At 70.6% G+C, this 115,343-nt stretch carries 91 protein-coding genes, 3 tRNA genes, 1 pseudogene and 1 riboswitch (1 of these 96 running past the window's edge); of the genes and pseudogenes, 38 read left to right on the top strand and 57 right to left on the bottom strand.

Features of this window, described 5'->3' with window-relative positions; translation table 11 throughout:
- Positions 1-1,434 carry the 5' portion of an ABC transporter ATP-binding protein gene (locus EGM46_RS00475; protein WP_125098210.1) on the bottom strand. 417 nt of this gene lie to the left of the window's left edge, so 1,434 of the gene's 1,851 nt are visible here — the first part of the coding sequence; the start codon lies at positions 1,432-1,434; its stop codon lies off the left edge, out of view.
- 302 nt (positions 1,435-1,736) lie between these two features.
- Here EGM46_RS00475 and EGM46_RS00470 point away from each other — a divergent pair, with 302 nt between their 5' ends.
- The 3 genes from EGM46_RS00470 (at position 1,737) to EGM46_RS00460 (ending at position 5,104) form a co-directional block, all read left to right on the top strand.
- Complete coding sequence (locus tag EGM46_RS00470; protein ID WP_125098209.1) at positions 1,737-3,011, top strand: sensor histidine kinase; 1,275 nt, start codon at positions 1,737-1,739, stop codon at positions 3,009-3,011.
- Positions 3,008-3,679, top strand: a complete 672-nt coding sequence (locus EGM46_RS00465) for a response regulator (RefSeq protein ID WP_125098208.1) — start codon at positions 3,008-3,010, stop codon at positions 3,677-3,679. Before EGM46_RS00470 ends, EGM46_RS00465 begins: the two co-directional genes overlap by 4 nt.
- Positions 3,680-3,790: 111 nt before the next feature.
- Complete coding sequence (locus EGM46_RS00460) at positions 3,791-5,104, top strand: acyltransferase family protein (RefSeq protein ID WP_125098207.1); 1,314 nt, start codon at positions 3,791-3,793, stop codon at positions 5,102-5,104.
- Between the two features lie 140 nt (positions 5,105-5,244).
- On the opposite strand, the gene EGM46_RS00455 is transcribed toward EGM46_RS00460, so the two are convergent.
- From EGM46_RS00455 to EGM46_RS00445, 3 genes are all read right to left on the bottom strand, one after another.
- Entirely contained in the window at positions 5,245-6,201 is a 957-nt protein-coding gene (locus EGM46_RS00455) for a 1,4-dihydroxy-2-naphthoate polyprenyltransferase (protein ID WP_125098206.1), read from the bottom strand.
- Entirely contained in the window at positions 6,198-7,418 is a 1,221-nt protein-coding gene (locus EGM46_RS00450) for an AMP-binding protein (RefSeq protein ID WP_241156090.1), read from the bottom strand. Before EGM46_RS00450 ends, EGM46_RS00455 begins: the two co-directional genes overlap by 4 nt.
- 104 nt (positions 7,419-7,522) lie before the next feature.
- Positions 7,523-8,278 (bottom strand): IclR family transcriptional regulator, encoded by a 756-nt coding sequence (locus EGM46_RS00445; protein ID WP_125098205.1) that lies wholly within the window; start codon positions 8,276-8,278, stop codon positions 7,523-7,525.
- A gap of 105 nt (positions 8,279-8,383) precedes the next feature.
- Between EGM46_RS00445 and EGM46_RS00440 the strand changes: the two genes are divergently transcribed.
- The gene (locus EGM46_RS00440) at positions 8,384-10,597 is read left to right on the top strand and encodes a malate synthase G (protein ID WP_125098204.1); all 2,214 of its coding nucleotides are present in this window, start codon (positions 8,384-8,386) and stop codon (positions 10,595-10,597) included.
- Between the two features lie 83 nt (positions 10,598-10,680).
- On the opposite strand, the gene EGM46_RS00435 is transcribed toward EGM46_RS00440, so the two are convergent.
- Together EGM46_RS00435 and EGM46_RS00430 are read right to left on the bottom strand one after the other, a co-directional pair.
- Positions 10,681-11,595, bottom strand: coding sequence for a 1,4-dihydroxy-2-naphthoyl-CoA synthase (locus EGM46_RS00435; protein WP_125098203.1), 915 nt, complete (start codon positions 11,593-11,595; stop codon positions 10,681-10,683).
- A 26-nt stretch (positions 11,596-11,621) separates the two neighbouring features.
- Complete coding sequence (locus EGM46_RS00430) at positions 11,622-12,356, bottom strand: VIT1/CCC1 transporter family protein (RefSeq protein WP_125098202.1); 735 nt, start codon at positions 12,354-12,356, stop codon at positions 11,622-11,624.
- A 149-nt stretch (positions 12,357-12,505) separates the two neighbouring features.
- Here EGM46_RS00430 and EGM46_RS00425 point away from each other — a divergent pair, with 149 nt between their 5' ends.
- A complete protein-coding gene (locus EGM46_RS00425) occupies positions 12,506-13,522 on the top strand; it encodes an o-succinylbenzoate synthase (RefSeq protein ID WP_125098201.1) in 1,017 nt (338 codons plus the stop codon).
- Here EGM46_RS00425 and EGM46_RS00420 read toward each other — a convergent pair.
- From EGM46_RS00420 to EGM46_RS00405, 4 genes are all read right to left on the bottom strand, one after another.
- Positions 13,519-14,721 carry a cobalamin-independent methionine synthase II family protein gene (locus EGM46_RS00420; RefSeq protein ID WP_125098200.1) on the bottom strand — a complete coding sequence of 401 codons (1,203 nt, stop codon included), beginning with the start codon at positions 14,719-14,721 and terminating at the stop codon, positions 13,519-13,521. The two genes, EGM46_RS00425 and EGM46_RS00420, sit on opposite strands and share 4 nt — an antisense overlap.
- A 192-nt stretch (positions 14,722-14,913) precedes the next feature.
- Positions 14,914-16,674, bottom strand: coding sequence for an AMP-binding protein (locus EGM46_RS00415; RefSeq protein ID WP_125098199.1), 1,761 nt, complete (start codon positions 16,672-16,674; stop codon positions 14,914-14,916).
- Positions 16,675-16,679: 5 nt separating this feature from the next.
- Positions 16,680-19,763, bottom strand: a complete 3,084-nt coding sequence (locus EGM46_RS00410) for a hypothetical protein (protein WP_125098198.1) — start codon at positions 19,761-19,763, stop codon at positions 16,680-16,682.
- A 61-nt stretch (positions 19,764-19,824) separates the two neighbouring features.
- A complete protein-coding gene (locus tag EGM46_RS00405) occupies positions 19,825-20,394 on the bottom strand; it encodes an adenine phosphoribosyltransferase (RefSeq protein WP_125098197.1) in 570 nt (189 codons plus the stop codon).
- A gap of 162 nt (positions 20,395-20,556) precedes the next feature.
- On the opposite strand from EGM46_RS00405, the gene EGM46_RS00400 reads away from it, so the two are divergent.
- Positions 20,557-20,630 (top strand) — tRNA-Arg (locus EGM46_RS00400).
- 242 nt (positions 20,631-20,872) lie between these two features.
- On the opposite strand, the gene EGM46_RS00395 is transcribed toward EGM46_RS00400, so the two are convergent.
- The 6 genes from EGM46_RS00395 to EGM46_RS00370 form a co-directional block, all read right to left on the bottom strand.
- Entirely contained in the window at positions 20,873-21,844 is a 972-nt protein-coding gene (locus EGM46_RS00395; RefSeq protein WP_125098196.1) for a hypothetical protein, read from the bottom strand.
- 2 nt (positions 21,845-21,846) lie between these two features.
- On the bottom strand, positions 21,847-22,755 hold the full coding sequence (locus tag EGM46_RS00390) for a signal peptidase I (protein WP_164512762.1): 909 nt from the start codon (positions 22,753-22,755) through the stop codon (positions 21,847-21,849).
- 88 nt (positions 22,756-22,843) lie between these two features.
- A complete protein-coding gene (locus EGM46_RS00385) occupies positions 22,844-23,662 on the bottom strand; it encodes a SipW-dependent-type signal peptide-containing protein (protein ID WP_125098194.1) in 819 nt (272 codons plus the stop codon).
- Positions 23,663-23,778: 116 nt separating this feature from the next.
- Positions 23,779-24,684 (bottom strand): hypothetical protein, encoded by a 906-nt coding sequence (locus tag EGM46_RS00380; protein ID WP_125098193.1) that lies wholly within the window; start codon positions 24,682-24,684, stop codon positions 23,779-23,781.
- A complete protein-coding gene (locus EGM46_RS00375; RefSeq protein WP_125098192.1) occupies positions 24,681-25,328 on the bottom strand; it encodes a hypothetical protein in 648 nt (215 codons plus the stop codon). The genes EGM46_RS00380 and EGM46_RS00375 overlap by 4 nt, the downstream gene beginning before the upstream one ends.
- A gap of 47 nt (positions 25,329-25,375) precedes the next feature.
- Positions 25,376-28,132, bottom strand: a complete 2,757-nt coding sequence (locus tag EGM46_RS00370) for a right-handed parallel beta-helix repeat-containing protein (protein WP_125098191.1) — start codon at positions 28,130-28,132, stop codon at positions 25,376-25,378.
- A gap of 546 nt (positions 28,133-28,678) precedes the next feature.
- Between EGM46_RS00370 and EGM46_RS00365 the strand changes: the two genes are divergently transcribed.
- The gene (locus EGM46_RS00365) at positions 28,679-28,918 is read left to right on the top strand and encodes a hypothetical protein (protein WP_125098190.1); all 240 of its coding nucleotides are present in this window, start codon (positions 28,679-28,681) and stop codon (positions 28,916-28,918) included.
- 59 nt (positions 28,919-28,977) lie between these two features.
- On the opposite strand, the gene EGM46_RS00360 is transcribed toward EGM46_RS00365, so the two are convergent.
- The 12 genes and pseudogenes from EGM46_RS00360 to EGM46_RS00305 form a co-directional block, all read right to left on the bottom strand.
- Positions 28,978-30,465: an aldehyde dehydrogenase family protein gene (locus EGM46_RS00360; protein ID WP_241156089.1), complete on the bottom strand. Its 1,488-nt coding sequence runs from the start codon at positions 30,463-30,465 to the stop codon at positions 28,978-28,980.
- An 87-nt stretch (positions 30,466-30,552) separates the two neighbouring features.
- Entirely contained in the window at positions 30,553-31,395 is an 843-nt protein-coding gene (locus EGM46_RS00355) for an IclR family transcriptional regulator (protein ID WP_125098189.1), read from the bottom strand.
- Positions 31,396-31,565: 170 nt separating this feature from the next.
- A complete protein-coding gene (locus EGM46_RS00350; RefSeq protein ID WP_206427454.1) occupies positions 31,566-32,591 on the bottom strand; it encodes a helix-turn-helix domain-containing protein in 1,026 nt (341 codons plus the stop codon).
- 142 nt (positions 32,592-32,733) lie between these two features.
- On the bottom strand, positions 32,734-33,819 hold the full coding sequence (locus EGM46_RS00345) for a zinc-binding dehydrogenase (protein ID WP_125098187.1): 1,086 nt from the start codon (positions 33,817-33,819) through the stop codon (positions 32,734-32,736).
- Positions 33,820-33,881: 62 nt separating this feature from the next.
- Positions 33,882-34,976, bottom strand: a complete 1,095-nt coding sequence (locus tag EGM46_RS00340; RefSeq protein WP_125098186.1) for a Zn-dependent alcohol dehydrogenase — start codon at positions 34,974-34,976, stop codon at positions 33,882-33,884.
- Positions 34,976-35,566 carry a hypothetical protein gene (locus EGM46_RS00335; protein WP_125098185.1) on the bottom strand — a complete coding sequence of 197 codons (591 nt, stop codon included), beginning with the start codon at positions 35,564-35,566 and terminating at the stop codon, positions 34,976-34,978. The genes EGM46_RS00340 and EGM46_RS00335 overlap by 1 nt, the downstream gene beginning before the upstream one ends.
- 51 nt (positions 35,567-35,617) lie before the next feature.
- Complete coding sequence (locus tag EGM46_RS00330; protein WP_125098184.1) at positions 35,618-36,634, bottom strand: ABC transporter permease; 1,017 nt, start codon at positions 36,632-36,634, stop codon at positions 35,618-35,620.
- Complete coding sequence (locus tag EGM46_RS00325; protein ID WP_125098183.1) at positions 36,631-37,620, bottom strand: ABC transporter permease; 990 nt, start codon at positions 37,618-37,620, stop codon at positions 36,631-36,633. Before EGM46_RS00325 ends, EGM46_RS00330 begins: the two co-directional genes overlap by 4 nt.
- Positions 37,604-39,184, bottom strand: coding sequence for a sugar ABC transporter ATP-binding protein (locus EGM46_RS00320; protein ID WP_164512760.1), 1,581 nt, complete (start codon positions 39,182-39,184; stop codon positions 37,604-37,606). The genes EGM46_RS00325 and EGM46_RS00320 overlap by 17 nt, the downstream gene beginning before the upstream one ends.
- Positions 39,185-39,265: 81 nt before the next feature.
- Positions 39,266-40,570, bottom strand: a complete 1,305-nt coding sequence (locus EGM46_RS00315; protein WP_164512759.1) for a substrate-binding domain-containing protein — start codon at positions 40,568-40,570, stop codon at positions 39,266-39,268.
- Between the two features lie 149 nt (positions 40,571-40,719).
- Positions 40,720-42,126 carry an aldehyde dehydrogenase family protein gene (locus EGM46_RS00310; protein WP_125098180.1) on the bottom strand — a complete coding sequence of 469 codons (1,407 nt, stop codon included), beginning with the start codon at positions 42,124-42,126 and terminating at the stop codon, positions 40,720-40,722.
- Positions 42,127-42,556: 430 nt separating this feature from the next.
- A pseudogene (locus EGM46_RS00305) lies at positions 42,557-43,191 on the bottom strand (sodium:solute symporter family transporter); the annotation flags it as partial.
- Between the two features lie 169 nt (positions 43,192-43,360).
- Between EGM46_RS00305 and EGM46_RS00300 the strand changes: the two are divergent.
- The 6 genes from EGM46_RS00300 (at position 43,361) to EGM46_RS15095 (ending at position 50,330) form a co-directional block, all read left to right on the top strand.
- Positions 43,361-43,693, top strand: a complete 333-nt coding sequence (locus EGM46_RS00300; RefSeq protein WP_125098179.1) for a nuclear transport factor 2 family protein — start codon at positions 43,361-43,363, stop codon at positions 43,691-43,693.
- Positions 43,690-44,874: a low temperature requirement protein A gene (locus EGM46_RS00295; protein ID WP_241156088.1), complete on the top strand. Its 1,185-nt coding sequence runs from the start codon at positions 43,690-43,692 to the stop codon at positions 44,872-44,874. Before EGM46_RS00300 ends, EGM46_RS00295 begins: the two co-directional genes overlap by 4 nt.
- A gap of 73 nt (positions 44,875-44,947) precedes the next feature.
- Complete coding sequence (locus EGM46_RS00290; protein ID WP_125098178.1) at positions 44,948-47,305, top strand: sensor histidine kinase; 2,358 nt, start codon at positions 44,948-44,950, stop codon at positions 47,303-47,305.
- Positions 47,302-47,967 (top strand): response regulator transcription factor, encoded by a 666-nt coding sequence (locus tag EGM46_RS00285; RefSeq protein WP_125098177.1) that lies wholly within the window; start codon positions 47,302-47,304, stop codon positions 47,965-47,967. The genes EGM46_RS00290 and EGM46_RS00285 overlap by 4 nt, the downstream gene beginning before the upstream one ends.
- Positions 47,968-48,205: 238 nt before the next feature.
- The gene (locus tag EGM46_RS15155; protein WP_125098326.1) at positions 48,206-48,778 is read left to right on the top strand and encodes an AraC family transcriptional regulator ligand-binding domain-containing protein; all 573 of its coding nucleotides are present in this window, start codon (positions 48,206-48,208) and stop codon (positions 48,776-48,778) included.
- Between the two features lie 94 nt (positions 48,779-48,872).
- Positions 48,873-50,330 carry a VaFE repeat-containing surface-anchored protein gene (locus tag EGM46_RS15095; RefSeq protein ID WP_431194060.1) on the top strand — a complete coding sequence of 486 codons (1,458 nt, stop codon included), beginning with the start codon at positions 48,873-48,875 and terminating at the stop codon, positions 50,328-50,330.
- A gap of 68 nt (positions 50,331-50,398) precedes the next feature.
- Here EGM46_RS15095 and EGM46_RS00275 read toward each other — a convergent pair whose 3' ends face one another.
- The 5 genes from EGM46_RS00275 to EGM46_RS14815 all read right to left on the bottom strand — a co-directional run bounded on the left by EGM46_RS00275 (position 50,399) and on the right by EGM46_RS14815 (position 58,386).
- Complete coding sequence (locus EGM46_RS00275; protein WP_125098176.1) at positions 50,399-51,892, bottom strand: diguanylate cyclase domain-containing protein; 1,494 nt, start codon at positions 51,890-51,892, stop codon at positions 50,399-50,401.
- Positions 51,889-52,737 carry an alpha/beta fold hydrolase gene (locus tag EGM46_RS00270; protein ID WP_125098175.1) on the bottom strand — a complete coding sequence of 283 codons (849 nt, stop codon included), beginning with the start codon at positions 52,735-52,737 and terminating at the stop codon, positions 51,889-51,891. The genes EGM46_RS00275 and EGM46_RS00270 overlap by 4 nt, the downstream gene beginning before the upstream one ends.
- Before the next feature lie 19 nt (positions 52,738-52,756).
- On the bottom strand, positions 52,757-53,860 hold the full coding sequence (locus tag EGM46_RS00265; RefSeq protein ID WP_125098174.1) for an HTTM domain-containing protein: 1,104 nt from the start codon (positions 53,858-53,860) through the stop codon (positions 52,757-52,759).
- Positions 53,857-54,711, bottom strand: coding sequence for a DUF5819 family protein (locus EGM46_RS00260; RefSeq protein WP_125098173.1), 855 nt, complete (start codon positions 54,709-54,711; stop codon positions 53,857-53,859). The genes EGM46_RS00265 and EGM46_RS00260 overlap by 4 nt, the downstream gene beginning before the upstream one ends.
- Positions 54,712-54,813: 102 nt before the next feature.
- On the bottom strand, positions 54,814-58,386 hold the full coding sequence (locus EGM46_RS14815; RefSeq protein ID WP_206427453.1) for a choice-of-anchor G family protein: 3,573 nt from the start codon (positions 58,384-58,386) through the stop codon (positions 54,814-54,816).
- Between the two features lie 327 nt (positions 58,387-58,713).
- Between EGM46_RS14815 and EGM46_RS00240 the strand changes: the two genes are divergently transcribed.
- Together EGM46_RS00240 and EGM46_RS00235 are read left to right on the top strand one after the other, a co-directional pair.
- Positions 58,714-61,155, top strand: a complete 2,442-nt coding sequence (locus EGM46_RS00240) for a LuxR C-terminal-related transcriptional regulator (RefSeq protein ID WP_125098172.1) — start codon at positions 58,714-58,716, stop codon at positions 61,153-61,155.
- 237 nt (positions 61,156-61,392) lie between these two features.
- Positions 61,393-62,040 (top strand): TetR/AcrR family transcriptional regulator, encoded by a 648-nt coding sequence (locus tag EGM46_RS00235; RefSeq protein WP_125098171.1) that lies wholly within the window; start codon positions 61,393-61,395, stop codon positions 62,038-62,040.
- A gap of 258 nt (positions 62,041-62,298) precedes the next feature.
- Here EGM46_RS00235 and EGM46_RS14625 read toward each other — a convergent pair whose 3' ends face one another.
- The 4 genes from EGM46_RS14625 to EGM46_RS00220 form a co-directional block, all read right to left on the bottom strand.
- A complete protein-coding gene (locus tag EGM46_RS14625) occupies positions 62,299-62,460 on the bottom strand; it encodes a hypothetical protein (RefSeq protein ID WP_164512757.1) in 162 nt (53 codons plus the stop codon).
- 348 nt (positions 62,461-62,808) lie between these two features.
- A tRNA-Ser gene (locus tag EGM46_RS00230) sits at positions 62,809-62,900 on the bottom strand.
- Between the two features lie 115 nt (positions 62,901-63,015).
- On the bottom strand, positions 63,016-64,326 hold the full coding sequence (locus EGM46_RS00225; protein WP_125098170.1) for an LCP family protein: 1,311 nt from the start codon (positions 64,324-64,326) through the stop codon (positions 63,016-63,018).
- Between the two features lie 81 nt (positions 64,327-64,407).
- Entirely contained in the window at positions 64,408-67,104 is a 2,697-nt protein-coding gene (locus tag EGM46_RS00220; protein WP_125098169.1) for a LuxR C-terminal-related transcriptional regulator, read from the bottom strand.
- 116 nt (positions 67,105-67,220) lie between these two features.
- Here EGM46_RS00220 and EGM46_RS00215 point away from each other — a divergent pair, with 116 nt between their 5' ends.
- The 4 genes from EGM46_RS00215 (at position 67,221) to EGM46_RS00200 (ending at position 72,504) form a co-directional block, all read left to right on the top strand.
- Positions 67,221-68,099 (top strand): exodeoxyribonuclease III, encoded by an 879-nt coding sequence (locus EGM46_RS00215; RefSeq protein ID WP_125098168.1) that lies wholly within the window; start codon positions 67,221-67,223, stop codon positions 68,097-68,099.
- A 63-nt stretch (positions 68,100-68,162) separates the two neighbouring features.
- The gene (locus tag EGM46_RS00210) at positions 68,163-69,032 is read left to right on the top strand and encodes an exodeoxyribonuclease III (RefSeq protein ID WP_125098167.1); all 870 of its coding nucleotides are present in this window, start codon (positions 68,163-68,165) and stop codon (positions 69,030-69,032) included.
- A gap of 63 nt (positions 69,033-69,095) precedes the next feature.
- Entirely contained in the window at positions 69,096-70,103 is a 1,008-nt protein-coding gene (gene trpS, locus EGM46_RS00205; RefSeq protein WP_125098166.1) for a tryptophan--tRNA ligase, read from the top strand.
- A 490-nt stretch (positions 70,104-70,593) separates the two neighbouring features.
- A complete protein-coding gene (locus tag EGM46_RS00200) occupies positions 70,594-72,504 on the top strand; it encodes a cyanophycinase (RefSeq protein WP_125098165.1) in 1,911 nt (636 codons plus the stop codon).
- A gap of 144 nt (positions 72,505-72,648) precedes the next feature.
- On the opposite strand, the gene EGM46_RS00195 is transcribed toward EGM46_RS00200, so the two are convergent.
- Together EGM46_RS00195 and EGM46_RS00190 are read right to left on the bottom strand one after the other, a co-directional pair.
- Positions 72,649-73,539 (bottom strand): MurR/RpiR family transcriptional regulator, encoded by an 891-nt coding sequence (locus EGM46_RS00195; RefSeq protein ID WP_125098164.1) that lies wholly within the window; start codon positions 73,537-73,539, stop codon positions 72,649-72,651.
- 59 nt (positions 73,540-73,598) lie between these two features.
- Entirely contained in the window at positions 73,599-74,801 is a 1,203-nt protein-coding gene (locus tag EGM46_RS00190; RefSeq protein WP_125098163.1) for a M20 family metallopeptidase, read from the bottom strand.
- Positions 74,802-75,052: 251 nt separating this feature from the next.
- Between EGM46_RS00190 and EGM46_RS00185 the strand changes: the two genes are divergently transcribed.
- The 7 genes from EGM46_RS00185 to EGM46_RS00155 all read left to right on the top strand — a co-directional run bounded on the left by EGM46_RS00185 (position 75,053) and on the right by EGM46_RS00155 (position 84,923).
- Positions 75,053-76,342 carry a cyanophycinase gene (locus EGM46_RS00185; RefSeq protein ID WP_125098162.1) on the top strand — a complete coding sequence of 430 codons (1,290 nt, stop codon included), beginning with the start codon at positions 75,053-75,055 and terminating at the stop codon, positions 76,340-76,342.
- A 9-nt stretch (positions 76,343-76,351) separates the two neighbouring features.
- Positions 76,352-77,962, top strand: a complete 1,611-nt coding sequence (locus tag EGM46_RS00180; RefSeq protein ID WP_125098161.1) for an ABC transporter substrate-binding protein — start codon at positions 76,352-76,354, stop codon at positions 77,960-77,962.
- Between the two features lie 93 nt (positions 77,963-78,055).
- Positions 78,056-79,006: an ABC transporter permease gene (locus tag EGM46_RS00175; protein WP_125098160.1), complete on the top strand. Its 951-nt coding sequence runs from the start codon at positions 78,056-78,058 to the stop codon at positions 79,004-79,006.
- A gap of 4 nt (positions 79,007-79,010) precedes the next feature.
- A complete protein-coding gene (locus EGM46_RS00170; RefSeq protein ID WP_206427452.1) occupies positions 79,011-79,988 on the top strand; it encodes an ABC transporter permease in 978 nt (325 codons plus the stop codon).
- The gene (locus tag EGM46_RS00165; RefSeq protein WP_125098159.1) at positions 79,985-81,760 is read left to right on the top strand and encodes a dipeptide ABC transporter ATP-binding protein; all 1,776 of its coding nucleotides are present in this window, start codon (positions 79,985-79,987) and stop codon (positions 81,758-81,760) included. The genes EGM46_RS00170 and EGM46_RS00165 overlap by 4 nt, the downstream gene beginning before the upstream one ends.
- Entirely contained in the window at positions 81,757-83,439 is a 1,683-nt protein-coding gene (locus EGM46_RS00160; protein ID WP_125098158.1) for an amidohydrolase, read from the top strand. Before EGM46_RS00165 ends, EGM46_RS00160 begins: the two co-directional genes overlap by 4 nt.
- Positions 83,440-83,444: 5 nt before the next feature.
- The gene (locus tag EGM46_RS00155) at positions 83,445-84,923 is read left to right on the top strand and encodes an amidohydrolase (RefSeq protein WP_125098157.1); all 1,479 of its coding nucleotides are present in this window, start codon (positions 83,445-83,447) and stop codon (positions 84,921-84,923) included.
- A gap of 125 nt (positions 84,924-85,048) precedes the next feature.
- Here the strand turns inward: EGM46_RS00155 and EGM46_RS00150 are convergent, their stop codons facing one another.
- Together EGM46_RS00150 and alr are read right to left on the bottom strand one after the other, a co-directional pair.
- Positions 85,049-86,083 (bottom strand): D-alanine--D-alanine ligase family protein, encoded by a 1,035-nt coding sequence (locus EGM46_RS00150; protein WP_125098156.1) that lies wholly within the window; start codon positions 86,081-86,083, stop codon positions 85,049-85,051.
- 19 nt (positions 86,084-86,102) lie between these two features.
- Positions 86,103-87,296, bottom strand: coding sequence for an alanine racemase (gene alr / locus EGM46_RS00145; RefSeq protein ID WP_125098155.1), 1,194 nt, complete (start codon positions 87,294-87,296; stop codon positions 86,103-86,105).
- 102 nt (positions 87,297-87,398) lie between these two features.
- Between alr and EGM46_RS00140 the strand changes: the two genes are divergently transcribed.
- On the top strand, positions 87,399-88,487 hold the full coding sequence (locus tag EGM46_RS00140) for a UDP-N-acetylglucosamine--N-acetylmuramyl-(pentapeptide) pyrophosphoryl-undecaprenol N-acetylglucosamine transferase (protein WP_125098154.1): 1,089 nt from the start codon (positions 87,399-87,401) through the stop codon (positions 88,485-88,487).
- A gap of 28 nt (positions 88,488-88,515) precedes the next feature.
- On the opposite strand, the gene EGM46_RS00135 is transcribed toward EGM46_RS00140, so the two are convergent.
- Positions 88,516-89,553, bottom strand: a complete 1,038-nt coding sequence (locus tag EGM46_RS00135) for an alcohol dehydrogenase catalytic domain-containing protein (protein WP_125098153.1) — start codon at positions 89,551-89,553, stop codon at positions 88,516-88,518.
- A gap of 251 nt (positions 89,554-89,804) precedes the next feature.
- A riboswitch (FMN riboswitch) is annotated at positions 89,805-89,945 on the top strand.
- Between the two features lie 56 nt (positions 89,946-90,001).
- Here EGM46_RS00135 and ribD point away from each other — a divergent pair.
- The 6 genes from ribD (at position 90,002) to EGM46_RS00105 (ending at position 96,707) form a co-directional block, all read left to right on the top strand.
- Positions 90,002-91,117, top strand: a complete 1,116-nt coding sequence (ribD, locus tag EGM46_RS00130) for a bifunctional diaminohydroxyphosphoribosylaminopyrimidine deaminase/5-amino-6-(5-phosphoribosylamino)uracil reductase RibD (RefSeq protein WP_125098152.1) — start codon at positions 90,002-90,004, stop codon at positions 91,115-91,117.
- Positions 91,117-91,806 (top strand): riboflavin synthase, encoded by a 690-nt coding sequence (locus EGM46_RS00125; protein ID WP_125098151.1) that lies wholly within the window; start codon positions 91,117-91,119, stop codon positions 91,804-91,806. The genes ribD and EGM46_RS00125 overlap by 1 nt, the downstream gene beginning before the upstream one ends.
- Entirely contained in the window at positions 91,803-93,086 is a 1,284-nt protein-coding gene (ribA, locus tag EGM46_RS00120) for a GTP cyclohydrolase II (RefSeq protein ID WP_125098150.1), read from the top strand. Before EGM46_RS00125 ends, ribA begins: the two co-directional genes overlap by 4 nt.
- 36 nt (positions 93,087-93,122) lie before the next feature.
- Positions 93,123-93,644 (top strand): 6,7-dimethyl-8-ribityllumazine synthase, encoded by a 522-nt coding sequence (gene ribH / locus EGM46_RS00115; RefSeq protein WP_125098149.1) that lies wholly within the window; start codon positions 93,123-93,125, stop codon positions 93,642-93,644.
- A gap of 98 nt (positions 93,645-93,742) precedes the next feature.
- Complete coding sequence (locus EGM46_RS00110; protein ID WP_125098148.1) at positions 93,743-95,734, top strand: ABC transporter ATP-binding protein; 1,992 nt, start codon at positions 93,743-93,745, stop codon at positions 95,732-95,734.
- 28 nt (positions 95,735-95,762) lie between these two features.
- Positions 95,763-96,707: a helix-turn-helix domain-containing protein gene (locus EGM46_RS00105; RefSeq protein WP_125098147.1), complete on the top strand. Its 945-nt coding sequence runs from the start codon at positions 95,763-95,765 to the stop codon at positions 96,705-96,707.
- Between the two features lie 49 nt (positions 96,708-96,756).
- Here the strand turns inward: EGM46_RS00105 and EGM46_RS00100 are convergent, their stop codons facing one another.
- From EGM46_RS00100 to EGM46_RS00080, 5 genes are all read right to left on the bottom strand, one after another.
- Positions 96,757-97,848, bottom strand: a complete 1,092-nt coding sequence (locus EGM46_RS00100) for an acyltransferase family protein (protein ID WP_125098146.1) — start codon at positions 97,846-97,848, stop codon at positions 96,757-96,759.
- A 94-nt stretch (positions 97,849-97,942) separates the two neighbouring features.
- Positions 97,943-98,018: transfer RNA gene (locus EGM46_RS00095), tRNA-Thr, on the bottom strand.
- Between the two features lie 114 nt (positions 98,019-98,132).
- Positions 98,133-99,713 carry an alpha/beta hydrolase gene (locus tag EGM46_RS00090; protein ID WP_125098145.1) on the bottom strand — a complete coding sequence of 527 codons (1,581 nt, stop codon included), beginning with the start codon at positions 99,711-99,713 and terminating at the stop codon, positions 98,133-98,135.
- Complete coding sequence (locus EGM46_RS00085) at positions 99,710-100,882, bottom strand: DNA polymerase III subunit delta' (protein ID WP_125098144.1); 1,173 nt, start codon at positions 100,880-100,882, stop codon at positions 99,710-99,712. The genes EGM46_RS00090 and EGM46_RS00085 overlap by 4 nt, the downstream gene beginning before the upstream one ends.
- An 85-nt stretch (positions 100,883-100,967) precedes the next feature.
- Positions 100,968-101,594 (bottom strand): YigZ family protein, encoded by a 627-nt coding sequence (locus EGM46_RS00080; protein ID WP_125098143.1) that lies wholly within the window; start codon positions 101,592-101,594, stop codon positions 100,968-100,970.
- Positions 101,595-101,640: 46 nt separating this feature from the next.
- Here EGM46_RS00080 and EGM46_RS00075 point away from each other — a divergent pair, with 46 nt between their 5' ends.
- Together EGM46_RS00075 and EGM46_RS00070 are read left to right on the top strand one after the other, a co-directional pair.
- The gene (locus EGM46_RS00075; protein ID WP_125098142.1) at positions 101,641-102,009 is read left to right on the top strand and encodes an RNA-binding S4 domain-containing protein; all 369 of its coding nucleotides are present in this window, start codon (positions 101,641-101,643) and stop codon (positions 102,007-102,009) included.
- A complete protein-coding gene (locus EGM46_RS00070; RefSeq protein WP_431194058.1) occupies positions 102,006-102,965 on the top strand; it encodes a 3-methyladenine DNA glycosylase in 960 nt (319 codons plus the stop codon). Before EGM46_RS00075 ends, EGM46_RS00070 begins: the two co-directional genes overlap by 4 nt.
- A gap of 25 nt (positions 102,966-102,990) precedes the next feature.
- Here the strand turns inward: EGM46_RS00070 and EGM46_RS00065 are convergent, their stop codons facing one another.
- From EGM46_RS00065 to EGM46_RS00040, 6 genes are all read right to left on the bottom strand, one after another.
- Positions 102,991-104,922, bottom strand: coding sequence for a heavy metal translocating P-type ATPase (locus EGM46_RS00065; RefSeq protein ID WP_125098141.1), 1,932 nt, complete (start codon positions 104,920-104,922; stop codon positions 102,991-102,993).
- 130 nt (positions 104,923-105,052) lie between these two features.
- The gene (locus EGM46_RS00060) at positions 105,053-105,349 is read right to left on the bottom strand and encodes a chorismate mutase (protein ID WP_125098140.1); all 297 of its coding nucleotides are present in this window, start codon (positions 105,347-105,349) and stop codon (positions 105,053-105,055) included.
- Positions 105,350-105,357: 8 nt separating this feature from the next.
- Positions 105,358-106,644: an adenylosuccinate synthase gene (locus EGM46_RS00055; RefSeq protein ID WP_125098139.1), complete on the bottom strand. Its 1,287-nt coding sequence runs from the start codon at positions 106,642-106,644 to the stop codon at positions 105,358-105,360.
- A 221-nt stretch (positions 106,645-106,865) separates the two neighbouring features.
- Complete coding sequence (locus EGM46_RS00050; RefSeq protein ID WP_125098138.1) at positions 106,866-107,282, bottom strand: DUF3151 domain-containing protein; 417 nt, start codon at positions 107,280-107,282, stop codon at positions 106,866-106,868.
- Between the two features lie 45 nt (positions 107,283-107,327).
- Positions 107,328-108,086, bottom strand: coding sequence for a hypothetical protein (locus tag EGM46_RS00045; protein WP_125098137.1), 759 nt, complete (start codon positions 108,084-108,086; stop codon positions 107,328-107,330).
- 40 nt (positions 108,087-108,126) lie between these two features.
- On the bottom strand, positions 108,127-108,615 hold the full coding sequence (locus tag EGM46_RS00040; RefSeq protein ID WP_125098136.1) for a YajQ family cyclic di-GMP-binding protein: 489 nt from the start codon (positions 108,613-108,615) through the stop codon (positions 108,127-108,129).
- Positions 108,616-108,746: 131 nt separating this feature from the next.
- Between EGM46_RS00040 and EGM46_RS00035 the strand changes: the two genes are divergently transcribed.
- Complete coding sequence (locus EGM46_RS00035; RefSeq protein WP_125098135.1) at positions 108,747-110,153, top strand: dicarboxylate/amino acid:cation symporter; 1,407 nt, start codon at positions 108,747-108,749, stop codon at positions 110,151-110,153.
- Between the two features lie 301 nt (positions 110,154-110,454).
- Here the strand turns inward: EGM46_RS00035 and EGM46_RS00030 are convergent, their stop codons facing one another.
- From EGM46_RS00030 to EGM46_RS00020, 3 genes are read right to left on the bottom strand one after another with little or no spacing between them, the layout of a single operon-like run.
- Positions 110,455-111,168, bottom strand: coding sequence for a hypothetical protein (locus EGM46_RS00030; protein ID WP_125098134.1), 714 nt, complete (start codon positions 111,166-111,168; stop codon positions 110,455-110,457).
- Positions 111,165-112,088 carry an ABC transporter ATP-binding protein gene (locus tag EGM46_RS00025; RefSeq protein ID WP_125098133.1) on the bottom strand — a complete coding sequence of 308 codons (924 nt, stop codon included), beginning with the start codon at positions 112,086-112,088 and terminating at the stop codon, positions 111,165-111,167. The genes EGM46_RS00030 and EGM46_RS00025 overlap by 4 nt, the downstream gene beginning before the upstream one ends.
- Positions 112,085-112,450 carry a GntR family transcriptional regulator gene (locus EGM46_RS00020; protein WP_125098132.1) on the bottom strand — a complete coding sequence of 122 codons (366 nt, stop codon included), beginning with the start codon at positions 112,448-112,450 and terminating at the stop codon, positions 112,085-112,087. Before EGM46_RS00020 ends, EGM46_RS00025 begins: the two co-directional genes overlap by 4 nt.
- A gap of 166 nt (positions 112,451-112,616) precedes the next feature.
- On the opposite strand from EGM46_RS00020, the gene EGM46_RS00015 reads away from it, so the two are divergent.
- Entirely contained in the window at positions 112,617-113,522 is a 906-nt protein-coding gene (locus EGM46_RS00015) for a siderophore-interacting protein (RefSeq protein ID WP_125098131.1), read from the top strand.
- A gap of 7 nt (positions 113,523-113,529) precedes the next feature.
- Here EGM46_RS00015 and EGM46_RS00010 read toward each other — a convergent pair whose 3' ends face one another.
- On the bottom strand, positions 113,530-114,090 hold the full coding sequence (locus EGM46_RS00010; RefSeq protein ID WP_125098130.1) for a dihydrofolate reductase family protein: 561 nt from the start codon (positions 114,088-114,090) through the stop codon (positions 113,530-113,532).
- Positions 114,091-114,359: 269 nt separating this feature from the next.
- On the opposite strand from EGM46_RS00010, the gene EGM46_RS00005 reads away from it, so the two are divergent.
- A partial coding sequence (locus tag EGM46_RS00005; RefSeq protein WP_125098323.1) for a glutamate decarboxylase occupies positions 114,360-115,343 on the top strand: 984 nt, incomplete at its 3' end.

Raw genomic sequence — 115,343 nt, 5'->3', positions numbered from 1 at the left:
CAGGGCGTCGGCCTCGGGACTCGCCGGGTCGAGGTCGTCGCGGCCGAGCAGCACGTTGTCGCGCACCGAGGCGGAGAAGAGGATCGGCTCCTCGAACGCGACGCCGATGCGGCGGCGCAGCTCCTCGAGCCGCAGCTCGCGCACGTCGACCCCGTCGAGGCTCACCGCGCCGCCCGTCACGTCGAACAGGCGAGTGGGTAGCGTCGTCATCGTGGTCTTGCCGCTGCCGGTCGCGCCGACGAGCGCGAGGGTCTCGCCGGGGCGCAGCGCGAGGTCGACGCCGTCGAGCAGCGCGGGCTCCGTCTCGGCGGCGTCCGGGTAGCGGAACGTCACGTCGCGGAACACGAGTTCGCCGCGCGGCTCGGTGATGGTGCGCGGTGTCGCGGGATCCTGCACCGTGATCGGCGCATCGAACACCTCGAAGATGCGGTCGGTCGCGGTGCGCGTGTCGACGAGGAACGAGTACAGGTAGCCGAGCGAGGACATGGGCCACTGGAGGGCGGCCGCCATCGCGAAGAACGCGACGAGCTCGCCAACGGTGAGCAGGCCGTGCGCGGCGAGCCACACGCCGGTGATGAAGCAGGCGCCGAGCGCGAGGATGGGCACGAGCTCGTGCCAGAACCAGAGCGCGCCCACCTCCTTCGCCTTGCGCATCTCCGTCTCGCGGAGCGTCTCCGCGCGGCTGCGGAACTGGCCGAGCGCGTGGCCGCCGCGGCCGAATGCCTTCAGCACGCGGATGCCGTGCACGCTCTCCTCGACGGCGGTCGCGAGATCGCCAGCCTGATCCTGGCTGCGCCGCGACAGCACGCCGTAGCGCTGCTCGAAGCTGAAGCCGACGATCCAGACCGGGATCGAGCAGATCACGAACACGGTGCCGAGCGCCCAGTGCCAACGGAACAGGAGCGCCGCGCCGATCACGATCGTGAGCAGGTTGATGAGCAGCAGGATCAGGCCGAAGGCGAGCCAGCGGCGGATCGTGCCGATGTCCTGCATCATGCGGCTGAGGAGCTGACCCGACTGCCAGCGGTCGTGGAAGGCGACCGGGAGGCGCTGCAGGCGGTCGTAGAACGACTGCCGGATCCGGTACTCGATGCCCGTCGACGGCGCGAGCACGAAGCGGCGGCGCAGGAACACCATGAGGGCCTCCAGGACGCCGAGCGCGAGCACGGCGAGGGTGGCCCACACGATCTGCGTGCGGTTGCCCGTGGTGATGGGGCCGTCGACCGCCCACTGCAGCACGAGCGGGATGAGGAGGCTCGCGACGGCGGCGCCGAGACCGACGAGGGCGCCGCCGATGAGGCGGGGCAGCGCCGGCTTGGCGAAGGGCAGGAGGCGCGCGAGTGCGCGCGCGGTCGAGAGTCGGGGGGCCGCGGCGGTGTCGCTGGCGGCCGGGGTGGCGTCGTCTGGGAGCGACGCGGAAGCGTGAGAAGTCATGATCCCTGATCGAAGAATGCGCACGGAAACGGCGCGAACAGAAGCTGGAAACGGGAGGGGCGGCGGCGCGCGATGGGCGGGCCGCGGGGAACCTAATGTCCGGTCAGCAGAATGCCCGGACGAGCGAGATCTGCTGGGGTGATGATGAACGCCATGATCTGCTCCTTTCCGGGTCTTCGGGGATACCGATGATTACCCTATCCGGCTGGGCGCGCGGCGCGCAAGCACCAGTTCTGCGCGAGCTCGGGCGGCTCTGGGCCGCTCTGGGCCGCTCGGGGCCGCGCGCGCAGTAGCCTGGGCGCATGACTGCACGCCGATCCCCGTGGCTGTGGGGAGCCGCCACCCTGATGGCGGTGACCCTGCTCGCCGTCGCCGGCGCGCTCGGAGTCACCGTCTACGGCATGTTCCCGCTGGAGAGCCTCATGGTGGCCGCACTGCAGTCGGCCGGACTGGTCCTCGCGCTGCGGTTCCCGCGCTGGGGCGTCACGATCGCGACGTTCGGCGCGATCGGGGCGCTCTCGTTCGCCCGCGCCACCGCGGAGGCGCCGTGGCCCGTGCAGGTGACCACGCTTCTCGCGCTGCTCGGCTGCTACGCGCTCGCGTCCTTCCAGGGGCGCTGGCTCGCCACCTCCGCGAGCGCCGTCGTGGTCGGCGTGACCGCGAGCGGCATCGCCTCGGCCGCGGGGAGCACGATCCCCGCCGGCCCCATGGTGGCGAACCTCATCGTGCTGCTCGCACTCTCCACCATCACGATCGGGATCACGACCCTCGTGCGCGCCGTTCGCGCGGCGCGCGGCGAGCTCGCCGAGGCCCGCGAACTGTCCGAGCTGGAGCTCGCGCGCCGCCAGATCGCCGAGGAACGCACCCGGATCGCCCGCGAGATGCACGACGTCGTGGCGCACGGCATGTCCGTCATCCAGGTGCAGGCGGCGAGCGCGCGCTACCGCTTCGCCGGGCTCGACGACGCGGTTGCCGACGAGTTCGACGAGCTCGCGGCGACGGCGCGCACCGCGCTCGGCGAGATGCGCGCGCTGCTCGGCGTCCTGCGCGCCGACGATGGCGCCGAGCACGCGCCGCAGCCCGGCCTTGCGGACCTCGCGGAGCTCGTGGCCCGATCCCGCGCTGTTTTTTCCGACGAGCTGCCAGCCGAGATCCGCGCGCGCATCGACCCGGTCTGTCAGCTGGCCGTCTACCGGGTGGTGCAGGAGTCGCTCGGCAACGCCGCGCGGCACGCCGCGGGCGCGACGACCTCGGTGACGCTCGCCGCAGCGGTGGCGGAGCCAGGGGTCGCCCCCAGCGTTCGCGTGATCGTGCGCAATGCCGCGCCGCCCGCCGACGCCGCGCCCCGGAGCACCCCCGACCCGAGCGGGCACGGCATCCGCGGGATGCGGGAGCGGGTGAGTGCGCTCGGCGGATCGCTCGCCGCAGCGCCCACCCCGGACGGCGGCTTCCAGGTGCGCGCGGTGCTGCCCGTCGCGCCCGGCACGCCGCTCGCCGATTCCGCCGCGGCGCCAGACGCAGCGCCAGACGCAGCGCCCGCCCCAGCGCCCGCCGACCCCGAGGAGCCGCACGCATGACCATCTCAGTGCTGATCGTCGACGACCAGGCGATGGTGCGCGCGGGCTTCGCCGCGATCCTCGACGCGCAGGCCGACCTCACCGTGGTGGGGCAAGCCGCCGACGGTGCCGAGGGCGTCGAGCTCGCACGCCGCCTCCGCCCGGACGTCGTGCTCATGGACGTTCGCATGCCGGAGATGAATGGGCTCGAGGCGACCCGCGAGCTCATGTCACCGCCGCCGCGCGTCGACCAGGTGCCGCGCGTCGTGATTCTCACCACCTTCGACATCGACGAGTACGTGCACGACGCGCTCGCGGCTGGGGCGAGCGGCTTCCTCCTCAAGGACGCGCCGCCAGCCGACCTCGTCCAGGCGGTGCGGGTGGTCGCCGCGGGCGACGCGCTGCTCGCCCCGAGCGTCACCAAGCGGCTCCTGCAGAACTTCGCCGCTCAGCGCCCCGCCAACGACACGCACGCGCTCCGCCTCGCCGACCTCACCGAGCGGGAGCGCGAGATCCTCGTCAGCATCGGGCGCGGCCTCGCGAACGCCGAGATCGCCGCGGAGCTGTTCATCGCGGAACAGACCGTGAAGTCGCACATCACGCGCATCTTCACGAAGCTGCAGCTGCGGGATCGGGTGCAGGCCGTGATCCTCGCCTACGACGCCGGTCTCGTCGAGCCGGATCGCTAGGAGACAGCGCCACCCCATACCCAGGTAGGGGGCCGAATGCGCGCCGCGGGGTGATGCGCGGAGCGATTGCGCCGCGGGACGGTACTTCCAGAACATCGGAAGGACCCTCACATGAGCATCGTTTCACCGGCGCCCCGGCGCGTGCCGGCCCCACCCGCCACAGTCCCCGCTTCCGCGCGCGACGCTGCGGTCGACCTGGTGCGCGCGGCCTGCCTCATTGCGGTCGTCGCGATCCACAGCCTCATGGTCGGCATCAGCGTCCACGCCGGCGGCCCGGTACTCGAGAACGCGCTCGAGGCGTGGGGCGGCTTCACGTTGTTCTCGTGGTTCACGCAGATGATGCCGCTGTTCTTCATCATGGGCGGCTTCGCGTCGGCGACGCACCTGCGCCGGCTGCGCGCCCGCGGTGTCGGCACCGCCGACTACCTGGCCACACGCATGCGGCGGCTCCTCCCGGTGCCGCTCGCGGCGGCCGTCGCCGTCACCGCGACGCTCACGCTGCTCAGCGCGGCCGGCCTCTCCCCCGAGCTCGTCGCGACCGCCGGCTGGCGCATCAGCCAGCCGCTCTGGTTCCTCGGCGTCTACGTGCTCTGCACGGCGCTCGTGCCGCACGGCCTGCGGCTCCACGAGCGCGCGCCCGGCGCCACGCTGCTCTCGCTCGGGATCGGGATCGCCGCCGTCGACCTCACGCGCGTCTCGAGCGGGATCGAGGCGATCGGCTTCGCAAACCTGCTGTTCGTGTGGCTGTTCGTGCAGCAGCTGGGATTCTGGCTCGCCGACGGTCGTGCCCCCTCGCTGCGCGCCGCCAGGTGGGCCGTCGCCGGGCTCGCGGCGCTCATGGTGGTGGGGCTCAGCCCGGCGAACCTGTACGCGGCGCTCAACCCGCCGACGGCGGCGCTCGCGCTGCTCGGTGTGGTGCAGCTGGCGCTCTTCGCGCGATTCCGGCCGGCACTCGCAGCGTGGGCGGAATCGCCGCGCGTGCAGCGCTGCTCCGACGCGCTGAACGGGGCCTCGATGACCATCTACGCGTGGCACATGCCCATCGTGGTGGTGCTCGCCGGCGCGACGCTCGCGGTGGGGTCGCTCGGCGGCGGCGCTGCCGCGCTCATCCCGGAGCCGTTGTCCGTGGCGTGGTGGCTGAGCCGCCCGGCGTGGCTGGCCGTCGCGGGGCTCGCGGTCGCCGCGGTGGTGCCGCTCGTGCACCGCTGGGAGCGCCGCCCGGTGGCGGGCGGCGCGGCGGCGGCCGTGCCGGCTGCTCCGTGGCGGGTCGTGGCTGCGGTGCTGTGCGGCGCGGGCGGCGTGCTCGCGATCCTCGCCGCGGGCGGCGCACTCTGGGCGTGGGCCGCAGGCGCGCTCCTGCTCGCATTGGGCGCCCGCGCGGCGACCCCCGCTCGGATCGGGGTCACTCAGGCAGGGTGTCGCTGAGCACACCGCCGCAACACCCTGCCCAAGTGACCCCGATCCCGGCGGGGGGACGGGGGGACGGAGGACGGCGCGGGGACGGAGACGGGACGAGGGCGGGCGGGGACGAGGGCGGGCGGGGACGGGGGGCGGGGACAGGGCGGCTAGAACGCGAACGCCAGGCCCAGCAGCACGCCGTAGGCGAGGCCGGCGAGACTCGTGAGCTGCAGCACCAGGATGAGCTCCTTCGGCGTCTTCGCGGTGAGCACGATCACGATGCACGGCGCAACGATGAGCAGCACGAGCCACACGAGCACCATGCCCGAGTGCGCGAATCCGAACATCGCCGGCACTACAAACGGCAGCAGCAGGCACACGACGAACAGGATCCGCGACGCGCGGTCGCCGATCCGCACCGCGAGCGTCTTCTTGCCCGCGAGCGTGTCCGTGGGGATGTCGCGGACGTTGTTGACGATCAGCACGGCCACCGCGAAGAGGCCGACGCCCGCCCCGGCGAACCACTCCTCCTGCGTGCGCACGTCGGTCTGCAGCCAGACCGTACCGACGGTCGCCACAAGGCCGAAGAAGATGAACACCACGACCTCGCCGAGCCCGGCGTAGCCGTACGGCCGCTTCCCGCCGGTGTAGAACCAGGCGGCGATGATCGCGACGACACCGAGCGCGAGGAACCACCACCTGCCGCTCATCACCACGGCCACGAGCCCGGCCGCAGCCGCAAGCCCGAAGAACACGAGCGCGAGCGTCAACACCCGCTTGGGATCAACGAGTCCGGATCCCGTTAGCCTGGCGGGGCCCACCCGGAACTCGTCCGTGCCGCGCACGCCGTCCGAGTAGTCGTTCGCGTAGTTCACGCCGATCTGCAGGAACACGGCGACGGCGAGCGCGAGCAGGGTGAGCGGCCACGAGAAGCCCTGCACCATGTGCGCGATCCCGGCGCCAGCCGCGACCGGGGCAACCGCGAGCGGCAGGGTGCGCAGCCGCGCCCCGCCCACCCAGTTGCGCCACGTGATGCGCGGCTCGGCCCCCGCAGCCACGCGCCGCTCCGCCGCCGCGCGCACGGCCGGGTTGCCCGACTTTCGCCGATCCTTCGCTGCGTTCATGCCTGTTCCTCCCCTGCGGCGCGCCGCGTTTCGCGGAAGCTGTCGCGCACGCGCCCAATCCACTCGCCGAGTGCGGCGAGATCCGGCTTTCCCCCCGCGAGCCGCGGGATCGCCTCGGTTTCCGTGACCCACTCGGGGACCGCTGCGGCGCCGAGCGTTGCACGCACCGCCTCGCGCACCGCGGCGAAGTCCGCTCGTTCGTCGTCGCCTCCGAGCTCCACCACGAGGGTGACGCGCTCGCCCCACTCGGGGTGCGGCGCGGCGAGCGCCACCGCGCCAGCCCAGCCGGGCAGCTCGCGCACCACGCGCTCCACCTCGTCGAGCGACACGTTGACGCCGCCGGAGATGAGCACGCGGTCGAGGCGCCCCGTGACGGTCAGCATGCCGCCGAGCAGTTCGCCGGCGTCGCCCGTGCGGTACCACCGGGTCGGCACGCCGTCGCGGCCCGTCTCGGTGACGAAGCGCGCGGCGGTGAGCTGGGGATCGCCGAGGTAGCCGAGCGCCAGCGTCGGCCCGGCGAGCTGCACTTCCCCGTCGCGAATGCGCACGCGCGTCTCGCCGATCTCCACGCCGTCGTACACGCAACCGCCCGCGGTCTCGGTCATGCCGTAGCTGCGCTTGAGCGCGACGCCGAGCTCGTGGCACCGCTGCCGCATGGCGACGGAGATCGCCTGCCCGCCGACCAGCACCGCGTCGAAGCGGCGCAGCGTCTCCGCGGCGTCAGCGTCGGCCGCCGCGAGGTCGAGGAGCCGGCTGAGCTGCACGGGCACGAGCGACACGTATCGCCGCTCAGCCGTCATCGCGTCGGCGGCGGAGAGGAGGGCCGCGGGGTCGAACGCGCCGTCGAAGAACACCGGGTCGATGCCGGCCCGCGCGCTGCGCACGAGCATCTGAACGCCCGAGATCAGGTGCGTCGGCAGGGCGACCAGCCACTGGCCTGGGCCGCCGAACCGCTCGTGCGTTGCGTCAGCGCTCGCGGTCAGGGCCGACGCTGAGAGCGCAACCGCCTTCGGGATCCCGCTCGAGCCGGAGGTGCGCACCACGAGCGCCGTCCCCTCCAGCAGCGGGGTCTCCAGCAGCTCGCGCACCACCTCGTCGCTCGTGCCGGGCGGTACCGGGAGCACGGGCGCGCCGCCGGCGAGCGCGTCCTGGAGGGCGGCCAGCAGCCACGCACGATCGTCGGTGGGGATGGCGCGAAGTCCGGAGTGCGAAGTCACCCCTCCAGGGTACTCGGGTGGCGTTCCGCCAGCGATTCGGCACAACACAGCCGCTTTCGCGGCACGGGGCTGGGTTTCGCCGAATCGCTTGGGGTGCGCCGCGGCTACGCGAGCTTCTGCGCCGCGCGCGTCAGCTCGGTCACCGCCCGCTCAACGATCGCGTCGGTCATGCGCGCGTTCGGCCCGGAAATCGAGAGCGCAGCAGGCGGCACCGCCCCGGGGATCGCCACGGCGATGCAGCGCACGCCCACCTCCTGCTCGCCGTCGTCGATCGCGAAGCCGCGGCGGCGCGTCTCGCGCAGGTCGGCGAGCAGGGCGTCCTCGGTCGTGATGCTCGTCGGCGTGTACGCCGGCATCCCGGTGCGGGCGAGGATCTCGCGCACGCGCCGCTCGGGCAGGGTGGCGAGCATCGCCTTCCCCACGCCGCTCGCGTGCGGCAGCACGCGCCGCCCCACCTCCGTGAACATGCGCATCCGATGCCGCGAGGGCACCTGGGCGACGTACGCGACGAGATCCCCGTCGAGCACCGCGAGGTTCGCCGTCTCCTGCGCGGCCTCCTCAAGTTCGGTGAGCGCGCCGCGCGCCGACTCCGCGAGCGGCGGGGTCGCGCGCTCCCCGAGCCCGATGAGGCGCGGGCCGAGCGCGTAGTCGCGCGTCTCGAGCTGCCTGGCCACCCCGACGTCGAGGAGCGTGCGCAGGAGGCGGTGCGCGGTGGGCACGGCGAGCCCGGTCCGCGCAGCGATCTCGGCAAGCGGGAGCGGGGTGTCTGCGGTGGCGAGCGCCTCGAGCAGACTGAACGCGCGCGCCACCGATTGCACTTGCCCGCCGCCAGAGGCGGGGATCGCCGGTTCGGATCTCATGATTCCATCATATGGAGTGAGTACTCCATATCGACAATCGGCCTCCTATCGTGGGCTGTGGCGCGACGCCGCGCCCCTCACACCACCCCCAGCATTGGAGCTCGCATGACCGCATACGCGTCCCGCGCCGACCTGTCCGTCGCAGACCCCATCCTCGCGTTCGCCGAGGAGAGTCTGGAGCGGCACGGGATCGACGCCGACGCGTTCTGGGCCGGCGTGAGCGACATCGTGCACGAGCTCGCGCCGCGCAACGCCGAGCTGCTGCGCACCCGCGATGCACTCCAGGCGCGCATCGACGAGTACCACCGCGCGGCCCCCGGCACGCCGGACCCGGCGGCCTACCGGGCATTCCTCACGGAGATCGGCTACCTCGTTCCCGCCCCTGGCGAGGTGCGCGTGACCACCGCCGACGTCGCGCCCGAGATCGCAACGCTCGCCGGGCCGCAGCTCGTCGTGCCCATCCTCAACGCGCGCTTCGCGCTCAACGCCGTGAACGCGCGCTGGGGCTCGCTCTACGACGCCCTCTACGGCACCGACGCGATCGCGCAGGACGGCGAGCTCGCGCCGGGCCGCGACTACAACCCGGCGCGCGGCGCGGCCGTGATCGCGCGCGGGCGCGAGCTGCTCGACACGGTCGCCCCGCTCCGCGCCGCCGCCGGCTCCGCGCCCTCGCACCGCGACGCCACCGCCTACGCGGTCGTCGGCGGGCAGCTCGCGGTCAGCCTCGCCGACGGGGAGGCCGCGCTCGCGGATCCCGCAGGGTTTGTTGGGTACACCGGCGACGCCGCGGCCCCCGCCTCCGTGCTGCTCGTGCACCACGGCCTCCACGTCGAGATCGTGATCGACCGCGCCGGGCAGATCGGCGCGAGCGACGCCGCCGGGGTGCAGGACATCGTCCTCGAAGCAGCGCTGACCACCATCATGGACCTCGAGGACTCGGTCGCCGCCGTCGACGCCGAGGACAAAGCCCTCGGCTACCGCAACTGGCGCGGGCTCATGGCCGGGACGCTCACCGAGCAGGTCACGAAGAGCGGCGCGAGCTTCACGCGATCACTCGCGAAGGATCGCAGCTACACCGCCCCGAACGGCGGCGAGGTGACGCTGCCCGGCCGCTCCGTGCTGTTCGTGCGCAACGTCGGGCACCTCATGCTCGGCGACTCGATCCTCGACCGCGACGGCGCCGAGACCCCCGAGGGGATCGTCGACGCGATCATGACCGCGCTCGGCTCGCTCGACGATCTGCGCGGCTCGCTCGCGAACTCGCGCACGCCGTCCATGTACATCGTGAAGCCGAAGATGCACGGGCCCGATGAGGCGGCGTTCACCGCCGAACTGTTCGCCCGCGTCGAGGAGCTGCTCGGCCTCCCGCTCGGCACCATGAAGATCGGGATCATGGACGAGGAGCGCCGCACCTCGGCGAACCTCGCCGCCGCGATCGCCGCGGCTGCCGACCGGGTCGCATTCATCAACACCGGCTTCCTCGACCGCACCGGCGACGAGATCCACACCTCGATGCACGCCGGCCCGTTCCTCCCCAAGGCCGCGATCCGCACCGCGCCGTGGCTCGGGGCGTACGAGGCGCGCAATGTGACCACGGGCGTGGCCTGCGGCCTCGACGGACACGCGCAGATCGGGAAGGGGATGTGGGCGATGCCGGATCTCATGGCCGCCATGCTCGAGCAGAAGATCGGCCACGTGCGCGCCGGGGCCTCGACCGCGTGGGTGCCCTCGCCGACGGCGGCGACGCTGCACGCGATCCACTACCACCAGGTCGACGCGTTCGCCGCGCGCGCCGAGGTCATCGCGGCGGCCGCGGCCGATCCAGCAGGCGCCGAGCGCGCGTTCGCCGAGCTCCTGACCGTGCCGCTCGCCGGCGCGGCCGACCTCGACGCCGCAACCGTCGCCGCCGAGCTCGAGAACAGCGCCCAGTCGATCCTCGGCTACGTGGTGCGCTGGATCGATCAGGGCGTCGGCTGCTCGAAGGTGCCCGACATCAACGACATCGGGCTCATGGAGGATCGCGCGACGCTCCGCATCTCCGCGCAGCTGCTCGCCAACTGGCTGCTGCATGGTGTCATCACCGAGGCGGAGGTCGACGCGGCGCTCGTGCGCTGCGCCGCAGTGGTCGACCGGCAGAACGCCGCCGACGCCGCGTACGAGCCCCTGCTCGGCGCCGACGGAGCGACCCCCGGTCTCGCGTTCACGGCGGCGCGCCGGCTCATCGTCGAGGGCGGCGCGCAGCCGAGCGGCTACACGGAGCCGCTGCTGCACGAGCTGCGCCGCGCGAAGAAGGCCGAGCAGGCGGCACGGGCAGCGTAGGCGGAGCCGGCGCGGCTCCGCGGCTGGGCGGCGGGACCGCCCAGCCGCACGGCCGCGATCCCGCGCAGCCGCGATCCCGCGCCCTAGAAGTGGTAAGGGAACGGGCTCCAGTCGGGCTCGCGCTTCTCGAGGAACGAGTCGCGCCCCTCGACGGCCTCGTCGGTGCCGTACGCGAGACGGGTGGTCTCGCCAGCGAAGAGCTGCTGCCCGACGATCCCATCGTCGACCGCGTTCATCGCGTACTTCAGCATCCGGATCGCGGTCGGCGACTTCCCGAGGATCGTGCGCGCCCATGCGATCCCGGTGCGTTCGAGCTCCGCGTGCGGCACGACCTCGTTGACCGCGCCGATCTCGCGCGCACGCTCCGCCGAGTACTCCTCGGCGAGGAAGAAGATCTCGCGCGCAAACTTCTGCCCCACCTGCTTCGCGAAGTACGCGCTGCCGTAGCCGGCGTCGAACGAGCCGACGTCCGCGTCGGTCTGCTTGAACTTCGCGTGCTCACGGCTCGCGATCGTGAGGTCGCAGATCACGTTCAGCGAGTGCCCGCCGCCGGCCGCCCAGCCGGGCACGAGCGCGATGACCACCTTCGGCATGAAGCGGATGAGGCGCTGCACCTCAAGGATGTGCAGCCGCCCGGCGCGTGCGCGCTCCTCGGGCCCGACCGCCTCCTCCGACTCCGCGTACTTGTAGCCGTCGCGGCCGCGGATGCGCTGATCGCCGCCCGAGCAGAACGCCCAGCCGCCGTCGCGCGGGGAGGGTCCGTTACCGGTGAGCAGCACGACGCCGACGCGCGGGTTCACGCGCACCCGGTCGAGCGCATCGTAGAGCTCGTCGACGGTGCGCGGGCGGAACGCGTTGCGCACCTCGGGACGGTCGAACGCGATGCGCGCGATCCTGCCGTCCACGCTGAGGTGCGCGGTGATGTCCGTGTACTCGGCGGCGCCCGGGGCGATCTCCCACTCTGCCGGATCGAAAAGCTCTGAAACCTGCTGCGTCATGTGCCCAGCCTATTCGCCGCGGCGGATCAGGACACCGCCACCCCGAACAGCAGCCCGATGAGGTAGGTGGCCGCCATCGTCGCGATGCCCATCGTCACATTGCGCAGGATCGCTGGGCGCTTCGGCGACTCGCCGAGCCCCGCGCTGATCCAGCCGGTCAGCACGAGCCCGACCACCACGCCGAGCGCGGCCACCCAGACGCGATGCTCCCCGACCGGCAGCAGGATCATGAGGAGCGGGATCAGGGCTCCGACCGTGAACGCGACGAACGACGACACCGCGGCAGCCCAGGGGCTCGTGTATTCGCCTGGGTCGATCCCGAGCTCCACCTCGGCGTGCGCGGCGAGCGCGTCGTGCGCCGTGAGCTCCTCGGCCACCTGCTGCGCGAGCCCAGCGGAGAGCCCGCGCTGCTCGTAGAACCCGGCGAGCTCCTGCAGCTCCTCCTCCGGCTGCTCAGCGAGCTCGCGCGTCTCCTTCGCGATCAGCGCGCGCTCCGTGTCGCGCTGCGTGCTCACCGACACGTACTCGCCGCCCGCCATCGAGAACGCGCCGGCGACGAGGGCGGCGAGGCCGGCCGTCACGATCGCGACGAGGTTGCCTGGCGTCGCGCCGGCGACGCCGATCACCACGCCGGCGGTCGAGACGATGCCGTCGTTCGCGCCGAGCACGCCGGCGCGCAACCAGTTGAGGCGCTGGCCGATCTTCTGGTGTGGCTCGTCTGCGTGTTGCCGCTGGTTTCCGGGGTTCTGCGTGAGTGCCATGCACTGAGTCTGACCCTCGAATCGGCGGTGCGCAAGCATGGTGAGGCTGGCCTTTCCCCTGGTCTCGGCGCAAAAATCCGCAGGTGGGACGCCGGATCCTTCGGCTCCAGCTTCATCGCATGTCGGAGGAACTCCGTACACTCGGTGGCATGACGCACGTCGAGCTCCCGCCCCTCACCGAGCTGCTCGGCGCGCTGCGCGTGGTGTCGATCCCGACCCGCACGAGGTTCCGCGGCATCACCGTGCGTGAGGCTGCGATCTTCGCCGCCCCCGAGGGGCCGAGCGAGTTCTCACCGTTCACCGAGTACGACGATGCGGAGTCGAGCGCCTGGCTCGCCGCGGCGATCGACTTCGGCTGGCTGGCGCAGCCCGCGCCGCGCCGGGAGCGCATCGAAGTGAACGCCACGGTGCCTGCGGTCGGGCCGGATGAGGTGCCAGGGATCCTCGCGCGCTTCCCCGGCTGCCGCACCGCGAAGGTGAAGGTCGCCGAGCGCGGGCAGACGCTCGCTGACGACGTCGCGCGGGTGCGCGCCGTGCGGGAGGCGCTCGGCCCCGACGCGCGCGTGCGCGTCGACGCGAACACCGGCTGGTCCGTCGACGCCGCGGTCGCGGCGCTCACCGCGCTCGCACCGTTCGACCTCGACTACGCCGAGCAGCCGTGCGCCTCCGTGCCCGAGCTCGCCGCGGTGCGCGAGCGCCTCGCCGCGGCGGGGGCCCCCGTGCGGATCGCGGCCGACGAGAGCGTGCGGAAGGCGAGTGACCCGCTCGCCGTGGCCCGCGCCGGCGCCGCCGACCTGCTCATCGTGAAGGCGCAGCCCCTCGGCGGGGTGTCACGCGCGCTCGACATCGTGCGCGAGGCCGGGCTCCCGGTGGTGGTGTCGAGCGCGCTCGACACGTCGGTCGGCATCGCGATGGGGGCGCAGCTCGCCGCGGCGCTGCCGGACGGGATGCTCGCCGGCGCGTGCGGCCTCGGCACGGTCGCGCTGCTGCAGGGCGACGTGACCCGCACCCCGCTCGTGCCGGAGGGGGGCTCGATCCCGGTCGGCCGCCCGCTCCTCGATCCCGATCTGCTGGATCGCTTCGCGGCGACGCCCGAGCGCACCGCGTGGTGGCGGGAGCGCGTGACCCGGTGCCACGCGCTCCTCGCCGCCGGGGGAACGCCCTAGAGGCGCACTCGGCGCGCGCCCTCGCCGAGCGCCTCGAGCTTCGCCCACGCGATCTGCGGGTGCACGCGGCCGCCGAGGCCGCAGTCGGTCGCGGCGATGACGCGCTCCGGGCCGACGATCTTCGCGAAGCGCTCGATGCGCTGCGCGACGAGGTCGGGGTGCTCAACGAGGTTCGTCGAGTGGCCGATGACGCCGGGGACCAGGATCAGGTCGTCCGGGATCAGCTCGCGCTGCTCCTCCCAGACCGCCCACTCGTGCTCGTGGCGCGCGTTCGCCGCCTCGAAGGAGATCTGGCCGACCTTCGCGCCGAGCACGGTCTTCAGGATGTGCTTCAGTTCGATGTCGGTGGTGTGCGGGCCGTGCCAGGAGCCCCAGCAGAGGTGCAGGCGGATCTGCTCCTTCGGGAGGCCCTCGATCGCGGCGTTGATCGCGTCGATGCGGATCTGCGTGAACGCGAGGTAGTCCTCGATGCTCGGCTCCGGGTTGATCTGGTCCCAGTTCTCGGCGAGCGAGGGATCGTCGAGCTGCAGGATCAGCCCGGCGTCGGTCACGGCGCGGTACTCCTCGCGCAGGGCGGCGACCCACGCGTCGATGTGCTCCTGCTCGCTGCCGTAGAACTCGTTCTCGATGCGCGCGGCCGAGCCGGGCGCGATCGCCGTCAGGAAGCCCGTCTCGCCCGCGGCGAGCGCCGCGTTCAGGTTGCGGGTGTCCGCGGCGATGGCCACCTGCCCCGTGTAGCTGATCGGGCCGGTCGTCGCGGGGAACGCGGTCGCGTTCTTGCCGACACTGATCCCGCTCTCCGGGTCGCGGTAGGCGTCCGCGAACGCGGTCCAGTCGCGGCGGTCGGGGAACGTGGTGAGGCGCACGTCGCCGGGCGCCGAGCGCACGGGCTCCTGGCTGAAGATGTCCTTGCCGGTCAGCTCGAGACCTGCGGTGCGCTGGAACGAGTACGTCCACCACGCGCCGTAGTCGACCGCGTTCGACATTGCCTTGCCGAACTCGCCGTCGCCCGGCTGGGTGATTCCCGCCGCGCGCTGCCGCTCAACGACGTCGCGCACCGCCTCGGCGACGAGCGCCTCGTACTCGGGGGTCGACTGCAGCGTGAAGCCGTCGTCGGCGAACGTGCGTGCGGCGTTCGCCTCGATGAGGGCCTGCGTGCGGGGCAGGCTGCCTGCGGTGGTGGTTTCGATACGGGTCATGAGTTGACGGTAGCGAGGGCGCGGGGTCTGGCTCCACCTGGCCAAGGGATTGTGACGCTGCGTGACACTTGGGGGGGGGCGTGGGGCCCTGGGGCCCTGGGCCCCAGCCCCCCCCAGTGAGAAGTGGCAAACCGACCCTTCACCCCAGCGAAGGGTCGGTTTGCCACGTTTCGATGGCCCGCGCCCGCGGCGCTACCCCTTCAGACCGGGGAAGTCCTCCTCGCGCCACTCGCCAGCGGTCCGCTCACCGGCGGCGTACGCCTCCTCCTCGTGCTGACGCAGCTCAACCCGACGGATCTTGCCCGAGGTGGTCTTCGGCAGCTCCGCGAACTGCACCCGGCGCACCCGCATGTATGGCGGGAGCGCGACGCGCGCGTGCGCGAGGATCTCGCGCGCCGTGTCCTCGGAGTCCGGCACGCCGGCGGCGAGCGCAACGTACGCCTTCGTGACGTTCAGGCGGGTCTCATCCGGCGCGCCAACCACCGCGGCTTCGGCGACGGCCGGGTGCTCGAGGAGCGCGCTCTCGACCTCGAACGGCGACACCTTGAAGTCGCTGGACTTGAAGACGTCGTCGGTGCGCCCCACGAACGTGAGCACCCCGTCGGCGTCGCGGCGTGCCACGTCACCCGTGTGGAACAGCCCGTCGGCGGTCGCGCGGGCGGTCGCCTCCGGGTTGCCGAGGTACTCGGTCATGAGGTTGATGGGGGCGCGGCGCACGCCGGCATCGCCCGGCTCGGCCGCGTCGATCCGCAGGCAGATCTCGCCCTGCTCGACCTCCGCCCCGGTCACCGGGTCGATGAGCACGGCGTCGACGCCGGGCAGCGGCAGCCCCATGGCGCCCGGCACGATCGGGTCGCCTGGCATGTTCGCGATGAGCGCGGTCGTCTCGGTCTGGCCGTAGCCGTCGCGGATTTCGAGCCCCCACCACTCCTGAATGCGCGCGATCACCTCGGGATTCAGCGGCTCACCGGCGGACACCAGTTCGCGCAGCGCGTGCGGCTTGCGCTCCAAGCGGTGCTGGATCAGCATGCGCCACACCGTGGGCGGCGCGCAGAAGGTGGTGACCCCCGCGCGGTCGAGCTCCGAGACGAGGAACTCCGCGTCGAAGCGGCCGTAGTTCGCAACGAAGATGGTCGCCCCGACGTGCCACGGCCCGAAGAAGCTCGACCAGGCGTGCTTGCCCCAGCCCGGCGCGCTGATCACGAGGTGAGTGTCGCCCGGGCGCACACCGAGCCACGACATGGTGGTGAGGTGGCCGAGCGGGTAGCTCGTGTGCGAGTGCACCACGATCTTCGGCAGGCTCGTGGTGCCCGAGGTGAAATAGATCAGCGCGGGATCAGTGCTGCGCGTCGTCTTGGGGATCGCGCCTGCCCCGGCGGCGCGTGACTCCTCGTAGTGCGTCCACTCCCAGAGCGCTGCGCGCTGATCCTTCGTGCCGCTCGCGAGGCCGACTCCGATGCCGCGGTAGTTGCCGGGCACCTCCGCGAACTTCACGGCGTCCTCGGGGGCGGCGAACACCCAGTTCACGCGGCCGCGCGCCACGCGGTCCTCGAGCTCGGCCGCGCCGAGCACCACGGAGGTGGGGAGGATCACCACGCCGATCTTCATCGCCGCGAGCATGATCTCCCACAGCTCGACCCGGTTGCCGAGCATCAGCATCGCGACATCGCCCCTGCGTGCCCCGGTGGCCCGCAGCCAGCCGGCGACCTGGTCGGAGCGGCGCTTCAGTTCGGCGAAGGTGAGCTGCTGCTCGCTGCCGTCCTCCTCGGCGATCCAGAGCGCCACCGTGTCGTTGCCCTCGGCGATCACATCGAAGACGTCGTGCGCCCAGTTGAACTCGGCGCCAACGTCTGGCCAGCGAAACTCCGCGCGTGCGCGGGCCGGATCGCCTGCGCAGGCGAGCAGCTGGTCGCGGGCGGCGAAGAATGCGGTGGTTGCATCGGTCTGGGTCATGCGCTCTATTCTCCACCCGCGCGGCCGACGCGGCGCACCACGGCGACCAGCTGGGCCCCGAAGCCGACGAGCATCACCCCCGAAAGGACGAACGCAGCAACGCCACGCGCGTCGCCGCGGGGCATCGGGCCGATCACCCACCAGAACACCACGCTCTGCGCGACGAGGAGCGCGGGGAGCGCGCCGAACGAGACCAGGCGGAGCCCGACGCTCGGGGGCCTGCGCCGCAGGAGGGCCGCCGCCGCGGTGCCGACGCAGGCCGCGAGGAGGCCGCCCGAGAGCCACATCATCGCGGCGTACGGCCTGGCGTGCTCGGCGGCCGCGCGCTGCGCCGCCCCGGCCTCGATCCCGGTGAACGTGCCAGGCGCGAAGTCGAGTCGCGCGCCGAGGTCCGTGTACGCGCCGATCTGCAGCTCGTACTGGCCGAGTGTGGCGTTCACCTCCGGCGAGACCGCGAAGTCGCCGCCCTCGCCGAGCGCGTCGGTCTCGCGCGACTCGACCGCGTCCGCGTCGAACGCGACAACGAGCGCGCCGTCCTCCCGCACCGTCTCCGAGCCGATCCGCAGTTCCCTGCGCTGCCCGGCGTCGTCGTACGTCGACATCTCCGCGCGCCACGGCGTCACCGTGTTGCCGTCGGCGTCGGGGATCTGCGGCAGCTCGCGATCCGAGTCGATCCAGCCGCCGCCGCGCAGCTCGGGGACGAGCTCGGGGGCGACGGTCAGCTCGATGCGGAGCGGGCGCACGGGCGCGGACCCGTCGAACGGGCTGCTCGGGTTCGTGTAGTACTCGTCCTCCCAGGTGTCGAGCCACGCGGCCCAGCGCACCTGCTCGGCCGCAGCCGTCGGCCCGGCGTCGACCGCCGCGCTCGCCAGCGTGTAGCGCACCTCCACCTCGTGGGTGCCGGAGAGCGCTTCGGTGAGCTGCGTCACCGCGACCGCGCTGCGCGGCTGCGGTAGTTCGCGCACGGGCACCACAGCGCCGTCGATGCGGAACGACTCGAGCGAGAACCCCAGATCCTGCCCGAGGTAGCTCGTACGCCACTCGCGCGCGACCTGGGGCACACGCGCGGAGTCGGCCGCAAAGACCGCGTCGAGTCGCTCGGTCACGGTGAGGCGCGCGACCCCCGCCGCATCACGGCTCAGCTCGGCCCGGATATCGAAGCCGGAGAACTCGACCGCGAGCGTGCCGGGCAGATTGCTCGCGTCCTCGCTGAAGTGTCTGGTGGGCTCGTACGGCGGCGGCACCGTCGCGACCGTGGTGATCGCCCCGGCGAGCACCGCGAGCGCCGCCCCGAACGCGATCAGCGCCGGCAGCGCAAGGAAGCGTTCGCCGCGCCACCCGCCAGCGATCGCCGGGTCGCCGGCCTCGCGAATCGCGAGTGCCGTGACCCTGCGGCCCGCGCGGCGCGGCGGCTCGAACAGCAGCGCGTATGGCAGCAGCGGATCGTCGAGCGGGCCGCGCTCCGTGAGGCGCGTGGCCCGCGCGAACACGTGCACGCCCTTGAGCTGCTGCACGGCGAGCGCGCCAGCACGGGTGAGCGGGCGCGGGCGGTGCACGAGCACGAGCGTCGCGAGCGCCAGCACGGTCGACGCCGCGACGAACGCCGCAGGCCACCACACGACCGCGAGGATCACCTGCTCGGAGAGCTGCCGCAGCAGCCCCCACTGCAGCAGCGTGATCGCGATGGGCGCGAAGACGAAGAAGTCGCGGACGTAGCTGTCCGGCACCCAGCGCAGGCCGCGCTCAACCACCTCGTCGGGGGCGCGCCAGCTGCGGGCCGCCGCACTGGCGGCCGGCGCGTTGCCCCAGCGCCCCGCGCGGCGCCCAGCGCGCGCGAGCCGGGCCAGCCACGACCCGCGCCGCGCGCGGTGCGTCGGCTGATCCACGAGCTCGGCAACGAGTTCCGCATGCCTGGTGCTGCCCAGCAGCGCGGCGGCGAGGTCCGGCGCGAGCCGCGCGGGCGGCTCACTGCGCGGGAGGTACCATGGCTCCCCCGCGCTGTCGGCCCAGACGACGCGCCGCGCGGCCGCCGCGAACAGTGCGAGGATCGCCAGCACTGCGAGCGGCAGCAGCGGGCCGTAGCTCTGCCACCAGAAGAGCGCCGTCGTCGGTGGCTGCACGAATGTGCCGGGCTCGAAGCTCGCGCGGATCAGGATGTCCGGGTAGGGCGGCAGACCCTGGTCGTTCGTGAAGCTGTAGCGCACCCCGGCGGTCGCGGCGCCGGATCCTGCGTCGCCGCCGTCCTCCGGCTCAAGCCACTGGGTCGCGCTCGCGATCAGCCACCCGACATACGCCTGCGGCTGGCGGATCAGCGCGGCGTCGAGCTCCTCCGGGAGCGTGAGCGACACCTCGATCCCGCGCGTCGCTTGCGGCCACAGCTGCCCGAACACCGGCCAATTCCAGGCGTCGACCGGCTCGCCCGTCGCGTCGTCGACCGCCGAGCTGGCCAGGTTGCGGAGCGTGTACGACACGGCGATGTCGTGGGTCCCGGCAAAGTCGGCACCGTCGGGCTGCGTGATCCGGATCGTCGTCGTGGTCGCCGCGCGCACCAGCTCGGCGGTGACCGGCGCGCCGTCGACGCGCACCTCGCCAAGAGCGAACTCCGCGTCGTGGCCCTGGAACTCGGTGACGAGGACGCGCTCGACGCTCGGCTCCGGCCCGTTCCGGAAGTCAGCGGTGTAGCGCTCGGCGATCTCGGCGACGAACTCGCCGTCGGCCCCGCGCGAGACCGCGTAGTCGACGCCGACGTCGCGCGCCACCCAGTCGACCTCGTCGACCTCGGCCGCGGCGATCACCTCATCGAAGTCGAGTGGTTTGTTGACAATCGGCCCGAACAGCAGGAACAGCCCAACCGCGGCGAGCAGCGCCCAGCCCACGCGCAGCGCAGTGCGCACCGACGCGTCGCCGCGGGCGCGCAGCCGGGCCTCCACTGCCGTGAGGATCCGGGCGAGCCACCGGAACAGCGGCGTGTGCGCCGGCGCGGGATCCGGGATCCTGCCGGAGTTCAGCAGCTCGGGATCGCTCCCCGCCAGGTCGAAGAAGTCCGGGCCTGGCAGCCCACGCCTCGCGGGTCTCGCGTCCTTGCTCATACTCCCGATTCCCCCGAACCGCGTGTGCCCCGGAACCGCTGCGCCGGGGTCTGGTGCGCCGTTAGCTGTGGAATACCGTGTGCAGCGCCGGATCGTTCAGCGCGTCGCGGCCGCCGAGGTCATCGATCTCGAACAGCACCGAGGTTCCTGCGACCTCGTAGCCGAGCTCGCGCATGAGGGAGCGCGCCGCGACGAGCGTGCCGCCGGTGGCGAGGACGTCGTCGATGAGCAGCACGCGCGAGCCGCGCGGGAAGTCGGCGTGGGCCTCAACGACCGCGACGCCGTACTCGAGCGAGTAGTCGATCGTCGCGGCGGGCCGGGGCAGCTTGCCAGCCTTGCGGATCGGCATGAGGCCAGCCCCGCTCGCGTATGCCGCGGCGCTCGCGAAGAGGAAACCGCGCGCCTCGAGCCCGGCAACCACGTCGAAGGTGCCGGCGAACGGCGCGATGAGCGCCGCAACGGTAGCTCGGAACGCTGGGCCGTCCGCGAGGAGCGGTGTGATGTCGCGGAACAGGATCCCGGCCGCCGGGTAGTCCGGAACTTCGAGGATCAGGGATTCGGCGCGGGCGAGCTGCGCTGCGTCGCCGGCCGGTGCGGCGGCGGCAGTGGACGGCGTGGAGTTCTCATGCACGCCGTCAAGGGTACCGTGCCGCGCGGCGCACCGGCCCCGCGCGCTCGGCGAGCGCGGCCGCGGCAGATCCGCGGAATCGTGCGGCACACGCCCGGGATGCGCGCCTGAATTTTCATATCCAGATCGCCTCGTGTAATGTTTACTGAGTTGGGTCACCAACGTGCGCCCCTAGCTCAGCTGGATAGAGCATCTGACTACGGATCAGAAGGTCGGGGGTTCGAATCCCTCGGGGCGCGCAAGTCTGAAACCCCCGTCGCGACAGCGGCGGGGGTTTCTTCGTGTCATGGGGCTGCATTCTCCCGCCGAGACGGCGCTCAGACAACATCGACCTCGCGCGCATCTTTCCACCTCGCGTGCATCCGCGCGAGAATCGGGTCGCGATCGAAAGATCCGCGCGAGGTCGGCGGGGCAGCGCGGGCGCGGGCGCACGCGAACGGGCGCACGCGAACGACGCGTGCGCCCGTTGGGACGACGAACGCTACTCGGCGGGAACCGCGACGCGAGCGCACTCGGCGCACAGCGTGCGCTTCGCGCCGCGCCACTCGCGGATTTCCACCCGCTCATCGTGACGCCCGAGTTCGCGGTCGCACTCGTCGCAGCGCTGCGTGCGGCGACGGAGCGCCAGCAGCAGCCAACCGATCAGCAGCAGGGCAATCGCGATCCCGATCAGCGCGAGGATTCCCGTGGCACCGGTCACCGCGAGTGCCGGGATCGTCGGGGACTCGGTCTCACCGCTCAGTTCGACGCCGACGTCGAAGCGCAGCACCGTCGAATCGGCACCGAGCGCCTGCGAGGTCTCGACCGCAGCGTCCATCTCGAAACCGACGGTCACCGGCACACGCTCGCCCTGCGGCACTGCGATCTCGGCAACGTTCGCGCGGCCAGCGAGAACGAGCGCGGAGAAGCGCTCCTCGCCGGACACCCCCGCGATGTCCCAGAACAGTGTGACGTCATCGGCGAGGTCAGGGTTCCGCGCGCCCTCGGGGACCACCTCGGCGAGGTCGATCGTGACCGCAGCGACGCCGTTCCCCGGCCCGGCATTGACCACGTTGAGCGTGCGCACCACGCGGTCGCCCGGGGCGGCAACGCGGTCACCGATGAATGTCGTCTCGGCGCGAGCGTACTCAGCACCGGTCCAGTCGAGATGGACCGCTGGCCCGTCCCAGCTCGCTTCGATCACGGCGGGATCCGCGCGCACCGCCGACGGGTTCGAAGCGGCTCCGCCGAGGCGTTCGGGGAGTGCCGGGTTCGCGTTCGCCGACACGGAGTCCTGCGCTCGCGCGCCAGTGAACGGCAGTGCATCCGCAGCCGCGAGGGCGAGCACCGAGGTCGCAAGCAGGAGGATCGCGAGCACCCAGGCGATCGCCCGGCCGCGCGTCGACAGGCCATCGCGCGAGTCAACGGCGAGTGCCACCAGCCGCGGGTCGCTCGTGTTGAGTGACGGGGACATCATCACGCCTCAATTCGATTGGTCGCTGGGAGATCGGTGGCCTCGTCCTCGCTGACGGCGCCAAAGAAACGTTCGGGGGTGAGCAGTTCGGTATCGAAGCTCGGCGCAACCGCCTCGGCCTGCGGCGCGCGCTGCATCGCGAACGCGAGTTCGCGCTCGCGCAGTTCGAGCTCACGCTCGCGGAGCTCAAGTTCGCGCTCGCGCAGCGCATGGTCTCTGCCAGGCGCCGGATCGCTCGCGGGGAGGGCCGCGCCGCGCGCTGCCGCGCCGCCGCCGTTCGGCGCACCCGACCCGGCCGAACCGCCTGGCCTCGGCACACTCAGCACGGTGGTGCGTGGACGCCTGAACGAGGACCACAGCCCGCCGATCACGAGCGCCGCAGCTGCGATCCCCACCACCAGCATGGTGTTCTCACTGACCCACTGGCGGACCCAACCGAGCTTCGGGATCCCGAACATGAACACTCCGCGCACCTGCGAGGGAGAAATCGGCTCGTCAACCGAAGAGTTCGCGTCGCCCTGGGTGATCAACCGGCAGTTCGTGCCGTCGTCGAACGTGCCGATGGTCTTGCCCACCACGCGGTGGGTGATGAGCGTCGGGTCGTTCGGCTTCGGGAGAAAGGTCACGATCGTCCCGACCGAAATGTCCATGCAGACCTCGGCTTCGCTGACGCCCTTCACCACGACGACATCGCCGGGGGCAAAGGTGGGCTCCATCGAGCCGGAGAGCACGGTAAATGAGTCGCCACCGAGAATCCGCGGCACCACCACGATCGCGAGCAGCACGATGATCGCGGCAAGCGCGAGCGCTGAGGCGAACGCCCGACCGACGATGCGCCAGGGCGACTCATACCAATTACGTGTCTCCGCACCACGGGAGGTGAGGCGGCGGACCTGACGTCGAATACTCATGCGGCGGCTCACTTCCGGTGGGCGAGAAACGGGGAAAGCGGACGGGGCAGCGGGCTGGCCGCCTGACGGCGGCCAGCCCGAGGGCTCCTTAGTTGAACTGCGCGCCCGTGTCGCGGACCTGCGACAGCGAGACGGTGAGGTCACCCAGCGTGTCGGCGAGCGACACATCAGTACGGTCGGTGACCGTCACGTCGGTGTCCTGGTAACGGAAGTCGGCATTCTGGTCCTCGTAGAAGGACGCGTAGATGACGACGTTCAGCTCGGCCGTGGTGGCCGGCATGCCGAAGACGGCGCTCTGCGCGGCGGTGCCGGTGACGGCCGTCGCGGTCGAGCCGAGGATCCCGTTCTTCGCATCCTCCGACCCCGATGCCTGGCCGGTCGCGGGGGCCGAGAGGTACAGGAGCGGCGCGTCAGCCGAGGTGGGCAGCGCGGTCTCGCTGACGAGCAGCTTGTCGCCGTAGTAGACCTCGTAGCTGTAGTTCATGCCGGTGATGGTGTTCGTCAGCTTGTCCAGGCCATCGATGCCGACGCGGGCAACGAGGTTGTCACCGTCGAGCGTCGCGGTGGCCTCGAACGACGCCGCGAGCTTGTCGCCCGGGGCGATACGCCAGGCGTTGACATCGTCGATCTGGTGGCCGAGCTGCGAGCCGTCGGTCGCGCCGACGGTCGCGGTCGCGTCCTTCCGGTCGTTCGAGACATCCCAGAACGAGGTGTCCTCGAGCTGCTCGATGTTCAGGTCGCCGGCGGTGATGGTGCCACCGGAGAACGTGTCCGAGGCGGACCACAGCGCGAAGGTCGAGCCGCCAGCGAGGAGCGCTGCGGCGCCAGCGGCCACCCAGAGCAGGCCACGACGGCGCTTCTTCGGCTCGCTGATGACGATGATCTGGTCGCGATTCATTTCAGACATGTGTTCTCTCCTAGATGAGCGCTTGGGGGAAGGGAGGGTCGTGACGGCGCTCGTCGACGCGACCAAGTGGTGGGAAATCGGTACTGCTCTTCGGGGAACCCGCAGCCGTCGGGGAACTAATCCCTGGGATCGACGTTCGGGTTGAGGGTGGTGACAATGGGATCGAGTTCGATCACCACGTCGGGTTCGCCGGATGGATCCGGGTACACATCGGCTGACCAGTCGGCCGTGGCCCGCGCCCGGGTCGTGTCCTCCGCGGTCGCCTCGGCGAGCGCGCGGTTGCGGTAGACGCCGAGAAGTTCAAGCGCTGGCGGGTATCCGACCGCTGCGTGCCACCGTGCGGTCGCACCGTTCGAGCTGCCGTCCTCCGCGAGGCTGGTCACGTGCACGTCGTTGACGTATGTGCCGTCAGCGACATCGTTCCAGTCGAGCGCCACGCACCACTCCTGGGCCGACTCTGCGCCACCGAGGGCGGCGCCGGGGGCCTGGAGTTCTGCGTCATCGGCGTCGAACAGGTACACGTTCTTGGGGGTCTCTCCCTCGCCGAGCGCGGGAGTGGCCGGCACCGTTGAGCAGTCTCCGCCGGCGGCCGCCGGGTACACCTTCATGGTGCTCTGCTCCAACACGGTTCCCGGCTTCGCGATTCCTGCGGTGAGGTCGTGCGCGTCGTCGTCGCTGCGCTGCGCGGAAGCCGAGACGCTGTAGTTCAGGCCGGCAATGCCGAGGGCGGTCCCTCGTGCCGTGAAACGCCAGATCACGGGCTCCGCGTCGACCGAGGTCTGATCCAGCACTTTGATGATCGTTGCGCCAGGCAGCGTGACGCTCACTGGCGCCCCGCCGGTTGAGAACTCTCGGGTCTTCGCGTCGAGCGACGCCTCCGCGGAGAAGCGCACCGCGCCAACAGCGACGTCCGGCACCGGCGCGTCGGTCTGCGCGCTCCAGAGCGCGTTCGCCACGAGTGCGCCGCCCATCAGCGCGACGACACAGCCGCCGATCAGCAGGTTCCTGGTTCGAGTCTTCACTCTGCCCCACCCCCGGCCGTCACGAAGCCGGCGCCCTCGCGCACCTGCTGCAGCTCAACGTCGATCCCGTCAACAGACCAGGATGCGAGGTCAAGCAGTGGCTGCTCGGCGGTCCACCGATAGTCGCCGAGCACCGAAACGGTGACGACGACGGTCCAGTCCGCGGTGACTCCCGCGTTCGAGCTCTCCAGCCCGGGGACGCGCACGGGGGTGCCGAGCTGCGCCTCACCGGTGACCGGCGCAACCTGCGCGCCAGCACCGTCCTCAATGCGGTAACTCGCGGAGATGTTCCCCGCCTCGATGTCGCTGGTCGCCCCAGCGCCGGTATCGACGGCGAGCGCCGCGTTCAGGTTGTCGCCACGCATCGTGGTCGTGATCGGGACCGAAATCTCGATCACGTCGCCCGGCATCGAGTGAAAGCCGGCGGTGCCACCGCTGAGCGTGCCGTGTGCCGGGGCGGTCACCCCTGGCGTGATCTGCTCCCAGGTGCCCGCACCGGTCACAACGTTCAGGTCACCGGCGGTGACGGCGCCGCCCGAGAACGAGGCCTCAGCCTTCCAGAGCGCCACAGCCATGCCGGCTGCCGCGATCACTCCGACCGCAGCGAGCGAGGCTCCCGCAATGAGTTGTGTTCTGTACTTCATCCCGCTCACCCGCCTTCCTGCTGTCTGAACTGTCTGTTGGAGTCGCATTACGGTGCGGTGACCGTCGTATCAACGGGGATCAGTGAGCCGCACGCCGAGAGGAGTGTGCTCTGGCCAACACCGAGCTCGGCCACCGTCCCGATCACGCCGTTGGTGCCGAGGCGCGCATCGGTGTCGGTCACGGTCACATCCGTGAGCTTCGTGGCCCAGTCGTCGGCCGAGATGTTTGACACCTGGTAGACGAAGCAGACCGCCTGGCCGTCGGTGAGCCGAGTGCCGCTCAGCGCCTCGGTGCCCGTCGCCATGATCCGCTCGGGCGATGCCTTGTCCGCGACATCGACGAACGCCCGCTTCGTGATCCGGATCGATGGGTCCGTCGAGAAGAGCTTCACCGTGGTGGCGCGCACCACCAGTCCGTCGTAGTTCGAGTCGTCAGAGGCGACGGTGTGTGCGACGCTCACCGGAGTGTTCGCGACCACGTCGCCAGCTGCCGCGGTGACGCGCACCTTGTCAGAACTGGTCTTCCCAGCGGGGATCACCGGGCTCGTGGTGGATAGCTTCACACTGTTGTCCACCCCTGCCTGATCGAGCACACCGGTGAACACCAGGTCAGCGCTCGGGGTCGGCGCGCCGGAGGCGACCGTGAAACCGTATTGCTTGCCGTCCGGCTCGCCGGTGACGAGCGTGAACGAACTCGGCTTCGTCGAGATCGGGTTGATGAACGTGATGTTCGGGTCGGTGCTCTTCGCAGCGGCAGCGTTCTTCAGCCCGCCGGTGCTCATGACCTTTTCCGCGGCGATCGCCGCGGTGACCCGCGCCGAATCGTTGACGCGTGCGATCACATCGAACTTCTTGTTCTCGCTGCCCGGCACGGGGCTCACGGTGACGGATCGTGGGTTCAGCCGCCCAGCGTCGATGGTCTCGGTGACCGCGGTCGCGGTGACGTCGACGATCGCTGCCGTCACGGATGCCGGATCGAGTGGCAGGGACGACTCCACCGTGTAGTGCAGATCGCGCGCCAGCGTCGAATCGTTCTGGGTGTCCGCCTGGTTAATCGTGAGTTCCGGGCGGCAGCTGCCGCTGAAGCCGACCGTCCGGGAGAGCTGCGAGGACTGCGTGCCTGCGTTCCCGATGGTCTGGAGCCGGAGGTAGCCGCCGGCCTTGCCGGTTGCGGCGTCGACAATCGTGGCCTCGTCGAACTCCCCGACGACGGTGGACGGGAACTTCTGCGCGCCGACCGGGAGCTCGAGCACGAGCTTCGCCGCCGAGCCCGAGACCTGCGTCACGCGGCCGAGGTAGATCTCCGCGGTGCGATCCTGGGTCCAATACAGGTCGAGATCAACGGCCGCCGAGGGGAAGGGACCGGTTGCGGGGGCCTGCACGTCGAGCGTCGCGACGCACACCGGGATGTCTTCCGCGAGCGGGGACTCCACCTCCTGCGCGCCAGCCGGCACGTCCGTGGTGAGCACCGCGGCGTCCGCCGAGGGGTACCACGTGTTCACGCGATTGTTGGCGTTCAGGGCGTTGTCGATCAGCGTGGACGCGCCGTCGCGGGTCTCCTCGGCGACCGCGGGCCGCGCCTGGCTCGCACTGCGCGCGCCGAACGTGTTCTTCTCGACGAGCACGTCACCCGTGTTGTTCAGGTAGATCGAGGTGCTCGAGTAGCCGTTGAAGTAGTTGTTCGAGATGCGGAGGTCACCGGCGCTGCCCGAGGCGGTGGTGCCGACCCAGGACACGGCGTACGCGTGCCCGCTCGTGGCGCGCGTGACCTCGTTGTTCTCGATCACGTTGGTCCCGCCCATCGGGCCGTACGGGAGGGCGATGAGCGCGTTGTGCACACCGGATCCGCCCGACCCCTGCATGTTGATGAACTGGTTGTTCGAGATCGTGATGTTCGACGCCTTCACGCTGCTACCAGCCGCGGCGGCCGTGGTGAACGGGAACACCGCGTTCGTGGTGATGTTCGACACGAAGGAGTTCGTGAACGTGAAGCCGTCCAGCACCGCGTTCGCGCCTCGCTGATAGAAGCCGATGACGTCGTTGCGGCAGCCGGATCCGTCAAGCGCGCTGCAGGCGCCGCCGACGGTGTAGGTGACCCGCACGTTGTCGATGAGGATGTTCTCCACGGGCGTGCTCGACTGCTGGTTGAAGTAGAAGAGCGCCGTACCAGGGTAGAAGCCCTGGAGTCGGTAGTTCTTGACGGTGATGTTCTTCGCGCCCTCGCGGTAGATCACGAAGCGCTCAGGGGCGTAGCTGCGCTGCGTCAGCGTCGTCCCGCCGTCGATGACGACGCCGTCGGCCTTCGGACCCATCACGAACGAGGTCTCGCCCGAGAGCACGTTGTCCATGTTCAGGAAGTTGACGTCTGGCCCGTTCACGTGGAACATCGTCGGGGCCGAGTCCAGCAGCGTCTCCATCGTGACCTGGTTCTTCAGGTCGATGGTCACCGGCGCGGTCACCAGGTAGTGCGCGCCGACGTCGAAGTTGGAGACCGCGGTGGTGTCCATGCGGCTCGCGACCACCGGGTTGATGTTGCCGGTGAGACCCGGCGCAACCGTGATCAGCGCGGCGCCCGCCGGAAGGTTCAGCGCGTTCGTCTCCTGCAGCGCCGCCTGCATGGTGCAGGTCCCCGCCGCGGTGGCGCAGACGCCGTCTCCGACGTTGATGTCCTTTGCGGTCGTGGTCGCATCGAGCGAGTTCAGCAGGAACGTGTGCGTGACCGCCTGCGCGCCTGTCGCGCTCAGGAGCGGGCCGGCGAGGAGTGCGAGCACCGCGGCGAACACTGCGGCGCTTCGGCCGAGCACTCGCTTCTTTTGGCCGGAATGCGTCGCATCTCGACGCGACGCGATCCCGGTGCTCCCCCAGTGCCTCATAGACAGTTTCCCTCCACGGTGTGCGATACAAAAGCGTGACGAGCGCTCGATCGCCCCCTGGAGTTGCACTGCACAGGAGGTCGACGCGGGCCCTGAAACCAGTGTGAAATACTCCGGCCGCCGGATGGAGGGAGAAGGTCTGATCCGGTGCTGATTCGGGCGAGGTTGCGTGCGCAAAAATCACCCGTTGCGTGCACGCTGCGGAGCGATTCAGCGCTGGCGGAGGAGGAACCGACGCGGGTACCACGTAAGGCGGCGGGCGCGCACGGGACCGCCGCGGGACGCCCCAGCCCGGCACCCCAGCCCTGAGATCGCGCGCATCTTTCCAGCTCGCAGGCATTTGCGCGAGAATCCGCCCGCTATCGAAAGATCCGCGCGATCTCGAAGCGGGGGCGGGGGCGGGGTGGGCGAGGCACCACGCGCAGCGCACGCCACCAGCGCAGGCAACGTACACTGTTTCCAGCACGGGAGGATGGCATGCGGATACGCGCGAGCGAGGAGTTCGGGGAGCAGCACTCGCGATTCGACGCTGCGGCAGCGGAGGACACGCTCCGTGAACTTGAGGCGCAGTACGCGGCAGGAGAGATCGAGGCGCACGCCTATTTCGAGAAGAAGCAATCGCTCGTTCGCCTGTTTCTCAAGGCGACGACGAACCCGCGGCGCCGCCCCCGCGATGAGAACTCCGCAGGAGCGGTGCGCGCGGGAGGGCGGCGTTGACGACGTCCAACACTCAGGCGCTCATGGCCGCGACACTGCGTCCATGAGCGCCTGCGGCACTAGAGCGGGTACTGGCCCGGCTCGCGGCGCATCGTGATCCAGCGAGTCTCGGTGAACGCGTCGATGTTCGCCGCGACTCCACCGTGTCGCGAGCCGGTGCCCGAAGCTCCGACCCCGCCGAACGGCGCGTTCGCCTCATCGTTGACCGTCTGGTCATTGATGTGCACAATCCCGGTCGGGATCCTCCGAGCAAGCGCGAGCGCGCCCAAGGCGTCCGCGCTCACGATCCCGAGCGACAGGCCAAACTCGGTGTCGCTCGCGAGCTCGACCGCCTCGTCGTCGGTGGCGTAGGACACGACGGACGCAACCGGACCGAAGACCTCGTCGCAGTATGCCGCAGTATCACGCGGCGGATTCGCAAGCACGGTTGGACGGTAGAAGAGGCCGTCGTAGGAGCCACCAGCGGCGAGGGTCGCACCGGCTGCGATGGCCGCCTCGACGAGTCCGTGGACACGGTCGCGCTGAGTCTCATCAATCAGCGGTCCGAGGTGCGCCTGTCCTGCCGCCGGATCCCCAACGACCATCGAGTCAGCCTTCGCCGCGAGCTTCGCAACGTACTCCTCGAAGCGTGATTCGTGCACGATGTGCCGACCGACGGTCATGCAGATCTGTCCCTGATGTAGGAACGCACCCCAGGTTGCGAGGTTGACCGCCTGGTCGACGTCGGCATCCTCGCGGACGATGAAAGCTGAGTTGCCACCAAGCTCGAGGTGCGCACGCTTCAGGTGCTTCCCTGCCAGCTCGCCGACGCTGCGGCCGGCCCGGGTCGAACCCGTGAAGGCGATGACCCGCACGAGCGGCTCAGTGACCAGCGCCTCGCCAACCTCCGCGCCACCCGGCACGAGTTGCAGCAATCCCTTCGGGAGCCCCGCTTCCTCGAAGATCCGGACCATCGCGACACCGCCGGTGATGGTGGTGCGTGGGTCCGGCTTCAGCAGCACCGCATTGCCAAGCGCCAGCGCAGGGGCAACGGCACGGATGCCGAGGATCAACGGGACGTTGAACGGGGAAATCACGCCGACGACCCCGACCGGAACTTGCTCGGCGAGCGAGAGACGCGGCTCCTCGCTCGACAGCATGGCGCCGAGCGGCGCCGACGGGAGCGACGCGGCCTCGTAGCATTCGGCAGCTGAGACGTGCAGGGCGAAACCGGCGAGCGGGGGGATCGCGCCGACCTCCCGGATATTCCAGCCGCTGATTTCCTCGGCGTGCTGCTCCCACAGGGCGCCGGCGCGACGCAACACCGCGGCGCGCTGCGGGTGAGGCAGTGCCGCCCATTCTCGCTGAGCGTGCGACGCGCTGACCGCGGCGCGGTGCACGTCGTCCGGGCTGGCGATGCCGATCTCGGCGAGCACTTCGCCGGTGGCTGGCGCAGTGGACGGCAATGTGCCACCGGCGCCGGGGACCCAAGCCCCATCAATGAAGATCTTGCCTGCGAAGTCGGCAACGGTGAGCAGTTGCTGCGGTGCAGCGGATGTGTCAGCCACGGTGTGTGTCCTTTCGTTCGGGATGGGGTGATGCAGTGCGTGTTGTTCGGGCTCCGGCGACGCAGGGCGACGTGGCGTGCACGCAAGTCAGGGGCTGTGGCGCAACTCTCGAGCGATTGCTTGTGCCGCCTCGCGCACGCGGTGTGCGAACTTCAGCTCGTCCCACCGCTCAGGGGCGAGCACGATCTCGACCGCGGCTGGCGGGTATCCTTCCCCAGCTGGGATCGGTGCGGCGATCGCGACGCTGCCCTCCCCGAGCTGGACGAGGTATCCGGTGCGGTGACTTGCGGAGAGCGTGCGTCGGATCTCGGCCGCACCCCCGGCGATTGCGGAGTGCTCGTGGTCGGCCATCCGCTGCACTGCGCGATCGCGCCAGGGTGCCGAGCGCGCTGCGGTGAGCGCGGCGCCCATAGCGGTGCTCAGCAGCGGGAATACGCTCCCCTCCTGGGCTCTGGTCGGCGCGGACTGCGCGCCACGCACGTGTCCGACGTACATTGCTTCGGCAGTGTCCGGTGAGTCGGTGGTGAGCACTCCGAGGAACACGTTCTCGCCGCTCGTGTCGTAGAGTCTCGTGAGGTGCACCTGGGCGGCCTGGCGGAGTTTCATCTGCAATTCCGAGTACTGGGCGAGTTCCCAGACGAGCGAACCGACGCAGTATCTGCCGCCAGCGGTGCGGCTCAGCAACCCGATTGCCACGAGATCTCCGATGAGGCGGTGCACGGTCGAGCGCGGAATACCCGACCGTTCCACGAGTTCTCGCGCTGAGAGCGTGTACTGCTCGTGGGTGAAGCAGCGCAGCAACACCACCGCGCGCGACAGGAGCAGGGGAGCCGAGCTGGCTGGGTCGGCGCGCGGACTCGGCGCGCCGTGCGCCCCGGCTCGGCGCATCACCGCGGCGTGCACGCCACGATCGCCCGGTTCCTGGTTCACACTGCCTCCTCGCAGGGTCACGATCTGTGCGCGGCCACCGCCGGCAGCCGCGTGATCTCATCTAATCGTGCTCGGCTCGAAATGCCTTGTGCTCGCTGACACAGGACTTGACTCAGCACGCAGAGTTCGTCGCTGAGCTCCGATGTTGACGCCGCCGGAGTGCGCCACGCTCACGCAGCTCGGGGCAGCTCAATCCGAGTCCTCGCTTCGCGCGGGCTGATCCCAAAGTGCCGCTTGAATGCTCGACTGAAGTGTGTGGGCTCGAGCATCCCCCAGCGCGCCGCGATCGCCGCGACCGACAGATCACGCAGCGCTGGGTCTTCGAGGTCACGCCTGCACCGCTCCATGCGCCGCTCCCTGATCCAGGAGCTCACCGTCATGCTGTTCCGCTGAAAGAGCACCTGCAGGTACCGTGACGACACGAAGTGTGCCTTCGCGATCGAGCCAAGCCCAAGATCCGGATCGGCGAGGTGCTCATCGAGGTAGCTCAGAATCTCGTTCAGGATCGCGCCGGACGCGCCGAGCGCCTGCCGCTGGTCGAGCTCAGCTGCGAGCATGGTGCCGAGCATGTCGACGATGTTGTGCGGCAGGCGCGAGCCCGAGGGGCGCTCGAACTGTTCGAGGTGATCCATAAGATGCGAAATGAATGGTGAGACGCTCGCCGCGAGCCCTTGCGTCCGGTCGAACCGCACTGCGGTGAGCTCCCCGATCGAGGCTGGAGCGAGCGGGATCACGTCTCGGGGGAACATGAGGATCGCGGTGCGCGCACCCTCGCTGGAGAGCAGTGAGTAGGGCCGCGAGGTGTCGTAGATCGCAAGGTCGCCGGTACGCAAGGTCGCCTCACGCCCGTCTTGCATGACGATCCCCTCGCCGCTCAGCATCAAGCTGAGCTTGTAGTGTCCGTTGCCACGTCCGGCGGCAATGAGCTCGGGGGTGCGCGAGACGGTGTGTTCGGAGGCCTCGATGTCCATGCACACCAATCGTCCGCGGGTGATTGAGCGAAAGCCCCCAGAGAAGCTCAGTGTGCGACTCGCAACCTCGAGCGGCATAACGGAGTTCCGCACCAGGCTGGCGTACTCTTCGATGCTGGTCGTCGCCGCGGTAAAGAGCCCGTCGTGCGCTGGAATGGGAAGTGTCACCGGCGTCGTCACAAGGAACCTCCTGGCCTTCACGTGCGTCATTGCATGATCGAACATGCACCACCATACGGACCCGCTCGTCCCACATGACGGACATGTCCCATGGGGCGAGACAGCAGTTTGACGACTGAGCGGGTGGCCCGTATCGCGAGCCACCCGCTCAGTGTGCTGCGTCATGCGGCAGCGTGAGACTTCATGGTCAGGGGAAAGTAACGACGGTCCGCCCCGTGTGCTGGGCAAGCTCGGCGTACGCGCCGTTCACCTCCTCAAGCGAGATCGTCCGCGAGACGAGCTCGTCGAGCTTGAACCTGCCCTCGCTGTAGAGCTCAACAAAGCGGGGAATGTCTCGACGAAAGTTCGTCGAGCCGTTGAAAATCGGCCGGATGCGCACCTGGTTCCAGATGAACTCCGGGCCGATGCCGATCTCGAGGGTAGCGCCAGGTCTATTAATCCCAACAACCCCGAGTTCGCCCGCCCGCCCAACGCTCTCATAGGCCTGCCTGGTCACCTCCGGGCGGCCAACGAAGTCGAACACGAAGTCCGCACCGCCCTCGGTGAGCTCGCGCACCGTGGCAACGGGGTCCACCGCTGCGGAGTTGACCGTGTCAGTCGCACCAAAGCGCTCGGCGATCAAGAGCTTCTCGTCGGCGACGTCCACCGCGATGATCCGCGCGGCGCCCACCACTTGCGCCGCCTGCAGTGCGGCAAGCCCCAGCCCACCGCAACCAAACACTGCAACGGTCGCCCCAGCGGGCACCCGCGCCGCGGTCATCACGGCACCCGCGCCAGCGAGAACCCCACAGCCCAGCACGCTCGCGAGCTCGTGCGGAATGGGTCGGTCAATGCGCACCAGGTTGTTCTCGTGCAGCAGTACCTGCTCAGCGAAGCCGCCGAGCTGGGCTACCGCGGTGACGGGTTGCCCCGCGAGCGTGAGTCGCGGTCGCTCCCCCGCGCTCCGCGCAACGAACTCGGGGCACTCACACATGTTGATGTCGTCACGCACGCACGCACGGCACGACCCGCAGTGTGACTGCAACGACGCAACCACGTGATCACCGACCACGAAGTCAGTCACGTCTGGACCGACCTCGGAGACCACGCCAGATATCTCGTGGCCGAGGATCGCGGGAAGTGGCCAGCCGCCCAAGTTGCTCGCAGTCAGATCGCTGTGGCAGAGGCCACTGGCCTTCACGTCGACGCGCACCTCGCGGCCGATCGGTGCGTCGATGTCCACGTCTGCGAGGCGGTATGCGCCGCCGACCTCATCAAGGACGAGTGCTTTCACGGGTGTTCCCTTCGTTGCGTGTGTGTCATGGTGGGCCGGCCGGGTGGCGCCCGGCACACCGGTCAGAATTTCGTGATGACCGCGCGTGCCACCCCGCCTCCGGCAAGCGACTCGTACGCGCGGTCAATCTCGTCAAGAGCGATCCGCTCAGACACGAGATCGTCGAGGTTGAAGCGGCCCTGCAGGTACAGCTCGGCGAACATCGGAATGTCGAGCTGCGGCCGCGTTGACCCCATCGCTACCCCGACGATGCGGCGCTGTGGCAGCACAATATCCGCGAACAGGTCGAGTGCCCCGAGCGTGTTGCCCGGCTTCTGCACGCCGATCAATAGCGCGGTCCCGCCGACGCGCAGCATGCGCACCGCCTGTTCAGCGGTCGCCTGCATTCCGATCACTTCAAACGCGTGCGTCACGCCGCCCCCGGTGAGCTCTCGCACCGCCGCAACCGTGTCGCCATCGGCAGCATTGACGGTGTCAGTGGCTCCAAAGCGCCGAGCGAGGTCGAGCTTTGCGGGCTGCAGGTCGACGGCAATCACACGCGAGGCACCAGCAAGCACTGCCCCCTGAATGGTGTTGAGCCCAACCCCGCCGCAGCCGATCACGGCGACGGTGTCCCCCGGCCGGATCCCCGCGGTGTTGATCGCGGCTCCAGCGCCGGTCACAACGCCGCAACCCAGGAGGCATGCGACATCGAACGAGAGCTCGTCGGGGATCTTGATCGCGAGGTTCTCATGCACGAGCACGCGCTCGGCGAAGCCGCCAACTCCCATGAACTGAGCGACGGCGGAACCGTCTCGCACAATACGCGGCGCGTCCCCCGTGCCGCGCTCGAGGGAGGCGACGTTGCTGCAGCGATACGGCGCTGCAGCGCGGCACTCAACGCAGTTCCCGCACCCGGCGACCATGCACACGACGATGCGGTCGCCAACGCTGACATGGGTGACCTGCTCGCCAACCTCAGCGACGACACCGGCCACTTCGTGTCCGAGGAGCACGGGCATCGGAAATCCCAAGCCGTGCTGCGCGATCGAGAGATCGCTGTGGCAGAGCCCGCTCGCTGCGACCTCCACGACGATCTCGTGCGCTGTTGGCTCGGCAAGGGCCACCTCAGACAGGACGAATCCAGCTCCGGCGGCATCGACAATAGCGGCGCGCATCAGGCCGTTTCCCCTCGATCGACCGCCTCGGTGATGCCCGAGAGCAACTCGCTCGCCGGGTCGTCGGCACCGACGTGCGGCGCCGACGGACCCGCAAGGAAGAAGAAGCCGGGTGTGCCAGCTCCCTCGCCTGGCGTGCCAGTGCAGAGAAACAGTCGGTCGTTGACCTTTCGGATCTCATCGAGGAATCCGATGCGGCCTGCCGGGTTGTCGAAATCGCTGTACTTGAGCAGAAGTGCGTCCTTTCCGTCAATGGGCGAGGTGCCGCGGTGCACACCAAAGCGGTCGCGGCGCGCGACGGACCCGTCGCGCCCAAGCAGCCGGTTGTACCCAGCTGCCCCATCGCCTTCTGCGCCGGGGAAGCCCTTGCCCAGCCAATACACGCCGGCCTCGAGGCCGGCCGTGACCCGGGCTAACGCCGCATCAAAGGTTTCCTGGTTCAGGCCGAGCGCGTCGAACCCCGCGTACTCGCCGCTCAGCTCGCCGATCGCCGGGGCGTCGAGGGTGTGGAAGAGTTCGAGCAGGGCGGCGGCGTCGAGCGCCGCAAGGTGGGGCACCTGCCAGTGTTCACGTGGGTCTGCAACGGTCATTTCGGTTCTCCTTCGGGTCAGTGAGTGGGGTGTAAGTGATCGTGCGCGCGGTCACACTCGGTCACCGAGGCGGCGGCCACGGCCGTAGATGGCCATGGCGACGAGGATGACGACGCCATACAGGATCTGCTGGTCGCTGGTCGCGAGACCGTGTCCGATGAGCACATTGGTGATCACCGTCAGCATGAGCGCGCCGATGACGGTGCGGGAGTAGTCACCCGGGCCGCCGAACACCGTGCCGCCGATGATGACGGCGGCGAGACTCTGGAAGAGGTACGGGCCGCCGATCGAGGTGTTCACCGTTCCGGAGAACGCGGCGAGCACCACGCCGGCGAGGCCAGCGCACAGGGCACTCAGCGCGAACACGATGACCCACATGCGACGCACCTTGATCAGTGAGAGCCCGGCGGCGCGACCGTTGGCACCAGCTGCGAGCATTCGACGTCCCACGGGCGTCCGGTGGATAAACACCGTCATGACGACGATCACCAGCGCCCAAATGAGCAGGATCGGCGGGAACGGCAGCCCGAACGTCGTGGACCGCAGCGAGGTGAGGGCCATGAGCCACTCCGGTGCACCGCCGGCGATCGTCCCCTCCGTCTGGATCTGCATGAGTCCGAGCGCAAGGGTGCCCATCGCGAGGGTGACCACGAGCGGATCGACCGCGAATCGGTGACAGACCCAGCCAACGAAGCCGCCGAGCACGAGGGTGAACGGGACAAGGATCGCAAGCGCGACACCGAAGCTGACCCCGTGCAGTGATGTGATCTGCGTGGCGAATACGGCGCCAACAACGAGGAAGTTCGCGACGGACATGTCAACCCCGCCGATGAGGATCGCGAGCGTTTGGCCCAGCCCGGCGAGGCCGACGAGCGCCGCAAGAATGAGCAGTGAGGTAATGCTGTTGGCGGATGCGAAGCCCTCGAGCGTGACGGCACCGATGAGGAACGCGATTGCGGTAATCGCAAGCTGCAGTACGGGGAAGCGGTGTTGAATCCGCCCAAGCAGTTCGATGAGTCGCGGCTTCTCGTCGAGCAGCGTGACGACTTCAGTGGTGAGCGCGCTCATGCGTGATGCTCCTTTCGTGGTGCTGCCATGATCGCTCCGGTGATCACGGCGAAGAGGAGGAGGCCGCCGAACACGAGGTTGAGCCAGACCTGGGAGACGTTAAAGAGCGTCAGCATGTTCTGCACGAGGAAAATCACGCCGGCACCCGCGACGGCTCCGAGCATGCCGCCGCGGCCACCCAGCATGCTGATCCCGCCGAGCGTGATGGCGGTAATCGCGCCGATGACGTAGGAGGAGCTCGACGATGCGTCAGCTGAGCTCACGAGACCGGTGAGCGCGATGCCGCCGACGGCGGCGATCGCGCCACCGAGCGCATACGAGCAGATGCGGATGAGGTTCACGTTCACACCAGCGGAAAATGCCGTCGCGTCGTTGCCGCCCACCGCGTAGAGGTTCCGGCCGAAGGCGCCGCGCACGAGCAAGAGCCACGCGACGAGTGGCACCCCGACGGCGATGAGGCCCCCCGGGATCATCCAGATCGACTTCGCCATATCGAGCACCCAGCCGTCGAACAGGATCACTGGGGTTGGTGCGAGGCGCAGATTGACGCCGGTGAGGATGAACATCGACGCGAGTGAAGCGACGATCGGTGGCAGCCGGAGGAGCACCGCGATCAGACCGTTGAGCGCACCGATGAGCGCACCGGCCCCGATGAGAATCGGGATGGCGATGTACCCGCCGAGCCCCATCGGAGTGAGATAGCCGGCGAGCAGAATGGATGAGAAGGTCATCTGGGCGCTGATCGAGAGATCGATCCCGCCGCCGATCACCGCAGCAGCCGTCGCCATCGCGGCGAGCGCGAGTGGCGCAAACGCAGCGAGCTGCTGCACGGGCCCGAAGCGGGGCTGGAGCAGCACGTTGACGAGCAGCATGAGCAGGCTGAGAATCGTGGCGAATGCAGCAGGGTGCGCGCGGAAAAAGAGGCGCGCGCGTTCGCCCGGAGAGACCAGGTTCCTGGCCTTGGAGTGTTCACGTACCGCGTGCATCGGGGGTCCCCTTTCCGAAGAAGCTCGCGACGAGCGTGCTCCGCGTCATTTCGGTGTGATCAAGCTCGCGCGTGCAGGTAAAGTCGTCGAACACCAGCACGCGATCCATGAGTTCGATGTGTTCATCAACTTCGGTCGAGAGCATCACCACGGCAAGCCCCTCGGCGGTGAGTTCGCCGAGGAGACGATAGAGGTCGCGCTTCGCATTGATGTCGATCCCCCTGGTGGGGTCGTTCAACAGCAACACGGCTGGTGTCGTCGCGAGCCAGCGCGCGATGATGACCTTTTGCTGGTTCCCGCCCGACAGGGTGGTGATCGCGTTTGTGGTGCGACCGGTCTTAATGCTGAGCCGTGCGACGTACTCGCTGAACCTGCGGGCGGTCTCGCGTGGGCGGAGCAGACCGCCGCGCGCATCAGCCGAGACGGTGGCGATAGCAAAGTTGTCAAGGATGGACATCCACTCGAAGAGCGATTCGCCGCGCCGCTCGCGCGGTACGTATGCGATGCGCTGCGCATGGGCGGTGTCGTGGCTCGTGATCCGCGTCTCACGGTCTCCGTCGTACCGCACGACCTCGCCGGAGACCGTGCCGATCCCGGCGAGCGCTTTGATGAAGTCATCCTGGCCCTGACCCTCGAGACCGGCAAGGCCAACGAGCTCACCCGCACGGATCTCCACGGAGATGGGCGCGCGCCCCGGCCTGAGCTGAAGATCGTGCGTGGCCAGCACTATCGGCGCGTCGGCCGGCAGTGTGCGCTGCTCCGCCCGGACGCTGCTCTGGGCGAGATGATCGCCGCCGGTCATGAGTGCAACCAACTGCGCCGTGGTCCACTCGGCGTCGTCGATGGTGCCGACGGTCACACCGGATCTGAGCACGGTGATGCGATCACCGATCTCCTCGATCTCATCCATCCGGTGAGTGATGAGGATCACGCCGACGCCGTCGTGCCGCAGCCGTCCGACGACGCTGAAGAGCCGGCTGCGGCTGTCGTAGTCAAGGGCCGAGGTTGCCTCGTCGAGAATCAGCACACGCGGCTCCCGGAGCAGCGCACGTGCGATGCTACACACCTGGCGTTCGCTCAGCGAGAGCTCTTCGACGCGGGTATCGAGCGCTGGTGGGTGTTCGAGGAGTTCAGCGAGAATGGCGTGCGCACGCTCGACTCGCTCGTCGCGCGGGATCCGCGTGCGGACGGCACCGTCGGAGCCGAGCCAGAGGTTATCGAGCACGGTGCGCGTTCCAACGGACAACACTTCCTGAAACACGGTCACGATCCCGGCGTCCTGCGCGGCGCGCGGGGACGAGAACCGTGCGAAGCGCGTACCGCCGACAACGATCTCGCCGCTGTGCGGGGCGTGCACACCGCTCAGCATCTTCACGAGGGTCGACTTCCCCGACCCGTTCTCGCCGACGAGCGCGTGGACTTCGCCAGCACGGACATCGAAACTCGCCTCGCGCACCGCGATGGTGGGGCCGAAACGTTTGCTCAGCGATTGCACGCGCAACAGTGCGGTGTCATCGGCGGCGTGTGCGGCGACGGGCGCCAGAACACTCGGTGACTTGGTCACGCTCGTTCTCCTTACTCTCATGTGTTGAGTGCGCCTGTGTGAGGCGGCGCCGGGGCCGGGCATTCCGGCCCCGGCGATGCATCACTCCTCGCCCGGGTTCGTGAAGTACCCGTCGAGGTACTCGGGCGGCAGGAGCGAGCCGACCGACGCGGTCTCCTCTGCTGAGGTCGTCGTTGCGCCAGGGATGAGGTACTCGTCGATGTTTTCGGCGGTGACGAACTGAGTTTCAAGCGCGATCTGGTTGAGCTTTGGGCCCTGTCCCTGCATGGTGCGCAGCGCAACGTCCCAGAGCGCATCGCCGAACTGGGTCCCGGTGCCGGGCACTGCGAGCCCCTCGTAGCCGTCCGCGCGAAGCTCATCCCACCAGGCAAGCGACGCTGCGGTGGGCAGGTTGTCGAGAACGAGGGGCATGGTGTCGCGCCCAGCATCGGCGAACCCGGCGAAGACGCCGGAGCCCATCGAGGCCACCTGGTAGACCATGTCGACCTCGCCGGGCTGCGACGCGAGGAAGCTCATCACCGCAGACTTCGCGCCAGGGTCATTGAAGTTCCCCGCCGGGCTGCCGACGATCTCAATATCGGCGCAGTTACCGAGCACGTCGGTCGCTGCCGCGACCGAGGCGGTGTTGACCGTCATGCCTTCGATGCCCTGCATGATCATGACATTTCCGGTGCCACCGATCATTTCCGCACCGCGCGCCACCAGCTGGGCGACGCCGTCATAGGCGTTTGGCGTGATATTCAGCGCGTAGGGCGAGGCGACATAGCCGGTGAACGTGACCGTCGGAATACCCTGCTCGCCTGCCGTGTTCACGGCCGCGACCAGCGCCTCTCCGGAGAGCGGCTGAGCGATGATAATGTCCGCGCCCTTTCGCACCAGCTGCTCGAACGCGCGCACCTGATCCGCCGCTGTGAGCTCACCGCCTGCCGCCCCCGGCGTCTCGACGATCAGTTCGGAGACCTCGTCGACGCTTTTCGACTGCTCGGCCCGCGCACGAATCTGCTCGCTCAGCGCAGCAGCGACCGGGCTGCCCGAGTCCTGCTGCAAGTAGCCCACCGTGATCGGACCCTCAGCAATCTTCGATTCCAAGTCTGCCCAGGCGCTCGCTTCGATCAGGTCCGGCCAGCCGTTGAACGCGGCCTGGACGTCGTCGGGCATTTCGGCGATCAGCCCCTCCGGGTCGTTCGGATCGACCGTCGGCACGACACCGCACGCAACCGTGGACGTGTCAGCGGGCTCCGCGCCACCGCCGCCGGCACTCGACGTGCCGCCACCGCTGCACGCGGCAAGCGCGAGCGCAGCTGGGACGGCAATTGCAAGGAGGGATCGGCCAGTCAGCCGGAGAGAGCGCCGCGTGCCGCGCTCCTCAGAGGTGAGAGTGTGCATGGTGAGTTCCATTCCTGTTCGTGTGTTCTTCGTTGAATGAGTGAGTGGAATGCTGGGGTGTCCCTTTCGGGCGGGACGTGGGCGCGACAGCGCACCGCGTCCCCGCCCGGAGCCGGGCGAGCGGCGGGAGGAGTGGGTCACGCTCCGCCCTAGACGGTGATGACCTTTGGCGCGGCGACGGCTTTCAGTCCGTGTGCACCAAACTCCAGTCCGTAGCCGGACGCTTTCACGCCACCGAACGGGACCATCGGGTTCAGCGTTCCATGCTGGTTGATCCAAACCGTGCCACTCTCAAGTCGGTCCGCGACGCGACGCGCCTCGCCCGGCTCGCCCCAGACGGAGGCGCCGAGCCCCTGCTCAGTCGCGTTCGCGCGTGCGATCGCGTCGTCGAGATCGGTGTACCTGATGATCGGGATCACGGGACCGAATTGCTCCTCGTCGACGAGGGCTGCCCCGTCTTCGATCTCTGTCACGATCGTTGCGCGGTAGAACTGGCTGCCAAGCTCCGGAGCCGGCTCGCCGCCCGTCACGATCCGGGCGCCGCGCTCGCGGGCATCGGCGACGAGGTCGCTGACGATCTCGAACTGCTGCGGTGTGGAAAGCGGCCCGAGCAGCGCTTCCTCGCTGGTACCTGGGCCCATTGGGATCGACTCGGCGAGCGCGGCGAGCGCGGCGACCACTTCATCGTGCACGGAGTCGTGCACGTACAGCCGCTTCAGCGCCGCGCAGGTCTGCCCGGTGTTGATGAAGATGCCCCAGAAGAGGCCCTCGGCAATCGCCGCCGCGTCGGCACCCGGGAGCACGATTCCCGGATCGTTGCCGCCGAGTTCGAGGGTGAGCCTGGCGAGATTATCCGCCGAGCTCCGCACGATCTCTCGCCCCGTCTCCGTTGATCCGGTGAACATCACCTTTGCGATGTCCGGGTGGCTCGCGATGCGCGAGCCGACCTCGCGGTTGCCCGAGACGACGGTGAGGAGCCCGGCCGGCAGGTGACGGTTCATGAGTTCGACGACGCCGAGCACACTGAGCGGAGTGTAGCTACTCGGCTTCACGACGACCGCGTTTCCCATACGCAGCGCCGGAGCGATCTGCCAGATGCCAATGAGCGCCGGCCAGTTCCACGGCCCAATCGCTGCGACAACGCCAAGCGGAACGTAGTGCAGCTCGGAGCGAGTACCCTCTGCCTCGAACAGGAGTTCCGGCTCGATCACGGTGTCGGCGGCGTTGCGGATCCAGACCGCGCACCCCGCAGCTTCGAACCGAGCCCCCGGCCCGTTGAGGGGCTTGCCCTGCTCGCGGGCGATGATGTGTGCAAGTTCCTCGGCGTTCGCCTCAACCTCGTCTGCGGCGAGACGCAGGATCCGCGAGCGCTCCTCGTGACCGAGCGCCGCCCATGTCTGCTGGGCGTCGCGCGCGGCCGCAATCGCAGACTCAAGATCAGCGACCGTGTGTACTGGCGCGTACCCGATCACCTCACCGCTCGCTGCGTCTGGGATCGCGCGCCCCGCGTGCGCGCTGACGGTGATCGCGTCGAGCAGCGTCGCTACATCAGTCATCTCGGTTCCTCCTTGAAGCCGGCTCACGCAGCGGTCGCCGCGGTGCTGCAAGCATTGTGCGCAGGGTCACCGCACGCACTACAGGCACTGCGCGCACCGAACCTGCGCATTCGCGCATGACCGCACGCGCGGTGCCCCGGGAGGAACCGAGCGAGCAGCTACCACTTCGCCGGCCGCGGCGCACGGGGCCGCCGCGGGGCGCACGCCCCAGCCCCGCGCCCCAGCGCCCCGAGGTCGCGCGCATCTTTCCAGCTCGCAGGCATTTGCGCGAGAATCCGCCCGCTATCGAAAGATCCGCGCGATCTCGAAGCGGGGGGGGTGGGGCAAGCACTCCGCAGCGCAGCTATCCCTTCGCCGGCCGCCGCCGCACGAGGTTCGTCGTGGTCGTGAACTCACCCTCGATTTCGACGTTCTCACTGCGGGTGGCGAGGCTCACGATCACGGCGGCGGCGACGGCGAGCACGGCGGCGAGCAGTAGCCCGGCGACGAGCGGGTGGAGGAGCACCTGCGACATGAGCAGCACGACTGTCTCCGGATCGCCCGGCGCGCCGTCGCCGCCTCCTGCGGGGTGCGGAGCGCCATGAAGCGCACGATGCTGTGCGGCTGGCCGAAGTAGCCGAGCCCCCAGGCGAGCCCCGAGACGATGACGATCGCGACGATCGGCACGACGATCAGCGCGACGACCATCATGAGGCCCCGCACCACGTCGGTGAGCGGGGCGCCGAGGAAGCCACCGAACACGGTGTAGGCGAGCGTCACCGCGGTGACGAGCAGCATGCCGACGAGGTACTCCCCGTCGAACGCGCTCTCGAAGAACTTGCCGCCGGCGACCATGCCGAAGGATGCGTAGCGCGTGAAGAAGACGAGGATGACGATACTCGAGATGGAGCGGAGCAGTCGCGAGCGGTCGCGGGTGCGGCCCTCGAAGAGGCTCGGGATCGTGATCGAGTTGCGCGACACCTCCGAGTAGGCGCGGAGGCGTGGCGCGACGAGCCGCCAGTTGAGGTAGGAGCCCGCGAGGAGGCCGACGGCAATCCAGCCCTCGATGAGTCCCGTCGCGTGCAGCTGACTGGCTCGCGAAGAGCAGCTCGACGCGGCGGGGTGCCACGACTCTCCCGTCCGAGACTGGACGGCCCGGTGTCCCCCGCGGAGGGGACAAACACTGTTCGGGGTCGTATTCCGGGCCGTCATTTGGTAAATAGATCAGGAGAGCACAACAGCGAGGAGCGTCACGATGAGCGGAATTTCTCTCCCCACCCCGGTTCGGCGCGTGGTCGATGCGATCAACGCGGCCGACACCGAGGCGTTCGTTGCGGCGTTCACCGCCGACGGCTTCGTTGACGACTGGGGCAGGGTCCTGCGCGGCCCGAGCGGCGTGCGGAGCTGGGCCGACACCGATGCGATCGGAGCCGGGGCGACGATGGACGTCAGCGAGGCGCGCACCGATGGCGACGTGACCGAGCTCCGTTTCACCTGGACGAGCCGGGTGTTCACCGGCGACTCGACCGCGTTCATCACCGTCGCGGACGACCTGGTCGCCTCGTTCACGATCCCGCCGCACGCGTGAGCATCACCGCAGCGCGCCGCTTCGGGATCCGGCGCATGGCTGGCCGCGATCCGCACGAGTCTCACCGCGTCGCGAGCCCCCTCGAGCTCTTCTTCGACCTCGTGTTTGTCGTCGCGGTGTCGCAGGCCTCGCAGAGCCTGCACCACGGGATCGTCGAGGACCACGCCGCGGCGGCGGTCACCGGGTACGCGATGGTGTTCTTTGCGATCTGGTGGGCCTGGATGAACTTCACGTGGTTCGCCTCGGCGTTCGACACCGACGACTGGCTCTACCGGGTCACCACGATCCTGCAGATGGGTGGCGTGCTGGTGCTCGCCGCTGGCGCGCAGGCCGCACTCGCGCACGGCGAGTGGGCGACGGTGACGTTCGGCTACGTGATCATGCGACTCGCGATGGTGATCCAGTGGCTCCGCGCTGCGGTGTCCGACCCGCAGCAGCGCGCGGTGGCACTGCGCTACGCCGCCGGCATCACCGGCGTGCAGCTCGTCTGGGTGCTCCGGCTCGCGTTCACCCCCGAGGTGCAGTTCTGGACGTTCTGGCCGGCCATGCTGCTCGAGCTGCTGGTGCCCGTGTGGGCCGAGCGCGCGCGGCGCACACCATGGCACCCGCACCATATCGCTGAGCGCTACAGCCTGTTCGTCCTGATCCTGCTCGGCGAGAGCCTCCTCGCGTCGGCGAATGCGGTGATCAGCGCGCTCAACTCGGGTGCGCACGTCGGGGGGATCGTCGGCCTCGCGATCTCCGGCCTGCTGCTCGCCGCCGGGATCTGGTGGATGTACTTCTCGGACGATCACGGTGCCCGCCTCGCTGACGTCCGCACCGGCTTCGGAGTCGGCTACGCGCACTACCTGATCTTCGCGGCGGTCGGCGCGCTCTCCGCCGGCATCGAGGTTGAGCTCGACCTGCTGAGCGGGGAGGCGGCACACCTGTCCGGCTCCGCGGCATCGTTCGCACTCGCCATCCCGGTGTTCGTGTGCATGGTCACGACGTGGTGGATCCTGCTGCGGCATCGGCTCTCACGGCCGGCCTCGGCGGTGTTCGTCGCCTGCGCGCTCGCGGTGCTCGCGAGCGCGGCGCTCCCGGTGGTCACGATCGCGGGCGTCACCGTGAGCGTCGTCATCGCGGTCGCAACGATCGAGGTCTCCCGCGCTCGGCGCCTGAGCGCCGGTCTTGGCGCGTGATCCGGCCCTCGCCAAGAGCTCGCAAGAGCTAGACTGAACCACCGGCTGGGGGGCCGAGGACGAATCGAGGGGGATGACCGCGCTGCGCTCACTACTCGTGCCGATTGGCGCGAGCGATGCTGCCGGCCTCACCCCGGCAGCCCCCGGCGGGGCAACGCGATCGCTGCTCGGCTCGATCTCGCGTGTGGCCCTCGCCGCCGCCGCCGCATGGCAGGCCATCATGGTCGCGGTGACCCTCTACGCGCTCGGCGCAGCAGGGATCCCGCTCGCCGTGGTCCAGGTGCTCGTTGCTGCGCTGGCGCTCTGCGGGCTCCGGTGGCCGCGGCTGTGGTCGGCGCTGTCACCCGCGATGGTGGGCACCGGTGTCCTCGGCTTCCTCGCGAGCGGCGATCTCGACTCGTCGCTCACGTTCGCCGTGTGCTGGCAGATCAACTTCTCGAGCTGCATCGCGGGCCTCCTCGTGCTCCGCCGCTCGGCGATCTGGGTGGTGCTCGGCGCCGCCATGAGCGCCTCGGCCGCGATGCTAATCCTGCTCCCCGAGTGGGGGTTCCAGCTGCCGCTGTCGACCGTGGTGACGCAGACCTCGATCATCGTGGCGCTCCGGCTCGGCCTGTCCGCGCTGCTCGGGCACGCCGCGGCGACCGACGCCAGCATGCGTGACGCTGACGACGCTGCGCTGCGCAGCGAGTCGCTCAGGCGGCAGAGCGCGCGGCTCGCCGAGAACGCGCGCGTGCTGCACGACACCGCGATCAACACGTTCGCGGCCATCGCCGCAGCGGGGGCAGGGACGAGGGAGGCCGGGCAAGTGCGTGCCCAGTGCGCCCGCGACGCCGCGCTGCTCGGTGAGCTCAGGGGCTCCCGCACGGCGCGCAGCGCGCAGCTCCTCGACCTGTTTGCCCAGCCCGGACTCCCGATCAGGCGCCACGGGGCCGACGACGGCGAGATCGCCAGCGCCGGAGCGGGGCTCTCTCCTGCCGTGATCGACGCGCTCGTCGGCTGCGTGCGTGAAGCGGTGACGAACGCGACGAAGCACTCCGGGGCCGATCACATCGACATTGAGGTCACCACCAGCGACGCCGAGTTCTGCGTGAGCGTGCGCGACGACGGGGTGGGGTTCGACGGCGAGGCGACGCCGGGCCGCGGTGTCGCCGCATCGATCCGGCAGCGCGCGATCGATCACGGCTTCACCGCAGCGGTGCGCAGCGGCCGAGGCACCGGCACGTCGGTCGCGCTCACGGTGCCCCGCGTCGCGACGCCAGCGGCGGCCCAGGCGGGTGCCACGGCGGACGCTCCGACCGGCGCCTCGGCGGCCGCGGATCCCGAGCTCACCGCGTCGGCCGCGACCGTGCAGCGGCGCGCGGGCGACTACTGGGCCGTCGGGGCGACCGTCGTGAGCGTGGTCCTCGCCGCCACCGGGGGCACCAACGAGGGGGCAGCACTCTTCCCCATGATCGGAGTGATGCTCGCCGCGGTGGGGCTCAGTCGCGTCCCGGCGCTGCGCCGCGGACATGTCGTGCTGCCGCTGCTGCTCCTCGTCGGCACGCTCGTCGTGTTCGCTCTCGGTGCACGCGCGACCGCGTACGGCACCGTCGGCGCGAACCACTGGCAGGCGCTCGCCCCGACCGCCCCGTTTGTCCTGTTCCTGTCGACCGGACGCGGGCGCGGCTGGCGGGTCGCCACCGCGGTGGCCTGGGGCGGGCTCGTGCTGGGGCTCGCCGCATCGGTGCTGCCGCGCTCAGCGACGGCCGCGGTGATCGTGCTGGTCGCCGGGGTCGTCGGCCTCGGATTCTCCGGCGTCTGGATCCTGTTCCAGGGCTTCGTGCGCCGACTCTCCGAGACCGAGGCGGCGGCACGGCGCGCGACGTTTGCGGCCAGACTCGGCAGCGAGCTCGAGCTCGGCTCACAGGAGAGCTTCCGGCGTTGGATCGAGTCCGGGCTCGACTCCGCCGAATCGCTCCTGCGCGGGATCCGAGACGGCGAGCTGGCGGTGGCCGACCCTGCGACACGCGCCGCCTGCGACGAGGAAGAACGCTACCTCCGCCAGCTCGTGCAGATCCCCCCATCCCTCGTGCACCTCGGCGCGGTGATCATGCCGACACTCAGCCGCGCCCGCGCGCTCGGGATCCCGTTCAGGCTGCGGCTCGGCGATCGCGACGCGGCCGACGAACGGGTCGCTCGCGACATCGGGGCTGCGGTCACCGAGAACCTCACCGCCGAGCGTGCCGGACGCCCGCTGACCGCGACCCTGTTCCCCACCGAGGACGGCCTGCAGCTCACCCTCACCGGCCAGGCGCTGCGCGCACCGGCGCACCTCGTCGAGCGCGCGAGCCTCGTACGACTCGGGGACACCGAGCTCCTCGAAATCGATTTCGGCCCCGCCGATTCACTCACCAGCGCGGCGGTTCGGCCGCCGGGAAGGGACACGCAATGACCACCGCACGCATCGCGATCGTCGAGGACCACCTCCTGCAGCGCACGCGCACCGAGGAGCTCCTCGCGCGCGCCGGCGGGTACGAGATCGTCTTCAGCGGGGAATCGGCCCCGGAGTTCACGCGGTGGGCGGAGGCGGCTCCGCGCGCGGAGCGCCCGCACCTCCTGCTCCTCGACCTCATGGTCGACCGGCAGCCGAGCGTCAACCCGGCTCAGATCGAGGTGCTGGTCAAGGGCGGGCTGAAGGTGCTCGTGCTGTCCGCGCTCGCGTCGCCCGCGCTCGTGCGCCAGGTCGTGCGCGCCGGGGTGTCTGGCATCGTGGGCAAGCGCGACAGCGAGGACGACATTCTCGCCGCCGTCGCCGCTGTGCTCGGCGGCGACGAGTGGATGACCACGGAGCTCGCCTCGGTGATCGCGGGCGACCCGGAGCGCCCGGCGCTCAGCGTGCAGGAGGAGCGCGCGCTCGTGCTCTACGCGTCCGGGCTGAGCGTCGACGAGCTCGCGGCCGCGATGAACATCGGCCGCGAAACCGCGAAGCAGTACCTCGACCGGGTCAAGAAGAAGTACGCCTCGGTGGGGATCCCGGTCCGCTCGAAGCTCGACTACGGGCGCGTGGCGTGGGCGGACGGCTACCTCGACCCGTCCCTGCCGAGCGAGGGGTAGCTCGCGCCGCGGCCCCGCGCCGTCCCGCGCCGTCCCGCGCCGCCCCGCCGCCAGTGACCCCCATACGCGGGTCATTCGCGCTGCGGCGCTCGGCCCCGGCGCGTGCCCGTGGGTACCCTACCCCTGGTCAGAGAGGACCGGAGCGCGCTGCGTTGTGCACGCGGACGCGCTCACCGCACAGGGATGAGGGGCACACGATGACGACCCGCACAGTTGGACACGCAGGAAGAATCACCGGGTGGCTGGGCACCGCCCTCCTCGCGATTGGCGTGCTCGTCGCGCCGCTTGCGACGGCGCCGAGCGCGCATGCCGAGGGCCCGGTGTCGCCGGTCACGGAGGAGTTCATCGCACCGCTGTGCGAGGGCACGCCGGGAAACCCAGCCGTCGACGCGGACGGCGGGCCCGTCACCAACCTGCTGCGCGTGTTCGGCCAGCGGCTCACCGACTACAACGCGGGCACGCCGGTGGTGCTCTACAACAACAGCGGCCGGAGCGGCTGGACCTCCTCGGGCTCGCAGTATGCGGCGAACCCACTGTGCGCCACGCGCTACGTCGCGGCGGCCGGGGGTCCCGTCTCGTCGTGGATCTACTGCACCTACGATCGCGCGTCGAGCTGCGGCTGGACGAACGCTGCCGGTCAGCTCGAGCGCCGGGACACGGTGCTCCCCGGACTGACGCACGTCGAGCCGGACACCCGACTCACCGCGGATCAGCAGAAGCTCCAGGCCTACATCATCCAGAACGACCTGCCGGTGCTCGCCGGACCCAACGGCTCCGGTGGCACAGTGGCGGCCAACACGGTCGCGAATAACGCGACGGCGGAGTCGCGCACGCTGCGTCAGAACCTCGTGCACTGCATCGACAACCCCGAGCGATCTTCCGCGCTCACGTTCTGCGCCGCGAACATGAGCGATGAGACGCAGCAGCGCATCCTCGAGATCATCGGCGGCGACACCGCGTCGCTGCTCACCGCGAGCGGCCCGGCCGCGGCCGTCGCCACCGGCACCGAGGCGCGCGTGCAGCTCACCACCACCCTGGCCGGATCACCGCTGCAGCTGTCGGTCTCCGGCGGCACCGCGACAGTCTGCGACGGGCCGGCGACGCTGACCGGTTCGACCCTCGTCGTCGACGCCGATGCCGCGCTTCCGGCAGAGGTCACGCTGTGCGTGGTGCGCCCCGACGCCGGCACCGCCGCAATCGAGGTGGCCGGCACGCCGCCGGTGATCGAGAACATCGGGTTCGCGCAGAGCTTCCGTTTTGCCGGCGACACCCTGTGCCAGGTCTTCTCCGCGGTCGAGTCCGAGCGCGAGACCACGGTGCAGGCTGGCGCCGAGATCACCTTCGCGGACGTGCGCGTGGAGGATCCGGCGATCGGCACCTCGCTCGTCGATCTCGCCGACGGCGACCGCGTCCTGCCGTGGAACGGCGGCACCGTCGTCGACACGGTCGCGTACCGCAACCTCACCGTCGGCCAGTCGTACACGGTGTTCGGCGAGCTGATGGACCAGCGTGATGGCCGCGGCACCGGCATCACCGCGCTGACCGAGTTCGTCCCCACCGCGAGCGCCGGCTCCGTCGAGGTGTCCTTCGTGATCCCCACGGGCTACGCCGGCACCTCGCTCGTCGCGTTCGAGCAGCTCCGCGTGCGCGCAGCCGACACCGAGACCGGGTGGACTACCGTCGCCGTGCACGAGGATCTCGCCGACGCCGCGCAGACCGTCACGATCGAGGCGGCCCCGATCACGCGCGCCCCGGCCATCGGGACCTCCCTCACCGACTCGGCCGACGGCGACCGCGTCCTCGGCTCCGCAGGCGGCACCCTGATCGACACCGTCGCGTACCGCAACCTCGAGCCGGGCGTCCAGGTGACGCTCGCCGGGAAGCTCGTCGACCGCGCCTCCGGCGAGCCGACCGGGATCACCGGAAGCGTGACTTTCGTGCCCACCGAAGCGAACGGGTCGGTCGACGTCACGTTCGTGGTGCCGAGCGGTTACGCGGGCCGCCAGCTGGTGGCGTTCGAGCGGCTCTTCGTTGGTGATACCGCTGCGGGCGAGCCGATCGCGGTGCACGAGGACCTCGCTGATCCGGCGCAGACCGTGCGCATCGCGGCGTCGACCCCGAGCACGCCGGTCGATCCAACGCCTCCGACCGAACCGGGTGAGCCCACCGAGCCGGCAACGCCGAGCGAACCAAGCGAGCCAACCCGGCCGGCTGAGCCGGGGAAACCCGGCTCAGCCGCGCAGCCCACAGGCTTGCCCGTGACCGGTGGCGCGCTGCCCGGCCTCGGGATCGGGATCGCGGGGCTGCTGCTCACGGCCGGCGCCGCGGCGCTGCTGACCAGGCGGGCGCGCGCCGAGCGCTAGCGGGGCGCGCGGGGCGAGCGGGGCGCGCGGGGCGAGCGGGGCGCGCGAGCGGGGCGCGCGGGCGGGGCTCACCCCTCCGCCAGTTCGCCCCGCTCGCCCCACTCGCGCACGATCACCGCGTCCTTGCCGCGGTTCTTCGCGGCGTACATCGCCGCGTCGGCGGCGTGCATCAGCCCGTCGACGGTGGGAGCGCGACCGGTGCTCGTCGGCTCCCACCGCGCCACCCCGACGCTCGAGGAGAGCGCCGCCCCACGCACCACGGTGTCGAGGGGCATCCGCACCGCGGTGCGGATGCGTTCCGCGAGCGCGGTCACGGCCGCGTTGGTGGCGCCGCTCACGGCGACGACGAACTCGTCGCCGCCCAACCGGCTCACGGTGTCTCCCGCGCGGCAGCTCGCGCGCAGCCGCGCGGCCACCGCGCGCAGCACCTCGTCGCCCGCGGCGTGCCCGGCCCCGTCGTTGATCGCTTTGAAGCCGTCGAGGTCGATGAAGAGGACGGCGCAGGCCTCCCCCGTGCGCGCGGCGGTCGCGAGCAGCTGCTCGAGCCGCTCGGCGAACAGCACGCGGTTGGGCAGCCCGGTCAGCCCATCGTGCAGCGCCCGGTGGCGCAGTTGCGCCTGCAACTGGAGGTGTTCGAGCACGCGCTCCGCCTGCGCCGCGACCGACTGGAGCGTGTCGAGCTCGTGGGCGTCGAGCGCGCGCGGCCGCCGAAACCAGCAGCGAATCTCCCCGAACACCGGGTGGTCTGCGGTCGACTCTCGCACGATCGGGGTCACCACGAGCGCCTCGACGCCGGCGCCCGCCAGCCGCGCGGCCTCCTCCGAGCCGAGTGCACGCAGCTCGGCGGCATCGTGGCACACCAGCTGATCGGGATCGGGGAGTTCCTGGACGGCGCTGAGCTCGGGTTCTGCCGGTGGCGCTGATCCCCAGCTGCGAAGCGCTCCCCCGGCCCCCGTGCGCTCGTGATCGACGAGCGTGACGCGGACCCACCCCGCGTTCGTGGCGCGGGTTGCGGCACGCACCAGGGCCTCACCGAGGTCGTCCAGTCCGGCGGCGACCGCGAGCGCGCTGGTGGCGCCGTGCAGCACGTCAAGTCGCTCCTGTGCGAGCTCGGCCTCGCGGCGGGCGGCAACGAGCTCGCGCTCGAAGGCGATACGCTCGGTCGCGTCGAACGCCGCGATGTGCACGACGCGCCGCCCCGCCGCGGTGGTGCGGAGATCCGCGGTGCACAGTGTCGGGCGGGCGGAGCCGTCGCTCGCGCGCAACTCGAGCATGATCTCTCGCACGCAACCGGTCTCGAACAGCTGCGGCAGCACCCGCGACTCGTAGAACAGGCGCGCTGCTGGGGTCAGCCACTCCACGAGGTTGCGCCCCTCGAGCCGCTCCGGATCGTCCGGACCGCCCACCCAGCGTCGCAGTGCGTCGTTGTGCGCGAGCACCTGCCCATTGGTGTCGACGGCGAGGAGCGCGACGGGGCTCTCGCGCAGGAGGTCGTGCGCGGTCTCCGCCGCCGGAGTCGGTGGTGCTGCCCTGCCGCTCGTGTCGAGAGGCTCAGCCGTCACAGCGCGGCCCGGATGTGTCCCATCACCAGCTCAGGCTCCGTGAGGTGCACGAAGTGGCCGGCCGATTCGAGCTGCACGAGCGTGCTCTGCGGGATCCGGTCGCGCAGGTACTCGCCGATGTGCGGCGGGCAGATGATGTCGCCCGCGGACTGCAGGATCACGCTCGGCGTCGGGATTTCGTGCAGCCGGCTGCGCATGTCGCTGAAGAACACGACGCGCGCGAAGTGCTTGGCGACGCGCTGCGGTGTGGTCGTGAACAGCTCACGTACGCGGTCGGTGACGTCCGGGCGGTCCTCCCGCGCCGTCACCGCCGGCGCGAGCGAGGCCGCCCAGCTGGGCTGGTTCGCGTCGATCGCGTCGATGAGCCCGAGCACGTCCTCCCGCGAGAATCCGCCCTCGTAGCCGTCGTCGTTCACGTAGCGCGGCGACGGCGACACCATGATGAGGCGGGAGAACAGCTCCGGTCGGGTGATTGCGGCGAGCGCGCCGATCATCCCGCTCGCGGAGTGCGCGACGAGGATCGCGTCGCGCGCACCAACGGCGTCGAGCACCTCGACGAGGTCGGCGGCGTAGCCGTCGTAGGAGTCGTAGCGCTGCTCGTCGTATGCGGTGAGGTCGGATGCGCCGGATCCCACGTAGTCGAAGAGCACCACGCGGTACTCGGCGGTGAAGTGCTCGGCGACCGCGGCCCAGGTGGACTGGTTGGTGCCGTAGCCGTGCGCGAACACCATGAACGGCGCGCCCTCCGGCCCACGCACCACGACCGCGTTGCGCTGGATCACGTCTCCGCTCAGCGCGTCAGCGCTCGCCACTCCACCCATGGTCGCCTCCCCTTGCGTGCCCATCTCTCTTCTCGAGAGTATGTCACGTGAGTGCCGGAACCGCCTCACCCAGCTCGGTTCCTGGCGCTGCGGTGGGCTCGGCGGGCGGGGCGGCGGACGGTGGCGCGGGCCTGCGCCGCCGCAACGGCAGGCGTTCCCGCACCCACCCGCTCACGCGTTCCCAGGTCTGATCGCGGATGAAGATCATGTCGCCGAGGATCATCATGAGCGAGAACCACGGGAGCGCGAGCAGGATCCCAATCGACGCGTGCATGCCGGTGACGAGCACGAGGCCGAGGATGCGTGTCCACCGGTGCAGCAGGAACAGGGGGAACAGGAGTTGCCCGTAGACGCTCAGCCATGAGGCGACGAACACGGCCGGGGTGAACTGCCAGGCGAGGTGGTTCAGCCACGGGAAGAGCGTGAGCTCCTCGAGCTGCAGCGGGTAGTAGGCGGCGACCCCGGACACCCAGGTGGTTCCCTGCAGTTTCCAGAGTGCGCTGGTCACGTAGATCACGCAGAGCTGGTACGCGATCAGGATCACCGCGACGTTGTGCGCGAGCACCGGAATCCAGCGCGGCAGGTGCCAGCGCCCCACCCCGAGCGGCGCGTCTGAGCCGCCGCGCCGCGCACGCCGACGCGCGTCGAGCGACCAGCGTCGGGACGTGTCGGCGAGCAGCAGGAAGAGCAGGAAGATTCGGAAGGTCTGGTAGTGCCCGGTGTTCAGGATCACGGGGTTGGTCACGGCGAAGCCGAGCCAGAGCACCACGAACAGGGGCGAGACGACGCGCATCCGCCACCCGAGCGCGTAGAGCACCGCAACGGCCATGAGCACGAGCACCTTGATCACGAGCAGGGTGTCCGATTCGTCGCGTGCGAAGAGCTGCGGGATCGGCCAGAGGTAGTTGTTCACCGAGGAGTTGCGGAAGAGCGCCTCACCCCAGCGCGATCCCGCACCGAACGAGTAGGAGAGGTTCGGCAGGTACAGCGCGAGGATGATCACCGTCATCGCGCCGAAGCCCATTCGCATGAGGGCGATCCCGTAGCTCGCGTGGCGCGTTTCCGTGAGCCAGCGCAGCACGCCGTCCCACAGCCGCCCAACGGCATTGCCGCTGACGCCGCGAGTGAGGCTCGTTTCTCTGCTCATCGTGCGCCCTCTTCCGTCTTGGCTCGCGCGGCGAGCTCATCCTGCGCGTCTGCGTGCTCCGCCCAGGCGCGGAAGGTGCGCGCGAACGCGTCGCGGTCCTGCCCCGGCCACTCCATGGGTGGCACCCAGCCGAGGTCGGTGTATTTCGCCTGAGGCCGCTCGGCGTCCGGGTCCTTGCGGTCGGCCCAGCGCACCACGGGGTCATAGACGGCGCGCACCTGCACGCCAGCGATCGTGCCCTGCTCGCCCCACATGGCGTGCGCCACCTGCGTCGCGTACGAGGTCGCGTAGTTGTCGGCGCGAATGAACGCGGAGACCGCGGCCTCGTCAGAATCGTCGGCGGCGAGCATCGCGTCTCGCAGCCCGTACAGGGCCTCGCCGCCGAGGTGATTCTTCGCGACCACCGCCTGGTGGGTCTCATTGAGCTGTGTGTACGCCCCCATCAAGCGCTCCGCGCCCACCACCGAGAGCTGCTTCCGCAGCGTCTTCCGGTAGGTCGATGAGAGTTCGACGTGGGTCGCGTTGATCCACTCCGTCGTCGTGTTCTCCCCAGCCTCGTCGCTCACCCATGCCCTGACCCACAGCTGCCGGTCCGTGTCGGCCGGGTCAGGTGCGAAGATCTTATAGTCCTGCACCAGGTAGGGGCGCACGTACTCGTCGGCCAGCGCACCCGGGAGCACGTCGTACTTCAGCGATTGATTCGGTGTGTTCACGACGGCGGTGAGAAACATGTGCACCGCGACGAGCGCGAGGACCACGCCAACCGTGAACTGCACCACCCCGGGGACCCGCACCGGGGCCGAGCGTTGCCGAGCACGTCGCTCGCCGGGTACCGTCGCGTGATCTGCCATTGATCGCTCCCCTGCATCAACTGCACTTCCTCCTGCTCGGGTGAGGGAATGGTGGTCTCGACGAACGCTGTCGCGGAGACCACCATTCCCGCGGCACCCCGGCTACTCGACCGCGCGCATGTCGCGGCCGCGACGGTGTCCGAGCGCCAGCGCGCCGGCTCCGGCGATGAGGCTGAGGACGGTCAGCAGCGCCAGGGGCCCCATTTCGGCTCCGGTCACTGCCAGCCCGCCGCCGGCCTTCGCGCCCAGGCCCCCGCCCGCGCCGGTCACCGTGACGGTGGCCTCCGCGGTCCGGCCGCTGTCCTGACCGAGCGCGGTGAAGCGCGCGGATCCGGCAGCCCGGTCGACTGGCACCTTCCAGCTCGTCTCGAACGCTCCCTCGCTGTCCGCGGCGACCGTCACCGTTCCGCCGGTCGGCAGGGTGAGCACTGCGTCCTCGCCGCCCTGGAAGCCGGTGCCGTTCAGCACGACAGTGCCACCTGGCGCGACGGTGCCCGGCGTCGCCGTCAACCTCGCGGTCTTCGCACCCGGCGTGACGCCAGGATCGGTCCCCGGCTCCGTCATCGGGTCCGTCATCGGGTCCGAGCCGGGCTCCGTCGCCGGATCTGAGCCCGGATCGGAGCCGGGGTCAGTCCCGGGATCGGTGCTGGGCTCCGAACCTGGATCGGTGCCCGGGTCACTTCCGGGGTCCGCGCCCGGGTCGGTGTCGGGTTCGGAGCCGGGGTCGGCTCCGGGATCCGTCATCGGCTCGGTGCCGGGGTCGGTCACCGGGTCGCTCCCCGGGTCGGTGCCTGGGTCCGTCGCCGGGTCGGTGCTGGGATCCGTCCCGGGGTCCGTCCCCGGATCGGTGCCGGGATCCGACACGGGGTCCGTGCCAGGATCGGTGCCCGGGTCCGTCCCAGGATCAGTCCCAGGATCCGCGCCAGGGTCGGTCCCGGGATCTACGCCCGGATCAGTGCCGGGGTCCGTACCCGGGTCAGTCACGGGGTCCGCCCCCGGGTCGGTACCGGGATCCGTGCTCGGGTCCGTACCTGGGTCCGCGCCAGGGTCGGTCCCGGGATCCGTGCCCGGGTCAGTTCCCGGATCAACGCCCGGGTCCGTGCCTGGATCCGTACTTGGATCCGTCCCAGGGTCGGCACCAGGATCAGTACCGGGATCCGTTCCCGGGTCTGTACTCGGGTCAGTTCCCGGATCAACCCCCGGGTCCGTTCCGGGATCAGTGCCCGGATCTGTACCAGTATCTGTGCTCGGGTCGGTCCCCGGATCAGTCACGGGGTCCGCGCCCGGATCGGTACCGGGATCAGTCCCCGGGTCAGCGCCAGGATCCGTGCCTGGATCAGTCCCAGGATCGGCACCGGGATCCGTGCTCGGGTCGGTACTTGGGTCCGTCCCAGGGTCGGTCCCCGGATCAGTACCGGGGTCGGCACCAGGATCAGTGCCTGGATCGGTACCGGGATCAGTCCCCGGGTCTGTATTCGGGTCCGTTCCGGGATCCGTGCCCGGATCTGTACCAGTATCTGTGCTCGGGTCGGTCCCCGGATCGGTCACGGGGTCCGCGCCCGGATCGGTACCGGGATCAGTCCCCGGGTCAGCGCCAGGATCCGTGCCTGGATCAGTCCCCGGATCGGCGCCGGGATCCGTGCTCGGATCGGTACCGGGGTCGGTAGTCGGGTCCGTCCCAGGATCCACACCAGGGTCCGTCCCGGGGTCGGTACCAGGGTCCGTGCTTGGGTCAGTCCCAGGGTCCGCCCCCGGATCAGTTCCCGGATCAATACCCGGGTCCACGCCCGGGTCAGTACCGGGATCCGCGCCTGGATCGGTACCGGGATCAGTTCCCGGATCTGCACCGGGATCCGTGCCTGGATCAGCCCCCGGATCGGCACCCGGGTCCGTCCCGGGATCCGCACCGGGATCCGTGCCTGGATCCGCACCGGGGTCCGTTCCAGGATCCGTACCCGGATCTGTACCGGGGTCCGTTCCCGGATCGGTACCAGGGTCCGTGCCCGGATCCGTGACCGGATCGGTCCCCGGGTCCTCCGCGAGCGCGCGAACCGAAGCGGAACCAAATTGCAGCGCAACCGCGCCGTTCGTCGCGACGTCCGGCAGCACACTCACGTTCAGTGCACGCACCGTGAAACTGTCCGGGCCGAGATCCCCCGGGGTGACCTGTTGGTTGACCGTGATGTCCGCCACACCGCGCAGCACGGGGCCGAGCCCATCGGTGAGCAGTTCGGTCACCAACGGCGACAGCCAGTTCATGAGGGTGGGCTGCAGGTTGCCCAGCAGCGTATCGACCGTGCCCTTCAGCGCGAGCCCAATCGGTGCGACCGCGCCGTTCAGCAGGTTGATGATGGGTTGCAGCACCGCGCCGACGGGGATCCCCGCGACATTGATCTCCTCGGTGTCCACGACGGGTGCCGGCTTCCCGGGGATCCCGATGAAGCCGCCGATGGAGCCAGCGATCGTCACGGGGGCCTTCACGAGCGGAATCGTGGTGATCCCGAGGTTGACACTGATGTCGGCCTCGATGCTCACGTCGACCGCAACGTCATAGATCCCGGTCGAGATGATACTCACCGTCTTCGACAGCAGGGAGTTCTCCCCAGCCCCCGTGAGGGCATCGGTGACGCCGTCGAGAATCGCGTTGACCGTGTCGCCGTGGAGCACCTCGGTGTTGGCGGGCAGCGCGCTCAGGCTCGTAGCACCGGTGCGGTCCACCACGAGTTCCGCGAGGTTCACGCTGATGGTGCCCGTGTTCAGGTTGACGAACACGCTCCCATCGGAGTTGGACAGCGGCTCAGCGAGCAGCGTGGTGCGCACCCTGTCGAGAAGCGGCTGCGTGTCGATGGACGCCGAGTTCAGTTCGGCGTCCACGAGCGGCAGCGCGCCGATGCTCTGCACCAGAGTGGCGAGCACCGTCTCGATCCCGCCGCCTGGGGCCAACAGGCCTTGGATCGGCTGGAGGAGCGCGGCGACTTGCGTATCGAGCTCCGTGACGAGGCCACCGACGAGCGGGCTGTGCACGTCGGCGGTGAGGTCGGTGAGCATGTACTCGCTCGTGGTCGTGCCGGACGTGCTGCTGGCACGCGCGCCGAGCGCGCCGATCCCGATCGAGGCCTCGTCGACCAGCGTGTTCACGAGGCTCTCATCGATGAGCTGCGTCAGCAGCGCGTTCGCATCGAGTCGCGCGGTGCCGTACTGACCGCTCTTCGCGGCGTCGACGTTGAGGGAGCCGTCGGAGTTGATGAGGCCGGTGGAGGCGACGCTCGTCGTCACATCCGGGGAGGCGCTGAAACTGGAGATTGCGCCGAGGTTACCTAGTCGGAGCAACCCCGGATCCGTGTCGGTCGGTGCGATGAGCGGCAGGCTCACCGTTCCCAGTTGCAGGTTCGCCAGCCCGTTCAGCACTGAGAGATTGAGCGGGTCGGCCGCCGGTGTTGGCGTGCCAGGGAAGTCGGAGCGCGTGGTTGCCGCCCCGACAACGTCGAGGCCGAGACCCTCAGCCCAGAGCCAGTGCCCGTGCGCCGCGGAATCAGCCGTGACGGTGGGTGTGTCAGCGTACGCCGCGGGTGCTGCGATGAGCCCCGATGTTGCGACTACGGCAGCCGCGGTGCCGAGGGCGAGACCTCGGGACCTGCGTCTGGGCGGAGCCGTTTCGTGTTGATGTCGTCTCAAGATCCCTCACCTCTGCTCAGATTTCAGGAGAAGCTGCTCGGGCGATCCCTCACCACACTCAGGTCGCAACTGCACAGCTTGCGGGCAGCTTAAGCAAGGTGCGGAACCCCCGGCAAAGGACCTCCGTGACCCCGAGGCGAAGATGCACATGACCTGAGATGTTTTCGGCTACTACTGAGATTTGGCAGAAAAATACCTGTTCGCGCCGTAGGGCGCGAGGGGCATCGCTATTCGCCACTAGCACTAGATGGAAAGTTGACAGTAGGATCCGGAGAAAGTGTCGGCTCGGATGGGCGGCCTCTCACGGCCGCGAGGAGTTGAGCAGCAATGGGGATTGAGGCACTCAGCACACGCATGCCGGTTGTCGCCGAGCTCGTTCGCGCGCTCGAGTCGGGCCACACGGCGCTCGTTACCGGGCCGAGCGGGTCCGGCAAGAGCCACGTGCTCCGAGACCTCGCCACCGCACTCCGCCAGGCCGGGCGATCCCCAGTTGAGATCGACTGCGCAGACCCGGCCGCCCGCGCCGCATACCTCGACTGGGCCGCGGCGGACTCGGATGCCGCGACCTGCTTCCTGATCGACAACTTTGAGCGCGCGGACCCGGCGACGTTACGGGCCATGATTGAGCACCACGCGCGAGGCCGGTGCACCGTCGCCTCACTCGAAACGGGGAATCAGCGCACGCCCTACCTCCGCGCCCTCGACCACGTGCTCCGCGAAGAGGAGTCGGCCGCGCAGATGATCGCGGCGATCCGCCAGTTCCCGCTCCCCCCGCTCCCCGATCACGACATCGCCTGGCTCGCGCACGAGCTCAGCCCCACCCTGCTCCCCGCAACCACCGCGCACACCATCACCATGCTCGCGGCCGGGCGACCGGCGTGGGTGCACGATCTTCTCGTACTCGCCGAGCACGATGCGCTCACGCACCTGCCGCATCCGGGGATCGTGGAGCACGTGCCCCGCGAACTGAACCTGCCCGGGATGCGGGCGATCGCGCGCTCAGCTGGACCGCTCTCGCCGGCGGTAGGCACCGCGGCCGTGCTCTCGGCCGAGCTCGGCCCCACCGATCTCGCACTGCTCGAGGAGCACCTCGGGTTCCCGCACGTCCGTGAGCTCAGCGAGCAGGGAGTACTCACACGCGAACCGGGGAGCGACCGCTACGCGGTACTTCCGTTTGTCGCAGCTGCACTCCGACCGTTCGCCTCCCCCGAGCGTGTTGCGGCGGGGCGCCGCGCGATCTCCGAGCACCTGGTGGTGCAGGAGGGGCTCGGGATCCCGGTGAGCACCGCGGACGCGCTCCGCTGCGCTCGGTCACTGACTTTCTCTGACGCGACGCTCACGCAGCCAACGCACCGCGACGCGCGCGTCCGCATCCTGCATCGCGCAACGATGAGCAGCGTCGCCCTGCACCAGGCGCCGCAGGCGCGCGGGTTCCTGCTTCGTGCGGGCTCCGCGCAGGCGCCGCTCCGGCGGGCGGCGCACGCGCAGGTGGTTGGGGTACTCGCCGGCGCAGCGGCAGCGGCCGAGGTTCTCGATGGGGATCCCGCCTCGGCGAGCTCCGACAGCGACGCCGACGACACCGAGACCCGGGTGAGCGCGCTCCGCGCCGTGCTCGCAGCGGAGGCCGGCACCCCGCACGCGCAGCGCACCGCCGCCGATCAGGTGGCCGGCTGGTGGAACACCACCGAACCCCTGACCACGGCGCGGAGCAACCTGCGTCATCTGTCCGATACCGCAGCGCAGGAGACCGCAGCGCTCGCCGCAGCCCTCCTGGAGTTCGATACCGTCTGGGGCGGCACCATCCCGCGCGGCACCTGGCTGTCGAGCGGTGCGCCGATCCCGCCGCTGCCAGCGGTGGCCGCCGGCGCCGACGACGTGGTTGCCGGCACACTGCTGCTCGCCCGCGGACTGACCGCGTTCCTGGCGGGGGAACTCGCGCTCCGCGCGGACGAACTGTTCTCCGCTGCCGCGAGTGCGGCGACCCCCGAAGCACACGCGCACTGGCTCAGGCACCTCGTCGCGGCGGGCGAAGCGCTCGCCTGCGGGAGCGCCGAACGGGCTGCGCTGGAGTGGTGCCACCTCGAACGCACCGCGCCGAGGTACACGGCGATGCGCCTCCGCAGCGCGCTGCGCGCGATCGGCGAGTCGATCAGCTCAGCGTCAATACCGGGCACCCCCGCGGGCACTGGCGCGCTCACGCCGGAGTACTTCACGCGGTACCTCACGGGGAACCACACGTCACTCCGGCACGGGGAATCGCCCGTGCAGCCGGGCAGCGAGCCGCTCCCAGTGCTGCGCTTCGCGCACGCGCACCTGACCGCGGCGGAGCAGCAGAACCCGATCGAGCTGCTGCGTGCCTCCCAGCGGCTGCAGCGGCTTGAGCTGTGGGCGCCCGCGGCGTTCGCCGCGTCGAGCGCGCGCACCATCTATCTGAGTCGCCGCACGGTCAGCGGCGTGCGCGAGTGCGATGAGCGCCTCGATGCGCTCGAGGCGCACCTCACGCGTTCGCTGCCGTGGTACCGCGCCGGGACGCTGCCCACCGCGCATTTCGCACGGCTCACCCCGCGCGAGTTGGAGGTGGCGCGCCTCGCGGCTCGCGGCATTGCCAATGCTGCGCTCGCCGCGCGCCTCGGCTGTAGCGTGCGCACGATCGAGTCACACCTTGCGCAGGCGAAAGCGAAGCTCGGCGCGCAGTCCCGCCGCGAGCTGTCCGAGAAGCTCGGGATCGCTGTCGCCCAGGCGGGCCGGGCAGCGGCGAACGCGCGCTGAGCGGCGCCGCGGCCGGGAGTTGCTGTGACTTTGCGCCAGAATCCCTCCGAGATTCTGTCGCTCTCTCGAACCGGTTCGGGGCGGGGCGCGGGCCCCCACGCGGTCGCCAGTCGCTAGAGTGGGCACGACAGCGCACGGTGCGGCACCCGACGAAGCGCCGCCAGCCGTGCCACCGCCTCCGGCGTTACGGAGCCGCTCGCGAGCGGCCGGCCAGCGCCCCGCCCCGAAGGGAATGACGTGGCTCGCCCACAGAACCCAGCACGCCGCACGGAACTCCTTGAGGAGCTCATCGCGCTCACTGCGCGGCTTCCGCTCTCACACCTCACGTTCCGCACGATCGCGGCCGAGCTCGACGTCAGCACCTACACGCTGGTCTACCACTTCGGCACGCGCCAGGAGCTGATTCGCACGGTGCTCGAGGAGGCCATGCGCCGCCGCATCGCCGCGCTCGGCGGCGTCGATTTTCAGCGCTTCACGCGCGCCGAGATGACCGAGGCGCTTCGCGCCGCGTTCCGCGACACCCTTTCCCCGCAGCACCTGGGCGCGCTTCGGCTCCAGTTCGAGGGGGCCGCCCTCGAGCAGTTCGACCCCGAGATCGGGCAGCACGTCCGCAACGCCTATGAGCTGTGGATCACTGAGTTCGCGCGCTGGCTGGAGTTCCACGACGTGCCAGCACACCGTGCGCTGCTGCTCGCCCGGCTGGTGTCCGACGCGTCGACCGGGATCCAGTACCTGCAGTGCCTTCGGGACACCGAGGGCACCGGCACCGGCACCGGCACCGGCACCGGCGACAGTATTGCCGAGTACGAGGAGTTTCTCACCGGGTTCATGGACCTGGTGTTTGCGGACGAAGCGCGCAACGAAACTCAGTCGAAGAGTGTGTAGCCGGAAGGCCGTCCCAAACTAGGGGGTGGGGTGGGACGGCCTTCCGTGCTGTGCAGTACGAGCGGAAAACGAGGCCAAACGGCCCGCCCCATCTCGGCTGCGAGTGTCACACTATCCTGAAGTACGAGCGTTATGCAAACGGTCGTTATGATATTTCTGCTTTCACAGAAAACCTGCGGGATACGCCGCCTAATCCACCGAGGCTCGGATCCATCTCAGGCGTGAGCAGAGCAGCGTCGCGCGGTGATCACCCGGCTTTCAGTGCCGCAGTTGTCCCGCTTCCCGCAGCTCCTCCGAGTGCGCACGGAGAGCCGAGAGCACGGCGGTTCGGATGACGGCGTACAGCAGCAGCCAGAAGAACAGGAACCCGAGGATTCCGGCCACGATCTGAACGATGAGAACGATCTGCATATTGTCCATTCGCCCAGCGTAGCGAGAGCCCTCACCGCGACGAGGGTTGCGATCGCGAAGGTTTGCTCACCGGGCCCGTCGCCGAGTCCGCTGCCGGCGCGCTACTTGTCGCGCCGGCTCTTGCGATACGCGAGGACCGCGGTCAGGGCGGACACTCCGATCGCGACGACAGTGAAGATGGTCCAGAAGATGAGTGGTGCAGTCACCCAGAAACAGTAGCAGCCACCGAAACTGCAATGCGGGGATCAGGGCAGAGGCCAGGTGGCCGCGATCCCGCGATGGGTGATCCGCACGAATACCGAAGGCCCCGATCCCAGTGTTTCCACCGGGCGTCGGGGCCTTCGTGTGTTGCTCATCTGGCGGAGACGGGGGGATTTGAACCCCCGGTCGAGTTTAACCCCGACCCTTCATTAGCAGTGAAGTCCGTTCGGCCGCTCCGGCACGTCTCCATACGCGAACAACGTCCTCCATCCTACCGGGTCGAACACGCTCTGCGGAAATCGATGCGCGGTGCGGCGCGGTTCGGCTGGTCACACGCGCGCAGCGTCGCCCGCCGCGCGCCACCTACAGGACCGTGCGCCCCGCGGAGCAGGCCTCGTTGCTCGCCTGCAGCCCGGTGATGCTGTCGGGCAGCTTCGTCGGGCCGGTGTCCTCCGGCGCGGTCGTCGCCCCACCAGAGGTGTCCGTCGTCGGCGCCTCGGTGGCCGGATCCTGTGCGGCCGGATCCTCCGTTGCTGGGGCCTCGGTGGTCGCCTCGGTCCCGTCAGCCGGGTCAGCGGCCTCCTGCGTGCCGTGCGCCTCGACGCCCTCCCCGACGCCGGTCACCGCGAACGGCTTGCCGCTCTTGATGACGTCGATGAGCAACTCGGCATTCGCGATGTCCGGGGTGAGACGCCCCTCCTGGTAGGGGTGGTTCACCGTCGGGTACTGCACGAAGTTGATGCGATCCAGATCGATGTCCTTCACCGTGCCAGCGACCGCCTGCATGAACTCCACGCTCGCCATGTTGCTCGAGAGCGTCATGTTCTCGACGCCGGCCTTCGCGAGGGCGTACACCTTCACCGGGTCGGACAGCGTCTCGGCGCTCTTCAGCTCGCGCACGAGCGATGACATGAACACCTGCTGGTTGCTGATGCGGCTGGTGTCGCCGCCGTCGCCGACGCCGTGGCGCGTGCGGAGGAACTGCAGCGCGTCCCACCCGACGAGGGTGTTCATGCCTGCTGGGAGGTCGAGGTCGGCCTTCTCGTCGACGATGGGCTGCGTGAGGCAGACATCGACGCCGCCGAGCGCGTTGGAGACGCCAACCACGCCGTCGAAGGTGACGAGCGCAGCGTAGGGAATGTCCATGCCGGTGAGGTTCGAGATCGTGCGGGCCACGCACGGCAGGCCGCCGTACATCATCGCGCTGTTGAGCTGCTGCTCGCTCATCGGCGGGTAGTAATCGGGCTCTCCGTTCGGGCCGGGGCAGCTGGGGAACGGGACCATGAGGTCGCGCGGCAGGCTCATCACGGTGGCATTCTGGTGGTCGGCCGAGACGTGCAGCAGCAGGTTGACGTCGTTGAGCTCACCCTCCTCGCCGTCGTCGTACTCCTGCCCGGCACGGGTGTCCGAGCCGACAAGCAGGATCGTGAGCTCGCCGTCAACAGACTGCGAGCCAGCGCCGACTCCGCTCGCCTCGGTGCCGAGGTCCACCGTGTTGAGGTTCTGCGTGAGCCCCCACACCGCGTACGCCACCGTCGCAACACCGGAGAGCGCCACCACCACCATCGTGGTGAGGAGCACGCGCAGCGCGTTGCCCCAGGCATTCGATCGGCGCAGCTTGCCGTGACGCACGAATGCGGTCTGCGCGGCGTCGCTCGCGGTGTTCTTGGCCATACAGTTTCCAGTTCCTCGGGGCGCCCGGGTCGAGCGCACAGCGGCAAGGGCCTAATGTACCTGAGGCCTCTGGGTGAGCGCTTAGAGGCGCTGGATCGGATCCGTCGCTCCCCGCGCCTCGGTGGCCCGCGCGCGTGCCGCCCAGACGCGAAGCTCGTCCCTGTTGTCCACCCCCAGTTTGCCGAACACGTTCGACAGGTGGGTCTCGACGGTGCGCGCCGAGATGTGGAGGCGCTCCGCGATGAAGCGGCTGCTGTGCCCCAGCGAGGCGAGGAGCGCGACCTCACGCTCGCGCGCGGTCAGCCCGGCGACGGGCGGCAGCGGGAGCCACACGCCGAGGTCGGCGAGCAGCCGCACCTCCGGCTCGTCGGTGTCCGCCGCGTGCTCACGCGTGCCCGCCGCGATCCGCTCGATGTGCGCGAGGTAGGCGTCGCCGAGTGGCGGGTCGACGGTGCTCGCGATCTGGCGCGCGCGTTCCAGCGAGGCGGCGGGTACCGACCGCGCCTCGAACGCGACGACGTGCAGCGCCTGCAGCTCGATCAGCTCGAGTCCCTGCGCGCTCGCCCACGCCGCGGTGCGCTCGGCCGCAGCGACCACGTCACCGTCGCGCAGCCACTGCCTGGCGCGCAGCGCGAGGATCCGGCGGTGCCCGCCCGCCGCCTCACCGATGCCGCGTGTCCCGAGCTCGCTCGCGCGGAGCGCACGGGCCGCCTCGTCGCGCTCACCGAGCACCGCGAGCGCGAAGGCGAACGCCGCCTGCACGAGCGTCGCGATGCCGTAGCTGTCGTGCCGGCTCAGCCGGTCGATGAGCCGCTCAGCGCTCTGCGCGACGTCCGCCCAGCGCCCCTCCTGCACCGCGATCAGCACCCCGCCAGCCTCGACGAGCCCGGAGTAGTGCGTCTCCGCGTGCGTGTCGGCGGAGGCCTCCGCAGCGAGCTCGTCGAGCACCCGCCGCGACAGCTCGGCGCTGCCACCGACCCAGTGCCCGAGCAGCCAGCAGAACCCCTGCATGTCGACGACATCGGGGCGTGCGCGCGGGCCGAGCCGGCTCAGCCTGCGCGTGTGCTCGGCGTTCGCCGCGGCGCGGCCGAGCGCGCCACGCTGGTCGAGAATCAGCCCGCCGATGGCGCGCGCTGGGGATCGGATCCACTCGTGTTTGAGGTCTGCCGAGACCTCGTCGGAGGGCACCACGAGTGCCGCATCGCCCAGGCGGCCGACGTAGGCGAGCGCTATCGCCTTGCTGCAGCGCACCGCCTCGCGCGCCGATAGTTCATCCGCGTCGAGCCCGGACTCGAGCGCGTCGAGCTGGGCGAGCGCAACATCGACATCGCCCTCGTCGCGCAGCTCCTGCTCGATGATCGTGGTGACGAGCCGCACGCGCATCATGTGCGTCATCCCCGCGACTCGATCGGGATCGCCGAGCAGCCGCCCCACGATGCCGAGCAGCGGCCGGAGCGCCCCCTCGTCGCCGATCAGTCGAGCGGTTCGGCACGCGCGCAGCGCGCCGGCGCCGGCCTGCATCGGATCCGCGTCGGGGTGCAGCGCGACCGCGCGCGCGACGTTGAGCACCAGCCGGGGATCGCCGCCGCGGACCGTCAGTTCGAACGCCGCCCACAGCCAGGAGAACGACAGGTGCTGGCCGCTCTCCACGCCGAACACGACGAGCCGCATGAGCCGCGCCGGGGTGTACACCGGGTCGACACCGCCGAGTCCCTCGGAAAGCACACGAAAGATCTGGTCGTTGAGCTGGATCCGCCGCACGGGCGACATGCCGGTGCGCAGCATCGCGGCGATGAGCGGGTGCCCGGTGAGCAGGGCGAGGCCCTCGGGATGCGGCCGGGACACGACGAGGCCGCGGTCGAACAGCGCGGCGAGCAGCGTCGCGTCGATGCTGCGCAGCAGCGCGGTCTCCGTGACCGGCTCGGCGAGCGCGAGGAGTTCGAGCACCGCGACCTCCTCGCGGGAGCAGGAGCTCAGGATCGCGTGCGCGTAGTCGCCTGGGACGCGATCGATATCGACGGTCGTCCACGCGGCTCCGCGGCTGCGACGCAGCGCGCCGGCACCATCGGCCGAGAGGGCAAGCACCGAGAGGGCGTAACTGCTGCCAGCCGCGATCTCCAGCCAGCGGCGCAGCGTCTCGGCCTCGATCCGGTCAACGCCGAGAAGCGCGCACAGGTACCGCTCCGACTCTTCGCGGCTGAGCGGGGCGATGGAGATCTGCTGGCGCGGCGAGCCGATCCCCAACCGCTCAAGCGCGCCGGTCAGCTGTTTGACCGTGATCACGCCGCGGATGCGCGGGTCGTTGAGGAGGAGCTCAAGCAGGCGGGTGTCGAGCGGCGAGTACCCATCGGCGTTCGCGGCGACGAGCACGGCCTGCTGCTCGTCCGGCAGCGCGAATAAGCCGGCGATCACCCGGTTCGCGATCTCGGCGGCCTCGGTGCGGCCCTCGAGCACCACACCGAAGTGCTCCGCGAAGACGGACGTGTGCCCGCTTGCCGCGTGCGGGGGGTCGGGCAGCTCGACGACGCGAATCGCACCGGCCGCCCGCTCGGCGATGGCGCGCGCGGCGCTTGCGGCGAGCGCCTGGCGGCCGCTGCCGGTCTCGCCGATCAGGAGCACGACGGCGCCCTCCGGTTCGAGCGCCGAGACGACGTGCGCGAGCCGGTCGGGGACCGCTGTGGTGAAGCCGATCCGCTGGCGCTCCTGCAACCCGGTGGTGCCCGCAGCCGACGCGACCCCCTGGGCGGAACCGCCGGTGGTATTTCGCGCATCACCCATGATTACTCCCCCAGACCCCCAAAGTTGGACGCTGATCACACTATTCTCCGGCGAATTCCAGCCATTCCCAAATCACAGTTCCGGCACCCTCAGAGCCCAGCCGCTAGGCTGGCTGCATGCGCATCGCCACCTGGAATGTCAACTCGATCCGCACCCGTTTCGGCCGCGTGGTCGACTGGCTCGTGCGCGAGGACATCGACGTGCTCGCGATGCAGGAGATCAAGTGCCGGCCGGATCAGTTCCCGGTTGAGGCGTTCGAGCAGGCCGGGTACCACCTCGAAATCCACGGCCTGAACCAGTGGAACGGCGTCGCCTTCGCGAGCCGCCACGAGATGACCGACGTCGCGCGCGACTTCGCCGACATGCCCGGCTTCGGCGCTCCCATCAAGGGGCAGGAGGCGGTGCAGGGCACGGGTCCGAACGGCCTGCCGCGCGAGGCGCGCGCGCTCGGGGTCACGGTGGGCGACCTCCGGCTCTGGAGCCTCTACGTGCCGAACGGGCGCGCGCTCGGCGATCCCCATCTCGAGTACAAGCTCGCGTGGCTCGACGCGCTCCGGCGGGACACGGCGCAGTGGCTCGACGAGGATCCCGATCTGCCGCTTGCGCTCATGGGCGATTGGAACATCGCGCCGCTCGACAGCGACATGGGGGATCCGAGCTTCACGCTCGGCGCGTCCACCCATGTCTCGCCGGAGGAGCGCGCGGCGTTCGCAGCGTTCGCCCCGTACGTCGAGGACGTGGTCCGCCCGATCGCTCCGGAGGGCTACACCTTCTGGGACTACAAAGCCGGCCGCTTCCCGAAGAACGAGGGCATGCGGATCGACTTCATCATGGGCTCCAGGGCGTTCGCCGACGCCGTGACCGGCGCGTCGATCGACCGCGAGGAGCGCAAGGGCGACGCCCCGAGCGACCACGTTCCCGTCGTGTGCGAGATCGATCCCTCGCTGCTCGGTGGCACGTTCGTGGACGAGTACGACCGCCCCATGGTGTTCTAGGGATCGCCGCGCACCGCCCGGGATCGCCGCGCCGTGTCGGTGGGCCCGCGTAGACTAGAGGGCATGGTCGAAACCCTGCGCGTCGCGTCCGTCAACGTCAATGGCATCCGTGCTGCCTACCGCAAGGGCATGGGCGAGTGGCTCGCGAATCGCGATGTCGACGTGCTCGCCCTCCAGGAGGTGCGCGCACAGGATGAACACCTTGAGGAGTACCTCGGCAGCCAGGGCTGGCACTGGCTGCACGATCCCTGCGACATCAAGGGTCGCGCCGGGGTGGCCATTGCGAGCCGGATCCCGGCCACCGCACACCGGGTGGGCCTCGGCCCCGCGGATCAGCAGGAGGCGATCCAGTCGTCCGGGCGCTGGCTCGAGGCCGACTTCGACTTCGACGGCACGCCGCTCACCGTCATCTCGAACTACACGCACTCCGGCGAGGTCGATACGCCGCGCCAGGACGCGAAGTGGGCGTTCCTCGACGCCATGGGCGTGCGCATGGACGAGCTGGCCGCGGAGCGCGAGTTCGTGACCATCGTTGGCGACTTCAACGTTGGGCACCGCGAGTTCGACATCAAGAACTGGAAGGGCAACGTCAAGCGTGCCGGCTTCCTGCCCCGCGAGCGCGCCTACTTCGACCGCTTCTTCGGGGAGCGCGGCGCGGCGATCACCGGCGTCGACGGCTCCGAGGGCACCGGCCACGGCTGGGCGGACGTAGGTCGGCGCTGGGCCGGTGAGGTCGATGGCCCCTACACGTGGTGGTCCAACCGCGGCCAGGCGTTCGACAACGACACGGGCTGGCGCATCGACTACCACGTCGTCACGCCGCAGCTCGCCGAGCGCGTCACCGACTACACGATCGACCGCGCGGCCTCCTACGCCGAGCGCTGGTCGGATCACGCGCCCGTCGTCGTCGACTACCGCCTCGGCGCCGCGTAGGCGCACGGCCGCCGCGCCGACCTTCTCCCTGTCACCCTCAACTTCCCGGGAACCTCACACCTCATGAACGCCACACCCAAGCCCGTCCTGTTTTCCGGCATGCAGCCGTCGAGCGATTCGCTGCACCTCGGCAACTACATTGGCGCGCTCAACCAGTGGACCCAGATGCAGGAAGACTTCGACGCGTTCTTCTGCGTGGTGAACCTTCACGCCATCACTGTTCCGCAGGATCCCGCGGAGCTCGCCGCGCGCACCCGGCGCACGGCGGCGCAGTACATCGCGGCGGGCATCGACCCGACCAAGTCGACGCTCTTCGTGCAGTCGCACGTGCCGGCGCACGCCGAGCTCGCCTGGGTGCTGAACACGCTCACCGGCTTCGGTGAGGCCAGCCGCATGACCCAGTTCAAGGACAAGTCGCAGCGATTCGGGGCGGACACGGCCTCAGTTGGCCTGTTCACCTACCCGATCCTCATGGCCGCCGACATCCTGCTGTACCAGACGGCGTCGGTGCCGGTTGGCGAGGATCAGCGCCAGCACGTCGAGCTCACCCGCGATCTCGCGGCGCGCTTCAACCACCGCTTCGGCGAGACGTTCGTGGTGCCGGAGGCGCAGATCCAGAAGGAAACCGCGAAGATCTACGATCTGCAGGACCCGACCTCCAAGATGTCGAAGTCCGCGGAGACCGAGGCCGGGCTGATCAAGGTGCTCGACCCCGCGAATGTGACGAAGAAGAAGATCATGCGCGCGATCACCGACGCGGACGGTGAGATTCGCTTCGATCGGCAGGCGAAGCCCGGCGTCTCGAATCTGCTGACCATCTACTCGGTGCTGAGCGGCGAGTCGATCGCCTCGCTCGAGTCCGAGTACGCCGGCCGCGGCTACGGCGACCTGAAGAAGGGCCTCGTCGACGTGGTGGAGGCCGGCCTCGGCCCCGTGCGCGAGCGCACGGAGGAGCTGCTCGCCGACCCCGCAGAGCTCGACCGGCTCCTCGCGGGGGCCGCCGAGCGCGCCAACGAGGTGGCAAACCGCACCGTCGCCGCGGTGTACGAGCGGATCGGCCTGCTGCGCTAGTTCGCGGGCTCTCCGCCCCGGCCCCGGGGCTCGGGCCTGCGCCTGCGCCTGCGCCTGCGCCTGCGCCTGCGCCTGCAGGGTAGGTTCCCCGCGCGCGGGCAGCTTTCCCGCGCAGGCGACCTGCCCGCGGGGCGGAAGCCTACCCTGCAGCCCGTTGAGGCCGCGCGTACCCACCGACCTCGCGCATACCCACCGACCTCGCGCGCATTAATCGAGCGCGGCAGCTTTGCCGCGAAGATGGGCTCGCTCTCGAGAAATGAGCAGGTTCCCCGCGCGGGGGCGGGCTTCCCCGCGCGGGTGACTGCCCTCCCGGCGGAACGCTACCCCACGGAGTGGGGTCGGGGTAAGCACGGGGGGGGAGCGCGGGGCGAGTAGGAGGCTGGCCCAGGACGAGTGCGCGCCTCAAACTGGAACAGACGTTTCCGAATCGCTCGTGTATTCTGAGCATGAAACATTCACGCCAGAATCCTCGACGACGAGACGGGACGCAATGACGCATCACACCCTCCGCCCAGCCCACCGGTGGCGCGGCGCACTCCTCACCGCACTGCTCACCACCGGCATGATCGGCGGGAGCGCCGCCGCAGCCACCGCCGCCCCGGATCCCACCCCCGCCGCACCAACGGCAGCCGGCCACGTCGTGCTCATCGGCGGCGGCGTCGAGCCAGGGGATACGGTCAGCGAAGACATCATCGAGCAGATCGCCGAGCTGGGCCGCACCGCACACGGCGCGGAGCGCGCACGGGTCGCCATCGTCACCGCCTCATCGGTTCCGGCGGCCACCCCCGCCAAGGCCGCGGACGCCGACAACGAGGACAACGCAACGGCCAACGGGATCTACTACGCGCGCTGGTTCGCCAAGCACGGGCTCGACACCTATCCGGTACCCATCGATATGACCCCCGGCGAAGACTACCCGGGAGACCCGTATAGCGCCGACAACGCGCACTCGGAAGCGGTCGCCGCGGAGATCCGCAACTCGGACATCGTGTACTTCGGCGGCGGCGACCAGACCCGCTACCTCCGGGCGCTGTTCACGTGCACGCCGGCCCCCAACGAGGCGTACACCGACTGCGCGGACACCGTCGTGATGAACGCCATCCGCACCGTGCTCGACCGCGGCGGAGTCGTCGCTGGCTCGAGCGCTGGCCTCGCGATCCAGCAGGGCGCTGACATGATTTCGGGAGGCGACCCCTACGTGTCCTGGCGTGACGGCGCGGTCGCGGGCAGCTTCGACGGTGACGAGCTCGGCTACATTCCGGCCGGCGGTTTCGGCTTCTTCACCGAGGGCACACTCGACTCGCACTTCGCACGCCGCGACCGGCAGCCCCGCGTTGTTCGCCTCGCGCTCGACACCGGCCACGAGCACGCGTTCGGCGTCGAGGAGAACACCGCGCTCGTCGTCGATCGCGCCGAGCGCACCGGAACGGTGATCGGTGCGCTCGGCGCTACCATGCTCGATGTGAGCGACGCCCAGCAGGTCGGCCCGAACGCCGCCGGCGTGCGCTACTCCTACTTCGGCCCCGGATCGACGATCGACTTCGCCACCGGGCAAATCGCCCTGACTGGCGAGGTGCGCTCCGGCGCGGGAACCGCAGCTCCGCCCGCCGCACCGACCGACATCTGGGGCTCCTACGAGTGCGAGGGAGACATCTTCGGTACGCTCACCCTCGCGCAGGAGCTCGTGCGCTCCACCGCGGACCGCGGGCACGGCGACACCTGCGACACCCCGGTGGAGGCCCCGCGCTTCCGCACCACGTTCACGCGGGACACGGACACACGCTGGACCGAGGACGGAAGCTTCACCGACCTGCTCATGACCATCTCCGAGATCCCCGGGCTCAGCGCCAGCGCGGCAGTCACGCTCGTCACCGGTGCGGGATCAGGCGCGAGCTTTGAGACCGGGTCGGTCGTCGACGTCGCCGTGACGGTGACCAACACCGGCGGCACCGAGCTCACCGGGGTGGGACTTGCGGCATCAAACTCGGCTGCAGCCCGAGCGGCAGCGCCCGCGCTCGCGCCCGGCGCATCGACGGTGCTGCACGTACAACACACCGTGACCACCGGATCCCAGACCGTTTCGGCCACGGTGTCCGGCACCCCCGGCATCGCCGGGATCACGGACCTTGGCGTGGATCCCGCCTCGGCGGAAGCTTCCGTGACGCTCACCGGCACCCCGCGGCAGACCGACCCGGGCACTGATCCCGGCACGGATCCGGGCACCGATCCAGGCACCGATCCCGTGACGAAGCCCGGCGGCACGCCGAGCGTCGCCCCCGCGCAGCCGACCGCCCTCGCCGCAACCGGCGCGAGCGAGCCGTTCTCGGCGCTCGGGATAGGAGCCGCGCTGCTGCTCGCAGGGGCCGCACTGACGCTCACGCTGGCGCGCCGCCGCGCGTAGCTCCGCCGCGCGCGAAACGCGACTCGCGCCCCGCCCAGATCGCGCGCATTGATCGAGAGAAGCAGCTTCTACGCGCAAATGCGCTCGCTCTCGAAAAATGCGCGCGAGCCGGGCGCGCGAGCCGGGCGCGCCCCCGCGACATCGCTAGAGCAGCTCGAGCTCCTGCGCGGTGCGCTCGATGCCCTCCATGCGCTCGCGCGCTGGCGCCCCGATCCGCGTCAGCGTCGCCTCGAACAGCGCCTCGATGAGCGCCATCACCGGCACGACCGAGTCGAACGGCCCGCGCTCCGACGCCACGCTGGTGAGCACCGTGTCGGCGTCGCTCGCGCACGGCGACACCCACTTATCGGTGACGAGCACCACCGTGGCTTTGTGCGCCTTCGCGTGCTGCACGAGGTGGCGCGTCTCGCTCTCGTAGCGGCGGAAATCGAACGCGATGAGCACGTCTTTCGCGTCGAACCCGACCACGGCAGCCGCGCGCACGCTCGCCATCTGCGGCACCATGTGCACCGCGCCGCGCAGCTGCTGCAGGCTCGCGGCGAAGTACTCGGCGAGGAACATGCTGTAGCGCCCGCCGACCAACCAGATCCGGCGCTTCGGATCGGCGAGCGCGCTCACCGTGGTCGAAAAGTCGTGCTCCGCGAGGCCGCCGAAGGTGGCGCGCAGGTTGTCGACGGTGGGCTCGGCGAGCGCGGCGAGGTCGTCGGGGTGCGGGGGCCGCTGGTCGGCGTTGGTGCGCGCGTAGAGCGCCGCGGGTGAGGCGCTGCGCTGCTCGAGCTCCTCGCGCAGTGCGCGCTGGAAGTCGGGAAAGCCTCCGTAACCGAGCTTGGTGGTGAAGCGCACGACCGTCGCCCCGCTCACCCCGGCGATCTCAGCGAGGCCGGCGACGCTCTCGAAGCCGGCCGCGGGGTATGCCGCGAGCAGCGCGCGCGCCACCTTGCGCTCCCCCGGGGTGCACTCCCCCAGCCGTTCGCGGATGCGCGCAGCTGGCGAGTCTCCCTCGGAGTCGGGCTGCGCGTCAGACTGATCGGCCATCCGCTCCTCTTCCCTCCGCGTTGCTGCGTGTCCTCGAAACCCTATCGAGCCGAGCGGGATCAAACAATCTCCGACGCCGCGCCGATGTCCGCGATGAGGGTGCCGAGGAGTGCGACGCGCTGCGGCACGGAGGCGAGGTCGAGCCACTCGGTTTCGGAGTGGTCGCCGCCGCCGACGGGGCCGAGCCCGTCGAGGGTGGGCACCCCGCGCGCGGCGATGCGGTTCGCGTCGGATACCCCGCCGGTGCGCGCGAGGCCGGGGCTGAGGCCCAGCGTGCCGGCGATCGCGACGGCGCGCGCGGCGAGCGCCGCGCCGCCAGCGCTCTCCTCCATGGGCGGGCAGTGCTCAATGCTCGCGATCTCGATGGTGGTCCCCGCCGTCCGGGGTGCGGCGACGCGTGCGCGGATCTGCGCGAGCGTGTGCTCGAGGTCTGCCGCGACCGTCGCACGCACCTCAACGTGCAGCGAGGCGTGATCCGGCACGATGTTCAGCCGCTCGCCAGCGCGCAGCACGCCGACGTTGACGGTCACCCCGGACGCGGGATCGGCGAGCCCCTGCAGGAAAAGGGTCAGGTGCGCGGCCTCGACCCCGGCGTGGGCCCCGCGCTCCGGCTCGATGCCCGAGTGCGCGGCTTTGCCCTGCACGACGAGCTCGAGGTCGGCGACGCCCTTGCGCGCGGTGACGAGGTCGCCGTTCTCGCGCGCGCACTCCATGCACAGCGCGGCGTCAGCCCCCGCACTGGCGGCGCGCAGCACGCCGGCGCCGAACGGCGATCCGACCTCCTCGTCCGGCGTGAAGACGAGCACGAGCTCGCCGTAGGTCTCGGCGCCGAGCGCGCTGAGGTGCGCCGCGGCGTGGAGGCTCGCGATCACACCGGCCTTGTCGTCGGTGACGCCCGGCCCGCGTCCGTGGCCGCGCTCGTCGACGCGGAAGGGACGCGCGGCGGCGTCCCCGGCGGCGAAGACGGTGTCCATGTGCGCGAACAGGAGGATCCGCTTTGCGCCGGTGCCGGCCCGCGTGGCGACGAGGGCGTCGCCCCAGGCCCCGCTCGGGTCGGTGTGCCGTGCGACCGAGAACCCGAGCTCAGCGAGTCGGCGCTGCACCCAGTCGGCCACGCGGTTCACGCCGGCGGCGTCGTCCGAGCCCGAGTCGATCGCCACGAGCTCGGCGAGGTCGCGCTCGTACTCCGGCTGGGCGGCGCGCGCGGCGTCGGCGAAGCGGGCGGCGAGCGTGGTGGGGAGCTCACGTACGGAGGTGTTCATTGCAGATCTCGTTCCAAGTACCTGGGGGATCCCGTCCGAGCGGTGCGCGCGGAGCGTGGGGTGCGGGGCAGGGCCTGCGCGACGTCTCCCCGCCGCGGCTCATCGATGAGACGCTGCGGGATGGTCACCGGCACGAGAACACTATCTCGAAATCGCCAAATTATGAAATGAATGTTGCAGTTCTTGCAGCAATGGTGAATTTGTGAAATGATTTCGATCACTTCATCGACGAGGCCTCGGAAAGGGAAACCGTGAACGCGCACGCTCCAGCTGATCCACACGCGGATTCCGCGATCCCGCTCGACGGCCCGTCTCAGCGCCCCGCTGGCACCCTGGTCCTGATCGGCGGCGCGCTCGATGAGCACGCCGGCATCCTCTCACGGATCGTCGCCCTCGCTGACGCCCGCCGCGGCAGCGGCGCCCCGCGCATCGCAATCCTCACGACCGCGTCCGAGCCGGCACCCTCCGCCGCGGCCTCCGCCGACCCGAGCCTCGAGAACGACGCGGCGGACGGGCAGTACTACGTCGAGCTGTTCACCCGACACGGCGCCACCGGGCTCCCGATCCCCGTCGGCGCGAGCAGCGCGCCGCCCTACGCTGGCGCCGCCTACCACGCGGGTCGCGCCAGCGATCCGGAGGTCGCCGAGCTCGTCCGCAGCGCCGACGCGGTGTTCCTGGGCGGCGGGGACCAGAGCCACTACGTGCGCGCACTGTTCACGCACGATCCGGCGGGCGCTGCCACCCGCACCGAGACGCCGGTGCTCACCGCGATCCGCGAGGTGCTGGATCGCGGTGGCGTCATCGCGGGCACCAGCGCGGGGCTCGCCGTGCAGCAGGGCGCATTCATGGTGACGGGCGGCGCGGACATCCACACCGCGTGGGCGCACGGCGCCGCCCCCGGAACCGACCGCGAGATCGACGGCCGCGAGGCGCTGAGCTACGACCCGGTGGGCGGGCTCGGCCTGTTCACGGAGGCGCTCCTCGACTCGCACTTCTCCGAGTGGGGGCGGCCAGCACGCGCGGTTCGCCTCGCGCGCGACACCGCGCAGCGGCGCTGCATCGGCGTCGACGAGCACACGGCGTTCGTCTACGATCGCGCCACGCGCGTTGCCGAGGTGCTCGGGGATCGCGGCGTCTCCTTCCTCGATCTCGACGGCGCGGAGGGCCGCGGCGACTCCGTGCTCGGCACACGCTGGAGCTACCTCGTGCCGGGCGACCGACACGACTTCGCCACCGACGTCACGGTGCGCGGCACGCAGCCCGCTGGGCTCGGCCTCGATCCCGATCCCGATCTCGATCCCGCGGGCGCCGCGCCCTCCGCGGCTGGCGACATCTGGGCCGACGACGGGAGCCGCCCGCTCCTCGCACTCGCCCAGCGCCTGCTCGCGTCGCCCGACAGCACCGCGCGCGGCGAAAGCGCCGAGGATCGCACGCCGCGCTACCGGACCTCGCTGCACCGGGACGAGCGCACCATCGCGTTCCCCACCGGCGGTTTCGCCGAGCTCATTCTTTCCATCACTCCCACCCATCCGACTCACTAGGAGCCACACATGTTCACTCCAGCACCACTTCCACGCCGCGCACGCGCACTGCGCCGCGTGGGCAGCGCGACCGCGGCCATCGCGGTGGGCGCGCTCGTGCTCGCCGGCTGCGCGTCCGGCGAATCCGGCGGTGGCGACGAGGCGAAGAACATCGTCAACCTCGTCACGCCGGCGCAGCCCGAGAGCCTCGACCCGCAGATCTCCACCGACTCGATCATGGGCGAGATCACCGGCCCCATCTTCGAGACGCTCGTCACCGCCGACGAGGATCTCCAGGTGCAGCCGATGCTCGCGGAATCGTACGAGGTCAGTGACGACGCGCTCGAGTACACGTTCCACCTCCGCGAGGGCGTGAAGTTCCAGGACGGCAGCGAGCTCAACGCTGACGATGTGGTTGCGTCGATGAACCGCTGGACGCGGGTGTCCGTCGCGGCGCAGGAGGCGTTCGCCGGATCCGAGTGGACGAAGGTCGACGACTCGACCGTCACGATGACCGTCACCTCCCCGAGCTTCCTGCACCTGCTCTACCTCTCCCAGGTGTCCACCGCCTACCCGGCGATCCTCCCCTCCGAGGTGCTCGACAAGGTGGGCGATGGCCCCATCGAGGCGATCGAGGACATCGTGGGCACCGGCCCGTACCAGCTCACCGAGTGGGACGCTGACCAGAAGATCGTCATCGAGAAGTGGGACGACTACCAGTCGGTCGACGCGCCCTCGAGCGGCCGCGCTGGCGCGAAGGACGCGACGCTCTCCGAGGTGGTCTTCAACTTCGTTCCCGACGCGTCGACCCGCACCCTCGGCCTGCAGTCCGGCCAGTACGACGCGACGACGGAGCTCCCGTTCGACAGCCTCGACCAGTTCGCCGACGACGAGAATCTCACCCTCGACACCTACATGGTTGGCCCGATCAACCTCGTCTACAGCGATGATGCGTCGAGCCCGTTCTCGAAGGTGGAGAACCGCCAGGCCATCAACACGGGGCTCGATCGGGATCCGATCATGCTCGCCGCGGTGGGTTCGAAGGACCTGTACGACCTCGTGCACCACAACATGACCCTCGGCCAGAAGGCGATCTGGGACACCGAGGTCGGCAAGGCCGATTTCAACCAGGCCGATGTCGCGAAGGCGAAGCAGATGCTCGCCGACGGCGGGTACACGGGTGAGCCCGTGACCGTGCTCGCGAACAAGGACTACTCGGAGGCCTACAACTCGGCCGTCGTGGTCGTCGAGCAGCTGAAGGGCATGGGCGTCGACGCCACCCTCGACGCGTACGAGTGGGGCGCATTCAGTGAGAAGTACCGTGAGCGCCGCGACGAGTGGGATCTCGTGGTGTTCCCCTTCGGCACCGAGCTTGACCCCACGCAGACGATCGGCTTCCTGCCGACGCGCGCCGGCTACTTCGACGGGCCCGAGCTGCAGCAGCTGCTCGCCGACTTCCGCGGCGCTCCGACGCAGGCCGAGGCGAGCGCGCTCTTCAGCGACATGCAACAGTGGATCGAGGACACGCGCCCGATGAGCCGCATCGGTGACGCGCACAACGTGTACGCCGCCAACAAGGATCTGGAACTCGCCTGGTTCGACGGCCACTTCACGTGGTGGAACGCGCACTGGAAGAACTAGCCGAGCCGTTCCTCCCCTCTCGTGTGGCCGCGCCCAGCCTGGCGCGGCCACACGCACCCACCCCCCCGCCCCGAAACCGATCCCGGAACGCCGATGCTTCGATTCATTCTCCGCAGGCTCCTGAGCCTCATCCCCGTGCTGTTCGTGGTGTCGGTGGTGATCTTCTCGCTCATCCACCTCACGCCGGGTGATCCCGCACGCCGGATCCTCGGCGAGAAGGCCTCCGACGAGCAGGTCGCCGCCCTGCACGCCACCATGGGCCTCGACCAGCCGATCGTGATGCAGTACCTGAAGTGGGTCGGCGGCGTCTTCACCGGCAACCTCGGCGACTCCTACTTCCTCCGCAAGAGCGTGGTGGAGGCCATCAGCGATAACGCGGTGCCCACCATTCAGCTCGCCCTCATCGCGATCATCGTCGCGATCCTGCTCTCCGTCCCCTTCGGCACCATCGCCGCGCGCTTCCGCGGCGGCAAGTTCGACAAGATGGTCACGGGTTTCACCCTGCTCGGCATGACGGTGCCGAGCTTCGTGCTCGCCATCGGCATGATGCTGCTCTTCGGACTCACCCTGCGCTGGCTCCCCATCTCCGGCTACGTCAACCCGTTCGAGGACTTCGGGGAGGGGCTGAAAACGCTGCTCATGCCGGGAATCGCACTCGGCGCGATCACCGCAGCGCTCATCACGCGCACCACGCGCGCCGCGGTGCTCGACGTGCTGAACGCCGACTACATCGACGCCGCACGCTCGCGTGGCGTCGCCGAACGCCGCCTCCTCTTCGGCCACACCCTGAAGAACGCAAGCCTCCCGATCCTCACCATCGTCGGCCTCTCGCTCGGCGGCCTCGTCACCGGGGCGGCGGTCACGGAGACGATCTTCAACATCCCCGGGCTCGGGCAGTTGCTCGTCACCTCGATCTCGCGGCGCGACTACCCGGTGATCCAGGGCGTCATCCTCTTCATCACCCTCATCTACCTGCTCACGAACCTGCTCATCGACCTGCTCTACGGCATCGTCGACCCGCGGGTGCGCGTTGGAAAGGCCTGAGCGCATGACCGCACCCAGCCAGCAGAATGCCCCTGCCCCCAGCACCACGGTGCTGTCCATGCAGCCGGCGCAGCCACCCAACACCCTGTGGCGCCGCGCGCTCAGCAACACCGGGTTCATGACGGGGGTGCTCATCATCCTCGCGATCTTCGTGATCTCGTACGTGCTCCCGCCGCTCATGCACCTCGACCCCTACGCCGTCGACCCGGCCAACCGGCTCACGCCGCCGTCGGCCGAGCACATCTTCGGCACCGACAACTTCGGGCGCGACCTCTTCGCGCGCATCATCTCCGGCGCGTCGACGTCGCTGCTCGTCGGCTTCGTCGTCGCACTCGTGAGCGGCGTCATCGGCACGCTGATCGGGATCCTGGCCGTGTTCAACTCGGTCCTCGACGCGATCCTGATGCGCATCTGCGACGGGCTCATGGCTATTCCGGCGATCCTGCTCGCCGTCGCGCTCGCCGCGGCGCTCGGCCCGAGCGTCACGAACCTCGTGATCGCGCTCGCGATCGTCTACACGCCGGGAATCGCGCGACTCGTGCGGGCGCGCGCGCTCGCCGTGAGCTCCGAGACCTTCGTCACCGCGAGCACGATGCAGGGCGGCGGGATGTTCCACATCATGCTGCGCCACATCCTGCCGAACGTGATGTCGGTGCTCGTGGTGCAGGCCACCTTCACGTTCGCCGAGTCCGTCATCACTGAGGCGGCGATGAGCTTCCTCGGGGCCGGCGTCCCAGCGCCGCACGCGAGCTGGGGCAACATTCTCTACGACGGCAAGTCGGTCATCATGCAGGCGCCGCAGATGATCCTCATCACGGCCGGCTTCCTCGTGATCACCGTCCTCGCACTCAACCTCATCGGCGATGGGCTCCGCGACCTCGTCGACCAGCGCTCGCGCGCCGCGCTCGGACGGCCGGGGATCTTCGCCCGCATGGTCTCCGTGTTCGCGCCGGGACGCATGAAGAAGGAGTTCCAGGCATGACCGCCTCGACCGCACCCACCGCCCAGCCCTCGGCGGGCGCCGCAGCGCTCCCGCTCGAGATCGACCGGCTGACGCTCAACATCGACACCCCGCACGGCACGGTCCACGCGGTGAACGACGTGTCGCTCACCGTCGAGCCGGGCGAGATCCTCGCCATTGTGGGCGAGTCGGGATCCGGCAAGACGCTCACCGCGCGCGCAGTGCTCGGCCTGTTCCCGCCGCACACGCGGCGCTCCGGCGTCGTAATGCTGTCGGGAACCGACGTGCTGAGCGCGTCGGACGCCGAGCTGCAGGAGCTGCGCGGCAACCGCGCCGCCATGATCTTCCAGGAGCCCTCGACGGCGCTGAACCCCGTGTTCACGATCGGGTGGCAGCTCGAGGAGGGGCTCAGAGCGCACGGGATGACGGATCGCGCCGAGCGCCGCGCACGCGCCATCGAGATGCTGCGCGCCGTCGGCATCCCCGAGCCCGAGCGCCGCATCGGCGACTACCCGCACCAGTTCTCAGGCGGGCAGAAGCAGCGCATCGTCATCGCAATGGCACTCGCGCTGCGGCCGCGCGTCATCATCGCCGACGAGCCGACCACCGCGCTCGACGTCACCGTGCAGGCGGAGATTCTCGACCTGCTGCGCGAGTGCCGCGACCAGTTCGGCGCCTCCATCGTGCTCATCACACACAACATGGGTGTCGTGGCCGACCTCGCCGACCGCGTCGCGGTGATGTACCGCGGCGACCTCGTCGAGGAGGCCCCCGTCGCCGAGCTCTTCGCTCACCCGCGCGAGGAGTACACGAAGCAGCTGCTCGCCGCGGTGCCGCGGCTCGGCGCGGGTGGCCGGCTCACCGCAGCCGCGGTCGCGCCGCAGGCGGACGCTGACACCAGCGCGGGATCCGGCACCGCTCCGGCCGCGGGATCCGGTGCAGCGGACGCCGCGGTGGCGCTCTCCGCCGTCGACGTCGTGTACACGAGCGGCTTCGGCACCCACCCGGTGCGCGCGGTGCGCGGGGTGGACCTCACCATCGCGCGCGGCGAGGTGCTCGGCCTCGTCGGCGAATCCGGATCGGGCAAGTCCACCATCGGCCGCGCGATCGGCGGGCTGGAGACCATCGGGGCGGGCTCACTGCAGGTCTTCGGCGCCGAGCTGACCACGCTGAAGCGCCGCGAGCTGCGCGCGCTGCGCCGCAGGATCGGCTTCGTGTTCCAGGATCCCGCAGCGTCCTTCAACTCGTTCATGACCGTTGAGCAGTGCATCACCGAGCCGATGCGCATCCACCGCGTCGGTGGCGGCAAACGGGAGCAGCGCGCACGCGCGATCGAGCTGCTCGACGCGGTCGAGCTGCCGGCGTCCTACGCGGACCGCCACCCGTTCGAACTCTCGGGCGGCCAGCGCCAGCGCGTTGGCCTCGCACGCGCCCTCGCGCTGCACCCCGAGCTCGTCATCGCTGACGAGCCGACGAGCGCGCTCGACGTCTCCGTGCAGGCGAAGGTGCTCGACATCTTCGCTGGCCTGCAGCGCGAGCTGGGGTTCGCCGCGCTGTTCATCAGCCACGACCTCGCCGTGGTCGAGCTGCTCGCGCACCGCGTCGGCGTGCTCAAGCAGGGCGAGCTCGTCGAGCTCGGCCCCACCGAGCGCGTGCTCCACGCACCGCAGCACGAGTACACGCAGCGACTCATCGCCGCGGTTCCGGTGCCCGATCCGGTGGTGCAGCGTCAGCGCCGCGCGGCCGGTGCCGAGTACGAACACCCGATCCTGCTGAGCGAGGAGCCCGCATGAGCGCGCACGGAACACACCCCGCACACGCCCCGGCAGCCCAGCTCCGCGCTGGCCAGGTCCGCGCCGACATCGTGCTCCTCGGCGGGCGCGTGCGCACGGGCCTCGGCGCGGACGCCGACCGGCCCGAGCTGCAGGCGGTCGCCGTGAGCGGGCGGCGCATCGCCGCCGTCGGCACCCGCGCGGACGCCGCCGGCTGGGACACGACGGACGCCGAGGTGATCGAGCTCGGCGACGCGACCATCACCGCCGGCTTCGTCGACGCGCACGTGCACCCGCTCTCGGGGGCCGAGTCACGGCACCGCGCGCTGCTGCTGCACGACTGCGACAGCATCGCCGAGGTGGCCGAGCGCATCGCCTCCTTCGCTGCCGAGCTCGGCCCCGATGAGTGGGTGCGCGGCTTCGGGCTGTCCTTCGACCTGTTCGTCGGCGAGGAGATCACGAACGCCCCGTTCGCCGACGCCTTCGGCGGGCGCCCCGGCTATCTGCTGCTGTTCGACGGGCACTCCGTGATCGCGAGCCCGCGCGCGCTGGAGCTCGCCGGCATCGATGGCCCGCGCGACTTCGGCAACAACTCGTCGATCGAGTGCGACGCCGCCGGCGTGCCGACTGGCTACCTCATCGAGTCCGACGCCGAGCTGCTCGTCACCGACCTCTACCCGCGCATGCCGTTCGCGGAGCGCGTCGAGGCGGTGCGCGAGAAGCTCGCCGAGTTCGCCGCAACCGGATACACCTCCCTCCACCAGATGAACATGGAGGAGGGCGACATCGAGGTGCTGCGTGCGCTCGAGGAGACGGGCGAGTTGCCCGTGCGCGTGCGTGTTTCGCCGCTCTGGCGCGCCTCCGAGCCCTGGGCGCAGACCCTCCGCCGCATGATCGACCTGCAGGGCGTCGGCGGCCGGCGGTGGCAGGTCGAGGGCGTGAAGTTCATGCTCGACGGCAGCATCGACAACGGCTCGGCGTGGCTGTTCGAGGCGGACACGCGCGGCGGCGGGCTCGAACCCTACTGGGTGCCGAGTGAGCGGTTCACCCAGACCATCCACGCGCTCGCGGAGAACGGGGTGCCGAGTGCGACGCACGCGATTGGGGATCGGGCCGTCGAGTTCGTGCTCGACGCCGTCGCTTCGATCCCGGAGCACGCGCGCGGGGTCACCCACCGGATCGAGCACATCGAAACGATTCCCGACCACCTCGTCCCGCGCTTCGCGGAACTCGGCGTCCCCGCCAGCATGCAGCCGATCCACGCGTTCGCGCAGCGCCCGGACGGCTGCGACATGTGGACCACGCTGCTCGGCCGCGGCTCGGAGCGCGCGGCGAACGGCTGGCGCATCGCCGATCTCGACGCCGCTGGCGCGATCGTGGCGCTCGGCTCGGACTGGCCGGTCGAGGAGTTCGATGCACGCCGCGTGTTCGCCGCGAACGTGACCCGCCGCAGGCACGGCTCGGACGCGCCGGCCGTCGACGCGCACCAGGCGCTCTCCCGCGAGCGGACCCTCGTCGCGATCACCCGCGGCCCGTGGGCCGCGATCGATCGCCCGCAGGATGGGGTGGTTGCCGCGGGGGCGATCGCAGACCTCGCCGTGTTCCGCGAGGACCCGCTGAGCGCCGCGCCCGAGCGCTTCGCGGAGGCAGAGGTGCTGCTCACGGTGGTGAACGGCGCGGTCGCCCACCGGGTACCGTAGCGAGCATGATCTCGCAGCTCCGCTCCGTCCGCATGCTCGGGCAGGACGCCCCCGTCGACGTCGTGATCGAGCACGGCAGGATCGCGCGGATCGCGCCGGCCGGCGCAGCTGCGCGCCTGCCCGGCGGGCTCGACGCCGACGGCCGCTTCCTCACCTCGGGGCTGTGGGACGAGCACGTGCACTTCGGCCAGTGGGCGCAGCAGTCGAGCCGTTTCGACCTCGGCGCGGCCGAGTCTGCGGCCGAGGCGCTCGAGCTCCTCGCGGCCGGGCTCCGCGCCGACGAGGCCGCGCCCGGCGCGCACCCTGGTGCGGAGTTCATCGCGGTGCGCGCCAGGGCCGGTGCGTGGACCGCCGGGATCACGCGTGCGGCGCTCGACGCGATCGCGGGCGCCCGTCCGCTCCTGGTGATCGGCGCTGACCTGCACGGGGTGTGGCTGAACTCCGCGGCGCTCGCCGCGCGCGGGCTGCCCGTGTCCGGCGATGGGCACATCGTCGAGGACGAGTGCTTCGCCCTGCTCCGCGAGCTCGATTCGCTCGCCCCCGCGGCGCTCGACGAGCTCGTGGCCCGCGCTGGCCGCGCCGCCGCCGCGCGTGGCGTGGTGGGCATCGTCGATCTCGAGATGCGGTGGTGCATCGACGACTGGCTGCGCCGCGAGGCGGCGGGGTTCGAGCTGCTGCGCGTGGAGGCCGGAATCTACCCGAACAAGCTCGACCGCGCGATCGAGGCCGGGTACCGCTCGGGCGACCCGCTCGGCCGCGCCGGGCTGCTGACGGTGGGCCCGCTCAAGATGATCACCGACGGTTCGCTCGGCACGGGCACGGCCTGGTGCTGCGACCCCTACCCCACCGGCGGGCACGGCCGCTCGCTCGTGTCGGCCGACGACCTCCTCGCGATGATGCGCCGGGCCACGGCAGCCGAACTCGATCTCACCCTGCACGCCATCGGCGATCGCGCGGTCGCCCAGGTGCTCGACGCATACGCGGCGCTGGGCCGGGGCGGCCGGATGGAGCACGCCCAGCTGCTCCGCGAGGCGGACATCGCCCGCTTCGCGGAGCTCGGGATCACCGCGAGCGTGCAGCCCGAGCACCTCGTCGACGACCGCGAGGCCACCGAGTTGCAGTGGCCGGGGCGTGCCGCGCGTTCGTTCCCCCTTGCGACGCTCCACGCGTCGGGCGCGCACCTCGTGTTCGGCTCGGACGCGCCAGTCGCCCCGCTCGACCCGTGGCGCTGGATCCAGGCCGCGGTGACGCGCTCCCGCCCGGGCGAGAGCCCGTGGACGCCGGCCGAGCGGATCCCGGTCGCGGTCGCCCTCGCGGCGTCCATGCGCGGGGCGCTGCGACCGGCGGTGGGCGATCTCGCCGACCTCGTGTTGCTCGACCGGGATCCGCTGCGCAGCGATCCCGAGCAGCTGTCCGCGATGGGCGTCGCCGCGACGCTCGTCGGTGGGCGTCTGACGCATCGCGCGCCGGAGCTCGCGCCCTAGACCAGCGTGGTCCCGCCACATCGACATCGCGCGCATCTTTCGAGTAGTGCCGCATTTCCGCGAAGGTGCGCTCGTTCTCGAAAGATGCGCGCGATGTCGGCGGGGCGGGGCGCGGGCGGGCGGGGTTAGCGGGCGAGCGCCGCCGCGATCAGCTCAGCGATCAGGCCCGAGTAGTTCAGCCCGCGCGCAGCGTACATGCGCGGCACCTGCGACTGCTCGGTCATGCCCGGGGCCGTGTTCACCTCGTTCAGCACGAGCCCACCGTCGGCGAGGAAGAAGTCGAAGCGCGCGACGCCGCGACAGCCGAGCGCCTCGTACAGCCGCACCGCCGCGCGCCGCACCGCCGCCTCCTCGGCCTCGTCAAGCGGAGCCGGCACCGTGAACTCGGCGCTGCCGTCGTACTTCTCGGCGCGGTCGAACACGCCGCCAGGCACGACCCCGATCTCGAGCGTCGCTCCCACCCGGAGCTCCCCCGTGCGGTCGCGGAACACCGCAATGTCGATCTCGCGCCCGCGCACGTACTGCTCAACGAGCACGGGCTCCCCGAAGTCGCGCGCCAGCTCAACCGCGGCAGCGAGCCCCGCGCGATCCGGCACAACGAAGACGCCGTTGCTCGACCCGCCGCTCGCCGGCTTCACCACGAACGGCGGCGTGAGCGCGCCAGCCCCGTCGCCGGCGAGCACGTCGGTCGGCTCCGCACCGCGCGCTGCGGCGAGCACGCCAGGCGCCACGCCGATCCCGAGCTCCGCCGCGAGGCGCTTCGTCGCCTGCTTGTCCATGGCGATCGCGCCGGCGCGCACCGGGGATCCGGCGTCGGGCACCCCGCACAGCTGCAGGAAGCCGGCGATCGTGCCGTCCTCGCCGTTCACCCCGTGCAGCACGGGGAACGCGGCGTCGCACGCGGCGAGCTGCTGCACCACCTCGTGCGCGGGGAGGGGCGCCCCGGCCTCATCGCGCCACGAGCCGTCCGCCGCAATCGTGAGGGGCACCGCGGTGAGTTCGAGCTCGCGCACCGCGCCAGCGACCGCGGCGGCGGAGGCGAGCGAGACGCTGTGCTCGTCGTTCGCGCCGCCCCCGATGACGGCGATGCGCGCGGGCTGCGGTCGGGTGCGGCCATCGCGCGGGCGGCGAAGCGATGCTGGGGTGGACGGGTGCGGCATGGCGGTGATCTCCTGAGTGTTAGGCGGCGACGGTGTCGGCCGCTGGGGTCTGGGCAGCTGCGCGGCCGGCGGCTGGGCCGGCAGCCGGGCCGGCGGCCGGGCCGGTGTCGAGCGTGCGGCTTATGCGCGACGCGCGGCTGCCGAGGCGCGTCACGATCTCGTGCTCGATGGTGTGCGACCACTCGGCCCACTCGGCGACGGTCGGTTCGCCGGCCTCGCCCGGCCCGAAGAACGTGACCGATTCGCCGGGGTCGAGCAGCTCGTCGCCCGTGTCGACCACCACCATGTCCATGGAGACGCGGCCGGCGATCGGGCGCCTCCTGCCGCGAACCAGCACCTCGGCGCGGCCCGAGGCCTCGCGTGGTAGGCCGTCGCCGTAACCGACGGGGAGGAGGGCGAGGTGCGTGCGCCGCTCGGCCACGTAGTCGAGGCCGTACCCCACCCCGGTTCCCGCGTCGACCTCGCGCGCCGACACCACGCGCGAGCGGAGGGTGAGCGCCGGCCGGAGCGCGCGCGTCGTGCCCGACGGGTCAATGCCGAAGATGCCAGCGCCGATGCGCGATACGTCAAAGCCGGGCACCGCGCCCGTGAGCGTCGCGGCGGTGGCGGCGAGGTGCAGGGTGCGCGGGGCGAGGCCGCGCCGCACGGCGGTGCGCGCGGCGTTCTCGAACATGAGGCGCTCGCGGGTGTTCTGCGGGTGCTCGGGGTCATCCGCGCACGACAGGTGCCCCATGATGCCGGTGACGGTGATCGCGCCGATCGCCTCGTACTCACGGGCGAGCGTGCAGAGCGCCGACCAGTCGCGCGGCGGGCAGCCATCGCGCGCCATGCCGACGTCGGCGTGGAGGTGCACGCTGGCCCGCGCCCCGAGTCGTACCGCGACGGCGCCGATCGCGTGCAGGTGGGCGGCGCTCGGCACCGCGAGCTCGATCCGCGCGGCGATCGCCGCCGCGAAGTCGGCGTCCGGGGTGTTGAGCCAGCTGAGCAGCGGCGCGTCGATGCCGTCGGCACGGAGCGCGAGCGCCTCGGGCAGCGCGGCGACGCCGATCGAGCACGCCCCGGCTTCGAGCACGGAGCGCGCGATCGCGCCGTGGCCGAACGCGTCGGCCTTCAGGACGGCCATCACGCGGCCGCCGGTGAGCTGCGCGAACGTCGCGGTGTTTGCGCGGATCGCGGCGTCGTGCACGACGAGTTCGGAGGCGGTTGGCTGCATGCGATCCAGCCTCACAGCGGCCGTGTTGCCGCCCCGTATGCGGTTTTGCATACGCTCGCGATATGCGGCGCGCGGTCAGCTTCGCGCACATAGGCTGCACGCATGACGACCTATCTGCTCGCAGGCGGCGGCACCGCTGGGCACGTCAACCCGCTCCTCGCGACCGCCGACCGCCTCCGCACCCGCGGCGCCGGCATCGTGGTGCTCGGCACCGCGGAGGGGCTCGAAGCGCGGCTGGTGCCCGAGCGCGGCTATGCGCTTGAGACGATCCCGCGCGTGCCGTTTCCCCGCCGGCCGAACGCTGCGGCGCTGCGCTTCCCCGGCCGCTTCCTCCGCGCGGTGGCGCGCTCGCGTGAGCTCCTGCGCGAGCGCGAGGTCGACGTGGTGCTCGGCTTCGGCGGCTACGCGGCGATGCCCGCGTATGTCGCCGCGCGGCGCGAGGGCGTCCCGTTTGTGCTGCACGAGGCGAACGCCCGCCCAGGCCTCGCGAATGTGTGGGGCGCGCGGCACGCTGCCGCCGCAGGGACGGTGTTCCCCGACACGCAGCTGCGCGGCGCCGAGGTCGTCGGTATGCCGCTCCGCGCGGAGATCGAGGGGCTCGACCTGGCCGCTGAGCGCGCAGCCGCCGCGCGGCATTTCGGCCTCGATCCGGATCGGCCCGTGCTGCTCGTGTTTGGCGGCTCGGCCGGGGCGCGGCGCATCAACGATGCGTTCGTCGCCGCCTGGCCCGAGGTGATCGCCGCGGGCTGGCAGCTGCTGCACGTGACCGGGAACGCGCGCGCCGACGAGGTGGATCCCGGGGGCTCCCCCGACCGCGTGGTGCTGCCGTACGCGGAGCGCATGGACCTCGCGTACGCGGTGGCGGACCTCGTGGTGTGCCGCTCGGGCTCCGCGACGGTGAGCGAGCTCAGCGCGCTCGGGATCCCCGCCGTGTACGTGCCGTACGCGGTGGGCAACGGCGAGCAGGCGCTCAACGCGCGCGGCGTCGTCGCCGCGGGTGGCGCGCGCCTCGTCGACGACCGAGCGTTCACCGCCGCCGCCGTCTCCGCTCGGGTGGTTCCCCTGCTCGGCGACCCGGCGGAGCGCGCCAGGATGGCCGCGGCTGCTGCGGCGTTCGGCACGCGCGACGGCACCGACCGCCTGCTCGCGCTGGTGGAGCGGGCGGTCGGCGGCCGCGTGTCGGCTGGCTGACGCACCGGCCGACACGTCGGCGTGCTTCCTACGGCACGAGGACCGCGCGGCCGGCAACGCGGCCGTGATGCAGATCGTCGAAAGCCTGCACGGCGTCGTCGAGGCCGTAGCGCACCACCTCGACGCCGATCTTGCCGGCCTGCGCGAGCGCGACGACCTGACGCATGTCGGCGCGGGTGCCGCCGTATGCGCGCTCGATGTTCACGCCCCACGGGAGTGCGCTGTTGCCCGCCGTGTAGGTGAACGAGCCCCCGCCGAGGCCGACGAAGCGGATCGCGCCGCCGCCGCGCACCACCGCGAGCGCGAGGTCGACGGTGGGCTGCACGCCGACGAAGTCGAACACGACGTCGGCGCCCACCCCGCCCGTTTCCGCGAGGATGCGCGCCGCGGCGTCCCCGTTGCTCGGCAAGGCGAGATCCGCCCCGTGCGTCTCGGCGAACGCGAGCTTGTCGGGGTCCGTGTCGAGCGCGATGATGCGCGCGCCCGTGGTCGCGGCGAGGATCTGGAGCGCCATGTGGCCGAGCCCGCCGAGGCCGATCGTCACGACCGTCGCGTCGCCGGAGAGGCGATCGCGCACCGTGTTGATCGCGTGCATGGGCGTCAGCGCGGCGTCGGCGAGCGGGGCGGCCACCACCGGGTCGAGCTCCCCGATCGGATCGAGGTGGTGCGCGCGCACCGCGATGTAGTCGGCCATGCCGCCCGGGGTGCCGATGCCCGGCGAGAGCGGCGCGAGCGAGCCGCGCGGTGAGACGACCTCGCACTGGTTGTCGCGGCCTGCGAGGCACTCGCGGCACTGCCCGCAGGACAGGACCAGCGAGACGATGGCGCGCTGGCCCACCTCCCAGCCGGTGACGTCGCTCCCGAGCTGCTCAACGGTGCCAGCGACCTCGTGCCCGAGCGTGCTGCCGATGAGCGGGTTGTCGTCGCCCATGCCGATAATCGAGATGTCGGAGTGGCACACCCCGGCGCCGCCAACTCGCAGCAGCACCTGATCCGGCGCGATTTCGGGCGTGGGCTTCTCGCGCACCTCGACCGTGTTGTTCTTGACGTATGTGACTGCTCGCATCGGTTCTCCTCCTGCGGCCACGGAAGGCCGCGACACGTGGGGCGTCAGAACGGCGTCCTCACTGACCAGGCTAATGCCCATCACTGGGAAACGCTCAACGGTGCAGGTGACCCGCGGACCGGATCGCCCGCCCGCCCGACCGCCCGCCGGCCCGCCGGCCGGAACGCTATTCCCGAACACCCCAGCGTTCCGCCACCGGCGGACAACGGAACGAACCACTGGTCAGCTCCCGTGCGGCACGGTACGATTGTGCCGTGTTCCGGGGTCGGTGTGATTCCGAACCGGCGGTGACAGTCCGCGAGCCCCACTCCGTGGGGTTGATTCGGTGAAACTCCGAGACCGACGGTGATGGACGGGAGAACCCGTTCGAGTCCGGATGAGAGGAACGCGCAGTCGCGGTGACCCCGCGACACCGCGCGCACCCGGTACGCAGGAAGTGGCGGACCGGATGCTGGAGCAGGAGCTCATCGAGGCGGGAATGCGACGCGCGCTCGCGATCGCGGCCCGCGGGCCAGCGCTCGACGCCAATCCGCGCGTCGGCTGCGTGCTCCTCGCCCCGGACGGCCGCATCGTCGCCGAGGGCTGGCACCGCGGCGCCGGCACCCCGCACGCCGAGGTCGACGCACTCGCGCACCTCCCAGTGGACTGGCAGAGCCGGATCCCGGAGCTCACCGCCGTGGTCACGCTCGAGCCGTGCAACCACACCGGCCGCACCGGCCCGTGCGCGGAGGCGCTCGCCGACGCCGGGATCGGCGCCGTGGCGTACGCGCTGAGCGACCCAGGCCAGGCGTCCTCCGGCGGCGCTGAGACGCTGCGCGCGGCCGGGGCCGAGGTGCGCGGTGGCGTACTCTCCGGCGAGGCGCGCGCCCTGCTCGCCGGGTGGCTCGAGCGGCAGGCCGCGGCGTCGAACGCGCCGGCGGCGAGCGCCGCACCCGGCGCGCTGCCGCGCCCCAGGGTCACCGTGAAGTGGGCGCAGACGCTCGACGGCCGCGCCGCGGCTGCCGACGGCACGAGCCAGTGGATCACCGGGGAAGACGCGCGCGGCGACGTGCACCGCAGGCGTGCGGAGGCAGACGCGATCCTCGTCGGCACCGGCACGCTGCTCGCCGACGATCCGGCACTCACCGCCCGCGCGGAGACCGGCGGCCTGCTCGTCCCTGCCGCCGAGCAGCCGGTGCCGGTGGTCGTTGGCCACCGCGAGATCCCGGCCGGCGCGCGCGTCCGGCAGCACCCGGCGCTCGCCGCGCGCGGCCTGTCCGCGCCGATCCACGTCTCGGGCGACGACCTCGCGGCAGACCTCGCCACGCTGCACGCTGCGGGGATCCAGCACATCTTCGTCGAAGGCGGGCCGCGCGTCGCGAGCGCGCTCATCGCCGCCGGGCTCGTCGACGAGGTGCTCATCTACCTCGCACCCGCGCTGCTCGGCGGGCCGCGCCTCGCGATCGGGGATCTCGGCATCGCGTCGATGACCGGGATCGCGCGCCTCCGCGTCACGCACCTCGCGCAGCTCGGCGCAGATCTACTCGTCAAGGCCGCCATCCAGCCGGCCGGGGAAGGAAACTGATGTTCACAGGACTCATCGAGGAGATCGGGGAGATCGTCGCGGTCGACCCCGTCGGCGATTCGCTGCGCCTCACCATCGCTGGCCCGCTCGTGACGAGCGACGCCGAGCACGGTGCGTCGATCGCGGTGTCGGGCGTGTGCCTCACGGTGATCGAGCAGGGATCCACCCCGGATGGGCGCGGCACCTTCACCGCCGACGTGATGGCGCAGTCCATCAAGATGTCGACGCTCGGGGGGCTCGCGGCCGGCAGCGCGGTCAATCTCGAGCGCGCGGTGCGGGTCGATACGCGCCTCGGCGGGCACATCGTGCAGGGGCACGTCGACGGCACCGCCGAGCTGCGCTCGATCACGCCGGCCGAGGCCTGGCGGGTGCTGCGATTCAGCCTCTCCCCCGAGCTCGCTCCGCTGCTCGTCGACAAGGGATCGGTGACCCTCTCCGGCGTCTCGCTCACGGTGTCGGCGATCTCGGACCCGGGGGCAGCCGACGCCTGGTTCGAGGTGTCGCTCATCCCCGAGACGCTCGCCGCGACCACGCTCGGCGGTCTCGCCCCAGGCGACCGCGTCAACGTGGAAACCGACATCCTTGCGCGCCACGTCGCGCGCATGCTCCGCCTGGGCGTCGTGCCCGCAGCCCCACAGACCCCAGCGGCCGCTGCCGTCTCGCCAATCACCGAAGGATCACACGCATGAGCACCACCGACACCGCAGCGTCGCGCACGCCAGGCATCGCCAGCATCGAGGACGCCATCGCCGCGATCGCTGCCGGCCGACCCGTCATCGTCGCGGACAACGAGAACCGTGAGAACGAGGGCGACGTCATCATCTCCGCGGAGCTCGCGAGCCAGGAGTGGATCGCGTGGACCGTGCGCTGGTCGTCCGGCCTGCTCTGCGCGCCGATGACCAACGCGGTGGCGGATCAGCTCGACCTCCCGATGATGGTCGAGCGCAACGAGGACGCGCGCGGCACCGCGTACACGGTCACCGTCGACGCCACCGCCGGCATCACCACCGGCATCAGCGCGAGCGACCGCATGACCACGCTCAAGGCGCTCGCGAACCCCGCAGCCGAGCCGGGCGACGTGCGCCGGCCCGGCCACGTGCTGCCGCTGCGCGCCGTTGACGGCGGCGTGCGCGCCCGCGATGGGCACACCGAGGCGGCCGTCGAGCTCATGCAGCTCGCCGGCCTCCGCCCGGTCGCCGCGATCGCCGAGATCGTCGCCGAGGACGGCGAGATGATGCGCCTGCCCGGGCTCATCGAGCTCGGCGCGCGCGAGGGCGTGCTCGTCATCACGATCGAGCAGCTGATCGCGTACCTGAACGAGCACGATCCGGCCGGTGCACCGGTCGGGGAATCCCGCAGCCGCAGCGTCAGCCTGCGCGCGAACACGCTGCTGCCCACCGAGCACGGCGACTTCCGGGCGCTCGCGTACCGCGACCGCCGCGCCGGGATCGACCACATCGCGCTCGTCGCGCCGACCCCCGACGGGGCGATGCCGAGCGGCGAGGCGCTCGTGCGCGTGCACTCGGAGTGCATCACCGGCGAGGCGTTCGGATCCCTCAAGTGCGAGTGCGGGCCGCAGCTCGACGCGGCGCTCCAGCGCGTGCACGAGCGAGGCGGCGTCGTGATCTACCTGCGCGGCCACGAGGGCCGCGGCATCGGACTCGCCAACAAGCTGCGCGCGTACCAGCTGCAGGAGCAGGGCGTCGACACGCTCGACGCCAACCTGCAGCTCGGCCTCCCCGCGGACGGCCGCGACTACACCGCAGCGGCCGAGATCCTCGCCGACCTCGGCATCGATCACGTGCGCCTCCTCACCAACAACCCGGACAAGGTGGCGCAGCTCGAGGAGCACGGGATCGACGTCGTGGAGCGCGTGCCGCTCCTCGTCGGCGTGACCGAGCAGAACGTCGGCTACCTGAACGCGAAGCGCGACCGCATGGGCCACCAGCTGCCCGAGCAGGTCGGCTAGGCGCGGCGCACACCCACCCCAATCGGAAGGAACCCCATGAGTGGAGCGGGAGCCCCCAACCTCACGGTCGACGCGTCCGGACTGCGCGTCGCCATCATCGCAGGCAGCTGGCACGAGGAGATCATGTCCTCGCTCGTCGCCGGGGCGGCCGAGACGCTGACCGCGTCGGGCGCCGAGCACACCCTGTTCCGGGTCGCTGGCGCGTTTGAGCTGCCGCTCGCCGCGCAGGTCGCGCTCGCGCCGGTCGCGGCTGGCGGCGGCGGCTTCGACGCCGCCGTGTGCCTCGGCGTGATCATCCGCGGCGGGACGCCGCACTTCGACTATGTCTGCACCGCCGTCACCGATGGCCTGACCCGCGTGCAGCTCGACGCCGGCCGCCCCGTCGGCTTCGGGGTGCTCACCACCGACACGCAGCAGCAGGCGCTCGATCGCTCGGGCCGCCCCGGCGCCCCCGAGTCGAAGGGGCAGGAGGCCGCGGAGGCCGCGCTGCACCTCGCGGTCACCGCGAAGCAGATCCGCGAGGAGGGCCCGACGCTCCGCCTCGTTCCCGAGCACTAGCCGGAGGCGGGGCGGGGACTGAGGGGGCGAGCGCCCCCTGACCCTGGGCGGCGGCCCGCCCCGGCCGCCGCCCAGGCACGCTCGCTAGAGTTGAGCGCATGTCCGGGCCCTCTGCATCCCCCTCGTCGGATCGTCAGGCGTCGCGCGGCCGCGCACGCTCAGCCGATGCTCCAGCGCGCGGTCCCCGCGCCTCGCTGAAGCAGCTGATCCCGTACCTGTTCGAGCAGCGCAGCCTGCTCGTGACCGCGCTCGTGCTCGGGCTCATCGGCGCGGTCGCTTCGCTCGTGCAACCGCTGCTCCTCGGCCAGCTGATCACCCGGGTTGAGGCCGGCCAGGCGCTCGGTTGGCTGCTCGTCGCGCTCTGCGCGGTCGTGGTGATCGACGCGGTGCTCAGCGGTCTCCAGCACTACGTGCTGCAGCGCATGGGCGAGGGCGTGGTACTCACCAGCCGCAAGCGGCTCATCGCGAAGATCCTGCACCTGCCCATCTCGCAGTTCGATCAGCGCCGCACGGGCGATCTGGTGTCGCGCATCGGCAGCGACACCACGCTGCTCCGCGCGGTACTGACGCAGGGCTTTGTCGAGGCGATCAGCGGCCTCCTCGTCTTCATCGGCGCGCTCATCGGCATGCTCGTCATCGACCCAGCTCTGTTCGGCATCACCTTCGGCGTGATCGTGGTCGCGCTCGTCGTGGTCGTCGTGGTCGGCAGCCGCATCAGGCCGGCCGTGGCGCGCGCGCAGGAGAAGGTCGGCGATCTCGCCGCGCAGGTCGACCGCTCCGTTTCCTCGATTCGCACCATCCGGGCCGCCGGCGCCGCCGCGCGCGAGGAGCGCGCAACGGTGCGCGACGCCGAGGAGGCCTTCGGGCTCGGGGTGAAGGTCGCGAAGATTTCGGCGTTCATCGTCCCCGTGTCGTTTCTCGCGATGCAGCTCTCGTTCCTCGTGGTGCTCGGGCTCGGCGGTTACCGCGTCGCGACCGGCGCCATCACGATCGCGCAGCTCGTCACCTTCATCATCTTCCTGTTCCTCATGGTCGTGCCGCTCGGCCAGGCGTTTGGCGCGATCACCGCGGTGAACCAGGCCCTCGGCGCGCTCGGGCGCATCCAGGAGATCACGGCGCTCCCCACCGAGACCGCGCACGACGCCGAGCGCTCACCGCTCGGCCGGATCGTGCCGCTCGCGCAGGCGAGCGCGGCGGACGGCCCGGCGATCCGCTTCGACGATGTGCACTTCACCTACCGCTCCGCGGCCCCCGACCGCGCTGACGCGCGAGCCCTCGTGCGCGGCGGCCGCGGGAGCGACCGCGATGTGCCGCCGGCCGAGATCGTCGAGACCCCGGTGCTGCACGGCGTCGACTTCGACGTGGCGCGCGGCACGCGTGTGGCGCTCGTCGGCCCCTCTGGCGCGGGCAAGTCGACGATTCTCGGGCTGATCGAGCGCTTCTACGATCCCGATCAGGGGTCCGTCTCGCTCTTCGGCGCTGACCTCCGCGTGCTCGACCGCGCGGAGCTGCGCGCCCAGCTCGGCTACGTCGAGCAGGACGCGCCGGTGCTCGCAGGGACGCTGCGCGACAACCTGCGCCTCGGTGCGCCCGACGCGAGCGATGCGGCGTGCGCGCGCGTGCTGCAGGCCGTCAACCTCGGCGGGCTGCTCGGCCGCGCCGCGGGCGGAGCTGCGAGTTCGGGCAACGCTGCGGCACCGGCCGAGCAGAGCCAGGCGGAGCTCGCCGCAGCACTCGACCTGCAGGTCGGCGAGAGCGGCATCATGCTCTCCGGCGGTGAGAAGCAGCGCCTCGCCATCGCGCGAGCCCTGCTCTCCGCACCGCCCGTGCTGCTGCTCGACGAGTCAACGGCGAGCCTCGACGGGGTCAACGAGCGCCTCATGCGCGATGCCCTCGACTCGGTGGCGACCGGGCGCACCCTCATCGTGATCGCGCACCGGCTGTCGACCGTGGTCGATTCCGACAAGATCGTCGTGCTCGACGGCGGCCGCGTCATCGGCGAGGGAACGCACGAGGAACTGATCGCGTCGACCCCGCTCTACCGCGAGCTCGCGAGTCACCAGCTTCTGGTGCCAGAAAACTCGGACTGACCTGGCCCTTCGCTGCTAGAATTTGTGCGTGTCCGAGGCCGCAAACACTGCACGCAGCGCGCCAGCTGTTGAGGGACTCGCCGCCCGCTCGATCACCGAGTACGGTGCACGCGAGATCTCGCAGAGCGGCGTGCGCGGGGTGGGCGGCACGCACGGCGTGAACGCGCACGTGCGCGCGTTCGGCGCGCTGCTCGTCATCGAGGCGTGGGGCACCGCGTCCGAGATCGAGCGCCGGCCGCTGCGCCCCGGCTTCCCCACGATGGACATCATCTTCGTCGAGCAGGGCGAGTTCGAATACCTCGACGGCACCGCGTGGCGTGTGTCGCGCGGCCCGCTCATGATCGCCCCGAGCGGCCTGCCGCACCGCGTCCGCTTCACCACCGACTGGCGGTTCATCGTGGCGCGTGTGCCGCGCGACGCGCTGCTGCCCTTCGTGCCGCTGCTGTCCGATCAGGTGAGCATCGCCACCGAGCTGCGCATGACCGAGCGTGCGATGCAGGCCCTCCTCACCGACCTCGTGCGCAACCCTGACCCCGCGACCGAGGCCGACAGCCACACCATCGACCGGCAGGTGCTCGACATGGCCGGCACGCTCGTGCTCGCGCGGCAGCGGCCGGACGAGCGCAGCGGCAGCCCACGCAACAGCCTGCGCACGCGGGCGCTGTCCGCGATCGCCGCGCGCAGCGGCGACACGCGGCTCACCCCGAACGAACTCGCGGAGGAGCTGAGCATTTCCCTCCGGCGGCTGCAGGGCGTGTTCGCCGAGGCCGGCAGCTCGGTCGCCGGGGAGATCCGGCGCGAGCGCGCACGCGTTGCGCGCTCGCTCCTGCAGGACGCGCGGTTCGACGAGCTCGGCACCACCGAACTGGCCGAACGGGCCGGATTCGGCTCGAGCAGCAGCATGCGCCGCGCGCTCGAGGACCTGTACGGGCTGGGCCCGCGCGACCTCCGCTCCGGCCGCACGGCGGCCTGAGCGCCTCGCGGCGCTCCAGCTGGCTGCGCGCCGGCTCGCTGCGCTCCGCCTAGCGGCGCGCCGGCTGCGGCTCGGGGGCGAGGATCCAGTCGATGTTCGGGGAGATGAGCGGCCGGCTGAGCCGCGTCACCCAGCCGGCGGAGAGCACCAGCGTGATCGCCACGCCGAGCGCCACGAGGGCGAGCACGCCTGGCCAGCCCGACGCGCCGATCCACTCCACCGCCCCGGTCTCGCGGAGCGTGTAGATGATGGGGCCGTGCAGCAGGTACACCGCCATGGTGCGCGTGCCCCACTCCGTGATGCGGCCGTGCCCGCGCGGCACCACGATCAGCAGCGCGAAGGTCATCGCCGCGGCGACCGCGAGCAGCACCGACGTGACGAGCGTGCCGCTCAGCGCGGTCGCGCCCCACGACGTGGGCTCCCACGGGAACACCGGGGGCTTCGAGAACAGCCAGGCGTAGTCGTCGCGCCAGGTGAGCCAGCGATCGATCCGCCACGTGGCGCGCAGGCCAGGCGCGAACACGAAGCCGAGCGCCACGACCCCGAGCAGCGACCATGCCCCGGCGCGCAGCGCACGCGACGGGGCCGTAAACCACTCGCCGTCGACCCAGCCGCGATCGCGGATGAGCCAGCCGGCGATGAAGAACGGGAGAAAGGTGAGCGTGCGCGCCGCGGAGAACTCGGTGCCGAGGCCGGGCAGGAGGCCGGCGCCGAGCGCGATCACGATCGAGACGATCAGCGGGTGCTTCATCCTGGCGAAGAACGGCAGCAGGATGCGCATCGTGATGAGCGTGACGAGGAACCAGAGCGTCCACGCCGGACTCACGAGGAATGAGTTCCCCGGGGTGCGCCCCTCAACGGCGAACCGGATCACCGCCCAGATGCCCTCCCACAGCCCCCAGGTTGCGAGGAGCTGCAGGGTGGAGCGCACCATCTTCTGGTCCGTTGTCGGCCGCGCGAAGAGCCCGGAGAGCAGGATCATGGCCGGCATGTGGAACAGGTAGATGTACGCGTAGAGGCCGAAGCCGAGCGCGGTGTCGGTGCGGATCGTGGAGATCGTGTGCCCGACGACGACGAGCACGATGAGCACGAAGCGCGCATTGTCCCAGAGCGCGATACGGGGCTTTGCCTGGGTGGTCACCTTCGTAGCCTACCCGGGCGGGCGCTGGCCGCCGCATCGGGCGAGCTGGCGTTGCCGGAACATGCAAAAGCCCCGGCGTGAACCGGGGCTTTCTTGGAGCCGCCTACCAGAATCGAACTGGTGACCTATTCATTACGAGTGAATCGCTCTACCGACTGAGCTAAGGCGGCCTGGCGCGAAATTGCTGTCGCGCACAAGCAACTACTGTAGCACGAGGAACCCCCTGCGTTGCACACCGGCGGCGTAGACGCGGGGAGCCCGGGCGCGCCGCCGGCCCGCGCGCCCTACGCGGCGCAGCGCGGGTCGGCCGCGGGAACCGTGCCGTCGAGGAAGTACGCGTCGACCACCTCGCCAACGCACGAGCTCGTGGTGTAGGCGGTGTGCCCCTCGCCGACGTAGGTGATCAGGCTGCCGCTCTCGAGCTGCGACGCGAGCGACTCCGCCCAGCGGTACGGCGTCGCGGGATCCCCCGTGGTGCCGACGACCAGGATGGGGTCGGCCCCCGCGGCACGCACCGGCGTGCGCTCCGGGACGCCCGCGACGGGCCACTCTGCACAGCTGATGTCGCCGAATCCCTGGAATCGGCCGATGGTTGGCGCGATCTTCGCGAGCTCCGCGGCATCGTCGCGCATGCGCGCAACATCGAGATCGCTCGGGTAGTCGAGGCAGTTGATCGCGGAGAACGCCTCGGTCGAGTTGCTCTGGTACTCGCCGTCCTGCCGGTCGTTGTACGCGTCCGCGAGGATCAGGGCCATCTCGGGATCGTCGACCGCGAGCGACTCGAAGAGCTGATCGAGGTACCCCCACATGTCCTGCGAGTAGAGCGGGAACACGATCGCAGTGACGGCCACCCCCGAGGTGACGGTGCGCCCATCAGCGCCGGTGAGCGAGTTCGCGTCGATCCGGTCGAGGAGCGCCCCGATCTGCGCCATCGCCGCGTCAACCGTGCCGCTCAGCGGGCACCCGCGGCGCTGCAGGCAGTCGCTCGTGTACGCGCGCAGCGCGTTCTCGAAGCCGATCGTCTGCTCGCGCACCACGTCCTGCATGGTGGCCGCCGGGTCCATCGCGCCGTCGAGCACCAGCCGCCCAACGCGTTCCGGGTAGGCGTCCGCGTAGCGCGCGCCGATGTAGGTGCCGTACGAGAACCCGAGGTAGTTGAGCTTCGTGTCCCCCACGATGCCGCGCAGCATGTCCAGGTCCTGCACGGTGTCGCTCGTTGCGACGTGCGCGAGGATGTCCCCGCTCCGCTCCGCGCAGGCCTCCGCGAAGTCGCGCGCCTGCGCCCGGGCGACCGCGATCCACTCGTCGCTGCCCCGCTCGAGATCGGCGGTTTCGGCGTCGTCGCCGTACAGGTACTCGTCCATGCCAGCCGTGTCGAGGCAGCGCACCGGCGCGGACTCGCCAACGCCGCGCGGATCCCACCCGATCACGTCGTACGCTGCGCGCACGTCGGCCGACACCGCGTGCTCCACCGCGTTCGCGACGTACTCGGCGCCGGAGGCCCCCGGGCCGCCCGGGTTCACGAACAGCGTGCCCAGCTTCTCGGAGCCGGTCGCCGCGCTCTTCACGAGCCGCAGCGTGATCGTCTCCCCCGCCGGCTCGGCCCAGTCCAGCGGTGCGTGCACGTCGGCGCACTGCATCCCGTTCGCGCACGGCTGCCACTCGGGCGTCTGCTCCGCGAAGCCCTGCACCGTGCCCGTCGGCTGATCAGGCAGCTGGGGATCGCTGCCGCCGCCCGCGCCCCCGGAGCCGGCCCCCGGCAGCAGGGAGCAGCCGACGAGCGCGGTCGCTGCGGCGAGCGCGGCGCCGCCGAGCACGAGCCGCCGCCACGCGGCCCTGCGGCGGGGAACGGGGGTGTGCGTCATGCGTCCTCCACAGCGATGATTCCGGCGAACAGCGCTTCGAGCACGAGCCCCGGCGTGATGCCGCGCCCCAGGCGCTCGCGCGCGGTCTCGACCGCCGCAACGACGGCGAGCGCCCGCTCGGGCCCCCACCGCTCCGCGCGATCCGCGATCTGCGCGAGCTGCTCGCGGTTGATGACCTCGAAGCCCGGGTCGGCGACGGGGTGCGCGGCGTCGCGATCGACGCTGAGCGCGTACATCAGGATGTCCCGCATCACCGAGAGCAGGTCGGTGAGGATCCGGTCGATGCCGTCGCGGAGGCTGCGCGTCGCGCGGCGCTTCTGGTCCTCCTCCAGCGCGCGGATCTGGGCGCGCATCTGGGGCGGGATCGGAGCGCCCTGGGCGAGCCCCAGGCTCCGCAGCGCGTCCTCGCGCTCGCGCGCGTCGCGCTCCTCGGTGAGCGCAGCGGCGTCGGCCTCGGCGACTTTCAGGAGGGCGGCGGCTGCGCGCATGGCGTCCCCGAGGGTCGCGATCCCGAGCGCGAGCGCGACGCTGCGGTCGCGCCGCTCCATCACCGCTGGGTCGGAGGCGAGGCGCCTGGCCATCCCGATGTGGCTCTGCGCGAGGCGCGCAGCGCGCTCGGCGGCCACGGCATCGATCCCGTCGCGCTCGTGCAGCAGCCGCGCGATGTCGTCCGGGTGGGGCGTGGCCAGGCGGAGCGAGCGCGTGCGCGAGCGAATGGTGGGCAAGAGGTCTGCCTCGCTCGGCGCGCAGAGGATCCAGACGGTGCGCTCCGGCGGCTCCTCGAGCGCCTTCAGCAGCACGTTCGAGGTGCGCTCCGGCATGCGGTCGGCATCCTCGATGACGATCACGCGGTAGCGCCCCTCGGCGGGCGCGTAGTGCGCCGTCGTGACGATCTCGCGTGCCGCGCGGATGTCGATGAGCAGCTTCTGGGTGGTGAGCACGCCGAGGTCGGGGTGCGTGCGTGCACGCACCTGCTCGAACACGTGCGCGCGCTCGTCCTCGGTGCGCGCGATCAGCGCGGCGGCGAAGCGAAACGCGAGGTTCGAGCGGCCGGAACCGGGCGGGCCGGTGATGAGCCACGCGTGCGCAACCGCAGCGTCAGGCGCAGCGGCGCGCTGCAACGCCCCAACGGCGTCGCTCTGCCCAACGATCTCTGCCCAGTAGTCCACCAGACGAGCGTACCGCGAGCCCCTGACAGGGACCGAGCCGTGCGGGCTGGCTCGCGCGCTGGGGGCGTGCGCTGTGGCTGGGCGCTCAGCCCGCGAGGTCGACAAACTCGGCGGGCCCGCGATCCACGCGTGCGGCCCCCGCGCTGAGCTCCGCGGAGAGCTCGGCGAGCGGCGCGATCTCGCCGTCGGCAATGTGGAAGCGCTGCGCCACATGATCCGAGTAGTCCGCGCCGCCCACCCCGTAGCCGCGGCGCCTGGCCTCCGCCTCGATCTGCGCCGCGACGTCGTACGCGCAGTGCACGGTCACCTCGTGCCGGATGGCGCGCTGCACGCGGCGCGCGCGGAGCATCGCCTCGGCGACGGCCGCGCGGTAGGCGCGGGTCAGGCCGCCTGCGCCGAGGAGCACGCCGCCGAAGTAGCGCGTCACCACGGCGACCACGTCGCTCACCCCGGCGGAGGTCAGCGCGTCGAGCATGGGCGCGCCGGCCGTGCCGCTCGGCTCGCCGTCGTCGTTGGAGCGCTGGATCCGGGACTCCGGGCCGATCACAAACGCGGAGCAGTGGTGCCGTGCGCGCGGGTGCTCGCTCCGCACGCGCGCGATCACCGCGCGCGCCTCGTCCTCGGAGGTCACCCGCTCGAGCCTGGTCAGGAAGCGCGACCGCGAGATCTCGAGCTCGGTGTCGACGGCCCCGCCGATCGTCTCGTACTCCATGACCCTCCCCGGGCGAACCACACCGACTCTCGGTACCATCGAGTCTATGGCTGGCGAGAGCGTTCGGATAGACACATGGGTGTGGGGCGTTCGCCTCGCCAAAACCCGCAGCCAGGCCACCGCGGCGTGCCGCGCCGGCCACGTGCGCGTCAACGGCGCTGCGGCGAAGGCCGCGCAGCCGGTGCGGCTCGGCGACGAGGTGCGCGTCCGGTTGCACGGCTTTGAACGGATCTACCGGGTGACCGGGCTGCCCGTCCGACGAGGCAGCGCAGAGGAGGCCGCCAAGCACTTCGAGGACCTCACGCCGCCCCCGCCGCCGCGCGTGGAGCGGCCGGCGGCAGTGGTGCGCGATCCCGGTGCCGGGCGGCCGACGAAGCGCGACCGCCGCGACCTCGATCGGCTGCGCGGCCGGTGAGCACCGCAGCACCTGGCGTGCACGCCGCGGCGCCGCGCGTCCACGCCGAGGCACCGCGCGTCTACGCCGAGGCCGACTGGCGCGCACGCGAGCGCGCGCACCAGGAGCGCGCCGACGCGCTCACCGCGGGGCACCGATCCCGCGCAGCACGCCGCGAGACGCACCCGATCGAGGACTTCCTGTGGACCTACTACTCGGTGAAACCGAACGAGCTGCGGCGCTGGCACCCCGGGGCCGGCGTGCGGCTCGCCGGTGCAGGGGCCGAGCGCGCCGAGTGGCGGCACTACCGCGCGGCGGGGATCGCTGACGCGGACGCGCAGCTCGACCTGCCCGCGTTCTTCGCGCGCCGCGGCGCGACCGTCGACTACGTGGCCGAGCTGCTCGCCGCGACGCTCGCGCACACCCCGAAGTACGGCTGCTTCGGCCTGCACGAGTGGGCGATGGTATACCGGCTCACGCCGGAGGAGCTGCGGCACCGCGCGCTGCCGCTGCGTATCGGCCACGCGGCGACCGACGCGGTCGTCGAATCGCATCAGATCGGCTGCACCCACTTCGACGCGTACCGCTTCTTCACGCCGGCGGCCGCGCCGTTGAACACGCTGCGCCCCACGCGCGAGACGCAGCCGGCGATGGAGCAGTCCGGCTGCCTCCACGCCGGCATGGACGTCTACAAGTGGGCATCGAAGCTCGGGCCGATCGTGCCAGGCGAGCTGCTGCTCGACACGTTTGTGCTGGCGCGCGACATCCGCGAGGTCGACATGCGGGCCTCGCCGTACGACGTCACGGGGTACGCGGGAGCGGACGGAACGCCGCTCGCACCGATCCCGATCGAGACCGGCCCAGGCAAGCGCGAGTACGCCCGGCTGCAGCGCGGCTTCGCGGCGCGCGGGAACGCGCTGCGCGAGCGTGTGCTCGCGGCGATCGCTGCGGCGCGCTCGGCCCTCCGCGCGGAGTAGCTTCGCCGTGGCCGCGGCAGACGCCTCAGCCCGCGGCCGGCGTGTGCTCCGCCGCGCCGCGCTCAGCGTCGGTGCCGCGCCCCTCGGCGGGGGCTCGCCCCGCCGAGCCGCGCGGCCCGCGGATGGCGCGCAGGGCGCCAAGGATCGCGACCAGGTCGACGAGCTCCTGCATCCACGCGCCAAGCAGCGCGGGGAGGAAACCGAACGCCGCAATCAGCATCAAACCCACACTAAATGCGATTCCGAGCCAGATACTCTGCACGGCGATGCGCACCGTGTCCCGCCCGATCCGCACGGCGTCGGCCACCCCGCCGATGCGGTCGAAGCGATTCACCACGTCGGCGGACTCGCTCGCTGCGGTGGAGCCGCGCGCACCCATCGCGAACCCCACGTCAGCCGCGGCGAGCACGGGGGCATCGTTCAGCCCATCACCCGTCATGAGCAGCGGCCGCGTCTCCACCTCGGCGATGATGCGCACCTTGTCGGCCGGCGTGCACTCCGCGTGCACCTCCCCGATGCGCAGCTGCGCGGCGAGCGGGTTCGCGGTGGCCGCAACGTCGCCCGTGACCATCAGCATGCGCTCGATGCCGAGCTCGTGCAGCTCGGCGACCGTGTCGACGGCGTCGTCGCGCAGACGATCACGCATCACCAGCGTGCCGGCGAAGCGGTCATCGAGGGACACGTAGATGGCCAGCTCCCCCGGCTCAAGCCCGACATGGCGCAGCGCCGGCGCGGCCTCGGCCACCCACGCTGGCTTGCCGACGCGCACGCGCCCGGCGGCCACGCGCGCCTCGACCCCGTTCGTCGCGTACTCCTCTGCCGACTCGACGGCGACGAGCTCGATCCCGCGCTGCTTTGCCGCCCCGACCACGGCGCTCGCCAGCACGTGCGAGGAGAACACCTCGGCCGAGGCGGCGAGCTGCAGCACCTCGGCCTCGGTGAAGCCGTCCTGCGCGACGATGCGGCGCGGCTCGGGCTTGCCGGTGGTGAGCGTCCCCGTCTTGTCGAACGCCGCGGAGCGCACCCTCGCCAGCTGCTCGAGCGTGCCGCCGCCCTTCACGATGAGCCCGGCCTTCGCGGCGCGGCTCATGCCGCCGAGGAACGCGACCGGTGCCGCGATGAGCAGCGGGCACGGCGTCGCGACGACGAGCACCTCGGCGAAGCGCACCGGGTCGCCGCTCACGGCCCACGCGATGCCGGCGATCGCGAGCGAGAGCAGCGTGAAGGGCACCGCGTAGCGATCCGCCATTCGCACGGTCTTCGCCTTGCTGCCCTGCGCTTCCTCGACGAGGCGCACGATCTGCTGGTACTGGCTGTCCGCGGCGAGCGCCGTGGCACGCATGTGCACGGCGACCGGGCCGTTGATCACGCCGGAGGACACTTTCTCGCCCGCGGCGCGCTCGACGGGCAGGCTCTCCCCCGTGAGCGACGACTCGTCGAACGAGGCACCGTGATCGAGCAGGATCGCGTCGACCGGCACGAGCGTGCCAGGGCGGACGAGCAGCGTATCGCCGACCAGGATCTCCTGCACGTCGACCTCTTCGGTGCGTGCCATGCCGTCTTCGTCGAGCTGGTCGGTGAGCACGCGCGTCGCACGGCTGGGCGCGCGCTCCAGCAGGGCGGTGAGCTCACGCTTCGAGCGGTTCTCGGCGTAGTCCTCGAGCGCTTCGCCGCCGGTCAGCATGAGTACGACGACGAGCGCCGCCCACGGCTCGCCGACGAGCACCGCGGCAACGATCGCGGTGACCGCGAGGATGTCGAGTCCGGCGTGGCCGCGCAGCAGCTGGCGCACCATCTCGACCGCCTGCCAGGCCGCGATGAGCAGCGCGTAGCCTCCGACGAGCCAGGGGGCGGCGGCCCGGCCGGGCGTCGCGAGGAGCAGGAGGCCGACGATCCCGACGGCGAGGGTGGTGGCGACCGCTGGGTACGCGCGCGCGGCGCGGCGCAACTTCTTCATCTCTCCATTGTCTCCGAGTTGAGACATTCCCGCACCACAGCGTAGGCATACCTTACGCCGCAAAAAGGCGGCGGCGCGCACCCGGGAGGGGTGCGCGCCGCCGCGTCTCGATCGGGATCGGAGCCGCGCGTCAGCGCTCCGAGGCGATCTGCGTGTGGTGCTGGATGACCTCGGCGACCACGAAGTTGAACCACTTCTCCGCGAACTCGGGATCGAGGTGCGCGTCCTCCGCCAGGCTGCGCAGGCGGGCGATCTGCCGCGCCTCACGCGAAGGGTCGGAGGCCGGCATCTCGTTCTCCGCCTTCAGGAGGCCCACCTCCTGCGTGCAGCGGAAGCGCTCCGCGAGCATGTGCACGAGCGCCGCATCGATGTTGTCGATGCTGGAGCGCAGGCGGTCGAGGCGTTCGGCGGGGGTCTGCTCGGTCATGGCGATCCCTAGTCCAGCAGATCGTGCAGCTCGACGACCTGCTCGCGCTCGGGGCCGACGCCGACGGCCGAGAAGCGCGCACCGCTCATCGCCTCGAGGGCGACGATGTAGTCCTGCGCGTTCTTCGGCAGCTCGTCGAAGCTGCGGCAGTCGGAGATGTCCTCGTCCCAGCCGGGGAACTCCTGGTAGATCGGCACGGCGTGGTGGAAGTCGGACTGGTTCACCGGCATCTCGTCGAAGCGCTCGCCGTTGACGTCGTACGCAACGCAGACCGGGATCGTCTTCAGGCCGGAGAGCACGTCGAGCTTCGTCAGCACGAAGTCGGTGACGCCGTTGATGCGCGCCGCGTAGCGGGCCATGGGCGCGTCGTACCAGCCGCAGCGGCGCGCGCGGCCCGTGGTGACACCGAACTCGCCGCCCTTCGTCTGGAGGAACTCGCCCATCTCGTCGAACAGCTCGGTGGGGAACGGCCCCGATCCCACGCGGGTGGTGTAGGCCTTGATCACCGCGATGATGCGGTCGATCTTGTGCGGGGGCACCCCGGAGCCGGTGGCCGCGCCGCCGGAGGTCGCGTTCGAGCTTGTGACGAACGGGTAGGTGCCGTGGTCGATGTCGAGCATGGTGGCCTGGCCGGCCTCGTACAGCACCGTCTTGTCCTCGGCGAGCGCGGTGTGGAGCAGCATCCCCGTGTCGCACACCATCGGCTCGAGCAGTTCGCGGTAGCTCAGCAGGTCGGCGACCACCTCGTCGGCGTTGATCGCGCGCCGGTTGTAGATCTTGACGAGCACCTGGTTCTTGAACTCGAGCGCCGCCTCCACCTTCTGCCGGAGGATGCCCTCGTCGAAGATGTCCTGGATGCGGATGCCGACGCGGTTGATCTTGTCGGCGTACGCGGGGCCGATCCCGCGCCCGGTGGTGCCGATCTGGCGCTTGCCGAGGAAGCGCTCGGTGACCTTGTCGAGCGTGCGGTGGTACTCGGTGATGACGTGCGCGTTGGCGCTCACCTTCAGCCTCGAGACGTCGACGCCGCGCTCCTTCAGCGCGTCGAGCTCAAGCTTCAGCACGGCGAGGTCGACGACCACGCCGTTCGCGATCACCGGCACGACGCCCGGCGTGAGAATGCCCGACGGCAGCAGGTGCAGGGCGTACTTCTGGTCCCCGATCACGACGGTGTGACCGGCGTTGTTGCCGCCGTTGAACTTGACGACGTAGTCGACGCGGCTTCCGAGGAGATCGGTCGCGCGTCCCTTGCCCTCATCGCCCCACTGGGCACCGGTGATGAGTACTGCGGGCATTTCAGCCCCTTCCTTCGCACTAGGCAGATACCGCCCCAGTCTACCCGGAGCCTCGGTCGGCGGCGCGGGCGGTGGGGTGTTCCGCGGCGCTATCTGGCATTTAGTTGGAGTTTGCGCCAGATCCGCTGGGGAATAGCGGCGCAAACTCTTGCCAATTTCAGACGCGCGCAGCGGCACCCCGCAGCAGCGGCATGCACCCGCGCGAGCGCGACTCCCCCGCCCTACGCCACCCCGGCCTCAATCGCCGCGATCGCCTCGGGATCCGCGCCGTCCAGGAACTCGGTGAGCCGCTCAATCTCGTGCGTCTCCCCGATCGCCGCCGCACCACGGCGCAGCGCGTAGAGCGCGCGCAGCACACCCCGGTTCGGCTCGTGCGACCACGGCACCGGGCCGGCACCGCGCCAGCCCGACTTGCGGAGCGCGTCGAGGCCGCGGTGGTACCCAACGCGCGCGAACGCGTACGCCTCGATCTCGCGGCCAGCGGCCGCTGCGGCGTCCGCGAGCACCGCCCACGCGAGCGGCGACTCGGGGTGCGCACGCACCACCTGTTCGGGATCGGTGCCGGCCGCGAGCGCGTCTGCCGCGGCGTCGGGCGCGAGGCGGGTGGGTTCAGGTCCGAGGAGGTTCTCACCGATCATGCCGCCAGTGTAGCTGCGGCGGCTCACTCCGCGGTGGGCGGCACTCTACGCCGCGATGCGCAGCGAGCTGAGGATCCGCACGAGCACCCGGTACTCCTCGGTCTCCGTGTACGCGCGCGCCTCGTCCATCGTGGCGAAGAGTCGCTGCTCCTCCGGAGCGAAGGTGTCCACCTGGAGCCGGTCGGCGAACGCCATGAGCCCGCTGTCGGTGTGCAGCACGTTGTAGTACATGCAGGAGGCCGGCGGGTGCGAGTCCGCGAGGCCGAGGCTCGCGACCACCCCCTCCGTGAGCTGCCCCGCACGGAAGACCACCTCCGGCGGGGAGAACAGGGCGACGTTCCCGTCCTGGGCCGGGACGTAGCCGGGAATCTCGAGCTGCGCGTTGTCGAGCACCTCGAACTCGGTCTGCTGCAGGTGGGCGCACGCCCCGCCGAGGCCCTGCACGCGGCTGGCGAAGTACAACTGCCTGGTGCCATCGGGATCAAAGATCCCGAACTGGTAAGCGCCGAGGTCGTTGGTCTCACCGGGCTGGCCGTCGCCCACCAGCTCGCTCACGGTCCAGCCAGGGGGCAGCTCAAAACTGTGCGGCATGCGCGGGTCGCTGAAGCGAGTCCACGCGTCCTCGGTGGGCTCCGGATCCGGCTCAGCGCTCGTCGTCGGCGCGGGCGTCGGCTCAGCGGTGGGAGCCGGTGGCGCGGGTTCGGGGGCGCACCCGGCGAGCAGGCCGACCCCCGCCGCAAGCGTCACCGCGGCGCCGAGCGCCGCCGCACGGCGAAGTGCCACGGCAGCGATCCCGAACTGCATGGTGCTCCAATCCGGCGGCGCGGCCCGCGCCGCGCGCGACCTATCGGAAGTTCACGAACTGCAGGGCGACCTCGACGTCAGCCCCCTTCAGGAGCGCCATCGTGGCCTGCAGATCGTCGCGGCTCTTCGAGGACACGCGCAGCTCGTCGCCCTGGATCTGCGACTTGACGCTCTTCGGAGCCTCATCGCGGATGAGCTTGTTCAGCTTCTTCGCGGTGGGCTGGTCGATGCCCTCCTTGAGCTTCGACTCGATGCGGTACTCCTTGCCGCTCGCGAACGGATCGCCCGTTTCGAGCGCCTTGAGCGAGAGCGAGCGCTTGATGAACTTCGACTGCAGCACGTCGAGCACCGCGAGCGCGCGCTCCTCAGTGTTCGCCTTGATCAGGATCGTCTCGCCCGAGAGGGTCACGTCGGCGCCAACACCCTTGAAGTCGTAGCGCTGCTCGACCTCCTTGCGGGCCTGGTTCACCGCGTTCTCAACCTCCATCGAGTCGATCTTGCTCACCACGTCAAACGAAGAATCAGCCATGGTCTCAGCCTACCTGGCGACACGAGGATACGGTTTGCAATACCTGGAATAAGGGGAGCGAATGTTTTGCTACACTCTCCGTTGGCCCGGCGCGAGAGCGCCACCGCAGTACGCAAAGGATTCCCCCACACATGGCTTCTCCCGCAGTTCCCGCACCACCGACTCGCCGCAGGCTCCCCCGCTGGATGACCTCGTTCGGTTGGCAGATTCTCGCCGCGCTCGTGCTCGGCCTCGTGCTCGGCGGGGTCGCGATGGCGATTGGCCCCGACGCCGAAGACAACCCCAACGGCTTGCACGCCACCCTCGCCACGATCGGCGGCAGCTACGTCTCGCTGCTGCGCGCCGCGGTCGTGCCGCTCATCTTCACCGCGATCGTGTCGAGCATCGTGGGGCTCCGCAAGGTCACCAATGCGGCGCGCCTCGCCGGGCAGACCCTGCTCTGGTTCGCGATCACGGCACTCATCGCGGTCTCGATCGGGATCGTGCTCGGCGTCGTCCTGCGCCCCGGCGCCGTCGCCTCGCAGACGGAGCTCGAGACGGGCGACCCGTACACCGTCGGCACCTGGTGGAACTTCCTCACCGGGCTCGTTCCCGGCAACTTCCTCGGCCTGACCGTCGGCGGCTCCGCGGACCTTGAGACCGGCGCGCTGAGCGCGAGCCCCAGCTTCAACGTGCTGCAGGTGATCGTGATCTCCGCCGCGGTGGGCATCGCCGCACTAAAGATCGGCGAGAAGGCCGAGCCGTTCATCACGCTCACCGAGTCGGCGCTCGCGATCATCCAGAAGGTGCTGTGGTGGATCATCCGGATCGCGCCGCTCGGCACGATCGGGCTCATCGGCAACGCGGTGGCCGAGTACGGCTGGAGCAAGATGGGATCGCTGACCGCGTTCGTCGGCGTGCTGTACCTGGGGCTCGCGATCGTGCTGTTCGTGGTCTACCCGATCCTCGTCCGCGCGCACGGCCTGTCCGTGAAGCAGTACTTCTCCGGCGTGTGGCCGGCCGTGCAGCTCGGCTTCGTGAGCCGCTCGTCGATCGGCACGCTGCCGCTCACGCAGCGCGTCACCGAGCGCAACCTCGGCGTGCCGCGCGGGTACGCATCCTTCGCGGTGCCGCTCGGGGCGACCACCAAGATGGACGGCTGCGCCGCGATCTACCCGGCTGTCGCGGCGATCTTCATCGCCCAGTTCTTCGGCATCGAGCTGACGCTCGTGCAGTACCTGCTCATCGTGCTCGTCTCGGTGGTGGGCTCGGCCGCGACCGCCGGCACCACCGGCGCGACGGTGATGCTCACGCTCACGCTGTCGACGCTCGGCCTGCCGCTTGAGGGCGTCGGCCTGCTGCTCGCGGTCGATCCGATCATCGACATGGGCCGCACCGCGGTCAACGTCGCCGGCCAGGCGCTGGTGCCGGCGATCGTGTCGAAGCGCGAGGGCATCCTCGATGAGGAGCTCTACAACGCGCCGCGCCGCGGGCAGGCGTTCGACAACGACGACGTGGACGCGGCGCCGGGCGCCACCCCGGAGAAGCAGCCGGCCTAGCCCGGGCCGGGGCCCTCCGGGGCCCGCCCCGCCCCTCCGGGCCCCGCCCCCAACGCCCCCAGCAGATTCAGGCGAGTGTGATCCGGTTCCCGCGAGGGAATCCGGATCACACTCGCCTGAATCATGCGGCGCCGGGGCGAAGCTCCCGCACGATTCCGCGAACGCCCGCCCCGCGCTCGCCCGCACCACTCCCAGGCCACTAAGTAGGGGTCTGATCCGGTACTCCTGGGAGATTCCGGATCAGACCCTTACTCAATGCGATCTCGACCGCGTCGGCGCCGACGGGCCAGTGCCCGCCGGGCTACCGCACCGACGCCCGGCGCATCGCGAACCAGGTGCCCACGAGTGCGAGCACGATCACGACCGTCGCCGCGAGCGCCAGCCCGCCGCGGGTGATCCCCGCGAAGATCTCACCGAGGTTGGGGGCGATGATCAGCACCGTGAGCGCGAGCGCCAAGCCGAGCGCCAAGCCGAGCGCCGCCGGACCCTTCGCGCCGAACCGCACCCAGACCGCCCCGAACAGCCCGCCAATGGTGAGGCAGAACAGCACCCCAACGAACCCGCTCACCGCGAGGATCAGCGGATTCCCGGCACCCACCGCGTACACATCGAGCACGTACGTGTTCGAGAACCAGTGCCCGGTCGCGAGCTCGATGCCGAGCAACGCAACCAGCAGCACGGCAACGTAAGCGGCCTGCAGCACATTCGCGATCATGGTGCCCAGGATGAAGTTCCGGCGGCTGGTGCCGAGGGCGAGTCCGAATGGGTAGGTGGTCGCGACGGCCTGCACCCCGTAGTAGATGAGGAAGCCGGGCAACGACCACACGACACCCATGTTCATGCGCGCACCGTCGATGTACTCGGGGTGCGAACTGTCAATCCCGGTGGCCCGCTGGATCGCGAGCGCAATGATGATCGAGACGATGAGCACGATCCCCAGGATGATCGCCGGGGTACCGAGGAAGTTGTCCAGCTTATTGAGGTGCAACCGGGTGACCTTGAGCACGCGATTCATGAGCGGCTCCCTTCCGTGAGGGGCGAGAGAGTGGAATCCGCCGCCGCGTCGTCACCGACGCCGTATGCGGCGACGAGGTCCTGCAGCGACACGGCGGAAACATCGAGATAGGCCGCCTCAGCCGCGGCGCGAGCTTCGGCGGTGAGCGCCTCGTTGACCACGGCGGACGCGAGCCCGCCGATCCCGCGCCGCGAGAGCGCCGGCCGCCCGACAAGGAACTCGTCGAGGGCCGCGGCCTTACCAGCCACCTGGTATGCGCCACCGCGCAGTTCCTCGACATCGTCGTGGCGCACGACGCGCCCCTGTTCGAGCACAATGACGCGCTCGAGCAGCCGATCCATCTCGTTGATCAGGTGCGTCGACAGGATGATCGTGCGCGGGTGCGCGGAGTAGTCACTCAGCAACTCGTCATAGAAGATCGCGCGCGCCGTCGCGTCGAGCCCGAGGTACGGCTCGTCAAAGAACGTGATCGGTGCGCGCGACGCGAGGCCGAGCACAATGCCGAGCGCGGAGAGCTGCCCGCGTGAGAACTTGCTCACGACCGGCTTCGTGGGGATGCGGAACCGCTCGATGAGGCGGTCGGCGAGCTCCTGCGACCAGTTCGGGTAGAAGATCGCCGCGGCGCGGATCGCGTGCTTCAGTTTGTAGTCATCGGGGTAGCGCTGGTTGTCACGCACGAAGCACAGCTGCTCGATGGTTTCCGCCCGCTCGAAGGGGTCGTGCCCGGCGACACGGAGCGTCCCGGAGCTCGGCCGATCCTGCGCGGTGAGCAGCGACATGAGGGTCGTCTTGCCCGCGCCGTTGCGGCCGAGCAGCCCGGTGATGGTGTTGGCGTGGATGCTCAGCGTCACTGCGTCGAGCGCCGTGGCGCCGCGGTAGCGACGCGTGAGCTCGCGCGTGTCAATGGCGATGTCGGTCATAAGGTCGATTCCCCCTTCTCGGAGATAATTCGGATGACGTCTGCGGTGGTGAGGCCGAGCGAGCCGGCTTCCGCAAGCAGCGGATCAACGAAGCGCTCGGTGAAGTCGTGCTGCCGCTCGGCCTGGATCTGGGCACGCGCGCCTGGGGTGACGAACATGCCGATCCCGCGCCGCTTCTCCAGCACGCCCCGATCCACGAGCACGCCGAGCGCCTTGCCGGCGGTTGCCGGGTTGATGCGCAGGTGCGCCGCGAGTTCGTTGGTGGATGGCACCTGCTCGCCGGCCGCATAGACACCGCGCAGTACCTCGTCGGCGATTCGGTCTGCGAGCTGCAGAAAGATCGGTCGCGTGTCGTCAAACATGCGCTCCCCTTCCCTGGTTCATTACTTCACTAATGAACCTAGGAGCCGACTTGGCGATTGTCAAGCGGAACAATTCATCAGATGATGGTGTGGGTGCACTTACTCGCAGACGCCGCCACGCTCACCCCGCCGCACCCGCCACCACAACGCAGCAAGGAAATCCCAGATGCCAGCTCAAAACATCGCCGTCTCACACGCCGACACCGGACTCGTCACCGCTGAGGTGACGCGGGCTGAGCGAATCTCCCCCAGCTTCGTGCGCCTGACGATCAGCGGGCCGGACGTGCGCGAGTGGCGCGACCTCGGATTCGACCAGTGGTTCCGCCTCGCGATCCCCGTGGCGGGCGAGGCGACCCGCTTCGACCGGATGTCGGAGCGCTTCGATATGCGCGGCTACCTGCGCTATCTCACGCTGCCGAAGGCCACCCGCCCAGCGATCCGCAACTACACCGTGCGCGAGTTCCGCGCGGAGCTCGGCGAGCTCGACATCGACTTCGTTGTGCACGGCGGAGACGCGAACGACGGCGCTGGGCCGGGCACCGCCGGGCACAGCGCCGCCGCCGACCGCGGCATCGCCGGCCCCTGGGCCGCTGAACTGCCCATCGGCGCCCGCGTTGCCCTGATCGACCAGGGCTGCGGGTTCACCGCACCAGCACCGGGCGATCCCGCACCCCACGTGCTGCTGGCCGGCGATGAGAGCGCACTACCCGCGGTCGCCGGGATCCTGCGCGACCTCCCCGCGGACGCGACGGGCGACGCGATCATCGAGGTGCCCGACCCGGCCGATCGGCAGGAGCTGCAGCATCCGGCCGGCGTGCGCGTGCACTGGCTCGACCGCGCGGCGACCGCAGCAGCACCCACTGCGGCGCCAGCAGCGGCCCGGCCCGGCGCCGCGGCGCTCGACGCGCTGCGCGCGCTCCCCAGCGGCCGGCAGCCCGGCGGCGCGATCCCCAGCCACGCGTTTGTTGCCGGCGAGCAGCAGCTCGCGAGCGGCGGCAGGAAGCACCTCGTCGGCACGCTGGGCATGCCCCGCGACGCCGTCACGTTCTGCGGCTACTGGCGCCAAAAGTAGCGCCTGATCATCGCTTGGGGCGATAGATCCGCCCGAAACTCCGTGGGCTGTCCTCGTGGATCTCGACCAACTCCCACTCGATTCGGCGCCCGCCGGGAACGTCGAAGATTCGGGTGCCATCCCCGAGAAACACGGGGGAGACGAACACCTGCAGTTCATCGATGAGGTCGTGTTCCAGCGCCTGCCGCGCGATATCGGCGCTGATGATCTGCACGTCTCGCGCACCGGCGATCTCCTGAGCACGACGAACCGCCTCAACGACACTGCAGTTCAACGGAATGACGCTCGGGTCCCCAGCGAGTTCCTCTGGACGGTGGGTCAGCACGAACTCGGTGCCGGACCAGGCACCCCCGTACGCCTCGGACGTGAGGTCATCCCGCTCGGCCTCCTGAGCTTTCGCCGCATCGTACCCCGCGCGTCCAGAGATAATCACGGCCACGTCTCCCGCCATGCGCTCGTTGGTGCCCTCGGCAAGCGGCTCCGCGCTGGACATCCAGCTCATGTCGTGGCCTGGTCCGGCGATGAATCCATCGATCGAGGACGTGAACCCCCATGCAACCTTGCCCACTGCCTTCCTCCCTGGTCGACGGCGTCGTCCCCACGATCCTACGTTTCGCACTCGCGACCGGACGTTCGGGGCCTCGATCCCCGGGGAATCTCCCGCCCGCTGCGGGTGCCGCAGCGGGCGCCTGACACCAGAAGTAATACCTGATCACACTCCCCAAAACCTGGATCGCGGGCTATCGTGAGGACAGGGCGGCACCGTCCCGGGTCGCTCCCCCGGCACGCGAAGGAGCCCCCGTGACCTCAGCAGACCGTTCAGTTCCCCTCCACCCCATGCACCGCCGGCCGGGCGACCCGAGCACCGTGGCCAGGCACCGCATCCCCGAGCAGGGGATGGATCCGCTCACCGCGTTTCACGCGGTTCGTGACGAGACCATGCTTGACGGCAACGCACGGCTGAACCTCGCAACGTTCGTGACGACATGGATGGAGGAGGAGGCGTCGGAGCTCTACCGGGAAGCGTTCGACAAGAACATGATCGACAAGGACGAGTACCCGCAGACCGCGGCGATCGAGCAGCGCTGCCAGCGGATCATCGCCGATCTGTGGCACGCCCCCGACCCCGATACGGCGCCCGCGACGTCGACGGTCGGCTCGAGTGAGGCGTGCATGCTCGCGGGGATCGCGCTGAAGCGGCGGTGGCAGCACCGACGGGAGGCGGCGGGCGCCGACATCGCGCGCCCCAACCTCGTGATGTCGAGCGCGGTGCAGGTCTGCTGGGAGAAGTTCTGCAACTACTTTGAGGTGGAGCCGCGCTTCGTTCCGGTCAGCGAGGAGCACCCGATGCTCGACGGCTCGGCCCTCGACGGCGTGGTCGACGAGCGCACCATCGGGGTCGTCGGGATCCTCGGCGTCACGTACACGGGCGGGTACGAGCCGATCGCCGAGCTCGCCGCGGCACTCGACGCGATCGAGCGGGATCGCGGCCTCGACATCCCGCTGCACGTCGACGCCGCCTCCGGGGGCATGGTTGCCCCGTTCATCCAGCCGGAGCTGGAGTGGGACTTCCGGCTGCCGCGCGTCGCCTCGATCAACACCTCGGGGCACAAGTACGGGCTGGTGTACCCGGGGCTCGGCTGGGTGGTGTGGCGCGACGCGGCGGCGCTGCCCGAGTCGATGATCTTCCGCGTGAGCTACCTGGGTGGGGACACTCCGACGCTGGCGCTCAACTTTTCCCGCCCGGGCGCGCAGGTGCTGCTGCAGTTCTACCTCTTCCTTCGGCTGGGCCGCGAGGGGTATGCGGAGGTGCAGGCCGAG

It is taken from the genome of Leucobacter chromiireducens (assembly GCF_003917135.1).
Taxonomy (GTDB): Bacteria; Actinomycetota; Actinomycetes; order Actinomycetales; family Microbacteriaceae; genus Leucobacter; species Leucobacter chromiireducens_A.
Note: the sequence above shows the minus strand (reverse complement) of the source record. Positions and strands in the feature narration are given on the sequence as shown.

Excerpts from the sequence above, each read along its gene's own strand:
- EGM46_RS00140 (WP_125098154.1), top strand. The coding sequence starts at position 87,399 with ATGACGACCTATCTGCTCGCAGGCGGCGGCACCGCTGGGCACGTCAAC.
- EGM46_RS00375 (WP_125098192.1), bottom strand. The coding sequence starts at position 25,328 with ATGAAGTACAGAACACAACTCATTGCGGGAGCCTCGCTCGCTGCGGTC.
- EGM46_RS00270 (WP_125098175.1), bottom strand. The coding sequence starts at position 52,737 with ATGGGCACGCAAGGGGAGGCGACCATGGGTGGAGTGGCGAGCGCTGAC.
- EGM46_RS00440 (WP_125098204.1), top strand. The coding sequence starts at position 8,384 with ATGACCGCATACGCGTCCCGCGCCGACCTGTCCGTCGCAGACCCCATC.
- EGM46_RS00290 (WP_125098178.1), top strand. The coding sequence starts at position 44,948 with ATGACCGCGCTGCGCTCACTACTCGTGCCGATTGGCGCGAGCGATGCT.
- EGM46_RS00460 (WP_125098207.1), top strand. The coding sequence starts at position 3,791 with ATGAGCATCGTTTCACCGGCGCCCCGGCGCGTGCCGGCCCCACCCGCC.
- EGM46_RS00155 (WP_125098157.1), top strand. The coding sequence starts at position 83,445 with ATGATCTCGCAGCTCCGCTCCGTCCGCATGCTCGGGCAGGACGCCCCC.
- EGM46_RS00160 (WP_125098158.1), top strand. The coding sequence starts at position 81,757 with ATGAGCGCGCACGGAACACACCCCGCACACGCCCCGGCAGCCCAGCTC.
- EGM46_RS00195 (WP_125098164.1), bottom strand. The coding sequence starts at position 73,539 with ATGGCCGATCAGTCTGACGCGCAGCCCGACTCCGAGGGAGACTCGCCA.
- EGM46_RS00035 (WP_125098135.1), top strand. The coding sequence starts at position 108,747 with ATGGCTTCTCCCGCAGTTCCCGCACCACCGACTCGCCGCAGGCTCCCC.
- EGM46_RS00045 (WP_125098137.1), bottom strand. The coding sequence starts at position 108,086 with ATGCAGTTCGGGATCGCTGCCGTGGCACTTCGCCGTGCGGCGGCGCTC.
- EGM46_RS00225 (WP_125098170.1), bottom strand. The coding sequence starts at position 64,326 with ATGGCCAAGAACACCGCGAGCGACGCCGCGCAGACCGCATTCGTGCGT.
- EGM46_RS00025 (WP_125098133.1), bottom strand. The coding sequence starts at position 112,088 with ATGACCGACATCGCCATTGACACGCGCGAGCTCACGCGTCGCTACCGC.
- EGM46_RS00415 (WP_125098199.1), bottom strand. The coding sequence starts at position 16,674 with ATGACCCAGACCGATGCAACCACCGCATTCTTCGCCGCCCGCGACCAG.
- EGM46_RS00410 (WP_125098198.1), bottom strand. The coding sequence starts at position 19,763 with ATGAGCAAGGACGCGAGACCCGCGAGGCGTGGGCTGCCAGGCCCGGAC.
- EGM46_RS00055 (WP_125098139.1), bottom strand. The coding sequence starts at position 106,644 with ATGCCCGCAGTACTCATCACCGGTGCCCAGTGGGGCGATGAGGGCAAG.
- EGM46_RS00445 (WP_125098205.1), bottom strand. The coding sequence starts at position 8,278 with ATGAGATCCGAACCGGCGATCCCCGCCTCTGGCGGCGGGCAAGTGCAA.
- EGM46_RS00065 (WP_125098141.1), bottom strand. The coding sequence starts at position 104,922 with ATGAAGAAGTTGCGCCGCGCCGCGCGCGCGTACCCAGCGGTCGCCACC.
- EGM46_RS00315 (WP_164512759.1), bottom strand. The coding sequence starts at position 40,570 with ATGCACACTCTCACCTCTGAGGAGCGCGGCACGCGGCGCTCTCTCCGG.
- EGM46_RS00365 (WP_125098190.1), top strand. The coding sequence starts at position 28,679 with ATGCGGATACGCGCGAGCGAGGAGTTCGGGGAGCAGCACTCGCGATTC.
- EGM46_RS00465 (WP_125098208.1), top strand. The coding sequence starts at position 3,008 with ATGACCATCTCAGTGCTGATCGTCGACGACCAGGCGATGGTGCGCGCG.
- EGM46_RS00170 (WP_206427452.1), top strand. The coding sequence starts at position 79,011 with ATGACCGCACCCAGCCAGCAGAATGCCCCTGCCCCCAGCACCACGGTG.
- EGM46_RS00180 (WP_125098161.1), top strand. The coding sequence starts at position 76,352 with ATGTTCACTCCAGCACCACTTCCACGCCGCGCACGCGCACTGCGCCGC.
- EGM46_RS00075 (WP_125098142.1), top strand. The coding sequence starts at position 101,641 with ATGGCTGGCGAGAGCGTTCGGATAGACACATGGGTGTGGGGCGTTCGC.
- ribA (WP_125098150.1), top strand. The coding sequence starts at position 91,803 with ATGAGCACCACCGACACCGCAGCGTCGCGCACGCCAGGCATCGCCAGC.
- EGM46_RS15095 (WP_431194060.1), top strand. The coding sequence starts at position 48,873 with ATGAGCGATGAGACGCAGCAGCGCATCCTCGAGATCATCGGCGGCGAC.
- EGM46_RS00040 (WP_125098136.1), bottom strand. The coding sequence starts at position 108,615 with ATGGCTGATTCTTCGTTTGACGTGGTGAGCAAGATCGACTCGATGGAG.
- EGM46_RS00080 (WP_125098143.1), bottom strand. The coding sequence starts at position 101,594 with ATGGAGTACGAGACGATCGGCGGGGCCGTCGACACCGAGCTCGAGATC.
- EGM46_RS00390 (WP_164512762.1), bottom strand. The coding sequence starts at position 22,755 with ATGAGTATTCGACGTCAGGTCCGCCGCCTCACCTCCCGTGGTGCGGAG.
- EGM46_RS00175 (WP_125098160.1), top strand. The coding sequence starts at position 78,056 with ATGCTTCGATTCATTCTCCGCAGGCTCCTGAGCCTCATCCCCGTGCTG.
- EGM46_RS00165 (WP_125098159.1), top strand. The coding sequence starts at position 79,985 with ATGACCGCCTCGACCGCACCCACCGCCCAGCCCTCGGCGGGCGCCGCA.
- EGM46_RS00150 (WP_125098156.1), bottom strand. The coding sequence starts at position 86,083 with ATGCCGCACCCGTCCACCCCAGCATCGCTTCGCCGCCCGCGCGATGGC.
- EGM46_RS00425 (WP_125098201.1), top strand. The coding sequence starts at position 12,506 with ATGACGCACGTCGAGCTCCCGCCCCTCACCGAGCTGCTCGGCGCGCTG.
- EGM46_RS00350 (WP_206427454.1), bottom strand. The coding sequence starts at position 32,591 with ATGTTCGATCATGCAATGACGCACGTGAAGGCCAGGAGGTTCCTTGTG.
- EGM46_RS00190 (WP_125098163.1), bottom strand. The coding sequence starts at position 74,801 with ATGAACACCTCCGTACGTGAGCTCCCCACCACGCTCGCCGCCCGCTTC.
- EGM46_RS00030 (WP_125098134.1), bottom strand. The coding sequence starts at position 111,168 with ATGAATCGCGTGCTCAAGGTCACCCGGTTGCACCTCAATAAGCTGGAC.
- EGM46_RS00220 (WP_125098169.1), bottom strand. The coding sequence starts at position 67,104 with ATGGGTGATGCGCGAAATACCACCGGCGGTTCCGCCCAGGGGGTCGCG.
- EGM46_RS00285 (WP_125098177.1), top strand. The coding sequence starts at position 47,302 with ATGACCACCGCACGCATCGCGATCGTCGAGGACCACCTCCTGCAGCGC.
- trpS (WP_125098166.1), top strand. The coding sequence starts at position 69,096 with ATGAACGCCACACCCAAGCCCGTCCTGTTTTCCGGCATGCAGCCGTCG.
- EGM46_RS00430 (WP_125098202.1), bottom strand. The coding sequence starts at position 12,356 with ATGGCACTCACGCAGAACCCCGGAAACCAGCGGCAACACGCAGACGAG.
- EGM46_RS14625 (WP_164512757.1), bottom strand. The coding sequence starts at position 62,460 with ATGGACAATATGCAGATCGTTCTCATCGTTCAGATCGTGGCCGGAATC.
- EGM46_RS00135 (WP_125098153.1), bottom strand. The coding sequence starts at position 89,553 with ATGCGAGCAGTCACATACGTCAAGAACAACACGGTCGAGGTGCGCGAG.
- EGM46_RS00310 (WP_125098180.1), bottom strand. The coding sequence starts at position 42,126 with ATGACTGATGTAGCGACGCTGCTCGACGCGATCACCGTCAGCGCGCAC.
- EGM46_RS00110 (WP_125098148.1), top strand. The coding sequence starts at position 93,743 with ATGTCCGGGCCCTCTGCATCCCCCTCGTCGGATCGTCAGGCGTCGCGC.
- EGM46_RS00200 (WP_125098165.1), top strand. The coding sequence starts at position 70,594 with ATGACGCATCACACCCTCCGCCCAGCCCACCGGTGGCGCGGCGCACTC.
- EGM46_RS00090 (WP_125098145.1), bottom strand. The coding sequence starts at position 99,713 with ATGACGCACACCCCCGTTCCCCGCCGCAGGGCCGCGTGGCGGCGGCTC.
- EGM46_RS00240 (WP_125098172.1), top strand. The coding sequence starts at position 58,714 with ATGGGGATTGAGGCACTCAGCACACGCATGCCGGTTGTCGCCGAGCTC.
- EGM46_RS00265 (WP_125098174.1), bottom strand. The coding sequence starts at position 53,860 with ATGAGCAGAGAAACGAGCCTCACTCGCGGCGTCAGCGGCAATGCCGTT.
- EGM46_RS00385 (WP_125098194.1), bottom strand. The coding sequence starts at position 23,662 with ATGTCTGAAATGAATCGCGACCAGATCATCGTCATCAGCGAGCCGAAG.
- EGM46_RS00020 (WP_125098132.1), bottom strand. The coding sequence starts at position 112,450 with ATGTTTGACGACACGCGACCGATCTTTCTGCAGCTCGCAGACCGAATC.
- EGM46_RS00325 (WP_125098183.1), bottom strand. The coding sequence starts at position 37,620 with ATGCACGCGGTACGTGAACACTCCAAGGCCAGGAACCTGGTCTCTCCG.
- EGM46_RS00330 (WP_125098184.1), bottom strand. The coding sequence starts at position 36,634 with ATGAGCGCGCTCACCACTGAAGTCGTCACGCTGCTCGACGAGAAGCCG.
- EGM46_RS00420 (WP_125098200.1), bottom strand. The coding sequence starts at position 14,721 with ATGACCCGTATCGAAACCACCACCGCAGGCAGCCTGCCCCGCACGCAG.
- EGM46_RS00335 (WP_125098185.1), bottom strand. The coding sequence starts at position 35,566 with ATGACCGTTGCAGACCCACGTGAACACTGGCAGGTGCCCCACCTTGCG.
- EGM46_RS00060 (WP_125098140.1), bottom strand. The coding sequence starts at position 105,349 with ATGACCGAGCAGACCCCCGCCGAACGCCTCGACCGCCTGCGCTCCAGC.
- alr (WP_125098155.1), bottom strand. The coding sequence starts at position 87,296 with ATGCAGCCAACCGCCTCCGAACTCGTCGTGCACGACGCCGCGATCCGC.
- EGM46_RS00300 (WP_125098179.1), top strand. The coding sequence starts at position 43,361 with ATGAGCGGAATTTCTCTCCCCACCCCGGTTCGGCGCGTGGTCGATGCG.
- EGM46_RS00470 (WP_125098209.1), top strand. The coding sequence starts at position 1,737 with ATGACTGCACGCCGATCCCCGTGGCTGTGGGGAGCCGCCACCCTGATG.
- EGM46_RS00210 (WP_125098167.1), top strand. The coding sequence starts at position 68,163 with ATGGTCGAAACCCTGCGCGTCGCGTCCGTCAACGTCAATGGCATCCGT.
- EGM46_RS00395 (WP_125098196.1), bottom strand. The coding sequence starts at position 21,844 with ATGTCCCCGTCACTCAACACGAGCGACCCGCGGCTGGTGGCACTCGCC.
- EGM46_RS00455 (WP_125098206.1), bottom strand. The coding sequence starts at position 6,201 with ATGAACGCAGCGAAGGATCGGCGAAAGTCGGGCAACCCGGCCGTGCGC.
- ribD (WP_125098152.1), top strand. The coding sequence starts at position 90,002 with ATGCTGGAGCAGGAGCTCATCGAGGCGGGAATGCGACGCGCGCTCGCG.
- EGM46_RS00435 (WP_125098203.1), bottom strand. The coding sequence starts at position 11,595 with ATGACGCAGCAGGTTTCAGAGCTTTTCGATCCGGCAGAGTGGGAGATC.
- EGM46_RS00015 (WP_125098131.1), top strand. The coding sequence starts at position 112,617 with ATGCCAGCTCAAAACATCGCCGTCTCACACGCCGACACCGGACTCGTC.
- ribH (WP_125098149.1), top strand. The coding sequence starts at position 93,123 with ATGAGTGGAGCGGGAGCCCCCAACCTCACGGTCGACGCGTCCGGACTG.
- EGM46_RS00215 (WP_125098168.1), top strand. The coding sequence starts at position 67,221 with ATGCGCATCGCCACCTGGAATGTCAACTCGATCCGCACCCGTTTCGGC.
- EGM46_RS00260 (WP_125098173.1), bottom strand. The coding sequence starts at position 54,711 with ATGGCAGATCACGCGACGGTACCCGGCGAGCGACGTGCTCGGCAACGC.
- EGM46_RS00050 (WP_125098138.1), bottom strand. The coding sequence starts at position 107,282 with ATGATCGGTGAGAACCTCCTCGGACCTGAACCCACCCGCCTCGCGCCC.
- EGM46_RS00125 (WP_125098151.1), top strand. The coding sequence starts at position 91,117 with ATGTTCACAGGACTCATCGAGGAGATCGGGGAGATCGTCGCGGTCGAC.
- EGM46_RS00340 (WP_125098186.1), bottom strand. The coding sequence starts at position 34,976 with ATGCGCGCCGCTATTGTCGATGCCGCCGGAGCTGGATTCGTCCTGTCT.